This is a genomic window from Arthrobacter sp. MOO21, from assembly GCF_057369995.2.
In genome coordinates this window covers 227,052-342,394 of the sequence record NZ_CM170671.2, presented here as the reverse complement: position 1 = coordinate 342,394, position 115,343 = coordinate 227,052, and the positions used below count along the sequence as shown (strand labels likewise).

General features: G+C 67.6%; 94 protein-coding genes, 1 tRNA gene and 1 pseudogene (2 of these 96 cut by a window edge). 49 read left to right on the top strand and 47 right to left on the bottom strand.

The window, feature by feature from the left end; all coding sequences use genetic code 11:
• Positions 1–944: the 5' portion of a galactose-1-phosphate uridylyltransferase gene (gene galT / locus AC2JAJ_RS01480; RefSeq protein WP_221383997.1), read on the bottom strand. Its footprint begins 214 nt before the window's first position; only the first 944 of its 1,158 coding nucleotides appear in the window; its start codon is at positions 942–944; the stop codon falls past the left edge of the window.
• 102 nt (positions 945–1,046) lie between these two features.
• Between galT and AC2JAJ_RS01475 the strand changes: the two genes are divergently transcribed.
• Genes AC2JAJ_RS01475 through AC2JAJ_RS01460 form a run of 4 tightly spaced genes read left to right on the top strand, consistent with a single transcriptional unit; the run spans position 1,047 to position 5,236 of the window.
• Positions 1,047–2,009, top strand: coding sequence for an aldose 1-epimerase family protein (locus AC2JAJ_RS01475; protein WP_486414549.1), 963 nt, complete (start codon positions 1,047–1,049; stop codon positions 2,007–2,009).
• A gap of 36 nt (positions 2,010–2,045) precedes the next feature.
• Complete coding sequence (locus AC2JAJ_RS01470; RefSeq protein ID WP_501053312.1) at positions 2,046–3,368, top strand: AI-2E family transporter; 1,323 nt, start codon at positions 2,046–2,048, stop codon at positions 3,366–3,368.
• A gap of 3 nt (positions 3,369–3,371) precedes the next feature.
• Positions 3,372–4,610 (top strand): threonine ammonia-lyase, encoded by a 1,239-nt coding sequence (gene ilvA / locus AC2JAJ_RS01465; RefSeq protein ID WP_221383994.1) that lies wholly within the window; start codon positions 3,372–3,374, stop codon positions 4,608–4,610.
• Positions 4,611–4,618: 8 nt separating this feature from the next.
• Positions 4,619–5,236: a rhomboid family intramembrane serine protease gene (locus AC2JAJ_RS01460; protein ID WP_221383993.1), complete on the top strand. Its 618-nt coding sequence runs from the start codon at positions 4,619–4,621 to the stop codon at positions 5,234–5,236.
• A gap of 91 nt (positions 5,237–5,327) precedes the next feature.
• Here AC2JAJ_RS01460 and greA read toward each other — a convergent pair whose 3' ends face one another.
• Together greA and AC2JAJ_RS01450 are read right to left on the bottom strand one after the other, a co-directional pair.
• Entirely contained in the window at positions 5,328–5,822 is a 495-nt protein-coding gene (gene greA, locus AC2JAJ_RS01455; protein ID WP_221383992.1) for a transcription elongation factor GreA, read from the bottom strand.
• A 151-nt stretch (positions 5,823–5,973) separates the two neighbouring features.
• The gene (locus AC2JAJ_RS01450; RefSeq protein ID WP_501053311.1) at positions 5,974–6,432 is read right to left on the bottom strand and encodes a DUF4307 domain-containing protein; all 459 of its coding nucleotides are present in this window, start codon (positions 6,430–6,432) and stop codon (positions 5,974–5,976) included.
• A 130-nt stretch (positions 6,433–6,562) separates the two neighbouring features.
• Between AC2JAJ_RS01450 and mca the strand changes: the two genes are divergently transcribed.
• Complete coding sequence (gene mca, locus AC2JAJ_RS01445) at positions 6,563–7,468, top strand: mycothiol conjugate amidase Mca (RefSeq protein WP_501053310.1); 906 nt, start codon at positions 6,563–6,565, stop codon at positions 7,466–7,468.
• Between the two features lie 97 nt (positions 7,469–7,565).
• Complete coding sequence (locus AC2JAJ_RS01440; protein WP_486414551.1) at positions 7,566–7,904, top strand: hypothetical protein; 339 nt, start codon at positions 7,566–7,568, stop codon at positions 7,902–7,904.
• A 49-nt stretch (positions 7,905–7,953) separates the two neighbouring features.
• Here AC2JAJ_RS01440 and trhA read toward each other — a convergent pair whose 3' ends face one another.
• A complete protein-coding gene (gene trhA, locus AC2JAJ_RS01435; protein WP_374226137.1) occupies positions 7,954–8,700 on the bottom strand; it encodes a PAQR family membrane homeostasis protein TrhA in 747 nt (248 codons plus the stop codon).
• A gap of 150 nt (positions 8,701–8,850) precedes the next feature.
• Between trhA and AC2JAJ_RS01430 the strand changes: the two genes are divergently transcribed.
• Both AC2JAJ_RS01430 and phoH2 read left to right on the top strand, forming a co-directional pair.
• Positions 8,851–9,612 carry an isoprenyl transferase gene (locus AC2JAJ_RS01430; protein WP_486416759.1) on the top strand — a complete coding sequence of 254 codons (762 nt, stop codon included), beginning with the start codon at positions 8,851–8,853 and terminating at the stop codon, positions 9,610–9,612.
• A 238-nt stretch (positions 9,613–9,850) separates the two neighbouring features.
• On the top strand, positions 9,851–11,269 hold the full coding sequence (gene phoH2, locus AC2JAJ_RS01425; protein ID WP_486414552.1) for an RNA 5'-3' helicase PhoH2: 1,419 nt from the start codon (positions 9,851–9,853) through the stop codon (positions 11,267–11,269).
• An 83-nt stretch (positions 11,270–11,352) separates the two neighbouring features.
• Here the strand turns inward: phoH2 and AC2JAJ_RS01420 are convergent, their stop codons facing one another.
• On the bottom strand, positions 11,353–12,000 hold the full coding sequence (locus AC2JAJ_RS01420; RefSeq protein WP_486414553.1) for a GNAT family N-acetyltransferase: 648 nt from the start codon (positions 11,998–12,000) through the stop codon (positions 11,353–11,355).
• Between the two features lie 53 nt (positions 12,001–12,053).
• Entirely contained in the window at positions 12,054–12,848 is a 795-nt protein-coding gene (locus tag AC2JAJ_RS01415; RefSeq protein ID WP_486414554.1) for a hypothetical protein, read from the bottom strand.
• 60 nt (positions 12,849–12,908) lie between these two features.
• Between AC2JAJ_RS01415 and AC2JAJ_RS01410 the strand changes: the two genes are divergently transcribed.
• On the top strand, positions 12,909–13,457 hold the full coding sequence (locus AC2JAJ_RS01410) for a prepilin peptidase (protein ID WP_473693163.1): 549 nt from the start codon (positions 12,909–12,911) through the stop codon (positions 13,455–13,457).
• 29 nt (positions 13,458–13,486) lie between these two features.
• A complete protein-coding gene (locus tag AC2JAJ_RS01405) occupies positions 13,487–13,957 on the top strand; it encodes an NUDIX hydrolase (protein WP_221383983.1) in 471 nt (156 codons plus the stop codon).
• 23 nt (positions 13,958–13,980) lie between these two features.
• On the opposite strand, the gene AC2JAJ_RS01400 is transcribed toward AC2JAJ_RS01405, so the two are convergent.
• The 4 genes from AC2JAJ_RS01400 to AC2JAJ_RS01385 all read right to left on the bottom strand — a co-directional run bounded on the left by AC2JAJ_RS01400 (position 13,981) and on the right by AC2JAJ_RS01385 (position 18,000).
• The gene (locus AC2JAJ_RS01400; RefSeq protein ID WP_221383982.1) at positions 13,981–15,018 is read right to left on the bottom strand and encodes an AAA family ATPase; all 1,038 of its coding nucleotides are present in this window, start codon (positions 15,016–15,018) and stop codon (positions 13,981–13,983) included.
• 161 nt (positions 15,019–15,179) lie between these two features.
• Positions 15,180–16,607, bottom strand: a complete 1,428-nt coding sequence (locus AC2JAJ_RS01395) for a class II fumarate hydratase (RefSeq protein ID WP_221383981.1) — start codon at positions 16,605–16,607, stop codon at positions 15,180–15,182.
• Between the two features lie 87 nt (positions 16,608–16,694).
• On the bottom strand, positions 16,695–17,309 hold the full coding sequence (locus AC2JAJ_RS01390) for a carbonic anhydrase (protein WP_221383980.1): 615 nt from the start codon (positions 17,307–17,309) through the stop codon (positions 16,695–16,697).
• Between the two features lie 10 nt (positions 17,310–17,319).
• Positions 17,320–18,000, bottom strand: a complete 681-nt coding sequence (locus tag AC2JAJ_RS01385; RefSeq protein ID WP_260323076.1) for a DUF4245 domain-containing protein — start codon at positions 17,998–18,000, stop codon at positions 17,320–17,322.
• 222 nt (positions 18,001–18,222) lie between these two features.
• Here AC2JAJ_RS01385 and glpX point away from each other — a divergent pair, with 222 nt between their 5' ends.
• Entirely contained in the window at positions 18,223–19,245 is a 1,023-nt protein-coding gene (gene glpX, locus AC2JAJ_RS01380; protein WP_221384065.1) for a class II fructose-bisphosphatase, read from the top strand.
• Positions 19,246–19,335: 90 nt separating this feature from the next.
• Complete coding sequence (locus AC2JAJ_RS01375; protein ID WP_486414555.1) at positions 19,336–20,379, top strand: lipid II:glycine glycyltransferase FemX; 1,044 nt, start codon at positions 19,336–19,338, stop codon at positions 20,377–20,379.
• Between the two features lie 6 nt (positions 20,380–20,385).
• Here AC2JAJ_RS01375 and manA read toward each other — a convergent pair whose 3' ends face one another.
• The 4 genes from manA to AC2JAJ_RS01355 are packed head-to-tail and all read right to left on the bottom strand — an operon-like array spanning position 20,386 to position 25,059.
• Entirely contained in the window at positions 20,386–21,630 is a 1,245-nt protein-coding gene (gene manA, locus AC2JAJ_RS01370; protein WP_486414556.1) for a mannose-6-phosphate isomerase, class I, read from the bottom strand.
• Between the two features lie 36 nt (positions 21,631–21,666).
• Positions 21,667–23,331: an LCP family protein gene (locus tag AC2JAJ_RS01365; RefSeq protein WP_486414557.1), complete on the bottom strand. Its 1,665-nt coding sequence runs from the start codon at positions 23,329–23,331 to the stop codon at positions 21,667–21,669.
• A gap of 10 nt (positions 23,332–23,341) precedes the next feature.
• On the bottom strand, positions 23,342–23,914 hold the full coding sequence (purE, locus tag AC2JAJ_RS01360) for a 5-(carboxyamino)imidazole ribonucleotide mutase (RefSeq protein ID WP_221383975.1): 573 nt from the start codon (positions 23,912–23,914) through the stop codon (positions 23,342–23,344).
• Positions 23,911–25,059, bottom strand: coding sequence for a 5-(carboxyamino)imidazole ribonucleotide synthase (locus tag AC2JAJ_RS01355; protein WP_374226140.1), 1,149 nt, complete (start codon positions 25,057–25,059; stop codon positions 23,911–23,913). The genes purE and AC2JAJ_RS01355 overlap by 4 nt, the downstream gene beginning before the upstream one ends.
• A gap of 222 nt (positions 25,060–25,281) precedes the next feature.
• Here AC2JAJ_RS01355 and AC2JAJ_RS01350 point away from each other — a divergent pair, with 222 nt between their 5' ends.
• Complete coding sequence (locus AC2JAJ_RS01350; protein ID WP_221383973.1) at positions 25,282–25,836, top strand: GtrA family protein; 555 nt, start codon at positions 25,282–25,284, stop codon at positions 25,834–25,836.
• 32 nt (positions 25,837–25,868) lie between these two features.
• Here the strand turns inward: AC2JAJ_RS01350 and AC2JAJ_RS01345 are convergent, their stop codons facing one another.
• On the bottom strand, positions 25,869–26,570 hold the full coding sequence (locus AC2JAJ_RS01345; RefSeq protein WP_486414558.1) for a TIGR03089 family protein: 702 nt from the start codon (positions 26,568–26,570) through the stop codon (positions 25,869–25,871).
• A 392-nt stretch (positions 26,571–26,962) separates the two neighbouring features.
• Between AC2JAJ_RS01345 and AC2JAJ_RS01340 the strand changes: the two genes are divergently transcribed.
• The 3 genes from AC2JAJ_RS01340 to AC2JAJ_RS01330 are packed head-to-tail and all read left to right on the top strand — an operon-like array spanning position 26,963 to position 32,587.
• Positions 26,963–27,493: a WhiB family transcriptional regulator gene (locus AC2JAJ_RS01340; RefSeq protein ID WP_486414559.1), complete on the top strand. Its 531-nt coding sequence runs from the start codon at positions 26,963–26,965 to the stop codon at positions 27,491–27,493.
• Between the two features lie 29 nt (positions 27,494–27,522).
• Positions 27,523–30,885 carry a glycosyltransferase family 2 protein gene (locus tag AC2JAJ_RS01335; RefSeq protein ID WP_486414560.1) on the top strand — a complete coding sequence of 1,121 codons (3,363 nt, stop codon included), beginning with the start codon at positions 27,523–27,525 and terminating at the stop codon, positions 30,883–30,885.
• Entirely contained in the window at positions 30,878–32,587 is a 1,710-nt protein-coding gene (locus tag AC2JAJ_RS01330; RefSeq protein WP_486414561.1) for a DUF5719 family protein, read from the top strand. Before AC2JAJ_RS01335 ends, AC2JAJ_RS01330 begins: the two co-directional genes overlap by 8 nt.
• A 40-nt stretch (positions 32,588–32,627) precedes the next feature.
• On the opposite strand, the gene AC2JAJ_RS01325 is transcribed toward AC2JAJ_RS01330, so the two are convergent.
• Positions 32,628–33,131, bottom strand: a complete 504-nt coding sequence (locus AC2JAJ_RS01325; protein WP_486414562.1) for a metallopeptidase family protein — start codon at positions 33,129–33,131, stop codon at positions 32,628–32,630.
• A 119-nt stretch (positions 33,132–33,250) separates the two neighbouring features.
• Here AC2JAJ_RS01325 and AC2JAJ_RS01320 point away from each other — a divergent pair, with 119 nt between their 5' ends.
• The 4 genes from AC2JAJ_RS01320 (at position 33,251) to AC2JAJ_RS01305 (ending at position 36,785) form a co-directional block, all read left to right on the top strand.
• Complete coding sequence (locus tag AC2JAJ_RS01320) at positions 33,251–33,637, top strand: DUF3499 domain-containing protein (RefSeq protein ID WP_221383967.1); 387 nt, start codon at positions 33,251–33,253, stop codon at positions 33,635–33,637.
• A gap of 78 nt (positions 33,638–33,715) precedes the next feature.
• Entirely contained in the window at positions 33,716–33,943 is a 228-nt protein-coding gene (locus tag AC2JAJ_RS01315; RefSeq protein WP_486414564.1) for a Trm112 family protein, read from the top strand.
• Positions 33,944–34,015: 72 nt separating this feature from the next.
• Complete coding sequence (gene ahcY, locus AC2JAJ_RS01310; RefSeq protein ID WP_501053309.1) at positions 34,016–35,482, top strand: adenosylhomocysteinase; 1,467 nt, start codon at positions 34,016–34,018, stop codon at positions 35,480–35,482.
• 64 nt (positions 35,483–35,546) lie between these two features.
• The gene (locus AC2JAJ_RS01305; protein ID WP_486414566.1) at positions 35,547–36,785 is read left to right on the top strand and encodes a L,D-transpeptidase; all 1,239 of its coding nucleotides are present in this window, start codon (positions 35,547–35,549) and stop codon (positions 36,783–36,785) included.
• Between the two features lies 1 nt (position 36,786).
• Here the strand turns inward: AC2JAJ_RS01305 and AC2JAJ_RS01300 are convergent, their stop codons facing one another.
• A complete protein-coding gene (locus tag AC2JAJ_RS01300) occupies positions 36,787–37,587 on the bottom strand; it encodes an RDD family protein (protein WP_473693143.1) in 801 nt (266 codons plus the stop codon).
• Positions 37,588–37,657: 70 nt separating this feature from the next.
• Between AC2JAJ_RS01300 and AC2JAJ_RS01295 the strand changes: the two genes are divergently transcribed.
• Together AC2JAJ_RS01295 and AC2JAJ_RS01290 are read left to right on the top strand one after the other, a co-directional pair.
• A complete protein-coding gene (locus AC2JAJ_RS01295; protein WP_473693141.1) occupies positions 37,658–38,650 on the top strand; it encodes a stage II sporulation protein M in 993 nt (330 codons plus the stop codon).
• A 125-nt stretch (positions 38,651–38,775) separates the two neighbouring features.
• The gene (locus AC2JAJ_RS01290) at positions 38,776–40,032 is read left to right on the top strand and encodes a TIGR01906 family membrane protein (protein ID WP_486414567.1); all 1,257 of its coding nucleotides are present in this window, start codon (positions 38,776–38,778) and stop codon (positions 40,030–40,032) included.
• A gap of 4 nt (positions 40,033–40,036) precedes the next feature.
• On the opposite strand, the gene AC2JAJ_RS01285 is transcribed toward AC2JAJ_RS01290, so the two are convergent.
• On the bottom strand, positions 40,037–41,866 hold the full coding sequence (locus tag AC2JAJ_RS01285) for an AMP-binding protein (RefSeq protein ID WP_501053308.1): 1,830 nt from the start codon (positions 41,864–41,866) through the stop codon (positions 40,037–40,039).
• Positions 41,867–41,933: 67 nt separating this feature from the next.
• A pseudogene (locus AC2JAJ_RS01280) lies at positions 41,934–43,662 on the bottom strand (dolichyl-phosphate-mannose--protein mannosyltransferase).
• A gap of 45 nt (positions 43,663–43,707) precedes the next feature.
• On the opposite strand from AC2JAJ_RS01280, the gene rsmI reads away from it, so the two are divergent.
• Together rsmI and AC2JAJ_RS01270 are read left to right on the top strand one after the other, a co-directional pair.
• Positions 43,708–44,583, top strand: a complete 876-nt coding sequence (gene rsmI / locus AC2JAJ_RS01275; protein ID WP_221383958.1) for a 16S rRNA (cytidine(1402)-2'-O)-methyltransferase — start codon at positions 43,708–43,710, stop codon at positions 44,581–44,583.
• A gap of 177 nt (positions 44,584–44,760) precedes the next feature.
• The gene (locus AC2JAJ_RS01270) at positions 44,761–46,260 is read left to right on the top strand and encodes an NAD-dependent succinate-semialdehyde dehydrogenase (protein ID WP_221383957.1); all 1,500 of its coding nucleotides are present in this window, start codon (positions 44,761–44,763) and stop codon (positions 46,258–46,260) included.
• Between the two features lie 60 nt (positions 46,261–46,320).
• On the opposite strand, the gene AC2JAJ_RS01265 is transcribed toward AC2JAJ_RS01270, so the two are convergent.
• Genes AC2JAJ_RS01265 through AC2JAJ_RS01255 form a run of 3 tightly spaced genes read right to left on the bottom strand, consistent with a single transcriptional unit; the run spans position 46,321 to position 51,423 of the window.
• Entirely contained in the window at positions 46,321–48,855 is a 2,535-nt protein-coding gene (locus AC2JAJ_RS01265; RefSeq protein WP_501053307.1) for a transglutaminaseTgpA domain-containing protein, read from the bottom strand.
• Positions 48,852–50,318: a DUF58 domain-containing protein gene (locus tag AC2JAJ_RS01260; protein ID WP_486414568.1), complete on the bottom strand. Its 1,467-nt coding sequence runs from the start codon at positions 50,316–50,318 to the stop codon at positions 48,852–48,854. The genes AC2JAJ_RS01265 and AC2JAJ_RS01260 overlap by 4 nt, the downstream gene beginning before the upstream one ends.
• 10 nt (positions 50,319–50,328) lie before the next feature.
• Complete coding sequence (locus AC2JAJ_RS01255) at positions 50,329–51,423, bottom strand: AAA family ATPase (protein WP_501053306.1); 1,095 nt, start codon at positions 51,421–51,423, stop codon at positions 50,329–50,331.
• Between the two features lie 162 nt (positions 51,424–51,585).
• Between AC2JAJ_RS01255 and AC2JAJ_RS01250 the strand changes: the two genes are divergently transcribed.
• The 5 genes from AC2JAJ_RS01250 to AC2JAJ_RS01230 all read left to right on the top strand — a co-directional run bounded on the left by AC2JAJ_RS01250 (position 51,586) and on the right by AC2JAJ_RS01230 (position 57,752).
• Positions 51,586–52,488 carry a TatD family hydrolase gene (locus AC2JAJ_RS01250; RefSeq protein ID WP_486414569.1) on the top strand — a complete coding sequence of 301 codons (903 nt, stop codon included), beginning with the start codon at positions 51,586–51,588 and terminating at the stop codon, positions 52,486–52,488.
• Positions 52,489–52,771: 283 nt separating this feature from the next.
• A complete protein-coding gene (locus tag AC2JAJ_RS01245) occupies positions 52,772–53,932 on the top strand; it encodes a resuscitation-promoting factor (protein WP_486414570.1) in 1,161 nt (386 codons plus the stop codon).
• 107 nt (positions 53,933–54,039) lie between these two features.
• Entirely contained in the window at positions 54,040–54,912 is an 873-nt protein-coding gene (gene rsmA, locus AC2JAJ_RS01240; protein WP_501053305.1) for a 16S rRNA (adenine(1518)-N(6)/adenine(1519)-N(6))-dimethyltransferase RsmA, read from the top strand.
• Positions 54,909–55,886, top strand: coding sequence for a 4-(cytidine 5'-diphospho)-2-C-methyl-D-erythritol kinase (locus tag AC2JAJ_RS01235; RefSeq protein ID WP_486414571.1), 978 nt, complete (start codon positions 54,909–54,911; stop codon positions 55,884–55,886). Before rsmA ends, AC2JAJ_RS01235 begins: the two co-directional genes overlap by 4 nt.
• A 33-nt stretch (positions 55,887–55,919) precedes the next feature.
• The gene (locus tag AC2JAJ_RS01230; RefSeq protein WP_221383949.1) at positions 55,920–57,752 is read left to right on the top strand and encodes an ABC-F family ATP-binding cassette domain-containing protein; all 1,833 of its coding nucleotides are present in this window, start codon (positions 55,920–55,922) and stop codon (positions 57,750–57,752) included.
• Here AC2JAJ_RS01230 and AC2JAJ_RS01225 read toward each other — a convergent pair.
• Complete coding sequence (locus tag AC2JAJ_RS01225) at positions 57,749–58,375, bottom strand: TetR/AcrR family transcriptional regulator (RefSeq protein WP_473693127.1); 627 nt, start codon at positions 58,373–58,375, stop codon at positions 57,749–57,751. The genes AC2JAJ_RS01230 and AC2JAJ_RS01225 overlap by 4 nt on opposite strands.
• Positions 58,376–58,510: 135 nt before the next feature.
• Here AC2JAJ_RS01225 and AC2JAJ_RS01220 point away from each other — a divergent pair.
• The 9 genes from AC2JAJ_RS01220 to sufU all read left to right on the top strand — a co-directional run bounded on the left by AC2JAJ_RS01220 (position 58,511) and on the right by sufU (position 70,561).
• Positions 58,511–58,582: transfer RNA gene (locus tag AC2JAJ_RS01220), tRNA-Gln, on the top strand.
• 103 nt (positions 58,583–58,685) lie between these two features.
• Entirely contained in the window at positions 58,686–60,164 is a 1,479-nt protein-coding gene (gene glmU / locus AC2JAJ_RS01215) for a bifunctional UDP-N-acetylglucosamine diphosphorylase/glucosamine-1-phosphate N-acetyltransferase GlmU (protein WP_486414572.1), read from the top strand.
• Between the two features lie 3 nt (positions 60,165–60,167).
• Positions 60,168–61,148 carry a ribose-phosphate diphosphokinase gene (locus AC2JAJ_RS01210; protein WP_221383946.1) on the top strand — a complete coding sequence of 327 codons (981 nt, stop codon included), beginning with the start codon at positions 60,168–60,170 and terminating at the stop codon, positions 61,146–61,148.
• 281 nt (positions 61,149–61,429) lie between these two features.
• A complete protein-coding gene (locus AC2JAJ_RS01205) occupies positions 61,430–62,053 on the top strand; it encodes a 50S ribosomal protein L25/general stress protein Ctc (RefSeq protein WP_486414573.1) in 624 nt (207 codons plus the stop codon).
• Positions 62,054–62,170: 117 nt separating this feature from the next.
• Positions 62,171–62,767: an aminoacyl-tRNA hydrolase gene (pth, locus tag AC2JAJ_RS01200; RefSeq protein ID WP_486414574.1), complete on the top strand. Its 597-nt coding sequence runs from the start codon at positions 62,171–62,173 to the stop codon at positions 62,765–62,767.
• A gap of 115 nt (positions 62,768–62,882) precedes the next feature.
• Positions 62,883–65,615 carry a helix-turn-helix transcriptional regulator gene (locus AC2JAJ_RS01195; protein WP_486414575.1) on the top strand — a complete coding sequence of 911 codons (2,733 nt, stop codon included), beginning with the start codon at positions 62,883–62,885 and terminating at the stop codon, positions 65,613–65,615.
• Positions 65,602–68,259, top strand: coding sequence for a LuxR C-terminal-related transcriptional regulator (locus AC2JAJ_RS01190; protein WP_501053468.1), 2,658 nt, complete (start codon positions 65,602–65,604; stop codon positions 68,257–68,259). The genes AC2JAJ_RS01195 and AC2JAJ_RS01190 overlap by 14 nt, the downstream gene beginning before the upstream one ends.
• 508 nt (positions 68,260–68,767) lie before the next feature.
• Positions 68,768–70,093 (top strand): SufS family cysteine desulfurase, encoded by a 1,326-nt coding sequence (locus AC2JAJ_RS01185; RefSeq protein WP_486414578.1) that lies wholly within the window; start codon positions 68,768–68,770, stop codon positions 70,091–70,093.
• Between the two features lie 18 nt (positions 70,094–70,111).
• Entirely contained in the window at positions 70,112–70,561 is a 450-nt protein-coding gene (gene sufU / locus AC2JAJ_RS01180) for a Fe-S cluster assembly sulfur transfer protein SufU (RefSeq protein ID WP_221383941.1), read from the top strand.
• A 67-nt stretch (positions 70,562–70,628) separates the two neighbouring features.
• Here sufU and AC2JAJ_RS01175 read toward each other — a convergent pair whose 3' ends face one another.
• From AC2JAJ_RS01175 to AC2JAJ_RS01165, 3 genes are read right to left on the bottom strand one after another with little or no spacing between them, the layout of a single operon-like run.
• A complete protein-coding gene (locus tag AC2JAJ_RS01175) occupies positions 70,629–70,850 on the bottom strand; it encodes an SCO4848 family membrane protein (RefSeq protein WP_486414579.1) in 222 nt (73 codons plus the stop codon).
• A gap of 4 nt (positions 70,851–70,854) precedes the next feature.
• On the bottom strand, positions 70,855–71,352 hold the full coding sequence (locus tag AC2JAJ_RS01170; protein WP_221383939.1) for a DUF2505 domain-containing protein: 498 nt from the start codon (positions 71,350–71,352) through the stop codon (positions 70,855–70,857).
• 43 nt (positions 71,353–71,395) lie between these two features.
• Complete coding sequence (locus tag AC2JAJ_RS01165; protein ID WP_486414580.1) at positions 71,396–72,901, bottom strand: SDR family oxidoreductase; 1,506 nt, start codon at positions 72,899–72,901, stop codon at positions 71,396–71,398.
• Positions 72,902–73,229: 328 nt separating this feature from the next.
• Between AC2JAJ_RS01165 and mfd the strand changes: the two genes are divergently transcribed.
• Both mfd and AC2JAJ_RS01155 read left to right on the top strand, forming a co-directional pair.
• Positions 73,230–76,880 (top strand): transcription-repair coupling factor, encoded by a 3,651-nt coding sequence (gene mfd, locus AC2JAJ_RS01160; protein ID WP_486414581.1) that lies wholly within the window; start codon positions 73,230–73,232, stop codon positions 76,878–76,880.
• Positions 76,881–76,886: 6 nt separating this feature from the next.
• The gene (locus AC2JAJ_RS01155; protein WP_501053304.1) at positions 76,887–77,699 is read left to right on the top strand and encodes a metal-dependent hydrolase; all 813 of its coding nucleotides are present in this window, start codon (positions 76,887–76,889) and stop codon (positions 77,697–77,699) included.
• A 77-nt stretch (positions 77,700–77,776) separates the two neighbouring features.
• Here the strand turns inward: AC2JAJ_RS01155 and AC2JAJ_RS01150 are convergent, their stop codons facing one another.
• The 6 genes from AC2JAJ_RS01150 to nirB form a co-directional block, all read right to left on the bottom strand.
• Positions 77,777–78,040 (bottom strand): hypothetical protein, encoded by a 264-nt coding sequence (locus AC2JAJ_RS01150; protein WP_221383935.1) that lies wholly within the window; start codon positions 78,038–78,040, stop codon positions 77,777–77,779.
• Positions 78,041–78,092: 52 nt separating this feature from the next.
• On the bottom strand, positions 78,093–78,815 hold the full coding sequence (gene deoC / locus AC2JAJ_RS01145) for a deoxyribose-phosphate aldolase (protein WP_486414582.1): 723 nt from the start codon (positions 78,813–78,815) through the stop codon (positions 78,093–78,095).
• Positions 78,816–78,930: 115 nt separating this feature from the next.
• Positions 78,931–79,812, bottom strand: a complete 882-nt coding sequence (locus AC2JAJ_RS01140; RefSeq protein WP_486414583.1) for an FAD-dependent oxidoreductase — start codon at positions 79,810–79,812, stop codon at positions 78,931–78,933.
• Positions 79,813–80,020: 208 nt separating this feature from the next.
• Positions 80,021–81,169, bottom strand: a complete 1,149-nt coding sequence (locus AC2JAJ_RS01135; RefSeq protein WP_221383932.1) for a uroporphyrinogen-III synthase — start codon at positions 81,167–81,169, stop codon at positions 80,021–80,023.
• A 14-nt stretch (positions 81,170–81,183) separates the two neighbouring features.
• Positions 81,184–82,218 (bottom strand): uroporphyrinogen-III C-methyltransferase, encoded by a 1,035-nt coding sequence (gene cobA, locus AC2JAJ_RS01130; protein WP_486414584.1) that lies wholly within the window; start codon positions 82,216–82,218, stop codon positions 81,184–81,186.
• 2 nt (positions 82,219–82,220) lie between these two features.
• Positions 82,221–84,863 (bottom strand): nitrite reductase large subunit NirB, encoded by a 2,643-nt coding sequence (gene nirB / locus AC2JAJ_RS01125; protein ID WP_221383930.1) that lies wholly within the window; start codon positions 84,861–84,863, stop codon positions 82,221–82,223.
• Between the two features lie 279 nt (positions 84,864–85,142).
• Here nirB and nirD point away from each other — a divergent pair, with 279 nt between their 5' ends.
• Positions 85,143–85,523 (top strand): nitrite reductase small subunit NirD, encoded by a 381-nt coding sequence (nirD, locus tag AC2JAJ_RS01120; RefSeq protein ID WP_221383929.1) that lies wholly within the window; start codon positions 85,143–85,145, stop codon positions 85,521–85,523.
• Between the two features lie 86 nt (positions 85,524–85,609).
• Here the strand turns inward: nirD and AC2JAJ_RS01115 are convergent, their stop codons facing one another.
• Together AC2JAJ_RS01115 and AC2JAJ_RS01110 are read right to left on the bottom strand one after the other, a co-directional pair.
• Positions 85,610–87,370 (bottom strand): phospho-sugar mutase, encoded by a 1,761-nt coding sequence (locus tag AC2JAJ_RS01115; RefSeq protein WP_501053303.1) that lies wholly within the window; start codon positions 87,368–87,370, stop codon positions 85,610–85,612.
• Positions 87,371–87,429: 59 nt separating this feature from the next.
• Entirely contained in the window at positions 87,430–88,248 is an 819-nt protein-coding gene (locus tag AC2JAJ_RS01110) for a purine-nucleoside phosphorylase (protein WP_486414585.1), read from the bottom strand.
• 105 nt (positions 88,249–88,353) lie between these two features.
• Between AC2JAJ_RS01110 and AC2JAJ_RS01105 the strand changes: the two genes are divergently transcribed.
• Entirely contained in the window at positions 88,354–89,769 is a 1,416-nt protein-coding gene (locus tag AC2JAJ_RS01105) for an NAD(P)H-quinone dehydrogenase (protein WP_221383926.1), read from the top strand.
• A 67-nt stretch (positions 89,770–89,836) separates the two neighbouring features.
• Here the strand turns inward: AC2JAJ_RS01105 and AC2JAJ_RS01100 are convergent, their stop codons facing one another.
• From AC2JAJ_RS01100 to AC2JAJ_RS01090, 3 genes are read right to left on the bottom strand one after another with little or no spacing between them, the layout of a single operon-like run.
• Positions 89,837–91,399, bottom strand: coding sequence for an FAD-dependent oxidoreductase (locus AC2JAJ_RS01100; protein WP_486414586.1), 1,563 nt, complete (start codon positions 91,397–91,399; stop codon positions 89,837–89,839).
• Positions 91,396–93,612: a molybdopterin-dependent oxidoreductase gene (locus AC2JAJ_RS01095; RefSeq protein WP_501053302.1), complete on the bottom strand. Its 2,217-nt coding sequence runs from the start codon at positions 93,610–93,612 to the stop codon at positions 91,396–91,398. The genes AC2JAJ_RS01100 and AC2JAJ_RS01095 overlap by 4 nt, the downstream gene beginning before the upstream one ends.
• Before the next feature lies 1 nt (position 93,613).
• Positions 93,614–95,089 carry an MFS transporter gene (locus AC2JAJ_RS01090; protein WP_486414587.1) on the bottom strand — a complete coding sequence of 492 codons (1,476 nt, stop codon included), beginning with the start codon at positions 95,087–95,089 and terminating at the stop codon, positions 93,614–93,616.
• Between the two features lie 278 nt (positions 95,090–95,367).
• Here AC2JAJ_RS01090 and AC2JAJ_RS01085 point away from each other — a divergent pair, with 278 nt between their 5' ends.
• Positions 95,368–96,777 carry an MFS transporter gene (locus AC2JAJ_RS01085; protein WP_486414588.1) on the top strand — a complete coding sequence of 470 codons (1,410 nt, stop codon included), beginning with the start codon at positions 95,368–95,370 and terminating at the stop codon, positions 96,775–96,777.
• Between the two features lie 134 nt (positions 96,778–96,911).
• Here the strand turns inward: AC2JAJ_RS01085 and AC2JAJ_RS01080 are convergent, their stop codons facing one another.
• The 6 genes from AC2JAJ_RS01080 to AC2JAJ_RS01055 all read right to left on the bottom strand — a co-directional run bounded on the left by AC2JAJ_RS01080 (position 96,912) and on the right by AC2JAJ_RS01055 (position 103,954).
• Positions 96,912–97,643, bottom strand: coding sequence for a glutamine amidotransferase (locus AC2JAJ_RS01080; RefSeq protein WP_486414589.1), 732 nt, complete (start codon positions 97,641–97,643; stop codon positions 96,912–96,914).
• Between the two features lie 48 nt (positions 97,644–97,691).
• Entirely contained in the window at positions 97,692–98,129 is a 438-nt protein-coding gene (locus tag AC2JAJ_RS01075; protein WP_221383915.1) for a YybH family protein, read from the bottom strand.
• A gap of 14 nt (positions 98,130–98,143) precedes the next feature.
• Entirely contained in the window at positions 98,144–99,952 is a 1,809-nt protein-coding gene (locus tag AC2JAJ_RS01070; protein WP_374226135.1) for an acetyl/propionyl/methylcrotonyl-CoA carboxylase subunit alpha, read from the bottom strand.
• Positions 99,953–100,082: 130 nt separating this feature from the next.
• Positions 100,083–100,730 (bottom strand): Maf family protein, encoded by a 648-nt coding sequence (locus tag AC2JAJ_RS01065; RefSeq protein WP_221383914.1) that lies wholly within the window; start codon positions 100,728–100,730, stop codon positions 100,083–100,085.
• A 9-nt stretch (positions 100,731–100,739) separates the two neighbouring features.
• A complete protein-coding gene (locus AC2JAJ_RS01060) occupies positions 100,740–103,262 on the bottom strand; it encodes an MMPL family transporter (RefSeq protein ID WP_486414590.1) in 2,523 nt (840 codons plus the stop codon).
• A 17-nt stretch (positions 103,263–103,279) separates the two neighbouring features.
• Positions 103,280–103,954 (bottom strand): TetR/AcrR family transcriptional regulator, encoded by a 675-nt coding sequence (locus tag AC2JAJ_RS01055; RefSeq protein WP_486414591.1) that lies wholly within the window; start codon positions 103,952–103,954, stop codon positions 103,280–103,282.
• 163 nt (positions 103,955–104,117) lie between these two features.
• Between AC2JAJ_RS01055 and AC2JAJ_RS01050 the strand changes: the two genes are divergently transcribed.
• Positions 104,118–104,675, top strand: a complete 558-nt coding sequence (locus AC2JAJ_RS01050; protein ID WP_486414592.1) for a hypothetical protein — start codon at positions 104,118–104,120, stop codon at positions 104,673–104,675.
• A 78-nt stretch (positions 104,676–104,753) separates the two neighbouring features.
• Here AC2JAJ_RS01050 and AC2JAJ_RS01045 read toward each other — a convergent pair whose 3' ends face one another.
• The 4 genes from AC2JAJ_RS01045 to AC2JAJ_RS01030 all read right to left on the bottom strand — a co-directional run bounded on the left by AC2JAJ_RS01045 (position 104,754) and on the right by AC2JAJ_RS01030 (position 109,923).
• A complete protein-coding gene (locus AC2JAJ_RS01045) occupies positions 104,754–106,193 on the bottom strand; it encodes a dicarboxylate/amino acid:cation symporter (protein ID WP_486414593.1) in 1,440 nt (479 codons plus the stop codon).
• Positions 106,194–106,362: 169 nt separating this feature from the next.
• Complete coding sequence (locus AC2JAJ_RS01040) at positions 106,363–108,048, bottom strand: DUF885 family protein (protein WP_501053301.1); 1,686 nt, start codon at positions 108,046–108,048, stop codon at positions 106,363–106,365.
• 37 nt (positions 108,049–108,085) lie between these two features.
• Positions 108,086–108,343: an acyl-CoA carboxylase subunit epsilon gene (locus AC2JAJ_RS01035; RefSeq protein WP_486414594.1), complete on the bottom strand. Its 258-nt coding sequence runs from the start codon at positions 108,341–108,343 to the stop codon at positions 108,086–108,088.
• Complete coding sequence (locus tag AC2JAJ_RS01030) at positions 108,340–109,923, bottom strand: acyl-CoA carboxylase subunit beta (RefSeq protein ID WP_473693074.1); 1,584 nt, start codon at positions 109,921–109,923, stop codon at positions 108,340–108,342. Before AC2JAJ_RS01030 ends, AC2JAJ_RS01035 begins: the two co-directional genes overlap by 4 nt.
• 213 nt (positions 109,924–110,136) lie before the next feature.
• Here AC2JAJ_RS01030 and AC2JAJ_RS01025 point away from each other — a divergent pair, with 213 nt between their 5' ends.
• The 5 genes from AC2JAJ_RS01025 to AC2JAJ_RS01005 all read left to right on the top strand — a co-directional run.
• Positions 110,137–111,024, top strand: a complete 888-nt coding sequence (locus AC2JAJ_RS01025) for an SDR family oxidoreductase (RefSeq protein ID WP_486414595.1) — start codon at positions 110,137–110,139, stop codon at positions 111,022–111,024.
• A gap of 56 nt (positions 111,025–111,080) precedes the next feature.
• Positions 111,081–111,989, top strand: coding sequence for a biotin--[acetyl-CoA-carboxylase] ligase (locus AC2JAJ_RS01020; RefSeq protein WP_486414596.1), 909 nt, complete (start codon positions 111,081–111,083; stop codon positions 111,987–111,989).
• Positions 111,982–112,578 carry a PH domain-containing protein gene (locus AC2JAJ_RS01015; protein ID WP_486414597.1) on the top strand — a complete coding sequence of 199 codons (597 nt, stop codon included), beginning with the start codon at positions 111,982–111,984 and terminating at the stop codon, positions 112,576–112,578. Before AC2JAJ_RS01020 ends, AC2JAJ_RS01015 begins: the two co-directional genes overlap by 8 nt.
• On the top strand, positions 112,568–113,758 hold the full coding sequence (locus tag AC2JAJ_RS01010) for an adenylate/guanylate cyclase domain-containing protein (RefSeq protein WP_486414598.1): 1,191 nt from the start codon (positions 112,568–112,570) through the stop codon (positions 113,756–113,758). The genes AC2JAJ_RS01015 and AC2JAJ_RS01010 overlap by 11 nt, the downstream gene beginning before the upstream one ends.
• Positions 113,759–114,329: 571 nt before the next feature.
• Positions 114,330–115,343 carry the start of an Ig-like domain-containing protein gene (locus AC2JAJ_RS01005; protein ID WP_501053300.1) on the top strand. It continues 4,740 nt past the right edge of the window, so 1,014 of the gene's 5,754 nt are visible here — the first part of the coding sequence; it begins with the start codon at positions 114,330–114,332; its stop codon lies beyond the right edge, outside the window.

Genomic DNA, 115,343 nt, shown 5'->3' with positions numbered 1-115,343 from the left:
AGGGCATCATCCAGGGGCGCCTGGTGCCAGGCGGAAATGTACGGGGTAGGGGTGGGGTAGAGGGCGTCGACGCGCTTGAGCAAATCAAGGTACAGGTGCGCGAGTTCGTCCTTTTCCTCGCCGTCCAGCGCGGCGAGGTCCGGGACGTGGCGGTGCGGCACCAGGTGGATTTCCAGGGGCCAGCGGGCTGCGAAGGGGACGTACGCGCTGAAATTCGCGCCTTCCAGGACCATCCTGCTGCCGTCCTCGCGTTCGGCCCGCAGCAGGGAGCCGGTCAGGGTTTCCTTGCCATCCTTCGAGTCGTAGTACTTCCGGGCCGCTGCACCCAGGACGCCGGCGCGGGGCGTGACGTAGGGGTAGGCGTAGATCTGCCCGTGGGGGTGGTGCAGCGTGACCCCGATATCCGCGCCGCGGTTCTCGAAGGGGAACACCTGCTTGATCCCCGCCATGGCGCTCAGCGCCTCCGTGCGCTGGGCCCAGGCTTCAATCACCGTGCGGGACCGTTCCGGGCTCAGGCCGCTGAAGGACCCCGTGTGCTCCGGGGTGAAGGAGACCACTTCGCAGCGGCCATAGGCGGGGCCCTTCGTTCCCCACGCCGGGTCCGCGGGGACCGGACCCAGGGCCGGGCCAAGGGAGGGGAAGCGGTTTTCGAACACGACGACGTCATAGTCCCCTGCGGGGATTTCCGATGCATTGCCGGGAGTGGTGGGGCAAATCGGGCACTGGTCCGCCGGCGGAAGGTGGGTGCGGGTCTGGCGGTGCGCGGCGACGGCAACCCACTCGTCCGTCAATGCATCGAAACGGATCTCGCCCGGTTCACCCCGTGGCGGCAGGCCGCGGTGGTCCGTCGTCAGGTGGGCGGCGCGGGAAGCAGTGCTGCCGGCGTCGTCGAAATAGATCAGCTCGCGGCCGTCCGAGAGTGTAGTACTGGTGATCCCTGTCATGGGGAAATCTTCCCACAAGCGATCAATAATGAATAGTTAACAACAAAAAGTAACAAGCGGGTGTGGTGGAGGAGCGGCGCTCCCCGTTGTACGGTAAGGCGCATGACAGTGTCTTCCAACCCGGAAATTCCAGCCCCTGCCAGCCCCCGGACCTGCGCGACGGGCCGCCAATACGAGCTTCGCCGCGGAGATGCCGTCGCAGTGGTCACCGAACTCGCCGCCGGGCTCCGCTCATTCACCCGCGCCGGGGTCCTGCTCACCGAGACCTACGGCGATGACGAGATCCCGCCCGGCGGGTCCGGCATCACGATGGCACCCTGGGCCAACAGGGTGGAGGACGGGCAGTGGTTGCTGGACGGCAAGAAGCAGCAACTGGACATCACTGAAGTCAGCCGCAACAACGCCAGCCACGGCCTCCTGCGGAACACCGGCTACACGCCGCTCGGGCAGTCGGAGCATTCGGTGTCGCTGGAAGCCACTATTTTTCCGCAGCATGGCTACCCGTTCCTCGCCCGGCACCGCGTCGACTACCAACTCTCCGAAGACCTGGGCCTGAGGGTCCGGCAAACCCTGGCAAACGACTCGGCGGCGCCGACACCGTTTATCCTGGGCGCCCACCCCTACCTGCGGCTGGGGGACACCCCCGTTGAGGATCTGGTCCTGACGGTTGCTGCCGGCACCCGTCTCGTAACCGACGAGCGGCTGATTCCCCGCAGTTCAGCGCCGGTCGAGGGCGACGCAGATTTCCGTTCGGGCGGGCGCATCGCCGACCTGGCCATTGACGTTGCCCTCACGGATCTTCGATACGAGGCCGGCAAGGCCCGGCACGTGCTGGCTGCCGCGGACGGCAGCCAGGTGGCCTTGTGGCAGGACGAATCCTGCCGTTACGTCCACATCTACGTGAGCACGGTCTATCCCGGCCGCACCCGTGCCGTTGCTGTGGAGCCGATGACCGGGCCGGCGAACGCGTTCAACTCCGGTGACGGGCTGAGGTGGCTGCCGCCGGGGGAGTCGTTCAGCATGGAATGGGGGATCGATTACGTGCCCGCCACGGGCGGCCGCTAGTTTCCCATTAGCGGACGGCTGCGGAAGTATTGGCTTATGAGGCCAAACGAGGACGACGTTACCCAGGCAAGGCAATCTTCCGCGCAGGTTTCCGCTGCGCCGCTGCGGGTCCTGACGGACCGTGAACTCGACAAGGACATCCCCTACGGCGTGCGCATTGCCGCGTCCTGGTCCTGGCGCCTGGGGCTGATCCTCCTGATGGCCGGAACCCTGGTGTGGCTGCTCAGCCACGTCACCCTCCTGCTCATCCCGGTGATGGTGGCCGCGCTCCTTGCCGGGCTGCTGAGCCCGGTCACCGCGTGGCTGAAGCGGCGCGGCCTGCCCGCCGGCCTGGCCGTGGCTGTGACCGTCCTGGGTTTCATCGGGGTGATCGCAGGGGCGCTGGCGCTGGTCGGGCGGCAACTCATCGTCGGCTTTGGCGAGCTCTGGTCCCAGGCGCTTGAAGGCGTGCGCCAGGTCCAGGACTGGCTGTCGGCCGGCCCGCTCCACCTGACCGCCGCCCAGATCGACCAGTACGTGAAGGAAGCCAGCGATGCGCTGCAGAACAACAGCAGCAGCATCCTCAGCGGCGCCCTGTCCTTCGGCAGCACCGCCGGACACTTCGCGGCCGGAATGCTCCTGGCGCTCTTCATCCTGATCTTCTTCCTCCTTGAAGGGGACCGGATCTGGGCCTTCCTGGTCCGGCTGCTTCCCCGGAAAGCCCGGGCGGCGGCCTTTGGCGCTGGCCGCAAGGGCTGGGCATCAATGGTCAGTTATGCCCGCATCCAGATGTTCGTCGCAGCTGTCGACGCCATCGGTATCGGTGTGGGTGCTGCGATCATCGGCGTTCCCCTGGCGCTGCCCCTGGGCGTCCTGGTCTTCCTCGGCTCCTTCATCCCGGTGGTGGGCGCCTTGGTCACCGGCGTCGTGGCAGTGCTGCTGGCACTGGTGGCCAACGGTCCGGTCAACGCGCTGGTCATGCTGGGAATCGTGCTGCTGGTCCAGCAGCTTGAGGGACACATCCTGCAGCCGTTGGTCATGGGCAAGGCGGTCTCGCTCCATCCCGTTGCCGTGATCCTGAGCGTGGCGGCGGGCTCCTACCTCGCCGGCATCCCGGGCGCGCTGTTCTCCGTGCCCATCCTGGCCGTAGCAAACTCGGCCGTTCGCTACATCGCCGCGAGAACGTGGGAACATGAACAGGTGCCGGTAATTGCCGGAAAGCCCGTTACGGCCGGAGCCGGCCCGGACAACACCATTGAGGACGTTGAACCGCCGGCCGCATCCGATGCCGGGAACGACCGGGCCGGCACCACAACTGAACACCGCGATGCCCGCACCGCCTCCCGACCGGGCAACGGGGCCGAACCCAGAGGAGAATAGTCCGTGAAAATCCTTGAAACCCTTCCCGTCACACTGGACGATGTCCTGGAGGCGCAGAAGCTGCTTGACGGGATTATTGCGCGTACGCCCGTTGAGTCATCGCGGGCGCTGGGAAACATGGTGGGCGGGGACGTCTACTTCAAATGCGAAAACCTGCAGCGTGCCGGTTCGTTCAAAGTCCGCGGGGCCTACGTGCGGATGGCACGCCTGTCGCCGGAAGAGAAAAAGCGCGGGGTGGTGGCAGCTTCCGCCGGCAACCATGCGCAAGGCGTCGCCGTCGCCGCGAAGAGCCTGGGCATCAAGGCCCGCATCTACATGCCGCTGGGTGTGGCGCTGCCCAAGCTTGCCGCAACCCGCAGCCACGGCGCTGAAGTGGTCCTGCACGGCCACAACGTGGACGAGGCGCTGGCGGAAGCCCAGCGCTACAGCAACGAGACGGGAACGGTGTTCGTCCACCCCTTCGACAACGTTGACGTCGTGGCGGGCCAGGGCACGCTGGGTCTGGAGATCCTCGAGCAGGTGCCCAACGTGGACACCGTCCTGATGGGGGTTGGCGGCGGCGGGCTCCTGGCTGGGGTCGCCGTCGCCATCAAGGCACGGGCAAGGGAACTGGGCCGGGAGATCCGCATCATCGGTGTGCAGGCCGAAAACGCCGCCGCCTACCCGCCGTCGCTGGCGGCAGACGCGCTGGTGCCCTTGAAAAAGGTGTCCACCATGGCGGACGGCATCGCCGTCGGACGCCCGGGGCAGCTGCCGTTCAGCATCATCCGGGAACTCGTCGACGATGTTGTCACCGTCAGCGAGGACTCGCTGGCCCGCGCGCTGATCTTCCTGCTCGAGCGGGCCAAGATGGTGGTGGAGCCCGCCGGCGCCGTCGGCGTGGCCGCCTTGATGGACGGCAAGATCGAGAACCCGGGCACCACCGCGGTGGTGCTCTCCGGCGGCAACATCGACCCGATGCTGATGCTCAAGGTCATCCAGCGCGGCCTCTCCGCAGCAGGCCGCTACATGACCGTGCGGATGATGCTCGATGACCGTCCCGGTTCACTGGCCACGATCGCCCGCATCATCGCCGAAAACGACGCCAACGTCACCGGACTTGACCACACCAGGGTGGGCGGCTCGATCAGCATGGGAGACGTCTCCATCACCGTAAACCTGGAAACCAAGGGCCACCAGCACGGCGAACAGGTCCTCAGCGCGCTCCGCGCCGAAGGCTTCCAGCCGATCGTTGTGCACTAGGAACGGCCATGGCCGGACCGATGGGTAACGGGCGCCGTCCGGAACGGCAGGCCGTCGCCTCCCGGGCCAGGGGCGGGTTGCTGGTACTGGGCGGGTTCGTGGCTTTGCTCTTTGTCCTCGAGCTGGCCAACAGCCTGATGCTGGGTGCGCTCAACCGGACATTCGGGCTGCGGCCCAGGAGCGCGGACGGGCTGCTGGATATCTTCACTTTTCCGCTCCTGCACGCGAACCTGAACCACCTGCTCTCCAACAGCCTGCCGCTGATCATCTTCGGCTTCCTGGTGTTCCTCTCCGGGCTCCGGGTGTTCCTGACCGCCCTGGCCTTCAGCTGGCTGGGCAGCGGGCTCACCGTGTGGTTGATCGGCGACGGCGTGACCGTGGGCGCCTCAGGCCTGGTCTTCGGCCTTTTCTCGTTCCTCCTGGTGCGGGGCTTCTTCAACCGCAGCTGGCGGCAGATCCTGCTCGCCGTGGTCCTCTTCATGGGCTACGGGAGCATCCTGCTGGGCGTCCTGCCGTTCGTGGCAGGCTACATCAGCTGGCAGGCCCACCTCGGCGGTGCTGCCGGGGGAGTGGTGGCAGCGCTTCTTCTTCGTCCACGCCACGTACCGGCAGCCAGGGGATACTGACGCAGGATGCAGGTGCGCCGCACACGCCGGGATTAAAGCGAAAACGGCGGCCGTCCCTGCCAGGGAGGCCGCCGTTTCGGTTGCGCTGGTGCTAGCCCGTGTAGGGCTTGGCGGAGAGGATCTCCACCTTGATGTCCTTGCCGTTGGGCGCCACGTAGCTGAGGGTGTCGCCCTCCTTGTGGCCGAGAATGGCAGCACCAAGCGGGGACTTCTCGCTGAACACGTCCAGGTCCGAGCCGCCCGCAATTTCACGGGAGCCGAGCAGGAAGGTCTCTTCGTCGCCGGCGATCCTGGCCACCACGATCATGCCGGGCTCCACGATGCCGTCATCGGCCGGGGCCTCACCCACGTGCGCGTCGCGAAGGAGTGCCGTCAGCTGGCGGATGCGGGCCTCAATCTTGCCCTGTTCCTCCTTGGCAGCGTGGTAGCCCCCGTTTTCCTTGAGGTCCCCCTCTTGCCGGGCTGCTTCAATCTTCTGGACGATCTCCGCCCGGCCAGCGCCGGAAAGGTGGTCCAGCTCTGCCTTCAGGCGGTCAAAAGCCTCCTGCGTGAGCCAGGCTGCAGATGCGCTGTTGGTGGTAGACACGGACTTCTCCTCTAGTGGTCCTACATGCAAAAGACCCCGCCACGGTGGCCACTTGTGGAACAGTAACCAGCTCAGCGGGGTGAAGGTATCTACTTATTGTAGTCAATCCTCTGGAGATAACCCAACCTCGAAGCGTTGCACGTCACAGGTTTTATTGCCCATCCCCGGGGATCCAGCAGCTGTCAACGACGCCGGATACGGACGCTGACTCCGTCCGAACGGTGACGCGCTGGGCAACTGTCCGGCCGCCGTCGGGCGTGCCATCTGCCACCGACGGCGGGATGTCCACAACCTTCCAACCTACCACCGCGAACTTCGAGTCCAAGGCCTTGACCGCGCACTTAACCGCCTTGGCGGGCTCGCGGGTCACCTGGAAATCCACTTCCGCCAGCGTGGAGTCAGTGGTGCTGTAGCCGATGTCCTTGAACGTCACGCCGGACAGCGAATTCGATGTTGAAACCCACGCCAGGAACCCTATTCCCGCCGCCAGTGCAACGCCTGCAGCCGCGCGGGCTGCAGTGGGGGTGAACCTGCGCTTTTTAGCACCATACCGATTGGCTAGGCTAGTGTCTGCGGGCGCGGGATGGGCCGGCCGGTCCGGGGAAGTCACCAGACCAGTTTAGTGCCCTTTCCGCCTGCGCTTTACGGGGCCCAGCAGCCGCCGTACAAGCCAGCCCGCACCGTTATCGTCCGCGGCGCCGCCACAAGCCGCGTCCAGAAGAACCAGGAGCAGTCCCGCCATGACAGCGTCCAGCAAACCCCAGGTGCCGCTCCGGCTGCTGGCAGTCCATGCCCACCCGGACGACGAGTCGAGCAAGGGCGCTGCGACCATGGCTATGTACGCGGCGGCAGGAGTGGACGTCCTCGTGGCCACGTGCACGGACGGCTCGCGTGGCGATATCCAGAATCCGGCAGTGGACGGCGAGCCGCATCCCAAACGGGATATGGCCGGTGCCCGCCGGCTGGAAATGGAGAAGGCCGCGGCCATCCTCAACATCCGGCAACGGTGGCTGGGCTTCGTGGATTCGGGGCTCCCGGAGGGCGACCCGCTGCCGCCCCTTCCGGCCGGCTCCTTCGCAACCCTGCCCCTGCACCGGGCGGCCGCGCCGTTGGTGCGGCTGGTCCGTTCATTCAAACCCCACGTCATCCTCAGCTATGACGAGAACGGTGGCTACCCCCACCCGGACCACATCATGGCCCACCGGGTTGCGGTGGAAGCCTTCGAAGCCGCGGGGGACCCCCAGCGTTACCCGGAAGCGGGGGAGCCCTGGGAGCCCAGCAAGCTCTACTACGACCGTGCGTTCAGCCCGGAGCGTTTCCGCGCCCTGCATTTTGCACTCGAAGAGGCGGGGCTCCAGTCCCCGTACGCGGAGCGGCTGGCAGCATGGCTGGAATCCGACGCGGAAGGCCACACCCCGCCACCGGCGGCGCACCCGACCACCACCCAGATCGACTGCGGGGACTTCTTTGAAGTGCGCGACGACGCGCTGCGTGCCCACCGCACGCAGGTTGACCCGCTGGGGTTCTTCTTTGCCGTCTCGCCGGAGATGCAGCGACGCGCCTGGCCTTGGGAGGACTACTCCCTGATCTCTTCGCGGGTGCCGTCCGAACTCCCGGAAAAGGACCTGTTTGCCGGGCTAAGATAGACCGGCAGGCAATTTCTATCTGGCGTAGAAGACAATAGCGGCCCCGGCCGGCGATGACCGCTTCCTGCTGCATCCGTTCCACCAGAAGGTATCCACCGTGCATTCTCTGCTCCTCAGCCTCGCCACCACCCCGACTCCGCTGCCCACTCCCACGCTCCGGGAGGGGATCTCGGAGGACCAGGTAACCCCGGGTCTGCTGGGGTTCATCATGACCGCCTTCTTTGTGGTGGCCACCGCGCTGCTGATCGTCGACATGGTGCGCCGGATCCGCCGGGTCCGCTACCGGGCCCAAGTTGAGGAGGAACGCCTGGCGGCTGCGGCCGCCGCCGACGTGGAGGCTGCCGACGCCCAGGAGGGGCTGGACAGCCCCCCGGCCGCGGCGCCTGACTCCAATGGCGACGCCTCCGGCCCCGGTCTTCCCGGCCCCCGCAACTAGGCGGGAGGCGCCTCCGTCGGCGGGGCGCGTGGTCAGCGGTGGCGTGCGGTCAGCGGAGGACCGCGATGGCGATTGCGGTGAAATGCGCCGCGAACGCGAAGACGGTAAACGCGTGGAACAGTTCGTGGAACCCGAAATGGTGGTAGCTGAAGTTGGGCTTCTTGAGGGCGTAAAAGACCGCCCCCGTGATGTACAGGACGCCGCCCACGCAGATCAGCACCGCTGCCGGAATGCTGGCCTGGAAGAACTGGGGCAGGTAGAACAGTGCGCCACAGCCCAGGGCAATGTAGATGGGCACGTAGAGCCACCGGGGAGCGTGCGTCCACAGGAGCCGGAACAGCACGCCCAGGATGGCTCCGGCCCAGATGACGCATAGCAGCAGGACAGCCTGCGGACGCTCGAGGAGGGTCCAGGCCAGCGGCGTGTAGCTGCCGGCGATGACCAGCATGATGTTGGTGTGGTCCAGCCGTTTCAGGACCAGCTTCACCCCGGGGGACCAGTTGCCGCGGTGGTAGACGGCGCTGACGCCGAACAGCAGCACACCGGTGGCGGCGTAGATCGCGGAGGTGATCTTGCGGTCCGTCGTCGGGGCGAGGACGATCAGCATGATGCCTGCCGCGAGGGCCAGCGGCGCGGTGACGGTATGGATCCAGCCCCGCCACTTCGGCTTGATCATCAGCAGTTCGGCAAGCCTGGCCGCGGCATCGTCAACCGCGCTTGGCCCGGGACCTGTCCCGGCACTGTTCCTGTCCTCCGGCTGGGGTGTCAGCGGAGCCTTCGGAGAGTGGCTGTTCATGGATCAAGAATAACTTACGGCCCGGTAAGTTACCCGCTGGTAACAAGCGGTGGACGCCCGTCCCCGGCATTGCGGGAAGTACCGGCCCGTGGCGGGCGGTAGCCTAGGATGTGCAAGTACGTTCGGCAGGAAAGTCAGGTGAGTGGACGCGTGGAGTTGCCCGGGTTCCTCTATGGCTATTACGAACGCCGTCTGCTCAAAGATCTCCCCCGGGACCGGATTCCCCGGCACATTGGCGTCATGGTTGACGGCAACCGGCGCTGGGCCAAGCAGTTCAACGCCCCCACCAGCCAGGGCCACCAGGCGGGGGCTGACAAGATCCATGAGTTCCTCGGCTGGTGCCAGGAACTGGGCGTCAAGGTGGTCACGCTCTACATGCTGTCCACGGACAACATGAACCGCTCCAGCGAGGAACTGGACCTCCTGATGGGCATCATCGCCAACACCCTTGACCGGCTGGACGAGGACGCAAACATTTCCGTCCATGCGATGGGTGCGCCCGAACTGCTGCCCGACTACCTCGCCGAGCGGCTCACCAAGCTGACGGCCAGGACCCCTGTGCGGGAAAAGCTGCACGTCAACGTCGCCGTAGGGTACGGCGGCCGCAGGGAAATCGTCGACGCCGTCCGCGAACTGCTGCACGACGCCGTCGCCAAGGGCACGGATATCTCCAAGCTTGCCGACGACCTCTGCGTCGACGACATCTCGCGCTTCCTCTACACCCGGGGCCAGCCGGACCCGGACCTCGTGATCAGGACGTCGGGGGAGCAGCGGCTGTCCGGATTCCTCATGTGGCAGAGCGCCTACAGCGAGTTCTACTTCTGTGAGGCCCTGTGGCCTGCCTTCCGCAAAGTGGACTTCCTCCGCGCCCTCCGGGACTACGCCGGCCGGCAGCGACGCTTCGGGGCCTGACTTCTGCGGTTCACGGCAAGTTCACGCCGCCGCAACAGGAATCGCCGAATAATGGTTGCGGAAATTACCTGGAGTGGATTTACGTTATATCCATCAGCAGGCAAAACCGCCGGCTGATCGGGGAGGCCAGTACATGGAGCGAAACATCGCACCGGTTGTATGGGAGGCCGGACCCGGCCTCGTGGCCGAGCCGCCTCACCAATAACAAAGCCGGGCTGGGCCCGGGGCTGGAGTCGATGTGGCTACTTCTGAAAAACTGCACGAGGTCCTTTCCGACCAGGCAGGAAAAGCTACCTCTCGCGCCGCGCGAGCCACTACACAAACCGGTTCAGCAACTGATGCTGAGGCCGGTTTTGCCGTCTCCGGAAGGGAACCCCTCATCCACACGTTCGTGATCGACACCTCCGTCCTCATCTCAGACCCGCGGGCCCTGCTCCGGTTCGCCGAACACGAAGTCATCGTCCCCGTAGTGGTCATCACCGAACTCGAAGCCAAACGCCACGACCCCGAGCTGGGATACTTCGCCCGCAAGGCCCTGCGGCTCCTCGACGACCTTCGGGTCAAGCACGGCGGCCTGAACGAGCCCATCCCTATCGGGGGCGACGGCGGGACGCTCACCGTGGAGCTCAACCACATCTCCTCGGAGGTGCTGCCCCTGGGGTTCCGCAGCGGGGACAACGACAGCCGGATCCTCGCCGTCGCAAAGAACCTCGCCAACGAGGGCAGGAACGTCACCGTGGTATCCAAGGACCTGCCGATGCGGGTCAAGGCGTCCGCCATGGGCCTGACAGCCGATGAGTACCGCAATGAACTGGTCAAGGACTCCGGCTGGACCGGAGTGGCCGAGATCGAAGCCAACGAACAGGAAATCTCCACCCTGTACGGCCAGGAGCCCGTCTTCATTCCTGCCGCCGCCGAACTTCCCGTCAACACCGGCCTCGTCCTGCTCTCCAACCGGGGCTCGGCGCTGGGCCGGGTGGGGGCGGACAAGCAGGTACGCCTGGTCAAGGGCGACCGTGACGTGTTCGGCCTGCACGGCAGGTCCGCCGAGCAGCGGCTGGCAATCGACATGCTGATGGATCCCTCCGTCGGCATCGTCTCCATCGGCGGCCGCGCCGGCACCGGAAAGTCCGCGCTCGCCCTCTGCGCCGGCCTGGAAGCTGTGCTGGAACGCCGTGAGCACCGCAAAGTGATTGTCTTCCGGCCCCTGTTCGCCGTCGGCGGGCAGGAACTGGGCTACCTGCCAGGGTCCGAGTCGGAGAAGATGAACCCCTGGGCCCAGGCAGTGTTTGACACACTGGGCGCCCTGGTCAGCCAGGAAGTGGTGGAGGAGGTCATGGACCGCGGCATGCTCGAGGTCATGCCCCTCACCCACATCCGCGGGCGCTCCCTCCACGACGCCTTCGTGATCGTCGATGAGGCCCAGTCACTGGAGAAGAACGTCCTGCTCACCGTCATGAGCCGGATCGGCCAGAACTCCAAGATCGTGCTGACCCACGACGTCGCCCAGCGCGACAACCTCCGCGTTGGCCGGCACGACGGAATCGCCGCCGTCGTCGAAACCCTGAAAGGACACCCGCTCTTCGGCCACATCACCCTGACCCGTTCTGAGCGCTCGCCGATCGCCGCCCTGGTGACGGAACTCCTGGAGGGCTAGGCAGGGGTGCCCGGGCGGCCCTTCCTCTGCGTGCTGGCTCGTTCCACGCTGCCGGAAGGGCCGCCCGGGCATCAGGCCCGACCCTAGCTAGTGTGCAGGAACCGCGCCGCTGCCTCGTGGCCTTGGACCTTCAACTCCCACTCGGGGCGCTGGAACTTCTCCGGGGTGAGGCGGACGTGCTGCACCGTTTGGACTTCCGTGCCCCAGGTTTTGCGGGTGGTCCCGTTGAGCTCGTAGCCGAGGGACCTGGAGACGCCGAGGGAGGCTTCGTTCCAGATGGCGGCTTCGGATTCGGCCACGTCAGCGCCGAGCCAGTCAAACGCGTAGAGCGCGACGGCGGCGCGCATCTCCTTGCCCAGGCCGCGGCCCTGGACGGACTGCCTGAGCCAGGAGCCGGTGGTGACTGTCCGAAGAGACGCGAAGTCCTTGGCGCCGACGTCCTGGCAGCCGACAAACCCGCCATCGTGCCAAATACCCAGCAGCAGGGTCCAGGACTCGGGCGTGCACTCGGCCCGGCAACGCCAGTACCAGCGGGCCATGTTCGGGCCCAGCTCCTGCTCCGGCAACTCAGTCCACGGCGTGCTGAAGGGGTTCCTGCCGTTGTCGTGGATGCCACTGCGCGCAGCATCCACGGCCGCAGGAATGTCCTGGTCAGTGATCGGCCTGAGCTCCAGGCGCGGGGTTGTCAGCCTGAGATCGAACAAGGGCCAGACGGAGCTCAACGTAGTCATCCGCGAAGCCTAGCCGATTGGCGCTGATCGGTCCGTGCCCAGGCGGGCTGTGCTCAGGCGGGAATGTCCCAGGTGATGTGCCTGCGGACGTCGGTGAGGTTCATGGACTCCGCGAGGAACAGGTCATCCAGCATGTATTCATCCACGGCGATAATGCGCAGCCAGTGCCCGTGTTCCGCCGTTTCCGGCTCCAGCGACTGGCTGGACACGCAAACCCCGGTGCCGACGTCCAGGCGAAGGCGCGACCGGCCGGCAACGCAGAGCGGAGCGGCAGGGTCGCCGGGACGGTAGGCGGGATTGGCAATCGCCTCAGCCTCGAGGACCCGCCGGCCCTCGTGCTCGGCGAACCGGACCTGGAGTATGTCCAAGGCATTGTTCCCGGGGAACTCGAGGGGCACTGGGGCGTTGCCCGCGAGCTCCACGGGATCGAGCGCAGCAGAGAAACGCCCGTTGCCGAAGCCCGGCTCGCCGTAGGCTGCCTCTGGCCGCCGCCGCACCAGCCCGGCGTCGTCGTACACCGGGGTCACCAGGTGCGGGGGCAGGAGCCAGGACTTCCGGGTGGCGCTGACGTAGAAGACGTCCCGGGAATCGTTGATTCCCGTTGTGCTGTACAGGACCTGCCCGTCGGGGCTTTCCAGCCGCAGCGCCCCCGGGCGGCGCAGCCAGGCACGGACAAAGGGAGCGGCAGGATCCGGCGCCCGGTCAAAAGGCTGGTCCCAGTATTCGAAGCGCAGCGACTGCCATTTCCAGGGCGAAGACCGGCACAGGTTCCTGAACATGGTTGCGAGGTCCGCGGGGGCGGCAGCGGTCTCGGGTTGCGCCCCATGCCGGGAGTCCCAGGTCGACATATCCACATTTTACGCGGGCGTGCTACGGCGGGAATGGCCGGATCCAGTAGCATCCGAGGGGTGATCGGACGATTGGGTGACCTCTGGCAGTACAGTCCGCCTGCCTTCTGGCTGGTGCTGGCGGCCTGCCTCTACTTCGCCGTGATGGCGGTCCGGCTCACCATCATCGACGTCCGGCACCACCTGCTGCCCAACCGGATTGTCTTCCCCTCCTATGCGGTGGCAGGAGTCCTCTTGCTGGCGGCAGCCGCCGTGGCCTGGGCCAGTCCCGTCCAGGCACCAGTGGACAGCACGGCCGGAATCCTGGCCGTTCCGGCGCTTCGCATCCTGGCCGGGGCGGGAATCCTGTGGCTCTTCTACTTCATCCTGCGGTTTATTTACCCGGCGGGGATGGGTTTCGGCGACGTCAAGCTCGCCGGAGTGCTGGGCCTGTACCTTGGCTACCTCGGGTGGGGCCACCTGTTTGCCGGGACCTTCCTGGCTTTCCTGCTGGGCGGCCTGTGGTCCCTGGCGCTCCTTGCGGCCCGCCGGGGAACCCTGAAATCGTCCATTCCGTTCGGCCCGTTCATGCTTGCCGGAACGGCCGCCGCCATGCTGCTGCCGGCCTGAATGGCTTTGGCCTTCGGTAGGCTGGCGGTATGCCTGCACCCGAATACGTCCTGAAGCTGCGCAAGAAGATCGGCAACGACCCCCTCTGGGTTCCCGGCGTCCGGGGAGTGGTGATCGACGATGCCGGCAGGATCCTGCTGGCCCAGCGGGCAGACAACCGGCAATGGGCACTCATCAGCGGCATGCTGGACCCGGGGGAGCAGCCGGCCCGGGGTCTGGTCCGGGAGATCTTCGAGGAAACGGCGGTTATCGCGGAAGCCGAACGCGTGGTGTCCGTGGGCGCGGTAGGCCCCGTGACCTACCCCAACGGCGATGTCTGCGAGTTCCTGGACGTGGTGTTTTTGTGCCGTTATGTGGCCGGCGAGGCCCGCGTCAATGACGACGAATCCCTGGCTGTTGGCTGGTTTGGCCTCGACGAACTTCCCGAACTGATGCCCGGGCACCTCACCAGCATCCGCCAGGCGCTGGCGCCGTCAGGAACCGCGCACTTCGAGCCATAAGCCCGCAGGCGCCGCGGCTCCGGTCAAGCCTGCAGCCAGCGCCACCACCGCGGCTGCTCCGGTTCCGGCGTCGGTTCCGGTTCCGGCTCCTCGCCCAGGGCGCGCGCGGCCTCCACGATGTCGTCCGCGGTGAGCGTCATGACGGCCTCACGGTCGAGTGCGTCGAGGCTTTGTTCCCCGTCGAGCGACAGCCGCAGCGCCTGCCGGTTGAGCGCCTGCTCGAACAAGGTGCGGGCGAACCGTGCGTTGCCGGAGTCCTCGCCCGCGTGGAGCCCGGTCAGGATGCGGCGGAGCATCTGGTCCGCACCTGGCTCCAGCGTGTACTCGTGCTGGGCCAGCATCTGATGGAAGATCGTCTGGAGTGCGTCGACGGAGTAGTCGGGGAAGGTGATCTCGCGGGCGAAGCGGGAGCGCAGTCCGGGGTTCGAAAGCAGGAATGACTCCATCAGCTGCGGGTACCCGGCCACGATCACGACCAGGCGGTGGCGGTGATCCTCCATCCGCTTGAGCAGGACCTCGATCGCCTCGGGGCCGAAGTCCATGCGCCCGTCCTCCGGGGCCAGCGCGTAGGCCTCGTCGATGAACAGGACACCGTCCAGGGCACGCCGGATCACCCGGTCCGTCTTGATGGCGGTCTGGCCGACGTACTGTCCCACCAGACCCGAACGGTCCACCTCGACCAGGTGGCCTTTCTGCAGCAGTCCGACCGCGCGGTACATCTCGGCCAGGAGCCGCGCCACGGTGGTCTTGCCCGTGCCCGGGTTTCCGAGGAACACCAGATGCTGCGATGTGGCCACCTCCGGCAGGCCGTGCGCCTTACGGCGGGCCTGGACCTGGAGCAGTGCGACGAGGGCCCGCACCTGTTCCTTCACGGTCTCCAGTCCGACCAGCGCGTCAAGCTCGGCCTGTACCTCGGACAGCGGCCGGGCCGGCCCGGGCCTGGCACCGATGAAATCGCCGACCAGGTCATCGACGCGCTCCGAGCCGGGCAGCTTGAGCTGATCGGCAAGGTGGCCGATCGTTTCACGCAGGTCGTCGAGCGGATGGCGGCTGGGAGCCATGCATCCACTGTAGTACCATCACGCCCACGCCGGGACGGGTTCCGATGCCTTCAAGCGCTTGGGGTGAAAGTACGACGGCGGCCGGTACCTTCCGTGCGAAGGGTACCGGCCGCCGTCGGGCCCCCAAAAGGGGCCTCCGAAGCCAGGGAAGCAGTGCGGATTTAGGCCTTGTGGGCCGGGGACGTCATGGTGGTGACGTCCAGGGCCTTGTCGAGGTCGGCCTCGGAGACCTTGCCTTCGCCTTCGCCGACGAAGCCGAGCTTCTCGGTGGCCTGGCGGATGGTCAGGCCCTCCTTGACGGCGGTCTTGGCGATCTTGGCGGCGTTCTCGTAGCCAATGTACTTGTTCAGCGGGGTCACGATGGACGGCGAAGCCTCGGCCAGGAAGCGGGCGCGCTCCACGTTGGCCGTGATGCCGTCGATCATCTTGTCCGCCATGACGCGGCTGGTGTTGGCGAGCAGGCGGATGGACTCGAGCAGGTTGGCGGCCATGACCGGGATGCCCACGTTGAGCTCGAAGGCGCCGTTGGTGCCGGACCAGGCGATGGCGGTGTCGTTGCCGATCACCTGGGCGGCGACCATGATGGAGGCTTCGCAGATGACCGGGTTGACCTTGCCGGGCATGATGGAGGAGCCGGGCTGCAGGTCGGGGATGGCGATTTCGCCGAGGCCCGTGTTGGGGCCCGAGCCCATCCAGCGAAGGTCGTTGTTGATCTTCATGAACGAGATGGCGATGTTGCGCAGCTGGCTGGACGCCTCGATCAGGCCGTCGCGGTTGGCCTGGGCTTCGAAGTGGTCGCGGGCCTCGGTCAGCGGCAGTCCGGTGTCCGTGGCCAGCAGTTCGATCACGCGCTCGGGGAAGCCGGCAGGGGTGTTGATGCCGGTGCCCACGGCGGTGCCGCCCAGCGGAACCTCCGCAACGCGGGGGAGCGAGGCGTTGATGCGCTCGATGCCGTAGCGGACCTGCGCAGCGTAGCCGCCGAACTCCTGGCCCAGGGTTACCGGGGTGGCGTCCATGAGGTGGGTGCGGCCGGACTTGACGACGTCCTTGAACTCGGCTGCCTTGCGCTCCAGCGATTCGGCCAGGTAGCCCAGGGCGGGGATGAGGTCGTTGATCAGTGCGGACGTGGCCGCAACGTGCACGGACGTGGGGAACACGTCGTTGGAGGACTGCGAGGCGTTGACGTGGTCGTTGGGGTGGACCACCTTGTCGCTGCCGGCGGCCTTGAGCGCACGGGTGGCCAGTTCGGCCAGGACCTCGTTGGTGTTCATGTTGGAGGACGTGCCGGAACCGGTCTGGAACACATCGATCGGGAAGTCGCCGTCGTACTTGCCGGCGGCCACCTCATCGGCTGCGTCAGCAATCGCCTTGGCCAGCTCGCCGTCGAGCACGCCCAGTTCTGCGTTGGCCTGGGCAGCGGCCTTCTTGACCCGGGCCAGGGCCTCGATGTGGGTGCGCTCCAGCGTCTTGCCGGAGATGGGGAAGTTCTCCACTGCCCGCTGCGTCTGCGCGCGGTACAGTGCGTTCACGGGGACGCGGACTTCGCCCATCGTGTCATGTTCAATGCGGAACTCTTCAGTGGAAGTCATGGGGCTAGCTTATGGCGGAGGGGCGCCCCATCGAAAACCGTTAAGTGGGGGCTGCCGGCGGTCCGCTGGACCGCCGGCAGGTGGCTCCTAGAGCTCGCCGATTCCGTAAACCAAGTCCGCGCGGCCCTCTGCAAGCCGGTAGGAAAGTCCAACGACGGCGGTGCGGCCGCCTTCGATTGCGTCCGAAATCACACGCGAGCTGTCCGCAAGGCGCTGTGACGTCTGCTTGACGTGCTCCACCACCATGTCGTTGACCTCGGGCTGGTCATTGCGCAGGGATGTCAGCACGGAGGGCGTAATGCGCTCCACGAGGTCCCGGATGAAGCCCGCCGGCATTTCGCCGGTCTCCACGGCGTCCTTGGTGGCCGTGACGGCACCGCAGCTGTCGTGCCCGAGAATGACGATCAACGGCACGTTCAGTACGCCGACGCTGTACTCCAGGGACCCCAGGACTGCGTCGTCAATGACCTGGCCGGCCGTGCGGACCACGAAGACGTCGCCCAGGCCGACGTCGAAAATAATCTCGGCCGCAAGCCGGGAATCGGAGCAGCCGAAGATGACGGCGAAAGGGTTCTGCGTCTCCACCAGGGACGAGCGCCGTGAAGCGTTCTGGTTGGGATGCGAGGACTCGCCGTTTACGAAACGTTCGTTGCCTTCGCGCAGGCGGCGCCAGGCCAGTGCAGGAGTCAGATAAGTCGTCACGGCCCTTACCTTACGGCGTGGCGCTGGCAGAGGGGGAAACTGTGACGGCGCCGCTGCTGTCAAGGGACTTCACGACGGCGTCCGCCAAGGTGGCGAATTCGTCCAGTTGTGCAGCGCCCGAGAGGATGACGGTAGTGCCCCGGTAGGCGAGCACCATCGACTTTTCGCCCTTGCCGGTGTCCCGCAGCTCCCACTCCTGCCCGCCCGCGTTCCGGGAACCGGTGACGGGCGCGTTCTTTGTCTGCTGCAGCAGCCAGGTGGGGTTGGCGCTCTTGGTTTGGACCAGGCCGATGAAGGAGCCCTTGGGCGTCAGGTACCCGACTTCCCAGGCGGCAACCCCGCTGCCCGTCCCGGCTTCCCACCGGGCGTAGTTTGCCCGGAATGCGTTGCCGGTATCCGGTGCCACGGGTGTGAATCCTGCCACATCCGCGGCATTCCGTGCGACGGAGGCGACGTCGATGTCCGGCCGGTAGCCCTCGTTCCTGGGCTGGGGATTCATCAGGACGACCGGCAGGAAGGCCGCGATGCTGAGGACCAGGGCAATGATCATCCCGATCACGGAAGCGTTGGCGCGCTTGGCCGCCGCGGCCGGAATGACAGGCTTTACCGGTGCCTCCGCGCTGCTGCCGGCGGAACGGGATTGCCCTTCCGGCGCTGGCTGGCCGGAGTTCGGGCTGGTGGTTTCCTGCATGTCATTCACCCCTCCATAGTCCCCCATCGGGGACCATGGATTCCATTCGGCCGGATCCCGCCCTGGAGCGCTGCAGCGCAGACATTGCGCGGACGCGTCATGCACCGCCCCGCGCCGCGGTGCCACGACTATGATCGATAGCAGAGGAATCACCGCACAGCTCCCGGCTGGCGGGTTCAATGATCGCCACTCGAAGAAGAGGTTCACGTGTCACCAGCGTCCATGACCCAGAAGTACTCCACGCTTTCCCCGTCGCTCGCCGTCGGCATTGATGAGCCCGACCGCAACCTTGCCCTGGAACTGGTCCGCGTCACCGAGGCCGCGGCCATCGCCGGCGGACACTGGGTCGGTTTCGGTGACAAGAACAAGGCCGACGGCGCCGCCGTCGACGCCATGCGCTCCTTCCTGCAGACCGTCCACTTCAACGGCGTCGTGGTCATCGGCGAAGGCGAGAAGGACGAGGCGCCCATGCTGTTCAACGGCGAGCGTGTGGGCGACGGCACCGGGCCCGAGGTCGACGTCGCGGTTGACCCCATCGACGGAACCCGGCTGACGGCCCTTGGCATCAACAACGCCCTTGCGGTGCTGGCTGTGGCCGAGCGGGGCTCCATGTTCGATCCCTCGGCCGTGTTCTACATGGAAAAGCTCGTCACCGGACCCGAAGCCGCTGACATGGTGGACCTGCGCCTGCCCGTCAAGCAGAACCTGCACCTGATTGCCAAGGCCAAGGGCGTGAAGGTCAACCAGCTCAATGTCATGATCCTCGACCGTGACCGCCACCGCCCGCTGGTGGAGGAAATCCGTGAAGCCGGTGCACGCACCAAGTTCATCATGGACGGCGACGTCGCCGGTGCCATTGCCGCCGCACGTTCCGGCACCGGGGTGGACGCCCTGATGGGCATCGGCGGCACCCCTGAAGGCATCGTGGCGGCCTGCGCCATCAAGTCCCTCGGCGGCGTGATCCAGGGCCGCCTTTGGCCCACCAGCGACGAGGAGAAGCAGAAGGCCATCGATGCCGGCCACGACCTGGAGCGGGTGCTTTCCACCAACGACCTCGTCTCCAGCGACAACTGCTACTTCGCGGCCACCGGCATCACCGACGGCGACCTGCTCAAGGGTGTCCGGTACTCCAAGGACAAGGTCCTGACCCAGTCCATCGTGATGCGTTCCAAGTCCGGCACCATCCGGTTCGTCGAGGGCGAGCACCAGGCCAGCAAGTGGGAAGGCTACGCCCGCAAGAATTGAGCCACGGCTCCCGCCGGTTGCGGCAGCCCCCGGTGCGCCTGGCGCGTACCGGGGGCTTTGGCGTTAAGGGCTTGGTATAGGGTTTAAGCCATGATTCCTGCTGTTGTGCCCTGTACTGACCGCGCCCGTTGGGACGAATATGTCGACCGGTTCCAGGGGCATCCGCAGCAGCTGTGGGGATGGGGTGAGACCAAGGCGGCACACGGCTGGTCCGTGGACCGTGTACTCGTCCAGGCCGGCGATGAGACCATTGGCTGCGCCCAGCTCCTGGTCCGGAGGCTTCCGTTTCCATTCAAGGCGCTGGTCTACGTTCCCCGCGGCCCGCTGTGCACCGTGGAGGACGCCCAGGTGGTATTGAACCGCCTGGCCGAATACGCTGCCTCCCGCCACCGCGGTGTCGCCCTGAGCATTGAACCGGACTGGGACCGCGGCTCGGCCTTTGCCGGGGCGGTCGCCGCCGCGGGCTTCCGCGAGACAACGAACACCGTGCTCATTCCCCGCACGCTCATCCTGGACCTCACCCGGTCCGATGACGAGCTGATGGCAGAGATGTCGAAATCCACCCGCGCCAACATCCGCAAGGCGATGCGCAGCGACGTGGAATTCCGCAAGGTCAAGAACGACTCCGAACTGGAGCAGGTGCTGGCCATCTACCATGAAACGGCGGAACGGGCCGGCTTCGGCATCCACGAGGACCAGTACTACCGCGACATCTTCCGGAACCTTGGGGACGCGTCCCCGATCATTGCAGCGTTCGACGGCGAGCAGATGCTGGCGTTCACTTGGCTCTCCCGCAGCGCCTCAACCGCCTTCGAGCTGTACGGCGGAGTGTCCTCCGAAGGGCAGAAACAGCGCGTGAACTACGGCGTGAAGTGGGCGGCACTGCAGTCGATGCGGGAGGACGGCTGCCGCCGCTACGACTTCAACGGCCTGCTCAACGACGGCATCTCCGACTTCAAGAAGCAGTTCGCCAAGCACGAAGACATGCTGCTGGGAACATGGGAGAAGCCGCTCTCACCGTTGTACCCCGCGTACGCGCAGGCCATGCCGCTGGCCCGCAAGGGGCTGCAGACGGCCCGCCGGCTCGTCAAGGGCGCGGCGGGCCGCGCAACTGCCCTGCTGCGGCGCGGCTAAGTCCGGCTAAAGCCCGGTGGTCACCGCGAAGGCGAGGACCGGTCCCGTGCTGCCGGCCACCCGGTGCACGTTGACCGGCGCTTCCGCCGCCGCCACGAAGGCGCTGCCGCCGCGTGCGAGCTCCAGGTCGCCCTTGGGGGAGTCGAGGTAGACGGCACCATCGAGCACGATGACCACCGCCGGACCGGCCTGGGCCAGCGGAACGGGGCCGGCATCCGGGCCCAGCTCGATGCGCTGGAGCTGGAACTCCCCGAACGGCGGACGGAACAGCTCCTGGTCCATCACGGTCTTTTCGGCGCTGATCATCGGCACGGCCACGGGGTGGAAGTCGATGGTGCGCAGGAGTTCGGGAACATCGACGAACTTCGGTGTCAGCCCGCCGCGCAGGACATTGTCAGACGACGCCATGACCTCCACGCCCAAACCGTGAAGGTAGGCGTGCACATTCCCTGCGGGCAGGTATACCGCCTCGCCCGGCTGCAGCGAGATCCTGTTCAGCAGCAGCGAGATCAGGACGCCGGGGTCGCCCGGGTACTTCTCGTTGAGGCTGATGACCGTCCGCAGTTCGGTTTCATACGGTGCCAGAGGCGCCCCTGCGAGCAGGGCGGCCACCACGAGGGCCGTTTCCTCTGCCACGGCCGGCCCGCCGGTGATCAGCCGTTCAAAGGCCCGGTGCAGGCCAGCGCCCTCGTCCCCGGCGGCGAGGTCGTCAAGGAGGGCCTGGATGAGCGCCGGGGACTTGCCGTCCGCAGTAAGTGCCTCCGCAACATGCAGCAGGATCTTCCGGGTCCCGGCCACCGGCCGGAAGCCGCACAGTGCCTCGAAGGGCGTCAGGGCGAAGATCATCTCGGGCTTGTGGTTGTCATCCCGGTAGTTCCGGTTCGGGGCGTGGGGATCCATCCCCGCTTCGTTTTCGCGTGCGAAACCGGCCCTGGCCTGGTCCAGGCTCGGGTGGACCTGGAGGGAAAGCGGCTGGGCGGCGGCCAGGATTTTCGCCAGGAAGGGCAGCCGGGGGCCAAAAGCGGCCACTGATTCGGCTCCCAGGAAGTGTTCCGGGTCCGATGCGATCAGGGCGTCGAGCGGCCTGTGCGTCCCGTCCTCCGGCACCTGGGCCACCGAGGGCGAATCGGGATGCGCCCCGATCCACAGCTCCGCCTCCGGTTGTCCCGATTCGGGCCGGCCCAGCAGCGAAGCGATCGCCGTCGTCGAACCCCAGGCGTAGTTCCGGAGGACATTCTCAATCTCGTACAAGGATGGTTCCGTTTCCCTAGCTAGTCATGGGTGCAGTTACAGCGCGGCGCACTGTCCGTTGGTGGCCACGAGTTCGCGGATGGCCTGCTCGTTGCCCTCGCGCTTGAGCTCGTTCAGCAACTCCTCGGTGATGGGCTCGCCGTCGGGGGTGGTGGTCACGGGCGTGAAGTCCGACGGCGCCGGTGACTCCTGCGCAAAGCCTCCGGTGTAGGGCCGGGGGAGGAGCGCGGGGGCGGGGCCGGCCGCCTGCAGGTGTCCCGCACCCGCCGCCGGCACCTCGAGGGCGTCGTCCTGCGGCCCGGAAGCCGGGCCGGCAGCCTGTGGCCCGGACGCGGAGGCCAGCAGCTGGTCAACGCGCGCGTGGATCTCGTCGAAGTCGGGGTTCGTGGAGAACGTCGGGTCGAAATCCGGCGGCCCAAGGGTGAGCCGTTTGGCCTCCTTGCCCTTTGACTTCATCGCCAGGTCAAGGAAACTGCCCAGCTGCGAGGAGGAGATGTTGGAATCCACTACCTTTGTCCCGGCATCTGCGATGTCTTCGAACTTGGCCAGCAAGGTGGCGGGATCAAGCTGCTTGAGCATGGCTTGCTGGACGCACTGCTGGCGGGCGATCCGTGCGTAGTCATCGACGAATTCCCGCGAGCGGCCGAACCAGAGGGCGTGGTAGCCGTCCAGCGTGTTGTCGCCGGCAGGAATCCAGCCTAGCGGCATGCCGTGGATTCCATTGATCTCATCAATGGTCTCGCCGCTGATCGGGACCCAGCCACCGGCCTTGATCCGGATGCCACCCATGGCATCGATGAGCTTGGAGAAGCCGTCCATGTCGACCAGGACATAGGCCTGGATGTCCATGCCCAGCGTCCCTGAAACGGCCTCAAGGGTGGCCTGCGCGCCGGGATCGGCAACGCCGGGGTAGAGGTCGGCGTGTTCGTTGGTGACCTCTGTGTTGATGGCGTTGATCAGGCACTCGTCGCCGCAGTCATAGCCGTCGGGGTAGATCTTGCGCATGGGCGAATCGGCGCTGAACTGGGCGTTCTGGAAGTTCCGGGGGATGGAGATAATGGCTGTCTGGCCGGTCTTGGCGTCCACGCTTAACACCGAGAGGCTGTCGGGGCGGCGCCCGGTGCGGTCGTCACCGGCGTCACCACCGATCATCAGGAAGTTGTAGCGTCCCTCCACGGGCTCGATGGCCGGGCCCGACGAGAAGATGCTGCCAATCGCGTTCCGGCCCACGTTCAGCAGGTAGGCCGCATAACCGAGGGAGCCGCTGCCCAGGACCAGCGCCAGCACCAGGGCGATGCCGACGGCGGGCCGCGCCGACGGTGCCAGCAGGACGGGGCGGATCAGGCGCAGGGTGTTCACGAACAGGACAGCCCAGCCCACAGCAAGGGCCGCCAGGAGCAGCACCACGAGCAGCGACGTGACAGGGTTGGTGACGATGCTGATGAGCAGCGTCCGGTTGAGCAGCAGCAGTACCAGTGCCAGGAGAAGGGCCACCCAGACGCAGAGCGTCACGCGCAGCGCGATCCGGCCCAGCCTGCGGTCACCGGCCACCAGTTGGGCGCTGCCTGGGACCAGGAGCGTCAGCAGGACCAGCACGAACGCCCGTTTGGTGCGGACATTGGGGGAGGCGCTGGCCGGATACCGTACGGGGTCCGTCAGGAGCGCTCCCGGCCCGGTCTGCGGCACGTTGCTGCTGGCCATGCCCGCCGCCCTAACGGCTGCCCCGGAAGGTGCCCGGGCCTTCTGGGAAGACCTCGCTCACTTTTTGGCGCAGGCTGGCACCCTTGCGGCTGGCAACGGCGTTCAGGTCGGCGGCGAAGTCCAGGAGATCCGCACGCAGCGACGCGGCGAGCTCATCCGTACCGGAGGCCAGCATCCGTACCGCCAGCAGACCTGCGTTGCGGGCCCCTGCAATGGACACGGTTGCCACCGGAACGCCGGCAGGCATTTGGACGATGGAAAGCAGGGAGTCCATGCCGTCCAGGGTCTTCAACGGGACCGGAACCCCGATGACCGGCAGCGGCGTAACGCTGGCCAGCATGCCCGGCAGGTGCGCGGCACCGCCGGCACCTGCGATGATCACCCGCAGGCCGCGCTCGTGCGCCGTCTGGCCGTAGCGGATCATTTCCGTAGGCATCCGGTGGGCCGAGACCACGTCCGCCTCGAACGGGATTCCAAATTCGGCCAGGGCGTCCGCCGCAGCCTCCATGACGGGCCAGTCGGAGTCGGAACCCATGACCAGGCCCACCAAGGGACTGGTGGCGGGGGTGGCTTCGGCGCTCATGCATTCTCCTCGAAAATTACTGACGGTTCCTCTGTGCCGGGGCGTCCGTCCCGGATGATGGCTGCCACCGCAGCCGCCCGCCGGCGCACTGAGTCGACATCCGCCGTCGAACTTCCCACCAGGTTGACGTGGCCGATCTTGCGGCCGGGCCGAACGGACTTGCCGTAGCAGTGGACCTTGGCGGCAGGTTCGCTGGCCAGGGCCAGGGGGAAGGCTGAATACAGGTCCAGGTTCCCGCCGCCCAGGAAGTTCTTCATTACCGTCACGGGCGCCAGCGCATCGGTGGCGCCCAGGGGCAGATTAAGGACCGCGCGAAGGTGCTGCTCGAACTGGCTGGTGATGGAGCCGTCCTGGGTCCAGTGGCCCGTGTTGTGGGGGCGCATTGCCAGTTCGTTGATCAGGAAGCCGGCCCCCGTGCCGGGCGTCTCGAACAGTTCCACGGCCAGAACGCCGGTGACGTCCAGCTCGGCGGCGATGCGCAGGGCTGCGTCTTCCGCAGCTGCTGCCACTTCCACCGGGATATCCAGGGCCGGCGCGATGACCTCGTCGCAGACGCCGTCCACCTGGATGGTGTGGACCACCGGCCATGCCCGGGCTTCGCCGTCCGGCGTCCGGGCAACCAGGGCGGAAAGCTCGCGGGTGAATTCGACCTTTGCCTCGGCCAGCAGTGGGCTCATTGCCGCAAACCAGTCCCCGGCGCCTTCAGCCTCTTCCGCGGAGGAGATGATGCGTACGCCCTTGCCGTCGTAACCGCCGCGCGGCATCTTCAGTACCACCGGCCACCCTGTCTCCTCGCCGAAGCGGACCAGGGCAGGGACGTCGGCGACGGAAGCCCAGGCGGGGTTGGGGAGTTCCAGCCGGTCCACAGCCGCACGCATGACCAGCTTGTCCTGCGCGTGCTCAAGGGCCTCGGGTCCAGGCTGGACGTTGACGCCCGCCTCCCGGAGCGCGCGCAGATGCTCCGTCGGCACGTGCTCATGGTCGAACGTCAAAACATCCAGGCCCTGGGCGAAGTCCAGGAGGGTCTGCAGGTCCTTGTAGTCACCCACTGGGGTCTCCGGTACCGCGGACACCGCGGAGACGTCGTGGCCCTCCGCCAAAACGCGGAGTTCAAAACCGAGGGCTGTCGCGGCCGGGGCCATCATGCGCGCGAGCTGGCCGCCGCCAACTACACCTATTACTGGAAAAGTCACATGTGCCAGCCTACCGAAGTCGGCAACGGTATCCCGCTTTTGGGGTCTGTCGGGGGAGACATTTCCGGTATTGCGGCACCCGCCAACAGCCCTCGCCGGGGAAGCCCCAAGGTTTGGGAGCTAAAATGGGCCTTTGGCCAAGTGGCCCACAGTTCGTCACGGCCATGGAGGGTCATGTTTAGCACACTTGCAGATCGTATTCGGGGGCTTGCCTCACTTTTCTGGCGCGAAGTGGCAAAATTCGGCGCCGTGGGCGGTGTGGCGTTCGTCATCGACAACGGTCTGACGTACTACCTCATGCACGGGCCCATGTCCGACAGCGAAGCCAAAGCCCGCTTCGTGGGCGCCACCGTCGCCACAGTCTTTTCCTGGATCGCCAACCGCTTCTGGACCTTCCGGCACCGGCGGCAGGCCAACATTCTCCGTGAATTTGCGATGTTCGTGCTCATCAACGGCATCGGCATCGGTATTTCGACCGGGTTCACGGCACTGGCCAAGTACGGGCTCGGGATCGATAACAAGAACCTGCTGTTCCTGGCCGGCGTGGCGGGCATCCTCGTGGCCACCGTGGTCCGCTTCTTCGCTTACCGCTTCCTCGTCTTCAACCAGGAACTGGACCAGGAGCCGGAGTTCTCCCACGACCACGAACTCATCGAAGCGCACCCGCACAAGGACCACGCGCCGGCCGCCGAGCGCGAGCCGTCCGCCGGCCGAAGGCCGCAGGCCTAACCGCCGGGCCGCCTGGCCGCAGCGGGCATCGCCTAGCTTCCGTGGATGCGCTCGTCGGCCAGCAGTTTGTCCGTGAGCGGCACGTCAGGGTGCGTCAGCACTACCGAGCCCCCTTGGTTCCACACTCCGAGGGCGTCGGACAGCGCTGACTCGAGCCCCCGCTCCGCGGGGACATGCAGCCGGGCCCCCTCCCCGTGGGGGCGGGCAAAGCCGCTGAGCAGATCTGCGTGCACGATCCTGCGGCCGTCATGGGTCACGAGCGCACAGGCTTCCGGATCGGGATCGCCGTGCGGCATGAACACGTCGCCGTGGGAACGCACCTCCGCTGCGTAGTCGATGCAGCCGTCCGGGAGGTCCCCGGTCCACCGCATGGCGAGTGCGGGCAGCGCCACTGCGATGACGGCGTCGTACTGTTCCCCAACCTGCGCCGGTTCGTCCGTGGCCAGGAAGTCCGCCGGGGCGGCGTCAAGTACCAGTTCGAGTCCAAGCTGCCAGCCGGCCAGCGCCCACACCATGGATTTCCAGTGGGCGGGAAGACTTAGCCGGAGCCGCATGCCTGGTTCGGCGTCGAGCTCGTCCTGCAGAAGGTTGCTGGTCTTTGCCACCCAGTTGTCCAGCACCCGGCCTGACAGCTCCACGCGCTCCGTGTCGGGGCCGTACCAAGTGAGGCGCGGCGCGGTGGAATTGCCCGAGCGCAGGAGCGCCGTCAGGTCGGTGGCAGGGATAGTCGTCATGGCTCCATCCTGCCATTGGCGCGGTGGCCCGTCACTGCGGCCCGGAACGGCTGCCGGAGACGCGGCGCAGGCGAAGTGATTCTTATCACCCCCAATGCTAAGTGTGCTTGCTATTTTGTGGCGGAGCGGGTATTTTCCCGCTATTGAGCGCTTTTTCCGGGGTAAAAGCCCCCATTGCCCATGACTGGGCCCATGCCTGCGCTTAGTCTTAAAAATTCCCGGGCGTGGCGTGCCGGATGTTCCCAGGTTTGACTGATTATTATCCCGGCCACGGCTTGACTCGCCCTAGTTACACACGTGTAATTAGGTAACTAAAGCAATTGCGTAAATACCGGCACACAAACCGAGTGTCCACGTATCCAGGCAGGGGCTGCAACATCAGGAGGGTCGCCATGGGGCAAGCAGAGCGTATCCAGGAAGATGCCGTCGTAGCCGGCCAGGCAACGGCGAAATACCGTGCACGGGGGGTGCCAAGCGATTGGTACGTGGACCCCGCGGATCCTGATGCGGCAGAGCGCTACAACAGGAACTCCAGCAGCGTCCTGGAGGACCAGGCCACTGCCTTCCTGGCAGCGCATGAGGCGCTCTTGGAAGGCGGGGACCTCGAGGACGACCTCGATCCGCCCATGGAATTGCCTGCCAGCGGGCCGGCCCAGCCGGTATGGATCGGCCTGCCCTTCCAGCAGGACTTCGAGGACGAGGGCGAACTGGGCTGGCAGACGGATGCCCTGTGCGCCCAGACTGACCCGGAAGCCTTTTTCCCGGAAAAGGGCGGCTCAACCCGCGACGCCAAGAAGGTGTGCGGTGCCTGCAACGTTAGGTCCCAGTGCCTTGAGTACGCACTGGCCAACGATGAGCGGTTCGGTATTTGGGGCGGCCTTTCCGAGCGTGAGCGCCGGCGGCTAAGGAAGCGAGCAATCTAATTCTTCAGGATGTCCATGTCACTGCCGTTGTGGTTGCCCACAACGGCAGTGCCTATCTGCCCAGAACTTTGTCAGCCCTGGCGAATCAAACCCGGCCGGTTGACCGTGCCATCGGCGTGGACACTGGGTCCGCTGATGATTCGACGGCCCTGCTTGGGCAAGCCCTGGGTGAAGCCAGTGTTCGCCAGCACCGGGGCAAGAGCGGCATGGGGGCGGCTGTCTCAGCCGCCCTTGAAGCCCTTGCGCCGTCCCATGGAGCCACCATGGACGGCAGGACCGAGTGGATCTGGCTGCTCCACGACGACGCCGCCCCGGCGCCGGAAGCCCTCGCCGAGCTCCTGGGCGCAGTGGAGCGGGCACCCTCGGTCACCGTGGCCGGCTGCAAGCAACTCGACTGGCACGAGCCCCGGAAGCTGATAGACGTAGGGCTTTCCACCAGCCGCTGGGCTGAGCGGCTCACCCTCATCGACGCGGATGAGTTGGACCAGGGACAGTACGACGGCCGCACTGACACGTTCGCCGTTAACTCCGCGGGCATGCTGGTGCGCCGGGACGTCTGGGAACACCTCGGCGGTTTCGACCCCGCCCTGCCAGGCAGCGGCGACGACGTTGACTTCTGTTGGCGGAACCGGCTCGCAGGCCACCGCGTGGTGGTGGTCCCGGCCGCCCGGATGTTCCACGTGGCCCACCGCCCGCATGCATTGGGGAACCCCGCGGCGGCATGCAAGGCCCAGGTCCACCTGCGCCTGAAGCACAGCACGCCATGGATGGTCCCCGTCCATGCCGTCGGCGCGCTCCTCGGCAGCCTCTTCAAACTCATTCTGAGCATTGTCGTCAAGGATCCAGGGCACGGCATCAGCCAACTCTTTGCCACCTGTGCGGCCCTCGGGCGGCCGCGGGCCGTGGCCAAGGCCAGACTGGCAGCGCGTCGGACCCGGCGGATCCGCAGATCCGTAATCCGTAAGCTGCAGACCCCCCGCCGCGAGGTCTGGAGCCACCGCTGGTCCCTGATGGAGGCGCTCGGATCGGACGGATCGGGCGCCGACGACCTCGTCCAGGATCCCCTGGCCCACCAGCCCACCGGCGACGCCGCAGACGACTTTGCATCCCTGGCAGTGAGCAAGCGGGGCTGGGTGGGCAATGGTGCCTTGGCGGCCATTATCATCGCCTCGGTAGCCTCGCTGCTGGCCCTGACGGGGCTGTTCCGTGCCGGTGCCGTAACCGGTGGCGCCCTGCTTCCGGTTTCGGCCACCCTGGGTGACATCTGGCACAACGCCTCAAGCTGGTGGGTGGGCCTTGGCGCGGGGCTTCCCGGACGGGGGGATCCGTTCGGCTACGTGCTCTGGATCCTCGGCGTCCTCGGCGGCGGGGATGCCAATGCTGCCATGGCGTGGCTGCTCCTGTTGGCGGCGCCGCTCTCGGGGCTCACGGCCTGGTTTGCCGCCGGCGGGCTCACCGTCCGGCGCCGCCTTCGCCTCGTAGCCGCCCTCTTCTGGGCGGCGGCCCCCGCCCTGCAAGCTGCCCTGAACCAGGGGCGTGCAGGCGCCCTGGTTGCCCACGTCATGATCCCGCTGGTAGTCCTTGGCCTGCTGCGTGCCACAGGCTCGGCAACGGGCCACGGGCGCTTCCTCCTGCCGCCCCACATCGGGGAGAGCGCGGCCGGCCCCTCTGCCGGCAAACCCGGCGTTAACGGCACGCCTTCCTGGACGGCCGCTGCGGCGGCAGGCCTGGCGCTGGCGGCCACCACGGCCTCGGCGCCCTCCCTGCTTATCCCGGCAACCGTGCTCATCGTGCTCTGCGGCCTGCTTCTGGGCCGGCGCGGCCGCACCGTCTGGTGGGCGCTGCTGCCCAGCGCCGCACTGTTCATCCCGTTCGCACTCACCGCCCTCGACCGGCCCCGCGCACTCCTGGCGGATCCGGGGCTGCCGCTGGCGTTCAAGGCGGCTCCGCTGTGGCAGCAGCTCCTGGGCCAGCCACTGCAATTCGATCCGGCGGCCGGCCTGCAGGGACTGGCCGCCTTTGCCGGCGGGACAGTGCCATGGGCCCTGCTGCTCGCAGTCTTCGTGGCGGCGCCGCTACTGGTCCTTGCCGTCGTCGGCCTTTTCCTCCCCGGGCGCCGGAACGGGGCAGCCAGGTGGTTCTGGATCACAGCGGTCCTCACCTTGGCGTCCGGCTGGCTGGCCAGCCACGTCGTCACGGGAATGAACGCGGACACGTTGGTGACACCCTTTACCGGGCCGGCCGTGTCCGCAGCCGGGTTCGCCCTCCTTGCGGCCGCGCTCCTGGGGGCTGAGCAGTTGCTGGCCCGGGGGGACTCCGCCTCTGCCCGCGGGGTCAAGCCCCGGAGGGCCGTGAGGGCGGGCGCCGCAGTGGTGATGGCGGTACTGCTCGCCGGTCCGCTCGCCGGCATGGCCGTCTGGTCCGCGCAGAACCTGCTGCGCCCGGCCGCCGCGTCCACCACTTCCGCCGAGGGGACTGGCGAGGTCCGGTCCGCAGCGGAAGCGGGTGCCGGGGGAGCGCTGGGTACACCGCGCCTGGTTGAAGCCGGTACGGCACGGACCCTCCCCGCCACCGCCATCGACCGTGGCACCGGTCCGGAACAGACACGTACGCTCCTGATCAGCACGGGTGACGACGGCACGTTCTCCGCGTCCCTCGTCCGAGGTGCAGGAACCACCCTCGACAGCCTCTCCGCCATGGCATCCGCGCGCAACATCCTCGGTGCCCCGGGTGCCGAAGAAGTGCGCGCCGACGACGACGTGACTGCCTCCATCCGCCGGGTTGTCGCAACCCTGGTGGCCGGCCAGGGCGTGGACCCGCGCCGTGACCTTGAGCAGCTCGGCGCCGGATTTGTCGTGCTCCGTTCCGCCGATACCGCAGCCCAGCTCACAGCCAGCCGGATGGACGCCGTGCCCGGCCTGGTTGCCGTGGGGCAGACGGATGTTGGCTGGCTCTGGCGCATCAGCCCGCTCAACCAGCCGGTGGTCCAAGCCGCCGACGTCGCCCACCGCGTACGAATTATCGATGCGCAGGGCGCCACAGTGGGACAGGTCCCTTCGAACAAGGACGACGTCGAGGCTACTGTTCCGGCGGGGCCGGAAGGCCGCCTCGTGGTTCTGGCCGAGCGCGCCGATCCCGGCTGGAGCGCCTGGCTCGACGGCAGGAAGCTGACCTCAACCACCTCCGGCTGGTCCCAGGCCTTCACCCTGCCGGCATCGGGTGGCCAACTCACGATCCGCTACGGGAATCCCTGGGCATGGTGGGCTGCCGCTGCCCAAATCACCGTGATCGGCTTGACGGTCGTCCTGGCCATTCCCATGCCCGCGCAAAGGCCGCGGACCGGCCTCTCACGCGATGAGGGCTCCCTGCGTAAGGAACACCAGAATGCATGAGCAGACACCGGCCCCCGACGAAACATCGGGCGCGGCCGTAACGGAGCTCCCGGCCAGTGCTTCGGTGACCCCCGGAGTAGGGAAAGGCGGTAGCGGCAAGGCCACCGGCAGCGGCGCCACCGCGTTGCCCATGGGCAGGACGCGCACCGCTGCCGTTGCCGGTGTGGCGGCGGGGGCCATCATCCTCGTGGGCGCTACCGCCCTGGTGGCGGCGGGCTCGCTGCTCCCCCTCCCGGAGTCAAGCAGGAGCCTTCCGCCGGCGGCAGCCGCTGTTCCCGCCGGCGCCAGCGTTGGCGTCTGTCCCGGCCCGGCGAGGCTGTTGGAGGGCACGGAAGCAGGCACCGACGCCCAGTTCCGGCCGGAGTCGGCAACCGCCGCGACCACGGTGACCGCCGCCGTGCTCAGTGCCGGCGGCGTGGTGCCCGGAAGCCGCCTTGCGCGCCTTGATGGAAGCGGGGCAGTCGAGATCGCCAAGGATCCGGGGGCGGCGCCCGCCACCGCGCCGCCGCAGGAACTCCGCGCCGGCGTTGTGGCGGATAAGCCGACGGACCAAGTGGGCGTCCTCAGCGCGAACGCGGTGGCAAACCAGAATGCCTCTGCAGCGGCTGCCATGAAATACACTGCGGGCGACGGCGACCTGCAGGGCAGCGCCGCGGCCAGCTGTGCGCAGCCCTCCAATGACCAATGGCTGGCCGGAGCGAGTACCACCGTGGGGCGAACGTCCGTGCTGGCGCTGACCAATGCGTCCAGCACCCCGGCGACAGTCAGCCTTGAACTCTTCGGTCCTGGCGGACAAATCCAGGCGCCCGGCAGCCGCGGCCTGCTGGTGGCCCCGGGCACCACCCGGTCGGTTGTCCTGGCAGGGCTGGCGGCAAACCAATCCCAGCTCAGTGTGCATGTGCGCAGCGCCGGCGGCCCGGTGGCCGCGTCCATCCAGCAAAGCGTCCTGCGGGGCCTGACTCCGGGCGGCGTGGACTTCATCGCGCCGGGCACTGCCCCGGCCGTCCGCCAGGTTGTCACCGGCGTGGACATCCAGGACCCGGCCGGAATTTCCGCCCTGACCGGGCGCCCCGGATACGGGGACGCCGGGCCTTCCCTGCAGCTGACGGTTCCGGGCGCCTCCGATGCGGTGGTGGAAATCAAGCTGTACGGGCGGGACGGCCAAAAGGCCCTGCCGTCCGGCGGCGTTGTCACGGCGAAAGCCGGCGCCGTAACCGAGGTTTCGTTGGCTGGTGTGCCGGCCGGCCCGTACACGGTTGCAGCCTCGTCAGACGTCTCCTTCATTGCCGGGGCGCGCATGAGCCGTGGGCTGCAACCCGGTCAGGCTTCAGATGTGGCCTGGGTGCCGTCCGGCGTACGGCTGGGCAGCCAGCACGTCGTCCCTGTCCCCAAGGGCGGTCTTCGCCAACTGGTGTTCGGTGCACTGGATACCAGGGCCACCATCACCTATGCGCCGATCACGGCCGACGGAAAAGTCAGGGCGGCTGCCACCGCAGACATCGCCGGCGGAACCACCGCTGCGATCGCGATCCCGGAAAAGGCCGAAGAATCAGACGTCGTGGGTTACGTGGTGTCCGCCTCCGGAGACGCCGCATACGGCGCGGTGCTGCTGGGGCAGGACGGACGGAACGATGTCTCGGCCCTGGCGTTCCTGCCGGCGGCCGCGGGACAGGAAACAGTTCCCGTCCGTTTGGGCTACTAGCGACGCCTCACCCGCCCGGGGATTCGCCTGCGGGCCCTCGTCAGTAACGCCGCCGATAGACGGGGTCGAGGGTCTCGGGAGCGACGCCCAGCATCTCCGCTGTGTGCTCCACCACCACGTCATGGACCAGGTCCTGGAGTTCCTCCACAGTTGAGCATGCCTGCTCAACCACGCGGCGGTAGACCGTAATCATCGGTCCTTCCCCTCCAGCGGCGGGTGTGTAGGAGCCCATGGGCACCGGGGCTGCGTTCGCTGCGAGTTCCTCAAGGTCCGGCGGTATCTCGTCGACGCCGAACCGTACGCCGTCCAGGGTTTTACCCCAGATATCGTGCAACCGCTGGGCGGAGTCCAGCACCATGTCGTCGAAACGGTCGGACCGTGTCCGGTGGCCGGGGTGGGTGGGAAGAACCACCTCACCGCGGAGGCCGCGTCCATGGCGGTTGCGGCGCCGCCTTGAGAAGCTTCGGCCCACGGGCTCCGTGCCCGGACCAACCGGGTCAGCCAACCGGACCGAAAAACCTGATTCATGGTTCGATGACTGCATATATTGACTCTAAACCCGGGCGTGGATTTACGCGATACATCTCCAGGGCAGGAAAGGCGTGTGTCCCACCGGGCGCCAATGCGCGGGTTAACTGGCGCGACCGGGTAGTCTGGGATGTCGTGGGAGCTATACGTCAGTGTTCAAGGTCTGCCTGCCGCCAGTCAGCGGTAGCCACCCTGACGTACGTGTATGCGGATTCCACCGCAGTCCTGGGTCCGCTGGCCACGTATGCCGAGCCGCACTGCTATGACCTCTGCGAACAGCATGCCGACTCGTTGACAGTTCCCCGGGGCTGGGAAGTCCTGCGCCTGGCAATGCCGTCAACGCCGCAGCAGCCCGGGCCGGACGACCTGCTGGCCCTTGCCAACGCCGTGCGGGATGCCGCGGCCCTTCCCCCCGAGGTGCAGCCGCCGGCGCAGCGCGGGCACCACTCCGCGCTCGAGGCGCCGCCAGGTGCTGAAGGGGTGCGCCGCGGGCATCTGAGGGTCCTCCGCGAACCGTCCTGACGCCCATCTGGCGGTAGGCTTGGACCTGCACATCTTTCCGCTACCGGCGCGAGCGCGCCCGCCAGGGAGCATGAACAAATGCCAAAGATCAGTCCCGAGCTGTTGTCCGTCCTGCGTTGCCCCGTGACCGGCTCGCCCCTGGTCCAGGAAGGCGAAGAGCTGGTGGCCACCACGGCCGGCGAAGACGGGGTAAAGAACCGCTACCCAATCGAGGATGGAATCCCCCTGCTGCTGCCGCCGGAACTGCTGGCCGCAGCAGCCACGGCCGGATCGGACCAGCACGATCCCGGCGCCGCCAGGCAATAGTTCAGCCCGCACGATTTTCAGACCCAGCAGCACGGGAACCGGACGGGGCCCGGATGAAGCAAAGGACCACCCATGACGTTTGACTACAAGGTTGCCGATATTTCCCTGGCGGAAGCCGGCCGGCACCAGATCCGCCTGGCCGAGCACGAGATGCCGGGCCTGATGTCCCTGCGCGAGGAGTTCGGTGAAAGCCAGCCGCTGAAGGGTGCGCGGATCGCCGGGTCCCTGCACATGACGGTGCAGACCGCCGTGCTGATCGAAACCCTCACCGCCCTGGGCGCGGAAGTGCGCTGGGCTTCCTGCAACATCTTCTCCACCCAGGACGAAGCCGCCGCCGCTGTTGTGGTGGGCAAGGGCACCGTGGAGGATCCGCAGGGTGTTCCGGTGTTCGCCTGGAAGGGCGAAACCCTCGAAGAGTACTGGTGGACGGCCGAACAGATCCTCACCTGGCCCGGTGCCGACACCGATCCCGAGCTGGGCCCGAACATGATCCTGGACGACGGCGGCGACGCCACCATGCTGGTGCACAAGGGCGTGGAGTTCGAAGCTGCCGGAAACGTGCCCTCCGCTGATCCCACCGACTCCGAGGAATACGGCATCTTCCTCGATGTCCTGCGCCGCTCGCTGGACGCCGATCCCAAGAAGTGGACCCGCACCGCAGCCACCATCAAGGGCGTTACCGAGGAGACCACCACCGGTGTCCACCGCCTGTACCAGCTGGCGGAGCAGGGCAAGCTGCTCTTCCCGGCCATCAACGTCAACGACTCCGTCACCAAGAGCAAGTTCGACAACAAGTACGGCATCCGCCACTCCCTGCCCGACGGCATCAACCGCGCCACCGATGTCCTGATGGGCGGCAAGGTTGCGGTGGTCTGCGGCTACGGCGACGTCGGCAAGGGCGCCGCGGAAGCGCTCCGTGGCCAGGGCTCACGGGTCATCGTCACCGAGATTGACCCCATCTGCGCCCTGCAGGCAGCCATGGACGGCTACCAGGTGGCCAAGCTGGAGTCGGTGCTCGCCCAGGGCGACATCTTCATCACCACCACGGGCAACAAGGACGTCATCATGGCCCGGCACATGGCGGCCATGAAGAACAAGGCCATCGTGGGCAACATCGGCCACTTCGACAACGAGATCGATATCGCCGGCCTGGCCCGGATCCCGGGCATCGAAAAGGTGGAAATCAAGCCCCAGGTGCACGAGTGGGTCTTTGACCGTGGCTCGGACGCCGAGCGCTCCATCATCGTCCTCTCCGAGGGCCGCCTGCTGAACCTGGGCAACGCCACCGGCCACCCGTCGTTCGTCATGAGCAACTCCTTCGCCAACCAGACCATCGCGCAGATTGAACTGTGGACCAAGAAGGACCAGAAGGAGTACGCCAACGAGGTTTACGTCCTCCCCAAGGTCCTGGATGAGAAGGTTGCCCGACTGCACCTGGACGCACTGGGCGTGGAACTCACCGAGCTGACGAAGGACCAGGCCGAATACCTGGACATCGACGTCGCAGGCCCGTACAAGCCGGAGCATTACCGTTACTGAGATGTAAGGGCCCGGGCGCGGCAACGCGCCCGGGCCGTTATTTTTTGCGCCTAGGATCGGAAAGATGGAGCCTGATGTGAAGCCCCGGCGCCGGGGGACCGTGAAACAGATCCTTGCCGTGGCTGCCGTCTGCGTGCTGGCGGCCGTTGGCGGGGTTTTCGCCGCCGTGGCGCCGGGCCTGGCAGGCGGCCCCGTGGAATCCGAAGCCGGATCGGCGCTGCGCACTTCGCCAGGCATCGCTTCGCCCGTGGTGCCGCCGGTGCGCCTGGATGCCGCGCCGGCCAACGGCGCCAAGCAGGTGAACCCTGCCGCTCCTGTCTCCCTGAAGGTGGGCAACGGCACCATTGAGCGCGTCACCCTGACCAGCACCGCCGGCAAGACCGTCGAGGGCAGCATCGATGCGAACAGGACGGCATGGTCTGCGTCCGGCCCGCTCGAATTCAACACCGGATACAGCTACACGTACGTGGTCAAGGACGGTGCCGGACGGGAAACCAGCACCACCCAGTCCTTCAGCACAGTGTCCAGCTCACATGAGGCAGATGCCGCCGTCTACCCACTGAACGGCATGAAGGTGGGCGTCGGCCAGCCCCTGCAGATCATCTTCAGCGAGCCGGTGGTCAACCGCGAGGCCGTGGAAAAGGCCATCAAGGTCACCAGCAGTGCCGGCCAGGTGGGAGCGTTCCACTGGCACAGCGACACCATGGTCCGGTACCGGCCCGAGAACTTCTGGACCGCCAACTCCACCATCTCCATGGACATGCAGTTGTTCGGCGTGGACCTGGGCAACGGACAGATCGCCAATTTCAACAAGAAGGTGAACGTCTCGATCGGTGACAAGAAGGTGGCGGTCGCCGATGCCACCGCACACACCTTCACGCTCAGCGTCAACGACCAGCCCGTCAAGACGCTCCCTGTCAGCATGGGGGACAAGCGCTTCCCGTCGGCCAAGGGCTACGCAGTGCTGATGGAGAAGAACCGCTATGACCACTTCCGGGCCTCAAGCATCGGGCTCAAGCCGGATGATCCGGCCTACTACGGTGATGTGGACGTCGAATACACCATCCGGCTCACCCTCAGCGGCGCGTATATCCACCAGGCTCTGCCGTCTGCTTTCCCATACATTGGCAACACCAACGTTTCGCACGGCTGCATAGGTTTCGCTCCCGACGGCGCTGCCTGGGTCTTCGACAACATGGGCACGGGGGACGTGGTCCAGATCATCAATACCGAAGGCGACTTCGCAGCCCTCGACGACGGCTACGGGGACTGGAACATCCCCTGGAACGAGTACGACAACTAAGTCACTCGCCGAAGGGAAGCTTTTGCAGCCGCTCGCCCACAGCGCTGTTCCGGCGGCGGGCCTGGGCCAGCCTGCTGAACTCCCTGTTCCGGCGCTCGGCGACGACGGCGGCCAGGAAATCCTCCGGCCCCGTCCCTGGTGGCGGAGACGGAGCCACGTGCGCTGACAGTTCCGCGGCGACCGACGCTGCCATCGCCGCCCTGGACGCCGGCGCCATGCGGCCCGCCTGGCGGATGAACTGTGCGGCACGGCGCGCCGTGGCGTCGGGGATCCTGCCGATGTCCGCCGTCGAAGCCCATGGCAGGAGGGCTGGCGGAACGAAGACCGCAGCAGCGCGCTCAACCGGAACCCGGCCACGCACGGAGTAGGTTCCGGCCAGCAGGTCTCCGAGCCGCCGGGATTTGTCATTGAAGAGCGCGACGGCGAGTGCCAGGCCGCCGAACGTCAGATAGATCTCAAGGAATCCAGTCAGTCCGCGGATCACGGCATGCCGGAACCGGATGGCGCCGCCGTCGTCGCGGACCACCCGCAATCCAGTGGCGAGCTTGCCCAGGGACCGGCCCCGGGTCAGCGTTTCCAGCCCCACGGGCACCACCACCAGGGAAAACACGACGCCGGTGAGGACCAGGGCGCGCCCGGCTGCGTCATCGAGGTCCCGCCCAGCCGCCGACAGGCCCCACAGGACTGCCACCAGCAGGACCGCATGGAACACGACGTCGATGGCCAGGCCCAACGCCCGCGCGGCAAAGGACGCAGGCCGCAGTTCCAGGACTACGGCCTCACCGGTGACTATCAGGCTCACGCTGCGTCCCTGTTCTTCGCGGTGCTGGTGTGGACGGTCAAAGTCTAATGCGGGACGCTAGGCTGAGGCCGTGGATATGGACGCCTTTTCCGCAGTCAACGCGGACAAATGGGCGCGGCTGCAGAACCTGGCCTCCAAAGGCAGGCTCACCGGCCGCGAAGCCGATGAGCTGCTGGCTCTGTACCAGGCCGTCTCCGGCCACCTGTCCCTGATCCGCTCCGTGGCTCCGGAAAGCGGGCTGTCCGCATCACTGTCCGCCACCCTCGCCCTGGCCAGGACCCGGTTCACCGGTGCACGGTCCAACACGATGGCGGACCTCGCCCGGTTCTTCGTGGTGGCCCTGCCGGCGGCGCTGTACCGGCTGACATGGCTCACCCTGGCCTGCGGAGCCGCCTTTGTCCTCATAGCCGCGGCCTACGCCGCCTGGCTGGGCACATCCCCGGAAGCGCTCCGGGCAGTCGCCTCCGAGGCGGAGGCCGCCCGGTATGTCAACGAAGACTTCGTTGGCTACTACTCCGAAAACCCGGCGGCCTCCTTTGCCGGCGCCGTGTGGACCAACAACGCCTGGATCAGCGCACAGGCCGTGGCCTTGGGAATCACCGGGATCTGGGTGCCGATGATCCTGTTCAGCAACGCCCAAGGGGTGGGAATTGCCGCCGGGATCTTCGCCGCAGCGGGCAAGTCCGACGTCTTTTTCAGCTACATCCTGCCCCATGGCCTCATGGAGCTCACCGCCGTCTTTGTTGCCTGCGCCGCCGGCCTTCGGATCTTCTGGGCGATGGTCTCGCCGGGGCCCCGGACAAGGGGCCGCGCGGTGGCGGTGGAGGGGCGGTCCCTGGTCACCGTGGCACTGGGGCTGGTCCTGGTCCTGTTCGTCTCGGGACTGGTGGAAGGGTTCGTGACGCCCAGCCCGCTGCCGGCCTGGGTTCGGATCGGCATCGGCGCGTCGGTGCTGGCAGCGTACTGGACCTACGTCCTGGTATGGGGGAAGCGGGCGTACCTGGCGGGGGAACGCGGGGATCTTCGGGACGAGGATTCCGGATACGCAGAAATCGCTGCCTGAATCGTTGTAATCCAGCCGGGGTGGTTCCTCGCCGTGCCGAAGTCCCTGACGGTAGGCTCGTCAACAGAAATGAATCGCGCCGGCGTACTGGGTCCGGCGTGGAACCCAACGGAAGTGACGCTGCTGTGAACGACGAAACACCGGCCCGCGCCAAAAGCGCTGCGCCGCAGCCGGAACCTTTCCTGGACACGTCCGGGGACTCCGACGAGCCCGCGTTTTCCTGGCTGAAGCCCGCCGATGGGGAAGCCTCCGGCGAGGACTCCGGACGCTCCGCCGAAGCCGGCGCGGCCCCCGTCGCCGGATCATCCGCCACCGGTTCATCAACCGCCGGATCATCCGCCACCGGCTCATCAGCCACCGCCGCTGCCTCCGCAGCAGGCACCACCCGGACGGAGGCGCCCGGCCCGCGCCACACGCAGGACGGTGCCGCCGTGCGCAAGGCAGCCCAGCCAGAAAGCAGGGCTGACCGCAAAGCCGCGGAAGCCGCCGTCGAACCTTCCGGGCGCGCAACTTCGCGCGCCGACAATTCCAGCGCGGCCGATGGCCAGTCCGGCTCTCCGGTTTTCCGGGAGCCACTGCCCACATCAGCGCTGCACGTCCGCCCGCCCGAGGAAGAGGTGGAACGCCGCAACGCCCAGCGGGAGAGCGCCGCGAACGCCCGCCCCGTAGCCCCGCGCGTCATGCAGGTCCTGCTGGCCATCGCCTACCCGTTCATCCTCCTGATCCTGGCCGTCCGGGCCGTGACCAGCCCGCTCTTCCTGTGGGTGGAGTACAACCGTCCCGGATTCCCCGGCGACGGCTACGGCTTCAGCACCGACGACAGGATGACTTACGGCTCCTACGCGGTGGACTACCTCAGCAACTGGGCGGGCCCCCGCTACCTGGGCGACCTGGTGCACCGCAGCGGCGACAAACTGTTCAAGGATGGCGAAGTCAGCCACATGGCGGACGTGAAGGTGGTCATCCTCTCCACCTTCGGTGCCGGAGCCGCGCTGCTGCTCCTGGCACTTATTGCCGTCCTCTACCTGCGCAAGCGGAGCACCGGCGGCGTCCGCCGCGGCCTGTTCGCGGGATCAATCATCACGCTGGTGCTGATTCTTGGCCTCGGCACCCTGGCGGCCCTGGGCTGGCAGCAGTTCTTCAGCGAATTCCACCGGATCTTCTTCGCCGACGGGTCCTGGACGTTCAGCCTCGATGACACGCTGATCAGGCTGTTCCCGGGCCAGTTCTGGATCAACGCCGGCATCGCCATCGCCGGCCTTGTGCTGGTGACCTCGCTGGTGACCGTGGTGCTCACCTGGCCCACGCGCCGGCGCCGCGGCCTGGCGCCCAAGGAGCGGCCGGCGGCCCAGGAGCGCCCCGAGGCCGCAGAGACGGCGTAGCAGCTCAGCCGTACAGTTTGGCGATCTCCGCCTGGAAGTCCTGGACGACGACGGCCCGCTTGAGTTTCAGCGACGGCGTCAGGTGCCCCGACTCCACGCTGAAGTCGGTGTCCAGGAGTGCGAACGTGCGCACCGATTCCGCCTTCGACACCAGTTCGTTGGCGTGGTCCACGGCCTCCTGGACGGCGGCAAGGATCTGGGGATCGCTGGTGGCCTCCCGGAGGGGGAGCGGGGGCAGCCCCCGCTCCGACCGCCAGTTGGCGACGCCCTCCGGGTCCAGGGTCAGCAGGGCTGACACGAACGGCTTGCCGTCACCGATGACGACGGCGTGCCCCACCAGCTGGTGGGCCCGGATCCGTTCCTCCAGCGGGCCCGGTGCCACGTTCTTGCCGCCGGCCGTGACCAGCAGGTCCTTCTTCCGCCCCGTCACGGTGAGGAAGCCGTCTGCGTCCAGGACACCAAAGTCGCCGGTCCGGAAGAAGCCGTCCACGAAAGCCTCGGCGTTGGCCGCCGGGTTGGCGTGGTACCCCTTGAAGACGCCAATGCCCTTCACCAGGATCTCGCCGTCTTCGGCGACGCGGATGGTGGTCCCGGGAATGGGTATCCCCACCGTCCCCACCTTGGTGCGGGACGGCGTATTGGCCGTGCACGGTGCCGTGGTTTCGGTCAGTCCGTACCCTTCGAGGACGGGGATGCCGACGCCGCGGAAGAAGTGGGCATCCTCCGAGGCCAGCGGGCTGGCACCGGACACGGTGTACCCCACCTCGCCGCCGAGGGCCTGGCGGAGACGCGGATACAGCAGCCGGTCGTAGGCTGCATGCCGCAGGCGGCTGAAGAGCCCCGGCCCGGGTCCCTCGCCCCGGCTTTGCCTGTCCTGCTCCCGCGAGTACTGGATGGCGGCGGCGGCAGCGGCCTCGAAAAGGCGGCCTTTGCCCGCCAAAGCCGCCTTATGCGCCGCGGTTGCCCGCACCTTCTCGAAAATCCGGGGGACAACCAGCAGGAAGGTCGGCTTGAACGTCCCCAGGTCCTCCAGCAGCTGTGCCGCCCCGGGGGTGTGTCCCAGGGTTGCTCCGGCCGTGAGGCACACAACCTGGACTGCGCGGGCCAGCACGTGGGCCAGGGGCAGGAACATCAGGGTACGGGCGTTGCTTTCCTGGAGGATTTCCGGCAGGAAGGCAACGATGTTCTTGGCCACGAGGGCGAAGTTCCCGTGGGTAATCTCGCACCCCTTGGGCCTTCCGGTGGTGCCGGACGTGTAAACCAGGGAAGCGATGTCGTCCAGCCCGGCCCGGCTCCGCTGCCGCTCCAGCTCCGCGTCGCTGACCCCGGCGCCCGCGGCGGCGAGGCTGGCAAGGTCCGGTGCCTCGCCGTCGTAACCCATCCGCACTACGTTGACCAGGCGGTCACGCAGCGCAGCGGATTCGGCAACAACGCCGTTGACCAGCTGCACCGTGGCGCGGTCGCCGGCGAAGACGCGGCGCACCCCGGCATCCTGGATGATCCACTCCACCTGGCTCGCGGACGATGTTTCGTAGATGGGAACGGTGACACCGCCGGCGAACCAGATCGCGAAGTCCACCAGGGTCCACTCGTAGGAGGTCCGGGACATCACTGCCACCGTGTCCCCTGGCTCCAGGCCGCCGGCGATCAGGCCCTTGGCCAGGGCACTGACGTCCTGGAGGAATTTCTGCGCGGACACGTCCACCCAGCCGTTGGGCCCCTTCCGCCGGTACAGCGCATGGGCCGGATTGGCGGCATGCTGCTCCAGCAGCAGGTCAGTCACGTTGCTGTCGGCGTCAAGCTCAACCAGCAGTTCCGTGCTTGCTTCTCTCACAGCAGGTCTCCGTTTCCGCTGCCACGCCGCGGCAGCGGCTCCTCAGGGGGTCTCATGCAATCCTGCCCTAGATCCAGGAGGGCATCCACATACGGACCTTCCAGTCCACGTAGGGGATGACCTCCGCCGTCCAGATGGGGTAGAAGAATGCCGAGAGCAGGACGGCCGCGGCAAGGAAGAGGGCCACCAGGTACAGGCCCGAGCGCCAGGCGCCACGGCGGGTCCGTTGCCCTGCCGAGGACCAGGCCCAGGCAATACACCAGCGCCAGGACCAGGAACGGTTCGAAGGATACGGCGTAGAAGTAGAACATGGTGCGCTCGGGGTACATGAACCACGGAAGGTACCCCGCGGCCACACCTGCCAGGACGGCACCGGCCCGCCAGTCCCGGCGCCCTGCCCACCAGAACAGCACGACGACCAGTGCGATGGCCGCCGGCCACCAGACCAGCGGATTTCCCACGGAAAGGATGGCTGAGGTGCACTTCTCCACGGCGCACCCCGGGGTTCCCTGCGGTGGGGATTCATAGAAGAACGACGTCGGCCGCCCCATGACCAGCCAGCTCCAGGCACTCGCCTGGTATGGGTGTTCGGAGCTCAGGCCCTGGTGGAACTTGTACGCCTCGAGGTGGTAGTGGACGAGGGAACGGACGGAGTCTGGCAGCCAGCCCCACTGCGCGGACGGGTTGCTTTCGGCCCAGTGGCGGAAGTAGGCATTGCCGGACAGGAACCATCCCGTCCAGGATCCCGAATAGACGGCTCCGGCCACGGGGACCATGCTTGCAAAGGCCGGCAGGCCGTCCCGGATGACGCCGCCGCTGATCCAGCCGCGGATGCCGGCCACGCGCCGCGCGTTGAGGTCCCAGAGCACGGTCAGGAGCCCGAAGCCGGCGAGGAAGAAGAGTCCGGACCACTTGGTGCCCACCGCGAGTCCCGTGCAGACTCCTGCCGCGATCCGCCACCAGCGGATGCCCAGCCATGGTCCGGCCATCAGCATGCGGGCCGTCGGCTGCCCGCCGTTCGAAGCGGCAGCCTGCGCAAGCCGGCAGGCCAGGCGGCGCCGCCCGTCGTCCCGGTCCAACAGCAGGGCGCCGAATACGGCGAGGACCCAGAACGTCAGGAAGACGTCAAGCAGCGCGGTACGTGACATCACCAGGTGGTGGCCGTCGACGGCGAGGAGCAGCCCGGCGGCGCCGGCAAGGGGGAGTGAGTGGAACAGCTTCAGGGCGATCAGGGAAACCAACAGCACCGTCAGTGTTCCGGTGAGTGCGGCAGCGAAACGCCAGCCGAAGGGGTTGTCCGGCCCGAACAGCCACATTCCGGCCGCAATCATCCATTTGCCCACCGGCGGGTGGACCACATATTCGGGGGAATCCAGCAGGACCGTGGGATCCCCCGCGTTGAATGAATCGTTGGCTTTGTCCGGCCAGCTGCGTTCGTACCCGCTGATCAGGTACGAGTAGGCGTCCTTGACGTAGTAGGTCTCGTCGAACACGAGTTTGTGCGGGACTTCCAGGCGGACAAACCGGAGCAGGCCCCCGGCCACTGCAGTCAGCACCGGGACTAGGACAAACCAGAGCCGAAGCGACAGGGGATAGGCCCGCCAGGCAGGGGTCGCGCCGAGGAGCCTTTCCTGCAGGGCTTCGACGGTGAACGTTTCCGCGGGCCGGCTGATCCAGGGACGCCTGGCCGCGGTGGAGGTATGGGCCGCAGGTGCCCCTGGTCCGGTGGAGGAGGCCGAAGGGGTGGGTTCACCGGCCCCGGGCGGCCGCGTCGAGGTCTGCGTCACGAGCCCCATGCTACCTTTTGCGGCTGGAAGACCCGGCAGCAGTAGGCTGGTTGGGTGGACCAGAACCCCAGCCCCCTCCCCGCTCCCGAACCCTCAACGGCGGGGCGCATCGTGCTCGCCGCCACGCCGATCGGGAACACGGGCGATGCCTCGGCCCGCTTGGTCGAGCTGCTCGCCACGGCTGACATTGTGGCCGCCGAGGATACGCGCCGCCTCCACCGCTTGGTCCAGAGCCTGGGCGTTACCGTCGCCGGCCGCGTGATCAGCTACCACGAGCACAATGAGGCGTCCCGGACCTCCGACCTCCTGGACCAAGTCCGGGCGGGCAGCACGCTGGTGATGGTGACCGACGCCGGGATGCCGTCAGTGTCGGACCCTGGCTTCCGGCTGGTGGAAGGCGCGATCGCTGCAGGACTGCCTGTCACCGCCGTCCCCGGCCCCTCCGCCGTCCTCACCGCGTTGGCGTTGTCGGGCCTGCCGACGGACCGGTTCTGCTTCGAGGGCTTCCTTCCCCGCAAAGCCGGCGAACGCGCCTCGCGCCTGGCCGATCTTGCCGGGGAGCGCCGCACCATGGTGTTCTTCGAGGCCCCGCACCGGCTCGAAGCAATGCTGCGGGCCCTGCGTGAAAGGTTCGGCCCGGACCGGCCCATAGCTGTGTGCCGGGAGCTGACCAAGACCTACGAGGAAGTCATCCGGGGCACGGTCGGTGAGCTGCTGCACTGGGCGGAAACCACTGAAGTCCGCGGCGAGATCGCGGTGGTGCTGGGCGGCGCGCCCGAGCAGGCGGCCGGAACCCCCGAGGACCACGTGGCGGCAGTCACCGAGCTGATGGCCCAGGGCATCCGGCTCAAGGAAGCCGTGGCGGCAGTCGCTGAAGACGTGCGGGTCAGCAAGCGGGAGCTGTACGCGGCGGTCCTTGCCGCCCGCTGACGGGTCCGCGGCCGCAGCGCTGCTGTGCAGCTGCACAGCAGCGCTGCGTTTTGGCAGTGCGCAACGGCGTAGACCCCGGGCGGGCCCGGCAGTAGTCTGGCTGTTAATCAGCCCAATGAGCCCGGTCACTCCGGCCGCAGCACGGGCTGCCACAACCCTACTGACGAGGGAGTCATCGTGACTGTCACCGCACAGCCTGCCGTTAGCGCCGAGCGCGAAAGCCGGCTTCTGGCCTCCGTTCCCACCGGGCTGCTCATCAATGGCGAGTGGCGCGACGCCGCTTCGGGCAAGACGTTCGACGTCGAGGATCCCGCCACCGGGAAGGTGCTGCTGAGCATTGCCGACGCCGGCCCTGAGGACGGTGCCGCGGCCCTGGACGCCGCCGCGGCGGCCCAGGAGTCGTGGGCTAAAGTCCCGCCGCGCGAACGCGGTGAGATCCTGCGCCGGGCGTTTGACCTGGTGACCGAACGGGCCGAGGATTTCGCCCTGCTGATGACCATGGAAATGGGCAAGCCGCTGGCCGAAGCACGCGGCGAGGTGACCTACGGCGCCGAGTTCCTCCGCTGGTTCTCCGAGGAAGCCGTCCGCGCGTTCGGCCGCTACTCCGTCTCGCCGGATGGCAAGTCCCGCCTGCTGGTGACCAAGAAGCCGGTGGGTCCCTGCCTGCTGATCACGCCGTGGAACTTCCCGCTGGCCATGGCCACCCGGAAGATCGCCCCCGCGGTCGCCGCAGGCTGCACTATGGTGCTGAAGTCCGCGAACCTCACGCCGTTGACGTCCCAGCTGTTCGCGGCCGTCATGATGGAAGCCGGGCTGCCCGCCGGCGTCCTGAACGTCATTCCCACCTCAACCGCCGGTGCCACCACCGGGCCGCTGATTAAGGATTCCCGTCTTCGCAAGCTGTCCTTCACCGGTTCCACCGAGGTGGGCCGGCGCCTGCTGGCCGACGCCTCCGAAACCGTGCTGCGCACCTCGATGGAACTGGGCGGCAACGCCCCGTTCGTGGTCTTCGAGGACGCCGACCTGGACGCCGCCGTCGCCGGTGCCATGCTGGCCAAGCTGCGGAACATGGGCGAGGCCTGCACTGCTGCCAACCGCTTCATCGTGCACGAATCGGTCGCCGGCGAGTTCGCGGAGAAGTTCGCCGCGAAGATGAAGGAAATGACCACCGCCCGGGGCACCGAACCGGAGTCCAAGGTGGGCCCGCTGATCGACGCCAAGAGCCGGGACAAGGTCCACGAACTGGTGTCCGACGCCGTTGCCTCCGGCGCCAAGGCCGTCCTGGGCGGCGGACCGGTGGAGGGCCCGGGCTACTTCTACCAGCCCACCATCCTCTCCGGGGTCACGGAGGGCACGCGGATCCTGTCCGAGGAAATCTTCGGCCCGGTCGCGCCGATCATCACCTTCAGCAGTGAAGACGACGCGGTGCGTCTGGCCAACAACACTGAGTACGGCCTGGTGGCTTATGTCTTCACCAAGGACCTCAACCGCGGCATCCGGATGGGCGAAAAGCTCGAGACGGGCATGCTCGGCCTGAACGCCGGCGTCATCTCCAACGCCGCGGCACCGTTCGGCGGTGTCAAGCAGTCCGGGCTGGGACGCGAAGGCGGCCTCGAAGGCATCGAGGAATACCTCTACACCCAGTACATCGGCATCGCCGATCCCTACGCCGGGTAGGCCTGACGGCTGAAGGATCGGGCGCTGCCGGCCGGGACACCCCCGGCCGGCAGCGCCCTTTCAGTTTCGGGTGCCGCCGGCACGCCTGCCTGCCGCGGAAGGCCCTGGCCTCGGAGTGACCCGCGCCGGAATTTCCGCCCGGCCATGCCGCCGGCGGTGCACGGCGGCTGCTGCCACCTTCCTGGCCGCACTGCCGGCCACCCGGAACGGCAGGCCGGCCAGCCGGCCCAGGCGCTCCGTGACGGACGGCGGCAGCCAGGCCGCACGCAGGCGCCGGGGGAGGGTGGCATTTTCACGCAGCGCTGTTTCAAGCGCGGCCACGCCGGTGCCGGGATCCGGCACGTCCGCTGCAGGCAGCAAGCCGGCAGGGCGTTCGGCGGGGTCCGGCCGGCCGTACCGGTACCGTTCGAAACCTGCGGTCAGGGAGGCGACAACCTGGTGTGCCTGTTCATCCATGCCGCCGGCTTCCCCCAGCAGTGCCTGGCGGAACCGTGCGGCGTAGGCCCTTGGCGTCTCGCTGGCACCGGGCGGCAGGCCGTAGTCCGTGCCGAGGTCAAGGAGTTCGCTCCATGCCAGCGGGATGGCATCGCCCGGGCGCTTCGGCCGCAGCCGCCGTGCCCTGAGGGCCGTGCGGGCCAGACGTGGGGCGGCCGCCAGCAGGCCAGCTCCCAGCGCCGCTGCCGCGCCCAGCAGCCAGGGCAGCAGCGGGGCGTCACCGCCGGCCCCGTTGCCCGGCCCGGGGGCCGGCAGCGGCGCGGCGCTGGGGGCGGGCGTGGGAGCGGGTGCGGCATCGGGAACCAGGCCGTCGTTGTTGCCAAGCGCATCCGGCACTGAGGAAACGGCCGCCTCGGTGGCATAGTCCGGGACCACGCCCCGTGAAGGCGTGGGTTCGAAGGGCACCCAGCCCAGGCCCTGGAAGTACAGTTCAGGCCAGGCATGGGCGTCCCGGGCGTCCGCTTCGTACTCGGGGAGGGTGCCCTGCCCTGCCACTGATACCGTAGCCCCCGTCAACCTGCCGGGTGCATAGCCCACCGCAATCCGGCTCGGGATCCCTTCCAGCCGGGCCATGACGGCCATGGCTGACGCGTAGTGGATGCAGTAGCCGCTCTTTTGCTGGAGGAAGTCAGCCAGGACGGAAAGCCCGTTGCCGTCGTAGCCGCCCTGCACCGGGGACTGCAGCGAATAGGTGAACTCGGCCGAGCGCAGGTACTTCTGGATGGCGATTGCTTTGGCATAGGGGGTGGCAGCGGAACCGGCCACTGTCCTGGCAGTGGTCTTCACGATGTCCGGAACGTTGCCCGGGATCCGTGTGAAGTCGTCGGGGATGCCGCGGGCAGCGCCCGAGGACTGGGCGAGCAGGGCTGCCGAAAGCCTGGGCACGGCAGACGTAACCACATACTCCTGCCGCCGCGACGTGGTGTCCGTCCCCTTGATGGAGAGCGTGGCGGGGTCCCACGTCCACTGGCCGCTCAGGCCGCGGATGGTCTCCGGGGCGTAGGGGGCCGGAAGGTAGGGGCTGCTGAACGATCCGGTCTCTATGGCGGTCACCTGCCGTACCTGCTCATCGGCCAGCACGGCGTAACCAGGGTCTATGCGGCCGGCGAGCGGAAGCCGTGACCCGGCGCGGTCGTCCGGGCCCCAGGAGTCGCCGTCGAAATTGTCCACCGTGACTGAGCGCAGATAGAGCGGCGCGGACGAACTGGTGGCGTAGGTGATGCGGCCGCTGCCGTCCGGTGTCCGGAGGCTGTTGCCAAGGGTGATCATGGGATTCAGGCCGGTGGAGCCGCCCCAGGGGTTCAGCCGGGAGCCCTGCGGAAAGGTTCCGCGGTCAAAACCCGGGATGGCCAGCGGCAGGACCAGAGTGGCGGTCAGTGCAACTGCGCCGGTAAGTGCCGCCCGGCGCAGCATGCCCGGACTGCGGGCAGAGTTGGCCTGCAGCCTGCCGTCCGGCGAAAACCACTGGCTGCAGGCCAGGACCATAAGGTAACCGGCCACGGTCACGGCGAAACTCCACGGACCCACGCTCTGCGGCTTGATCATGGCCGGTACCACCAGGAGTGCCAGCAGCCCCATCCCGGAGGCGGCCGGCATGCCCAGCGGGACGGCGAGAGCGTCCACGAGGATGACAGCCAGGCCGAGCACGGCACAAATGACCATCACGATGCCCACATTGGGCGCAACCGGTGCCGTCTCTGCCAGGACAGTCTCGCTGGCACGCCTGATCAGCCGGTCCAAGTCACGGAAACTCGCACCGCTGGGAATGATCCACAGGATGCTTGAACTGCGGAAGAACGTCAGGGTCAAAACAGCGCCCAGGGCAAGGAAGCCTCCCGCCGTGACCAGCAGGGGCTGCGCGCGGATGGAACGCAGGGCGGCAAGGGTGAAACTGATCGCCGCCACGGTTGTCAGGACGGCCCAATACCAGTTCCAGCCGCGCAGGACACCGTTCAGGGACAGCGCGGCCCCGCTGACAGCCACCGCAATGGACATCGCCATGGCCCAGGGATAAGCGCCCACGCTCCTGCGGCCCCCGGGTCCTGCCGGATGCGGGGTTTCCTGTCCGGTGCCCTGCGGCCTGGCCGGTGCAACAGTCATGTCGGCATCCCCGCTCCACGCCGGACGTCTGCGGCCGGTGCCGCCGGCAGGGCGGGGTCCTGGTCGAACTGGCTCCAGGCGGCGGCGACGCTGACCTCTGGAGTTACGGCCGCCGCCCGCCAGCCGCCCTGGCGCAGCACTTCGAGGACATCCTGGAACTCCTCAGGCTTTTCCGTGGCCACCAGCGCAAAGGCATTGGTTCCGTAGGCGGCCGCGGGGGCCAGGGCCAACGCCTCCTCGGCGCTGACCCTTCCCAGCACGGCGATCAGGGGGCCGCGCATCCGGTGGGCGGACAGCTTGTCCATGAGGTGGTCGTCGAAAGGTGCCGGGCCAGGGTCCGGGTGGCCGTGGCCGCGGACTTCCTGGGCTCCCCGCCGGCCGCTGTTCCTCCGTGCGACGGCGGCCAGGACGCCGTCCCGCCGCACATGGTGTGCCCCGGTCAGCTGGATGGCCGCCAGGCTCTCGGCCACCGACTGCAGCCCGGCCGTTCCCGTGAACTCCTCGGCGGCAGGGTCGGGCGCCGAGGGGGAGTGGAGGAACGCCGGTTCCCCGCCGGCGTCCAGCAGCCGCAGCCCGTAGTTGCGCTCCGCGAGGTGTGCGCTGATGGACATGGCGGCAACCACAGCCCATTCAAACGCTTTGCTGCTGGCCAGCGCATGGCCGTCCGGCCCGGCAAGCCCCGGTACGGCGGAACCGGCCCCGCCGGAAAACGCCCCGTAGCGGTGGTCCAGGATGATGGTGGCCTCGGGCGTGGTGACCGATTCCTCCTGCCTCACCATCAGGGCTCCGTGCCTGGCGGTGGCAGCCCAGTGCACCCGGCGCATCGGGTCGCCGTGCCGGTATTCACGCGTCATGACGTCGTCATCGCTGGGGTTGGCGCGGATGCGGGTGGCCGTCACGCCGTCGTTGCCCCGCGCGCCTGCCAAGCCGGTCATGGGAAGCACGACGGCGGCCGGCGTCACGGTGAGGACGTCGCCGTCGTCTATCGCCTGGCGGTGCAGGGACAGCCCAAAGGGGTCGGTGAACTCGGCAGTGACAGGCCCGATCCGGAACTGGCCGCGCTGGCTGGACCGGAGCTGGTATTCATACCGGCTGGTGCCGCCGGCGGCGGAGCGGGACGGGAACCGGAACGCGGGAGTCTCGCCAAAACGGACGGGCAGCCGTTCCTCCATGGTCACCGGCCCGCTGGCCGGACCGGTCCTGGCCACCGCCAGGCTGACGGTTGTGGGGGCGGACGTTTCGACTGGTGACGGGTTGAATTCCCGGTACACCCGGAACCGCGGCTTGACCAGCCGCGTGCCGGCCAGGGACACCAGCGGAAGCACCAGCAGCAGGACCGCCAGCGTCAGCAGGTCCCGGCGCCCCATGACCTGGGCCGCGGCCAGGGTAAAGGCACCGGCCGCCAGCATGCCCCATCCGCGCCTGGTGAACAGGTGCCGGGGAAGTCTGTCCAGCAGCGCCATGGTTCGGCCTTCAGCGGTTCCTGCTGCCGGCTACCGCCGCGGCCCGGGAGCCGGGGGCGTCCTGGGGGACTGGCAGCCGGGAAAGGATGTTCCGCAGCACGCTGTGCGGTGTTTCGCCCGCACCGGCCGCCTTCCGGTCAAGGATGATCCTGTGCGCCAGGACCGCTTCGGCGACCTCCCGGACGTCGTCCGGCAGGACGAAGTCCCGGCCGTCCAGGGCGGCTGTGGCCTTGGCCGCCCTGAGCAGCTGCAACATTGAACGCGGGCTGGCACCGAGCCGGAGCAGCGGGCTCTCCCTGGTCGCCCGGCCGACGGAGACCGTGTACTCCTTCACCGACTGCGACACAAAGACCTGCTTCACCGTGGCGATCATTGACGCGACGTCGGCGGCCGACACCACGGCTGCCACAGACGCCAGCGGGGAGGCCGACTGGTGGGTCTCCAGCATCTCGATTTCGGCGTCCTTGTCCGGGTAGCCCATCGAGATCCGGGCCATGAAGCGGTCGCGCTGGGCCTCCGGCAACGGGTAGGTCCCTTCCATTTCGATGGGGTTCTGGGTAGCCACCACCATGAATGGTTCATCGAGCCGGTATGAGGTGCCGTCCACCGTGACCTGGTGCTCCTCCATGCATTCGAGCAGGGCGGACTGCGTCTTGGCGGAGGCCCGGTTGATCTCGTCGCCGATGACGATATTCGCAAATACGGCGCCGGGCCGGAATTCGAACTGCCGGGAGGACTGGTTGTAGATGGATACGCCGGTCACGTCGGACGGCAGCAGGTCGGGTGTGAACTGGATGCGGTTGACCGTGCAGTCGATGGTGCGCGCGAGGGTCTTCGCCAGCAGGGTTTTGCCCACGCCGGGCACATCCTCCAGCAGCAGGTGCCCCTGGGCGAGGAGGACGGTGAGCGCCAGCCTGGCGGCGTCGGACTTGCCGTCAATCACGGTGTTTACGGTGGAAAGGATGCGCTCGCTGGCGGCGTGGAACGCCTCCACGTCCATGGGGTCGGTCCGGTGCGCGTTCAAGCGGCTGACGGAATCTGCGACGCCGGCCAGGTTAAGGTTCGGAGCGCTCACATTGTCGGCAGTGCGTCGGTGGGGTTCCATCGGCAACCTTTCAGCCCGGATTCACCTGGACGGGACAGCAAGCCTGCCTGCGCCCGTCGGTGGGCGTTCGCATGTGTTCGTACCAGACTACTAAGACAACTGCCGCGGCTGACAGAATGTTCCGGCGATTAGGGGGCATCTGCCGCCGGTTAGGCTGTTTGGATGTGCAATACGCTGATTCCCGCCGCGTACCAGGGGCCCGCCGACGAAGCTTCCGGACTGGAAGGCCGTCCCCGGAAGGAATTTCCTCCTGCCCCGGAGCCGCTTCCGGTCCCGGTCATGGACAACCACACCCATTTGGACTTCCCCGACGGCAAGGCGCCTGTAGGCATCAAGGCTGCCCTCGATGCTGCCGCGGCCGTGGGCGTCCAGGGCGCCGTCCAGGTTGGCTGCGACCTGGAATCGTCGCGCTTCACCGTGGAAGCAGTGGACCGGGACCCGCGGCTCCTGGGGGCGGTGGCGCTGCACCCGAACGACGCTCCCCACTACGCCGCCCGCGGCCACCTTGAGGCGGCGCTTGAGGAGATTGAACGCCTCGCCGCCCACCCACGTATCCGTGCCATCGGCGAGACCGGGCTCGACTACTTCCGCACGGAAGGCGAAGGCCTGGCCCACCAGGAGTACTCCTTTCGCCGGCACATCGACATCGCCAAGCGCCTGGACCTCACCCTCCAGATCCATGACCGGGATGCGCACGGCGACGTGGTGCGGGTGCTCCGCGAAGAGGGCGCCCCCGAGCGGGTGGTGTTCCATTGCTTCTCCGGCGACGAGGAACTGGCCAGGACCTGCAATGAGGCAGGCTGGTGGATGTCGTTCGCCGGCACCCTGACCTTCAGGAATGCCGCGAACCTCCGCTCCGCCCTGGCGGTTGCGGACCCCCGGCTTCTCCTGGTGGAAACCGATGCCCCGTTCCTTACCCCGCACCCGCATCGCGGCAAGCCCAATGCCAGCTACATGGTTCCCTACACAGTGCGGACAATGGCGGAATTGACAGGATCTGACCTGGCCAGTCTCTGTGCCGGAATCAGCGAAAATACCGTGCGGGCATACGGTTCATGGGCCTGAGCCGGGTACCGTTCCGGTAACGCCAGAGAATACCTGGTATGCAAAAATGTTGGCCGCTTTATAACGCTACGGTTACAGTGGAGATCTATTAGCCGGGGTCGGGGAAGGCCATCGGATAATTTCACTTCATTTCGCAGCCGATTCTGCCGGGGAAAACCCGCGTCCCGGCTGCCGAAAGTGTGGCGGCGCATTGGTGCCCGGACTGTCCCTTTTTGGCGACGGTGCCGGGCATTTTACTGCGCATTATCCCCGTGCCCGGATGGACCTAGAGTTACGGGCAATCGTGATCAAGTTCTTCACAACGGACGGCAAGTTCAGCTTCATCAAGGTTGGCGCCCAGCTGCTGGTGCTTTGCGGCCTGGTGGCAGGCCTCGTAGCCTTCGTCGGCAATAACAAAACCATCACGCTGAACGTCGACGGCAAGGTCTCATCCGTCCAGTCGTTCGGGGGAACGGTGGGTCAGGTGGTCAAGAGCGCCAACCTGGACCTGAAGCCCAGCGACCGGGTCTCGCCCTCGCTCGACGCAACCGTCCACAACGGGACCGTAATCAACATCAACCAGGCCAAAGAGGTCAAGGTGAGCCTGGACGGGGCCGAGAAGACGGTCAACACCACCGCCCAGGATGTTGAAGACCTCGTCACCGAGCTCGGTGTCGCCAGTGCGTCATCGGTTTCCGCTCCGAAGGACGCGCAGCTGTCGCTGGCGGGCTCCTACGTCGCCATCTCCACCCCCAAGTCCGTCAGCATCCTTGCTGATGGCAAGGCAAACACCGCCACCACCACGGCAGCCACCGTGGGCAAGGTCCTCGAAGAGGCCGGCATAACCCTCGGTGCGAACGACCGCACGTCCCAGCCGGCCAATGCCAACGTCGTGAACGACATGGTCATCAAGGTTTCGCGGGTCGATACCAGCCAGACCGCCGTCAGCACCGAGGAGGTGCCCTTCCAGACTGTGACCGCCGAAAGCGCGGACATGCTCAAGGGAGAGAAGGAAGTAACGCAGGCAGGTGCCGCAGGCAAGATCGAGCGCACCTTCAAGCTGGTGCTGGTGGACGGACGTGAAGCCTCCCGCGCCCTGGTCTCCGAGAACGTCGCCGTCCAGCCTGTTACCGAAAAGGTCACCGTGGGCACCAAGGCCAAGCCGGCCGTGGAAGCTGCCCCGGCAGGGACCAACACCGGGGCCGCAGCACCGGCAATGATGAACGAAGCCATGTGGGACAAGATTGCCCAGTGTGAGTCCGGCGGCAACTGGAGCATCAACACTGGCAACGGGTACTACGGCGGCCTCCAGTTCGATATCCGCACCTGGATCGGATCCGGCGGCGGTGCCTATGCTCCGAACGCCAGCCTTGCCACCAAGGCCCAGCAGATCGACATCGCCAACCGGGTGTACGCCCAGCGCGGCCTGCAGCCGTGGGGCTGCGGCTGGGCAGCAAGCCGCTGATTCCTTAGCGCAAACCCTTGGCAGCAGTGGCCGGGCCCGTGATTATCGGGCCCGGCCACTGCCGTTAAGCGGGCGGGCGGGGAGGCGGCGCGGGATAGGATACCTAGGTGACTGAACCCATCCCCGCTACGCCCGCACCGCTGTTCGGTGCATCCGACATACGCCGGCTGGCAGAGGAGATCGGGGTCAGGCCCACCAAGACGCTGGGCCAGAACTTCGTTATCGACGGCAACACTATCCGCAGGATCGTCGCCGCTGCCGGCGTTCAGCCGGACGAAACCGTCCTCGAAGTCGGCCCCGGCCTGGGCTCCCTGACGCTGGGGCTGCTCGATGCGGCGGCCGCCGTGGTCGCCGTCGAAATCGATCCCGTGCTTGCGGCAAAGCTCCCGGAAACCGTAAAGGAATGGCGCCCGGCCGCGGCAGGATCCTTCCACCTGGTCAACGCCGACGCCATGAAAGTCACGGAACTGCCCGTGGAGCCCACCGCGCTGGTGGCAAACCTGCCGTACAACGTGGCGGTGCCCGTGGTGCTGCATCTCCTGCAGCATTTTCCCAGCCTGCAGCACGGGCTGGTCATGGTGCAGGACGAAGTGGCGGACCGGCTGGCAGCAGGCCCCGGTTCCAAAACCTACGGCGTTCCGTCCGTCAAAGCCGCCTGGTACAGCCAGATGCGCAAGGCCGGCGTCATCGGAATGAACGTCTTCTGGCCAGCGCCAAAGATCCACTCCGGGCTCGTGGCCTTCACCCGGCGTGAGCCGCCGGCAACCAAGGCCACCCGCGAACAGGTGTTCGCCGTGGTGGACGCCGCCTTTGCCCAGCGCCGCAAGACGCTCCGGGCTGCCCTTGCCGGATGGGCGGGAGGAGCACCGGAAGCCGAGCGCTGCCTGCTCGCCGCCGGCGTCGACCCGACAGCCCGTGGCGAGGTCATCGACATCGCGGCGTTCGCAAGGATCGCGGAAGCCAAGGAAAACCGCCCGTGAACGCGGGACTTGAAAGGGCGGGCACAGGGCGCTTCGCCGCCAGGACCGTCCGGGTCAAAGCTCCCGGCAAGGTCAACGTCTCGCTCGCCGTGGGCCCGCTCCGGCCGGACGGCTACCATTCGGTGGCCAGCGTGTACCTCGCCGTATCCCTTTACGAAGAGGTCGCCGCCACCAGTACCGCAGCCCCCGGGATCACCATCAGCCTCAGCCCTGCGAGCACGCTGGACCTCGGCACCGCCGACATCCCCCTGGACAGCAGCAACCTGGCCTACAAGGCAGCCGCCATCATGGCCGACGTCTCCGAGCATGCCACGGGCGTGCATCTGGAAATCACCAAGCGGGTCCCCGTGGCCGGCGGGATGGGTGGGGGGTCCGCGGACGCCGCAGCCACGCTCCTGGCCTGCGACGCCCTGTGGAACAGCGGACTGTCCCGGGAGGAACTCGCGCACCTGGCCGCGGAACTGGGCGCCGACGTGCCCTTCTCCCTGCTGGGCGGCACCGCCGTCGGCCTCGGCGTCGGTGACGAGCTGTCCCCGGCCCTGGCCAAGGCACAGACCCACTGGGTGCTGGTGGTGGCGGACTACGGCCTGTCCACACCGGAGGTTTACCGGACCCTGGACCGGCTGCGCGGGACCGAAGGGATCGTTGCCGGGGAACCCACGGGTGTGGACCCCCGGATCCTGACCGCCCTCCGCAGCGGCGATGCTGCATCCCTGAGCCGCGTCCTGGTCAACGACCTTCAGCGTGCCTCCATCGAACTGTCCCCGGCGCTGCGGGATACGCTGGGCATCGGGGAGTCCCACGGCGCCGTGGCGGGCATCGTTTCCGGTTCGGGCCCCACCGTGGCCCTGCTGGCGGACGGCTCCGCCGCGGCCGAGGCGCTGGCCGAGGACCTGCGGCACCACGGCCTGACGGCCCTTCCCGTCCATGGCCCGGTCCCCGGCGCACGCATCATCTCCGACACCCTCCTTTAGTTCCTCCAGCCCGGCAGCAGAAAGCAGTTCCCTTTGGCACACCTTCTTGGCGGCGAAAACCTCACGGTCTCCTACGCAACCCGCACCGTCCTGGACGGCGTCACCCTGGGGCTCGAGGAGGGCGACCGGATCGGCATGGTGGGCCGCAACGGCGACGGCAAGTCCACCCTGATGAGGCTGCTCGCCCTCCGCTCCACCCCGGATTCCGGCCGCGTTACCAAGCGTGGCGACGTTAATATCGGGTACCTGGACCAAAGCGACGTGCTCGACGGCGACCTGACAGTCGGCGCGGCCATCGTCGGCGACCAGGCGGACTACGAGTGGGCCCGAAATCCCCGGATCCGTGAAATCATGGGCGGCCTGGTGTCCGACGTCGACTGGCACGCCAACGTCCACGCCCTTTCCGGCGGCCAGAAGCGCCGGGTGGCGCTGGCCAAGCTGCTCATTGAGGACCACGACGTCATCATGCTGGATGAGCCCACCAACCACCTCGACGTCGAGGGCGTTGCCTGGCTGGCCCGGCACTTGAAGACACGATGGCGGGCCAACCAGGGCGCCTTCCTGGTGGTCACCCACGACCGCTGGTTCCTGGATGAGGTCTGCACCAAGACCTGGGAAGTGCACGACGGAATCGTGGACCCGTTCGAGGGCGGGTACGCCGCCTATGTGCTGGCCCGCGCCGAGCGTGACCGGATGGCCGCGGTGGTGGAGGGCAAGCGCCAGCAGCTGGTCAAGAAGGAGCTTGCGTGGCTTCGCCGCGGCGCCCCGGCACGGACCTCCAAGCCGAAATTCCGGATCGAGGCGGCCAACGCCCTCATCGCCGACGTCCCGGAGCCCAGGGATTCCACGGCGCTGAGCAAGATGGCCACCGCCCGGCTGGGCAAGGACGTCCTTGACCTGGAACACGTCTCCTTGAATTTCCGGGATGGCGACGGCGGCAGGAAACTGTTCGACAACATCACCCTCCGGCTGGCCCCGGGGGAGCGGCTGGGGCTGGTGGGTGTCAACGGCGCCGGCAAGACCACCCTCCTGAAGCTCCTGAACGGCGAGATTACGCCGGACGCCGGAAAGCTCAAGCGGGGAAAGACCGTGGTCACCGCGGTCCTCACCCAGGAGGTCAAGGAGCTCGACGACGTCGCCGACCTGCGCGTCATCGAGGTCATCGAGCGCGAAAAGCGTTCCTTCAACGTCGGTGGCAGGGAATTCACGGCAGGACAGCTGGTGGAACAGCTCGGCTTCACCAACCAGAAGCAGTGGACGCCGGTGAAGGACCTGTCCGGCGGGGAGCGGCGGCGCCTGCAGCTGCTGCGGCTGCTCGTGGGGGAGCCGAACGTGCTGATGCTCGACGAGCCCACCAACGACCTCGACACCGACACCCTCGCCGCTGTGGAGGATGTCCTGGACGGCTGGCCGGGTACCCTGGTGGTGGTCAGCCACGACCGTTACCTGCTTGAACGCGTCACGGACCACCAGATGGCACTGCTGGGCGACGGGAAGCTCCGCGGCCTGCCTGGCGGCGTGGACCAGTACCTCGAGCTGCGTGAAGCGGCGCTGGCCGGCTCCACCGTGGCCGGCGGCGGCAGCCCCGTCACCGCGGGAGGATCCGGTGCGGCCTCCACGGCTACCGCCTCCGGCCCCTCCGAAGCCGAAAAACGCGAGGCCCGCAAGGCCCTCAACCGGATCGAGCGGCAGCTCAAGAAGCTTGACCAGCAGGAGAAGAAACTCCACGACGACATGGTCAAGAGCACGGAGAAGAACGACTTCGACGCCCTCGCCCAGCAGAACAGCCAGCTCAAGGACCTTGCCGACGAAAAGGACGCTCTGGAACTGGAGTGGCTCGAGGCATCCGAGCTCCTGGGCGACTAGGGCCCGCTCTGCAGCTCCGGTTCCTTCTTGAGGCCGGTCAGGCCGTTCCAGGCGAGGTTGACCAGGTGCGCGGCGACGGTGTGCTTGTCGGGTGTCCGGCTGTCCTGCCACCATTGGCCGGTCATGGCCACCATGCCGACGAGCATCTGGGCGTACATGGCCCCGTCCTCCCCGCTGAAGCCGCGGCGCGAGAACTCGTCGGAGAGAATGTGCTCCACCCGGGCGGTCACATGGGACAGCAGCGTGGAGAACGCGCCCTCCGGCTGGGACGGGGGAGCGTCACGCATCAGGATCCGGAAACCCTCCGTGCGGTCTTCGATGTAGGTCAGCAGGGCCAGTGCCGCGCGTTCCACCAGGACGCGGGGCTTGGCTTCCTCTGTGAGCGCGGTGTTGACCGCGTCCAGCAGGATGTGGAATTCGCAGTTGACCACTTCGGTGTAGAGGCCTTCCTTGGAACCGAAGTGTTCGTAGATGACCGGTTTGGACACGCCGGCACAGGCGGCGATTTCCTCGATGGTGGTCCCGTCCAGGCCGCGCACGGCGAAAAGTCCGCGGCCGACGTCGATCAGCTGGCTTCGCCGCTGCAGGCCAGTCATCCGCGTCCGCGGAAGGTTGTTGCTCACATTTCCATCATGCACCACCTGCCGGGGCCCGCTTTCCGGTGCGGCCGGCCGGGGGCGGAAGCCCCTTGGTCGCGCGCTGCCCTGAACCCATGGCAAAATAGGGACTTGTGCCCGGGCCTTGCGCCTACGGCACGGTCCGCTCTGGTGTAACGGCAGCACCCCGGCCTTTGGAGCCGTGGAGTATAGGTTCGAATCCTATGGGCGGAACTGCTGTGCGAGGAGCGTTCAGCAGGATGGCGCCCGGTGCGGGGCCGGCGAGCCGGCTGTACACCGCCAGGCGCCAGCCCAACCAAGCAAGGAGAGCCCGTACGTGATCCCCGAGAATGCCGGCCCGGCCGCTGTAATCGTTCTGGCAGCAGGCGCCGGTACCCGGATGAAGTCGCGTACACCGAAGATCCTCCATGAAATCGGCGGCCTGTCCATGGTGGGCCACGCCCTCCGGGCCGCGCGCAGCATCAACCCGCAGCGGCTGGCCATCGTGGTGCGCCACGAACGCGACCTCGTGGCCGGGCACGTTTCAGCGCTGGATCCCAAGGCAGTCATCGTGGACCAGGACGACATCCCCGGCACCGGCCGCGCCGTCGAGGCGGCCCTCGAGGTGCTGGACGCTGACGGCCACCTGACGGGCACCGTGGTGGTCACCTACGGAGACGTCCCCTTGCTTTCCGGCGAACTGCTCGCCGAACTCGTCGCCACCCACGAGCGTGATGCCAACGCCGTGACTGTCCTGACCGCAGTCCTGGACGACGCCGCAGGCTACGGCCGCATCCTCCGAGGGGAAGACGGAACCGTCAGCGGCATCCGCGAGCACAAGGACGCCTCCGAGGACGAGCACCTGATCCGTGAAGTCAACTCCGGCATTTACGCCTTCGACGCCACCGTGCTCCGGGACGCGCTGGCCAAAGTGACCACCGAGAACGCGCAGGGCGAGAAGTACCTGACCGATGTGCTGGGACTGGCGCGCGAGGCGGGCGGCCGGGTGGCCGCCGTCGTCACCGCCGACCGCTGGCAGGTGGAAGGCGCCAACGACCGCGTCCAGCTTTCCGCCCTCGGGGCCGAGCTGAACCGCCGCACCGTGGAGGCATGGATGCGGGCCGGCGTCACGGTAGTGGACCCCGCGACCACCTGGATCGACTCCTCCGTGACGCTCGACGAGGATGTCCGGCTGCTGCCCAACACGCAGTTGCACGGGGCCACCACTGTGGCCAGGGACGCCGTCGTCGGCCCGGACACCACCCTGACCGACGTCACGGTGGGTGAAGGCGCGCAGGTGGTCCGCACGCACGGTTCCGTCTCCGTCATCGGCCCGCGCGCCGCCGTCGGCCCCTTCACCTATCTCCGCCCTGGCACGGTCCTGGGGGAGAAAGGCAAGATCGGCGCCTTCTACGAGACCAAGAACGTCACCATCGGCCGCGGCTCCAAACTGTCCCACCTGGGCTATGCGGGCGACGCCGAGATCGGCGAAGACACCAACATCGGCTGCGGCAACATCACGGCCAATTACGACGGCGAGAAGAAGCACCGCACGGTGATCGGCTCCGGCGTCCGTACAGGTTCCAACACGGTCTTTGTTGCGCCGGTCACCGTGGGGGACGGCGCCTACAGCGGCGCCGGCGCGGTGATCCGCAAGGACGTACCGGCGGGAGCCCTCGCAATCAACGTTGCGCCGCAGCGCAACGCTGAAGGCTGGGTTGCCGCGAACCGTCCGGGCACCCGCTCCGCCGAACTGGCCCAGGCGGCCACCCAACACTCCTCAAGTACCCCGGCATCTACAGAAGAGGGCAAGTAACAAATGAGCGAAATTACGGCGCACGGCGAAAAGAAGCTGGTGCTCGCCACCGGGCGGGCCCACCCGGAGCTGGCGCGGGAAATCGCCAAGGAACTCGGCACCGACCTGCTGCCCGTGGACGCCTACGACTTCGCCAACGGAGAGATCTACGTCCGTGCCGGGGAGAGCGTCCGCGGCACCGACGCCTTCGTGATCCAGGCGCACCCGGCCCCGCTGAACAACCACCTCATGGAACAGCTGATCATGATCGATTCGCTGAAGCGGGCCTCCGCCAAGCGCATCACGGTGGTGTCGCCGTTCTACCCCTATGCCCGGCAGGACAAGAAGGGCCGAGGCCGCGAGCCCATCTCCGCCCGCCTGGTGGCCGACCTCTACAAGACCGCCGGCGCCGACCGCATCATGAGCGTGGACCTGCACACCTCGCAGATCCAGGGCTTCTTCGACGGGCCCGTGGACCACCTCATGGCCATCCCGCTGCTGGCCGACTACATCCGCACCCGCGTCGAAGCCGACAACATCACGGTTGTCTCCCCGGACACCGGCCGCGTCCGCGTGGCCGAACAGTGGGCGGAGCGCCTGGGCGGCGCGCCCCTGGCGTTCGTGCACAAGAGCCGTGACCTCACCGTGCCCAACCAGGCGGTCTCCAAAACGGTGGTGGGACAGATCGAGGGCCGCACCTGCGTGCTGATCGACGACATGATCGACACCGGCGGAACCATCTCCGGAGCTGTCACCGTGCTGAAGAACGCCGGCGCCAAGGACGTCATCATCGCCGCAACCCACGCAGTCTTCTCCGATCCGGCGGCCCGGCGCCTCTCCGAGTCCGGGGCCCGCGAAGTGGTGGTCACCAACACGCTGCCGCTCACCGCGTCCCAGCGTTTCCCGCAGCTGACGGTGCTGTCCATCGCCCCGCTGATCGCCCGTGCGGTCCGCGAAGTGTTCGACGACGGTTCGGTCACGAGCCTGTTCGACGGCAAGGCCTAGCCGGGCGCTAACCCTGCCGGCCTGGGCCCACGCCGGCAGGGTTCCCTGGGCGAGCTTGCCGGCTCAGGGAACCGGTGGGGATTTCAGGGAACGGGCCCGGCGCTGGTAGCCTTGTACCCGATACCTTGGCGAGGGAGGGCATAGCCTCCGTTATCGACTGGGTCTGCTTGTCCTTCATCTGAAGGACTGCCTTCTTGAAGGGCTGTCAACCGGCCCGGCGTTGAAGGTCACACCAGACCTCCGCCCTTGCTGAACACCGTTTAGTCTTCAAGGAGATATCCATGTCTGAGCAGAAGCTCGCAGCAGAACTGCGCACCGAATTCGGCAAGGGCTACGCCCGCCGCGCCCGCGCCAACCACCAGATCCCCGCCGTCATCTACGGCCACGGTGCTGAGCCTATCCACGTGACCCTGCCGGCAAAGGCCACCACCCTGGCCGTACGCACCCCCAACGCCCTGCTGTCCCTGGACATCAACGGCGAAGGCCACCTGGCCCTGGTGAAGGATGTCCAGCGTGATCCCGTAAAGCAGATCATCGAGCACATCGACCTCCTGACCGTCCGCCAGGGCGAGAAGGTCACGGTTGACGTTCCGGTCCACCTTGCGGGCGAGACCGCTCCCGGCACCGTCCACAACCTGGAACTGACGGTTGTGTCCCTCGAGGCCGAGGCAACGCACCTGCCCACCGCCATCGAGGTCAGTATCGAAGGCCGCGCCGCCGGCGAGCACGTCCACGCCTCCGACCTGGTCCTGCCCAAGGGCACCGTCCTGCTGACCGACGCCGAGGCACTCGTGGTGAACATCTCCGAGGCCATCGAAATCGCCGAGGAAGCAGAAACCGAAGCTGCTGCCGAAGGTGCAGCAGCGGAAGCTCCGGAAGCAGCCGAAGAGGCCGCAGCCGAGTAAGCACTTCAGCGCTCATGCCGGTGGCCGGATCCCCCAGGGGTCCGGCCACTGCCATGTCAGCCTTGTCCGGCAGTGCAGTGTCCCGCCCGCCCGAACCGCCCACCATAGGATGGATCCATGACTGACACCTGGCTGATCGTCGGCCTCGGCAACCCCGGGGCGCAGTACCAAGGCAACCGGCACAATATCGGCCAGATGGTGCTCGATGAACTCGCAAGCCGCATCGGGGCCGGCTTCAAGACTCACAAGGCCCGGGCGCAGGTAGTCGAGGGGCGCCTGGGGATCGGCGGGCCCCGCGTCGTCCTGGCGAAGCCCATGACTTACATGAACGTCTCGGGCGGGCCCGTCGCCGGCCTGGCAAACTTCTTCGGCATCGCGCCGGACCATGTGGTGGCCGTCCACGACGAGATCGACATCCCTTTTAACACGGTCAAGTTAAAAATCGGCGGGGGCGAAGGCGGCCACAATGGCCTGCGCGACATCTCCAAGGCGCTCGGCACCAAGGACTACCACCGGGTACGCGTGGGGGTTGGCAGGCCTCCGGGCAGGATGGACACGGCAGACTTCGTCCTGCGCGACTTCGGTGCGGCCGAGCTCAAGGAGCTTCCGTTCCTGCTGGACGAGGCCGCCGACGCCGTTGAGTCACTGCTTCGGGACGGGCTCACGGCAGCCCAGCAGAAGTTCCACCCGGACAAATCCAGTCGTTTGCAATAAAAAACTTAAAGGCCCTTTGGCCTGTCTCGTTGTCTGCCCGGCAGGGTACTCTTCTTCCTATGCGGGGGAGCAATGGGGCTACATCCCGCTACTGCAGGATGTAGGGGATAAGTTCATGTCAATCGAGCCACTTAGCTGGGGACGTGGGTCAATACCTCCCGACGACGGGCTGCCCACGAAACCCTCCGCTCCGCCGGAGGGCAAATGGTCCGTGCCCGCCCGCAGCGCCAACCTTGAGGCCGTCCGCAGCGCGCTCACCAGCGAAAACTCCCTCGGTGTGGTGATCACCGGCGGGCGGGGTGTGGGCAAATCTTCCCTGGCCAGGGCCGCGGTGGCTGACCTCGGACCGGATGTCTGGTCCCTGCAGCTTCGCTCCGGCCCCTCCGGCGCCGCCACGCCGTACGGTTGCCTGTCCTTCCTGCTGGCCCGGCTGCCGCGGGCCTACATGGGCTCGCCCACCGCCATCCTCCGCGGCATCACCTCACTCATCCGCAGCGACGCTGCCGGCAGGCCCTGCGTCATCACCCTGGATACTTCCGGAAGCATCGACGACATGAGCGCGGGCGTGCTGCTGAACGTCATGCTCACCCGCACGGCACGCATCATCGCAGTCGCGCCCAATTCCAGCGACCTTCCGGCCGACTTCCACTGGCTGCTGACTGAGAGGAGGCTGGCCGAGGTCCGGCTCAGCAACCTCAATGAACTGCAGACCAGGCAGGTCCTGCTGTCCCTGCTGGGGCACCGCGTTTCATCCTCGCTGGTCACCACCTTCCACCAGATGGTGGGCGGCAATCCGTTGCTGCTCAAGGCCCTGGTCACCGAGCAGCAACTGTCCGGCAACCTGGTGCTGTCCGATTCCGTGTGGACCCTCCGCGACAAAGTAGTGCTCGACGGCGCCGCCAGCCTTGATGACATCGTCCGGTCCCGCTGGTCACGCGAAGCACCGGAAACGCGTGAAGTGATCGAGATGCTGTCCTGCGCCCGGCGGGTGGAACTGTCAAGGCTGACAGCTGTCTACGGCGCGGACGTCGTGGCGGACATGGAAGACGGCGGGCTGCTGGAGATCGACGACTCGGACTGCCGCTGGGTGTCCCTGCGGGAGAAGTACATCGGCGACGTGGTCCGGACCTGGCTCAGCATTTCACGCCGCCGTGAGCTCCGCGCCGTCCTGCTGGGCGGCCAGGAACCCGACCCCGCCACCATGACGGTGGAGGAGTTGATGTCCGCCGCCGCATGGACGCATGAGTGTGAGGCGGCGCTGAGCCCCGCGCTGGCGCTTGCGGCCGCAGAAGCGGCAGTGCAGCTCTTCGACCCCCGGTTCGCCCTGACCTACGCGGACATGCTGCAAAGGACCGACCGCGAGTGGGCGCCCGCGCAGCGGCAAAAAGCCGCGGCCTACCTCCAGCTGGACATGCCGGTCCAGGCGCTCGCGGCCCTGGACGACATCTCCCAGCCGGAGCTGGAAGGCCTGGATCTTGAAGAGTACGCCGAGGTAATCGCCGCCAAGGCGCATGTCATGCTCAGGCTGCCTGCGCACGCGGCCAAGGTCCCGGACCTCTTCGCCTCGGCCCGGCAACGGCTCGACAAGGTGGGCCACCAGGCAGTGTGGCCCGCGCCGGTGGCCGTGGCAGCGAACCGGATCGCTTTGATCGAATTTGAATACCGCGCCCACGCCGGCGACTTCGCCGCCATGATTCCCCAGTTGGAACGGGCAGCCGATCCTGCCCGGAACCCCGACAGCGCCTTCCGGTTCCGGTCGGCGATCATCCTGATGGGCGCCTTGGCAACGACTGGCCGCGAGATGGACGCACTGGGCCTGATGAGGCAGCTCGGCGGCCAGATCAGCGACGCCTCGCACGTTGTTGGCCTCCGCGAGAGGTACACGAAGGAGGCATATTTCGTCCTGCTGGTGGCCGGCCAGTGGCGGCGCTGCATCGACCTCCTCCGCTCCACCGGCCAGCCCCAGGCCACCGGCCTTCCGTACCGCAGTGCCGCCACGGAGCTGGCGGTGGGGATGGCCTACGTCTTCTCCGGCCGCGGCGACGCTGCCCTGGAACCCCTCATTTCGGCCGCCGCGCAATTGGAGCTCCAGCCGGTCGAGACAGCACTTCGCAGCGCGTATGCCGCTACCGCGCTGGCCTACGCCCAGACGGGCAACACGGCACAGGCCCGCAGGTACCTCGGGAAGCTGCAAAGGACACCCGGAAAAGCGGGGTTCGCTGCCGAAAGCATCATCGAGTTCTGCGCGCACGTGGCCGGCCGGTGGCTGGGTGATTCCGAGGCCGTCACCGCCCTGAAGCAATCGGCGCGCCGGAACATGGCAGCCGGGCGGTGGACCATTGCCGGCATCAACCTGCTCGCGGCCACTGTGAACGGCAGCGATGCCGACTTCCGCCTGCTGGAGGAGATCGCCGGCCACAGGCAGGGCCCGCTGGCCGAGATCTCCCGGCTGACGGCCATCGGGAGCAGGACAAAGAACGCCAAGGCACTCCTGGCCGGCGCCGAACTCGCCGCAACCCTCGAGCTGGACGCTGTCGAGGCCCGGTGCATGGCGCTCGCGGTGGATTTCGCCCGCCAGGACGGGGACGCCGCGTCCGCCAGGACCGCCCAGGCCCGGCTCGACATCCTCGCCTCCACGGTGGCGAACCTGCCCATCGTGCCCAGCAGTGGCAGCCCGCTGCTCACCAGCCGCGAACGGCAGATTGCGCGCATGGCGGGCCGGGGTGCTTCCAACCGCGATATCGCCCTGGAAATGGGCGTCTCAGTCCGGACCGTGGAAGGCCACCTGTACCAGGTTTTCACCAAGCTCGGCGTAACTTCCAGGGGTGATCTAACTGGACTCGTCTAACGGACACCGGCCTGCGGCCGCCCACCGGCTCCTCACCGGCCGCCGGGAGCCGGTGGAACGGATCTGCAACATCATCCGCAACGGCACCAGCCACGCCGTCTTCGTCATGGCGGGGCCGGGCGTTGGCAAGTCGTCCGTCACGGACGCCGTCACCGAACGGCTCGCAGGCGAACTTAACGTCCTGCGGATCCACGCCAGTTCCGCCCTGTCCGCGGTGCCGTTCGGGGTCCTGACGCCTTACACCGGTGACCTCACGGCGGAAGAGTCAGTCTCGCCGGTAGCGGTGCTGCGGTCGATGTGGTCGTACTTTGAAAAGCTCAAGGCCGGCAACCAGGCCCCGGTCCTGCTGTCGGTGGACGATGCACACCAGCTGGACGAGGCCTCGGCCGGCATCCTGGCGGACTTGATTTCGGCCGGCTGGGCCACCGTGCTGGCGGCTGCCAGTCCGCGGCCGGGCCTGCCGCAGCCCCTGGACCAGCTCTGGTACGACGGGCTCGCCGAGCGTGTGGACCTGCGGCCCCTCAACCGGGAACAAATCGAGGAGGTCCTGGCCCATGTCCTCGACGGCACCATTCCTGCGGCAACGGTCGATGCCGTCTGGAGTGCCTCCGGGGGCAACCCGCGCATCCTGGACGCGCTGCTCCATGACGCCGCCGAAGCCGGAATCCTCGCCAAGCGCAACGGCATCTGGATCCTTCTGGGCCCCCTGCCCGCGGACGGGCCCCGGCTCGGGCGCGTAGTTGCCAAGGACCACCTGCGCCGCAGTCCGGAGGAACAGGAAGCCCTCAAGCTGATTGCCCTGGCCGGGCCCGTAGGCCGCAAAGTCATTGAAGACATCAGCGGCGCAGCCCTGGTCAGGTCCCTCCTGGACCAGCAGATGGTGGTGGAGATGCCCGGCGTTCCAGCCGCGCTCAGCATCTGGAACGGCCTTTTCGGCAGTGCCATCCGGCACACCATTTCGGTTTCACGCAGCCTGCAGTTGTTCGAAAAGGTCAAAGCCCACCAGGATCCAGGGCTGCTCCGGGGGGAGGGCCTGCTGCGGTCGGTGGAGTGGGCGCTGGAGTGCGGCCTTCGCCCGGACGACGACCAGATGCTGGCGGCGGCCAGGGAGGCACTGCAGAGGTTCCGCAACCACAGCGCACGCTCCATTGCAGCCCGGATCCACAACCCCTCGCTGCTTCCCCTCGCACAGGCGATCCAGGCCCGCGCCCTCTACAACGAGGGCGCCTACGCGGAAGCCGCTGCCCTCCTTGACGAATGCTGGCCGCACTTGGCTGACGATCTCCAGGGGCCGGCCGTCCTGCTGCTCCGGGTCTCGGCCTACCAGGCGACCGGCCAGCCCCTGGCGGCGGTCGCGGAGGACGTCCGTAAGCTCGCCGCCGGTCCTGGTGATGCGGTGGGTTGGCAGGAGGAGTTGCTGTGCCTCCTGCGGCTTGGCGCCGAGGTGGATCTCGAGGCCCTCACCGGACGGGTTGCAGCCCTCCGGCAGTCCTCCCCGGACGATCAGAGCGCTGATCCATTGCGGGCCCTGGCGGAAGGCCTTTTGGCCCAGGCCCTGGCCGCGGCGGGCCGCGCGGGCCAGGGGCTGGATGCTGCGCTCCTGGCTGCCTCGGAACTGCCCCCATTAAAGGGCAGCCTTTTCTTCTTCCCTGAATTCGTGCTGTGCCGCCTGGCTGCAGACTACCTGGCCATGGGCGAATGGGAGTCGGCTGAGCGGGAACTTGACAGCTACGCTGCGGGGCACCCGGCCGGTGCTGCGACTTTTAACGGGAGCCTCCAGGCCCTCCGCGGCTATTCCCTGTTGCGGCAAGGGAGGATGGAACGCGCCTACCAGGTCCTGCTGCCTGCGGTTGAGGCGCTCAGGCTCAATGATCCGCTGCAGTTGAACAGGTTCGGCTCAGCGTTGGCCTTCTACGTGGCCGCACGGCTCGGCGATGCGGAACAGGCCCGGCGCCTGGAACAGGATTACAAGGATGCCGTTGCCGGCGGGCCGGCATATGACTTCCTCGCCGAGGCCTACGCTGCCGCGGCGGCCGAGTATCTGGCGCGGGACGGCAAGGGCCTGGCAGCACTGCAGACCCAGATGACCACCCCTGAAGCAACCGCACGGGCAGGAAACCTGCTCGAGGTTTTGGCCATCTGCTGGGACCTGGGGGACCCCTCCGTGATACCCATCATCCAGGAGACGGCCCCGGGAGTGGAGGGACGCTGGGCCGAAGCCCTGCTGACCCTGTCCACCGCCTGGGAAAACGCTGACGGTGATGCACTGATGGCAACGGCTGCCTCGCTGGAGGAGGCAGGCTTTGCCAACCTCGCCCGTGAGGCTTATGCCCGTGCCAGCACCGTGCTGGAGGAGACCGGGGAACGTCGCCGTGCGCGGCAGGCCGTGGCCCAGCGCGAGCGGTGCGACCATGAACTGGGCGAGCGGTTCCGCGAGGGCCGGTTCATCGCAGCGGCTCCCGCTGTCCATCTCACCCGCCGCGAACAGGACATCGTCGAGCTGGCGGTGCAGGGCCTGACGGACCGTGAAATTGCCCAGCGGCTCATGGTTTCCGTCCGTACCGTGGAGGGGCACCTCTACCGCACGTACGTAAAGCTCGGTGTGCGTAGCCGTGATGAGCTGGAGTCGGCCCTGCCCCGGTAGGGACCCGCACGCCGGAACCGGCCTCCGCCACCGGCACGGCCGGTAACAGCCGCGTGCTTTCATGCCACGCCCGCGATGCCCCCGCGATGTCCTTGGCCACCGCCTGCAGCCTCCCGGAACCGGGTCCACCCGGCAGGCACCGGTTGTTGCGTAGCAGTGTCCGGGCACCCGGTAGTTCGCCGTCCCGGATTCGAGTACACCCTACTCGTGTACCACCGGGCGCCGCAGGTTTTACTTAAAGAGGCAAAGCAAAGCGGCACCCGCCGCGGAGCAGGCCAGGAAAACCAGCAAGACCCCCATCAACTTCCGGTCCTTCGGGACCGGGCATAGACGGGGCCGGCGACGTTAGAGTCTTCTGAGACCGAGACTCTCCCCCCAGCCGTCGCCGGCCCCTTTGCTCCCTCGGCCGAAGCCCGGGGTGGTAGTGGCGGCCGCCCTCCCGGGCGGCCGCCACAGCCATGCTGTGGGACAATTGGGTGTCACCCGTTGGCAGCTCAAGGAGTTCGTTTTGGCCGTAGTATCAACGCCAGCCACACTGGAACGTGCCGTACCGGTCATGGATAACGCCGAGGTGCTGCGCATCCGCAACGACTTCCCGGTCCTCAACCAGCTGGTCAACGGACAGCCACTGGTCTACCTCGACTCCGGTGCCACGTCGCAAAACCCGGTGAGCGTGATCGAGGCCGAGCAGGAGTTCTACGAACAACGCAATGCAGCCGTGCACCGCGGCGCACACCACCTCGCCGTGGAGGCCACCGAAGCCTTTGAAGACGCGCGCCAGACCATTGCTGACTTCATCAGCGCGGACTACGAGGAAACGGTCTGGACCTCCAACGCCACGGAGGGACTCAACCTCTTGTCCTACGCGCTGTCCAATGCAGGCCTCTGGGCTGCGCAAGGACGCGGGGACAGCCAGCTCAAGGATCTCGCCCTGAACCCAGGGGACGAGATCGTGGTCACCGAAATGGAGCACCACGCCAACCTCATTCCCTGGCAGGAACTGGCGTTCCGCACCGGCGCGACGCTCCGCTACATCCCCATTGCCGACGACGGCAGCCTCCGCATGGACCGGGCCGGGGACGTCAGCGGGCCGCGTACCAAGGTCCTGGCGTTCACCCACGCCTCCAACGTCCTGGGGATCATCAACCCCGTGCAAGAGCTGGCTGCCCTGGGCCGGGCAGCCGGAGCCCTGGTGGTCCTCGATGCTTGCCAGTCCGCTCCGCACCTGCCGCTGGATGTCAAGGAACTGGACGTCGACTTCGCCGTGTTTTCGGGGCATAAGATGCTGGCGCCCACGGGCATCGGCGTGCTGTACGGCCGGCAGGAACTCCTTGACGTCCTGCCGCCGTTCATGACCGGCGGTTCCATGATTACCACTGTCACCATGGAACGCGCCGAGTACCTTCCGGCGCCCCAGCGCTTCGAAGCAGGCACCCAGCGCATATCGCAGGCAGTGGCCCTGGCGGCGGCAGCCAACTACCTCACCGAAACGGGACTTGACCGTATCCACCGATGGGAAGCGGAGCTCGGGCAGCGCATGGTGGCGGGACTCGAATCCATCGCAGGTATCCGCGTGCTTGGCCCGGCCGCAGGACAGGAGCGCATCGGCCTTGCCGCGTTCGACGTCGAAGGCGTCCACGCCCACGACGTGGGACAGTTCCTGGACTCGCAGGGGATCGCCGTGCGTGTGGGCCACCACTGCGCCCAACCGTTGCACCGGCGGCTGGGACTGACCGCCACCACCCGGGCCAGCGCCTATCTCTACAACACCACTGACGACGTGGACCGTTTCCTGGAAGCCGTCGCCGGCGTCCGTGCCTATTTCCGCGCCTAACCGACGAAGGTCGAATCCATGAGCCTTGACCAGCTGTACCAGCAGATCATCCTTGACCACTCCAAAGCCCGCCACGGCAGCGGCCTGGCGGAGACCGAGGCGCCCTCGGGCGCCTCCACGGGCCAGTCGCACCAGCTCAATCCGGTGTGCGGGGATGAAGTCACGCTCCGGCTCGCTGTCGAGGACGGCAAGGTGGCGCAGGTCGCCTGGGACGGGGCCGGTTGTTCCATCTCCATGGCGTCGGCCTCGGTCCTCACCGACCTCGCCGAGGGCCTCACTGTAGCAGAGCTGCACGATGTGATCGACAGCTTCCGCGACGTCCTCCGCTCACGGGGAAAGGTGCACGCTGACCCGGAGCTCCTGGGCGACGCCGCCGCCTTCGAGGGGGTGGCCCGCTATGCCGCGCGGGTCAAGTGCGCCATGATCTCCTGGGTTGCCGCGGAGGATGCGCTCAACCAGGCCGCCTGAACCTGACATGCTGCAGACGACAGAAGGCTCTCCTCCCGGCGGGAGGAGAGCCTTCTGTCGTGCGGAGCTACCCCAGCAGCCCGAGGACACCGATCACTGCCGTGGCGAGTCCAAGCACCATGGAGATGCTCACCAGCACCACATGAACGGTCAGGAACCTCGTCGCCTTGCCGGCGGCGCCATGGGCACGCGGGTCCTTCATCACCCGGCGCAGGAACTGCGGCCAGACCACCAGCGACCAAACGCCGGCGACAATCAGGACCAGCGCAGGGAAAACGGGAAGCGTCACGGAACTAGTGGCTTTCCAGCCAGGCCTGGGCCTGCTGTGCCTGCAGGTTCAGCGCCTTGGCCACCATCGGCTCGGCGGCGTCGGCGATCTTGCCGCCCAGGAACGGCACGGAGGACTTGACTGCGCCTTCGAGCTCCACGCGCGTGCCGCCGTCCTCGGCCACCAGCCGCTGCACGGCAGTGACGTCCACCGGGGCGCCGGCGATCTTGAGCGAGATGTTGCTCTGACGGGAACCGTCGGCGGCAGGAGCGTCCCAGCTTTCCACCTGGGTCACCTTGAGGTGCTCGCCAACGACCTTCCGCGCGATGTCGGGCAGGCGGGTGGTGGGGAGGGTGCGCACGGAGGTGGTGCTGAACGCTCCGGCAACGTCGCCGTCAACGGTGAAGGATTCCAGGTCGCCGCCCACCAGCTGGCTGACGTGGCGCTGGAAGTCCTCGTTGACCAGGACAGCGGCAACGCTGTCGACGGAGTGGGGAAGGGTTGTGGTTGCGCTCAGCGCCATGGGTCCTCCTGGGACGTGGGGAACGGATTAAGCCTCCAACATCCTACGGTGTCATCGGTGCCTGGTCCGCATCGGCCAGCTTCTGCGCCGCCGCCGTGATGTTCCGGGCCATGGCCGGGAAGATCAGGCTGTGGAAGGGCAGCACGGCGAGCCAGTAGAGCCGCCCACTCAGTCCCTTCGGGAAGAAGATGGCCCGCTGCCGGTAGCGGCTGCCGGCGCCGTCGGGCTCCACGGAGAGTTCCAGCCAGGCACGCCCGGGGGCGCGCATTTCGGCGCGCAGCCGCAGCAGCCGCCCGTGCTCGATCCGTTCCACGCGCCACCAGTCCACCACCTCGCCCTGGGCGAGGGTGTGCGGGTGGCGGCGGCCGCGCAGCAGGCCCGCCCCGCCGGTGAGCTTGTCCAGCCAGCCGCGCATCTGCCAGGCCAGGGGCAGCGAGTACCAGCCGTTCCTGCCGCCGATGCCCTCGATCACGGTCCAGACGTGGGCAGGATCCACGTTCCCGTGGAAGGTGCGCTCGTCGATGTAAACCTTGTGTCCGGCCCAATCCGGGTCGCTGGGCAGCGGATCGGAGGCCACTCCCGCATTGGCCCAGGTCGTTTCCACCTGGCCGTCGCGTTCCTTGCCCAGCGCCAGGGCGACGGCCGCGCGGTAGGGGGTCAGGCCGCCGTCGGGCTGCGGGATGTACCGGTCAATGTCATGTTCGTTGGACACCGCATCATGCTGCAGCGACTGGACCAGGGGCACGGCCATGGACAGCGGGATGGGCGTGGTCAGCGCCACCCACAGACCCGCCAGCTTGGGCGCGGGCACCGGCAGCGCCAGCACCACACGGTACGGCAGGCCCGCTTCCGCCGCGTATTCCTTCATCATCCCGGCGTAGGTGAGCACCTGCCTGCAGCCGATGTCGAAGGTCCGGTTGATGCTGCCTTCCAGCGACGCAGCCTCGACCAGGTAGTAGAGGACATCACGCACGGCGATGGCCTCGATCCGGTTCCGCACCCAGCTCGGCGCCGGCATCAGCGGCAGTGTCTCGGACAGGTGGCGGATCATCTCGAAGGAAGCGGAGCCGGACCCGATCACCACCCCGGCCTGGAACACGATGGCGTTGACGGGGCTGTCCAGGAAGACCTTGCCCACGGCTTCGCGTGAACGCATGTGGGTGGAGAGCTGCACGCCCTGGGGATGCAGGCCGCCCAGGTAGACGATCCGGTCCACACCGGCCGCCGCGGCAGCATCCGCCGCCGTCCCGGCCATCGCCTTTTCCTTCGCCTCGAAGCCGGCGCCGGCAGCCATCGAGTGCACCAGGTAGTAGAAAACGTCGACGCCGGCCAGCGCTTTGCGGAGGGCGTCGCCGTCGTCGAGGCTGCTTTGCACCACCTCCACCTTCTCCCGCCATGGCACCCCGGCGATCTTGTCGGGCGAGCGCACCAGCACTTTGACGGTGTGCCCCGCCTCGAGCAGCTTGGGCACCAGGCGGCCGCCGATATACCCGGTGGCCCCGGTGACGAGGACGGTCTTCGGCGAAGGCTGGGCATTGCTTCCGGTCATGCTGGCTCCTGTTCGTCGCAATTCCTGGCCATCCGGCCCCACGTCGTCCTTTGGGGTTCGGAGCGGCAGCCCGTCCGGACGGCCGCGGCGCCCGAATAGTGCCCGGTCCTGCCAGCCTACTGACCGGGCGCACCTCGCGCTGAATACATGTCCCGGTGAATATACGTCCCGCTGAATACACCTCGCGCTGAATACACATGGCGCCGCTGCCGGCCCGCGACGGGATGTCATTGCTGCGCGGTAGGCTGGGTGTACCCGGGATTCGCAGCGAATTTCGGGTTTTCGCGTTGCCTGCTCTTCTTCGATGAACACCACAGGAGCTTCTGCCATGAGTCTTCCAGGCCAGCCCGCCGCCACTCCATCGCTGGACGGACTGCGCCGCGCGCTGGCGCAGGACCAGACCTTCGCCCGCGTCCGCGCCGAGTCAGCCCGTGGCTTCGCCGTCCGCGGCCAGGACTACCAGATCAGCGCGCCCGCAGGGCTGCGTCCGGTGCTGCTGGCGGAGATGGCTGACGGGCTCGCGTCCGCTGCCGAGGGCAGGGACCCGGGGGTGGTACTGGCCGTGACCGCCACGGGACGGGAAGCCGAAGACCTGTCAGCCGCCCTTCGCGCCTACCTGCCGGCTGACTCGGTGGCAGAGTTCCCCAGCTGGGAAACCCTGCCGCACGAGCGGCTCTCACCGCGCTCGGACACCGTCGGCCGGAGGTTGTCCGTCCTGCGCCGTTTGGCACACCCGGAAAGCTCGACGGCGGCCCGGCTGCGCGTCGTCGTCGCGCCCGTCCGCGCCGTGGTCCAGCCGGTGGTGGCGGGCCTGGGCGATTTGGTTCCTGTCACGTTGAAGGTGGGCCAGGACGTCCCCTTCACCGAGGTGGTGAAAAGCCTTGCCGACGCCGCCTACGCCCGCGTGGACATGGTGACGCACCGCGGCGAGTTCGCCGTCCGCGGCGGCATCATCGACGTCTTCCCGCCCACCGAGGACCATCCCATCCGCGTCGAGTTCTTCGGGGACGAGGTGGACCAGATGCGCTGGTTCGCCGTCGCGGACCAGCGTTCGCTGTCCGCGCCCGGCATCCACCACCCCACGGAACTGCATGCCCCGCCCTGCCGGGAAATCCTCATCACGCCGTCCGTGATGTCCCGCGCCGCGAAACTGAAGGCCCAGCTCCCGGCCGCGGCGGACATGCTTGAAAAAATCGCCGGCGGCATCGCCGTGGAGGGCATGGAATCGCTGGCGCCGGTGCTGGTGGATGCCATGGTTCCGTTCGTGGACCAGCTGCCCGCCGACTCCATCGCCGTCGTGATCGAACCCGAAAAAGTCCGCACCCGCGCGCATGACCTCGCCGCCACCAACGAGGAATTCCTCGAGGCCGCCTGGTCCACCGCGTCCGATGGCGGCGCGGCACCTTTGGACCTGAGTGCGCAGGCCACGGAGGCGCTGCATTCCGCCAGCTTCCGTTCACTGGCTGAAACCCGAAGTTCGTCCCTGGCGCACGGTGTGTCCTGGTGGTCCATCACCTCGCTGGCCCAGGACGCGGAACTGCTCCCCGAGATTGACGTCCTGAACCTGCATGCCCGCGAACCTCGCGGTTACCAGGGCGATGTCGCCGAAATGATGGACTTCATCGGCTCGCACGTGCGTGACCAGTGGCGGATTGTGGTGGCCACCGAAGGTCCCGGCCCAGCCCAGCGCCTGGCGGAGCTGTTCCATGAAAACGACATCCCGTGCGCCCGCGTGGACAGCCTGGACCACGAGCCGCAGGCGGGGATCATCGAGGTAACCACTGCCGCCGTCGGACGCGGTTTTGTCCTGGACGGGCTGAAACTGGGCCTCCTCACCGAGGCAGACCTGCTGGGCCGGACCTCTGCCGGGTCCACGAAGGACATGCGGAAGATGCCGTCCAAGCGGCGCAACGCCGTGGACCCGCTGCAGTTGGTGGCGGGCGACCATGTGGTCCACGAACAGCACGGCATCGGCCGGTTCGTGGAGCTCATCCAGCGCAAGGTGGCAGGCGGCGGGGACGGCGTCCGCGAATACCTGGTGCTTGAGTACGCCCCGGCCAAGCGGGGCGCCCCGGGCGACAGGCTGTTCGTCCCCACGGACCAGCTGGACCAGGTTACCCGGTACGTGGGCGGCGACACCCCCGTCCTGAGCAAGATGGGCGGCGCGGACTGGGCCAGCACCAAGTCCAAGGCGCGCAAGGCGGTCAAGGAGATCGCCGGTGAGCTGATCCGGCTGTACTCGGCCCGGATGGCCTCCCGCGGGCACGCGTTCGGGCCTGACACCCCGTGGCAGCGCGAACTCGAGGAAGCCTTCCCGTACGTGGAAACCCCGGACCAGCTGACCACCATCAACGAGGTCAAGGCGGACATGGAGCGGGAGATCCCCATGGACCGCCTGGTGTCCGGCGACGTTGGCTACGGCAAGACCGAAATCGCGGTGCGTGCCGCCTTCAAGGCCGTCCAGGACGGCAAGCAGGTGGCGGTGCTGGTGCCCACCACGCTGCTGGCCCAGCAGCACTACGAAACCTTCACCGAGCGGTTCTCCGGCTTCCCGCTGCGCGTCAAACCGCTGTCCCGCTTCCAGTCGGCCAAGGAGGCCAAGGAGACGGCGGAGGGCGTCAAGTCCGGCGCCGTGGACGTGGTGATCGGCACGCACCGGCTGTTGTCCAAGGACTTCGAGTTCAAGGACCTGGGCCTGGTGATCGTGGACGAGGAACAGCGGTTTGGCGTGGAGCACAAGGAAGCGCTGAAGAAGATGCGCACCAACGTGGACGTGCTGGCCATGAGCGCCACCCCGATTCCTCGAACACTGGAAATGTCCCTGACGGGGATCCGGGAAACTTCCACCCTGGCCACCCCGCCGGAGGAACGCCACCCGGTCCTGACCTACGTGGGCCCGTACACGGACAAGCAGACCACCGCGGCCATCCGCCGTGAGCTGATGCGCGAGGGCCAGGTGTTCCTGGTGCACAACCGGGTGTCCACCATCGAGCGGACCGCGGCGAAGATCCGGGAGCTAGTGCCCGAGGCCCGGGTTGAAGTGGCCCACGGCAAGATGTCCGAAAGCCGCCTGGAGCAGATCATCGTGGACTTCTGGGAGCGGCGCTTCGACGTCCTGGTGTGCACCACCATCATCGAGACCGGCCTGGACATTTCCAATGCCAACACGCTGATCGTGGACGGGGCGGACAAATACGGCCTGTCCCAGCTGCACCAGCTCCGGGGCCGCGTGGGCCGTGGACGCGAACGTGCCTATGCGTACTTCCTCTACCCGTCGGAGAAGCCGCTGGGCGAGGTGGCCCTGGAGCGGCTCAAGGCCGTCGCCGCACACAACGAACTGGGTGCCGGCATGCAGCTGGCCATGAAGGACCTGGAGATCCGCGGCGCGGGCAACCTGCTGGGCGGTGAGCAGTCCGGGCATATCCAGGGCGTCGGCTTCGACCTGTACATCCGGCTGGTTGGCGAGGCAGTGGCGGACTTCCGCGGCGAAGCCGAAGAAAAGGCCGCGGAGATGAAGATCGAGCTGCCGGTCAATGCGCACCTGCCGCACGACTACGTTCCCGGCGAGCGGCTGCGCCTGGAGGCCTACCGCAAGCTCGCTGCCGCCCTCACCAACGAGGCCATCGATGAGGTGCAGGCAGAACTCGTGGACCGCTACGGTGAACTTCCGCTGCCGGCCCAGAACCTGGTGGCCGTGGCGCGGTTCCGGGTCGGTGCCCGTGAAGCAGGCCTGTCCGACGTTGCGCTCCAGGGGAACTTCATCAAGTTCTCCCCGGCCACGTTGCCGGAGTCCAAGACCATGCGCCTGAACCGGATGTACCCGGGCTCGCAAGCCAAGCCTGCCTTGGACGCGGTGCTCATTCCCAAGCCCAAGACGGCCCGGATCGGGGGCCGGGACCTGCAGGACGCCGAGATCCTGGAGTGGGCCAACGGCGTGATCCGGAACATCTTTTCCGATGCCCCATTGGCGGTGAGCTAGCACTTGATGGGAGGACACCACGCCGCGTCGGGAGCCGCGGCGTGGGTAGCTGTTGCGTCCACTGGCCCCTACACCCTGGGCTGGTACCCGCTTGATCCCACCGGGATCCTGATCGGCGGCATGGCCACCGCCGGCACCGCCCTGGTCTGCGACTGGGACCACCGCTCCAGCACGGTGGCCCATGCACTGCCGCCGCTGTCCAATGCGATTGCGCGGGGCATTGAAAACGCCAGCGGCGGCCACCGGCAGGGCACGCACTCGATCCTGGGTGCGGCAGTCTTCGTGTTCCTGGCCGGCCTGGCATCCCAGGTCCACATGGACACCGGCTGGGGCCGGCTCTCCGTCGGCGCCGGCCTGTTGTGCATGTTCCTGATCAACATTGCCGCCAAGGCGCTGAAGCTCTTCCCCAAGAGCGGCTTCATCTCGAACTGGATCTTCGCCCTGGTCATGGCCGGCCTGGTGACGGTGTACGCGCCGGAGCAGTGGACATGGCTGCCCATGTCGATGCTGATCGGCGTGGTGGTACACATCGTCGGGGACCTCATCACCACCGGGGGAGTGCCGCTGCTCTGGCCGCTGGTGGTCAAACCGCCCAGGCTGCTGCGCCGGCTGCCGCTGCTGCGGAACGTGTGGCGGGCCAACGGTGCGCTGTCCGTTCCCCTCCTGGGCCGGGCCGGGTCCAAGCGGGAGTGGCTGGTGCTGATTCCGGTCAGCGCGTACGCAATGGTGGGCCTGTGCATGGCCGGGTGGTCCATGGCGCAGAACCACTGGCCGCGGCTGGCGGCGGCCGCCGGCGCCTGGCTGCGGCTGTGGTTCTAGCGGCAGGCATTCATGGCGGACAGCAAAAGACCCGGACACTGCAAAGTGTCCGGGTCTTTCAGTCTGTTGCTGCGGGCTTAGTGCTCGCCTGCGGAGTCCGAGCGGCCCAGGAGGGTCTGAGGGATCCAGAAAGCCAGGGCAAACAGTCCGAGGCACACAGCCATCGGCCAGGGGTTGCCCAAAGAGAGGAAGGACAGCGAGTAGATGGAACCCAGGAAGATGGCCATGTGGATGACGAAGAGGACAATGCTGCCGGAGAGCTTGTTCTCGTTCTGCGGGGTCCGGACGTAGCCCTGGTTCGACGTAGTGTCCTGGCTGGACGCATTAACCTGGCTGGACATGTGTTCCTCCTCGGCCCCGCGGGGCTCAATCTGTGGCGGCTTCCCGTTCCGGTCAGTACGCGGCTGAACCCTGTTCACCCTTGACGATGGCAATTCCGGAACTCGCGCCAATTCGTGTTGCACCTGCAGCAATCATAGCCTGAGCGTCAGCCAGGGAACGCACCCCGCCGGACGCCTTGACGCCCACCTCCGGGCCGACCGTCCTGCGCATCAGGGCCACATCCTCCACGGTGGCGCCGCCGCCGTTGAACCCGGTGGACGTCTTCACGAAGTCAGCGCCCGCCTCCACGGCAGCCTCGCAGGCCAGCACCTTTTGTGCGTCCGTCAGCAGTGCTGTTTCGATAATCACCTTCAGGATCGCGCCGCCGCCATGGACGGCCTCAGCGACGGCGGCGATGTCCTCCACCAGGGCGCCCTTGTCATCGGCCCTGGCCGCGGCGATATTGATGACCATGTCCACTTCCTCGGCGCCGTCCAGCACGGCACCGCGGGCCTCGAAGGCCTTGACGTCGGTGGGGGTGGCGCCCAGCGGGAAGCCCACCACTGAGCACGTGAGGACCCCCGAGCCCTTGAGCGCGGTGGTGACGGTCTTAACCCAGATGGGATTGACGCAGACGGATTTGAAACCGTACTCCGCCGCCTCGGCGCAGACCTTCAGCACATCGGCTTCGGATGCCTCCGGCTTGAGCAGGGTGTGGTCGATGTAACCGGCGATGTTTCCCGGGCCGGCGGCGCCGGTCCCCGCAGTGGCGGAAGGGGTGGCTTCGTTGCTCATGATGGTCCTCTCGAAGGGCCTCGTGGGCCCGGCGGGTGTCCTTGACTCGTTTCGGGAACCATCTTGTCACAGCAGGCCCGCCCCCCAGCGGTGCACGGCTCAGGCTTCCTACGGGTCAGGCGGCCGCCTGCAGGGGCCGTGCGCCGGAGGGCGCAGCGGCGGGCGACGCCGAAGCAGCGGTCAACAACTCCGTTGCGCAGGCTCCCGCCGCGGACGCTGCCGCCACGAGCAGGCCCAGGCGGACGCCGTCGAACGCTGCGGCGTCCCCTATCGCCCAGTTGCCGGCCACGGACGTGCGGAAGTCCTTGCTGATGACGATGCCGCCGCTGCCGGCAGTCGCGAGGCCGGCTGTGGCCGCCAGGCTGTCCAGGGCCACCCGTTCCTCGGCCAGGACCACCAGGTCCCCGCTCATGCTGCTTCCGTCCTCGAAGACCACCGCGGACGCCGCCAGCCCCGGGACCGATTTTCCGGGCACGACGGCGGCGGGCCGGGCGGTGGTGCGGATGGGCCGGACGCCCTTGGCGCGGAGCACCGCTTCGGCCTGCCCGGCTGCTGCCCCGTTGCCCACCAGGATGCCCAGCGGGCGGCGGCCCAGTTCCCTTGCGACTTCCTGGACGGCCTCCGCGATGCGGGGTGCGTCGTCGATCGTGGAGTAGTTCAGGCACTGCGAGGCGCCCTCGACGGGGCTGGCTACCGGGACGGATCCGGTAGCGATGACCAGCTGGTCATAGGCGAACTCCATGCCGTCCGCGGTGGCTACGGTACGCCCCACGGAGTCGATGTGGCTGGCAGGCTGGCCGAAGCGAACGGACACCCGGGGCAGCATGGCAAGCTCCAGCAGCTCCTCCGGCGCGTCGTCGCGGTTGCTCAGGACCGTGATGGTCCCGGCAAACCGTGCCCGGGACAGTTGCGCCACCAGCGCCTGCGCGGCGGGGCCGGCCCCGGCGATAACGATGCGGGTGGCGGCGGAGGTGGAGGAGGGTGCCGGAGCGGACATGTGCTGGCCCTTTCGCTGGCGGCCGGAGGACCGGCCGGAACTTCGTGATGGAACCCAGCGTAGGTGCCTGCTTTTTCAGTTGTGTTACCCCTCCATTGCCGTTTAGCACGGCCGTGTTCGCCACTATTTACCGGCCGGTAACAGAACCCGTGATCCACCTCTCATCCGGCCGGCGGCCGACACATTCAGACCGCCGGACGCGGTACAGCTAGACGCGGATCCGGTAACCGCGCTTGACCACGGTCTCCACCAGCCGCCCGTCCGGCAGCGAGGACCGGAGCCGGCTCACCGTCATGTCCAGGGCGTGGACGGAACCGCGCAGTTCCAGCAGGTCGGACAGGGATTCGCGGGACAGGACCGCCCCGCCGGCGCCGAGCAGGGCACGCAGGAGCAGCAGGGGAGCGGGCGCCAGTTCCACGGGCTGGCCGTCGATGCGGAGGCTGCGGCCGCGCAGTTCGATGTTGCCGGACCTGGTGTCCAGCCGCCGGACATGGTTCAGGGCCAGGTGCTCGCAGACCAGCCTGATCAGTGCGCCCATCCGGAACCGTTCCGGAATCAGGGGCGTGACACCGGCATCGAGCAGGGGCTGCGCGGTCACCGGTCCCACCACGGCGGTGGTGACATTGGTCTTCAGGCTGTCGATCAGCTGCTTGTACAGGCCCATCTCGTGCGCGGTGCTCCACAGGGCATCGACGGCGGGCGCGCTGGTAAAGGTGAGGACGTCCAGGTTTCCGCTGCACACTGCCTCGATGAGGCGGGGGAGCTTATCCTCGCCGTCGGGCTTCACCCAGCGGTAGGGCGTGACGGTCAGGACGGTGGCGCCGGACATGCGCAGGCGCTCCAGCTGCCGGACATCCGTATAGCCGTGCAGCTGCACGGCCACTGTCTTGCCCCGCACACCCTCGGCGAGCAGCATGTCCACCAGCGTTGCCGTGGTCTCGTCACTGCTGATTCCGACGTCGGCCAGGCCCGCCGCGCGCACGGCGCCCCGGGCCTTGGGGCCGCGGACAAACATCCGGCAGGCACCCAGCGTTTCGAGGAGTTCATCGCCGATGCCGAAGGAGTCTGCGGCCTCGCACCAGCGGCGCATGCCGTAGGCGGTGGTGGCGATGCAGAGGTCCGGCCTGGCAGCGATGATGGCCCGGGTGTCCTCGATGAGGCGCATGTCTTCCTGGACGGGGGCGATCTTCAGGGCAGGGGCGTGCAGCACCTCCGCGCCTCGGCGTTCAAGCGCATCAATGAGGTCCTGGGACCGCCGGTCCGAAGTGACGCCGATGCGGAATCCCTCCAAAGGCGCATCCGCTGCGTCTGGCGATTCTTCGACCTGGGCGGATTCGGCCGGTGCGAGTGCATTCATGGAGGTCAATCCTTTCACGAGCCCAGCAGCGAGGCCGCCAGCCTGTCCAGGTCGGCGGCCGCCTCAGCATGCCCGCGGTTGGCTTCAGCCACGCGAACCACCTCACCGATGACCAGCACGGCCGGGTTGCTGCAGCCGGCGGCCGCGGAGGTGATGGTGCCAAGGTCGGCGACGGTGGTGCGCTGCCCGGGCCGGTAGCCGCGTTCCACGACGGCCATGGGCATGTCCGCACGCATTCCAGCGCGGCGCAGGCCCGCAGCCAGCTGGTGCAGGGTGCCGATGCCCATCAGCACCACAATGGTTCCGCCCAGGCCTGCCAGGTGCTGGTGCTCCTTCTCGGTCAGCGGTGCGTGCCCCGAGACCACGGTGAACATATGGCTGACTTCACGGTGCGTGACCGGGATTCCGGCAGCTGCGGGGACGGAAATGGCGCTGGTGACGCCGGAGATCACGCGGACCGGAACACCGGCAGCGACGCAGGAGGCAACTTCCTCGCCGCCGCGGCCAAAGACGTACGGATCGCCCCCTTTGAGCCTGACCACGTTGTTGCCGGCGAGGGCACTTTCCACCATCAGCTTTTCGATGTCGCCCTGGCTGACCTTGTGGTGCCCCGGCTTCTTGCCCACGTCCACCAGTTCGGCGGACGTCAGGGACGGCAGGTCCTGGCACGGTGCCAGCCGGTCATAGAAGACGACGTCGGCGTCGCGCAGCGCCTTGACTGCACCGACGGTGAGCAGCTCGGTGGTGCCGGGGCCCCCGCCTACCAGGGTGACGTGGCCTGCGGGTCCGGCTGCCGGTTCGGCCGCCACGGGGATGCCCGCTGCGCGGCACCTGTCCAGCAGGGGCTCCCACCCCGGCTGGCCGTCGTCGACCGCTGCCACCAGGAAGGGCTTCTCGGGCAGGGGACCGTCGTGGCCCGCGCCCTGGGGGGTGCTAAGGCGGTAGACGACGGCGCCCGCGGCTTCGTAGCGGCGCACGGCCTGCCGCGCGGCGAAGTCCGTGCCGGTGACCAGGACGTCCCGGCCGGTGAGATCGATACTGAGCTGCATGGCTATGCCTCGTTCCCGTTGGGTTCCTGCGAGCCGGAGCGGACCGGGATGGAGGCACCGATCAGCACTTTGCCCTTTTCCTCCGCGGTGGCGGGCCGCATCTGGCCGCGCTCGTCGGGGACGAAGGTGATGGAATCGTCCTTCTGGTCGGGTGCGTTGACGAAGGAACGGAACCGGCGGAGGCGCTCGGGGTCCTTCAGGGTGTCGGCCCATTCATCCACGTAGGTGTCCACGTGCTTGGCCATGGCGGCCTCAAGGTCCGCGGCGATACCCAGGGTGTCCTTGACCACCACGTCCTCGACGTGCTTGATGCCGCCGTCGAGCTCTTCCTGCCACCGTGCCGTGCGCTGCAGCCGGTCAGCGGTGCGGATGTAGTACATGAAGTAGCGGTCGATGTACTTGATCAGGGTTTCGTCGTCGAGGTCCTTGGCCAGAAGCTGGGCGTGCGCCGGGGTGGCACCGCCGTTTCCGCCGACGTACAGGTTCCAGCCGTCAGCGGTGGCGATGACGCCGACATCCTTGCCGCGGGCCTCGGCGCATTCGCGGGCGCAGCCGGAGACGCCCATCTTGAGCTTGTGCGGGCTTCGCAGGCCGCGGTAGCGCAGCTCCAGCTGGATGGCCATGGCCACCGAGTCCTGGACACCGAAGCGGCACCAGGTGGACCCGACGCAGGACTTCACGGTGCGCAGGCTCTTGCCGTAGGCCTGGCCGGACTCGAAGCCGGCGTCCACCAGCTCCTTCCAGATCTCGGGCAGCTGCTCCAGCCGGGCGCCGAACATGTCGATCCGCTGGCCGCCGGTGATCTTGGTGTACAGGCCGTACTTTTCGGCGACGGCGGCGATGACGCCGAGCTTCTTCGGCGTGATCTCACCACCGGCGATGCGGGGGACCACCGAGTAGGTGCCGTCCTTCTGCATGTTGGCCAGGGCGCGGTCGTTGGTGTCCTGCAGGGTGCCGCGGCCGGCGTCCAGGACGTAGGCGCTGTTCTGGCTGGCCAGGATGTTGGCAATGGTGGGTTTGCAGATGTCGCAGCCTGCGCCGGTGCCGTACTTGGCCATGATCTCCTCGAAGGAGGTCAGCTCCAGGACACGGATGGCGTCGAACAGCTCCTGGCGGGACAGCTCGATGTGCTCGCACAGGGCCTTGGAAACCTCGACGCCGGACTTGGTCAGCTCGGTTTCCAGCAGCTTCTTCAGCATGGGCACGCAGGAGCCGCACTGGGTGCCGGCGCGGGTGCAGCCCTTCAGTTCACCGAGTTCCTGGACGGGGGCGTTGCCCTCGCAGGCGCCGCAGCCGTTGATGGCGTCACGGATGCTGCCGGCGGTGACGTTGTTGCAGGAGCACAGGGTGGCATCGTCAGGGAGCTCGGTTTCGGGCGCTTCGCCGCCGCCTGCCGCGCTGAGGAACGCGCCGGGCTCGGCGGGAAGTTCGCGGCCCAGGAGCGGACGCAGGCTCATGTACGGGGAAGCGTCGCCTACGAAGATGCCGCCCAGGAGGGTCTTGGCGTCGTCGGTGGTGACGATCTTCTGGTAGACGCCCCTGGCGGGGTCGGCGTAGACGATCTCCAGGGCGTGCTCGGTCCTGGCGAACGCGTCACCGAAGCTGGCCACGTCCACGCCGGAGAGCTTCAGCTTCGTGGCGGTGTCAAAGCCGGGGAACGTGGCGTCGCCGCCGTGCAGGCGGTCGGCAACAATTTCCGCCATGGTGTTGGCGGGGGCGACCAGGCCCAGGCACATGCCGCCGAAGTTGGCCACCTCGCCGATGGCCCAGATGCCCGGCACCTCGGTGGCGCAGTAGTCGTTGATGACCACGCCGCCGCGGGGGCCCAGGCTGAAAACCTGTTCTTCGCCCTCGGCGGCGCGGAAGAGTTCGTCGCGGGGCTTGACGCCGATGGCCACGATCACGATGTCGGCGGGGATGATGCGTTCGTCGGCCATCAGCACGCCGGTGACCTGGCCGTCGTCGTCCGTCAGAATCTCCGACGGGAAGACACCGCCGTGCACCTCGAAGCCCTTCGCTTCGATCAGGCGGCCCAGCGCCTGGCCGGCACCCTCATCCAGCTGGGTGTTCATGAGCCAGGGCGCGCCGTTGATGACCACGGGGGTGGCACCGAGCTGCTCGGTGCCCGCCGCCGACTCCAGGCCCAGGAGGCCGCCGCCGATGGTGACGGCGTTGATCTTGCGGCCAAGCTTTTCGGTGAGCCCGGCAATGGCCTTGTTGATGGCCCAGACGTCCTCAAGGGTCCGGTACACGTGGGCGTGCTCAGCGCCGGGGAGCGGCAGGCGCATGGCGTCCGAGCCGGTGGCGACCACCAGTTCGTCATACTCATAGGCGTTCCCGGCCGCGGTTTCCACCGTCTTTGCCTCTGCGTTGATCTTGACCACGCGTTCACCGGTCTTCAGTGCAAGTGAGCCGTGCTCCCACATGGAGGCCGTTCCCAGGGTGAGGTCCACGCCGGTGTCGGTCAGGGCTTTGGAGAGCGCCACGCGGTCATAGGGGAGGTGGGCTTCCTCGGTGAGGACCGTGACATGCCAGCCCTCGAGGCCGCGGGCATGCATGGCGTCCGCAAAACGGTGGGCCGCTGGGCCGCCGCCGGCGACGACGATGCGGCGCGGAGTCTCTGTGCTTGAAGTCTGTTCGGTCACTGTGGGCCTTTCGCAGGGCCGCAGACGGTGCTCTGCAGCTTGTGCATCCAGCCTAGGGAGGGGCAGTTTCGCCTCAGTTTCCCAATTGTTTCGCCAACTTAACTTCTGCATCACGAACGCATTTCCGGCCGGGTTAGGTCTCTTTTACCCGCCGGACACATTCACCGCACCCGGTTGAAACACCCGGGGCCTAGCGTGGGACACGGCCGCAAAGGCAGCCACTGCCGGGACAACAAGCGGCAACAAGCACAGGAAAACAGGCACAGGAAGGAGCCGGATATGACGGCAACACTGGAACTTGGGGCGCTCGCCGCCGAATCAGACCTCGCCGGACTCGAAACCGGCTGGCACCGTGTTTGCGCCGTGGAGGACCTCGAGCCCGCGTGGGGTGAGGCCGCCCTGGTGGACGGGCGCCAGGTTGCCCTCTTCCGTACAGGTCCGGGCGAGGTTTTCGCCGTCGCACACCGGGACCCTGCCACCGGAGCGCACGTGATGGCCCGCGGAATCCTGGGTTCGAAGGGTACCCGTCCCACCATCGCCTCACCCCTGCATAAAGAGGTCTACGACCTTGAAACCGGCGAATGCTTCACCACCCCCGGCCTTCGCCTTGAGGCATTCCGCACCCGCATCGCCGACGGTTTCGTCGAGGTGGAGCTGTAGCTTTTCCCGGACATCAAAAAGGGGCGCCAGGGGCGCCCCTTTTTCTGGTTTAAGGCCGGGTCAGAGTTTTCTGGCTTAAGGCCGGGTCAGAGCCCCAGCGCTTCGCTGACATCGCGCAGGACCTGGTCCAGCGCAGCACGTGCTGCTTGGCGTGCGGCGGGCAGCTCCGCGGCTGACGCGGCGTGCTCAATGACCTCCAGGTAGCACTTGAGTTTGGGCTCCGTGCCGCTGGGCCGGATGATGACCCGAGTCAGGTTGCGGGTGATGTAGAGGAGCCCGTCGGTGGGCGGCAGCTGGTCGCTGCCTTGGGCGAGGTCGGTGAAGACCTCCACTGCGGAGGAGCCGAACGATTCCGGCGGGGAGACCCGCAGGCGGTTCATCATGGCGTCCAGAAGCCCCAGGTCCGCCACCCTGATGCTCAGCTGGTCGCTGGCGTGCACGCCGTGCTGCAGGTACAGCTCATCCAGGGTGTCGAAGACCGTCCTGCCTTCCGCCTTCGCCGCAGCGGCGAGTTCGGCGATCAGCACGGCTGCCGAGATGCCGTCCTTGTCCTTTACCAGGTCCGGGGCGACGCAGTACCCGAGTGCTTCTTCGTAGCCGTAGACCAGTCCCGGCACCCGGGAGATCCACTTGAAACCGGTCAGCGTCTCCGCGTGCGCGAAGCCGGAAGCGGCGGCAATCCGCGCCAGCAGCCGGGAGGACACGATCGAATTGGCGAACACCCCCTTGCTGTCCGCGTCGGGGTCAGCGCTCCCGGCGCCCCCGCCGGCGGCAAGCCTGGCGGCGATGTGCGCGCCCAGCAGTGAGCCCACTTCATCGCCGCGGAGCATGCGCCAGGCACCGGTGTCCGGGTCCTTCGCGGCGACGGCAGCCCTGTCCGCGTCGGGGTCGTTGGCGATAACGATGTCGGCGTCCAGCCGCGCGGCAGTCTCCAGGGCAAGGTCCAGAGCGCCGGGTTCCTCCGGGTTCGGGAAGCTCACGGTGGGGAAGTCGGGGTCCGGTTCGGCCTGGTCGGCCACGACGGTGACATCCGCGAAACCTGCCGCCTGCAAGACCTCAAGCGCTGTTCCGCCGCCCACGCCGTGGAGCGGGGTGAGGACAATGCGCAGGTCGCGTGCCGGGAAGAGGTCCGCCCTGGCCAGTGCCGCCGTCGCCTGCCGGTAGCCGGCTGCCAGCGAGCCGTCCAGGACCGTCCATCCCTCCGTTGCCAGCGGGATGGATTCCACTGGACCCACCGCGCTGATCCGCGCGGCGATCTGCGCGTCGTAGGGCGCCACGATCTGCGCCCCGTCCCCATCGGAGCCCACGGCGTGCCGGCCCAGGTAGACCTTGTATCCGTTGTCCTGCGGGGGGTTGTGGCTGGCGGTGACCATCACGCCGCCGTCGCACTTCAGGGCGCGGACGGCGTAGGCCAGGACGGGGGTGGGGAGTGCTTCCGGAAGCAGGAACGCCTCGATCCCCGCCGCGGTGAAGATGGCGGCGGTCTCGGCGGCGAAGATGTCCGAATTATGCCGGGCGTCATAGCCGACGACGGCTCGCGGCCGGGTGCCGGGAGCGGCAGTGGCGACGGCGTCGAGCAGGAATGCGGCGAGGCCCGCCGCGGCGCGGCGCACCACCATCCGGTTCATCCGGTTCGGCCCGGGGCCCAGCGCTGCGCGGAGCCCGGCGGTACCGAACTGCAAGGTGCCGCGGAAGCTGTCTTCCAGTTCCTGCCGGGCAGCGAGGTCACCGTCACCGGCGAGCCGGACGAGCTCCAGCAGTGCAGCTGCCGTTGCGGGATCCGGGTCCTGGGCAGCCCATTCGCGGGCTTCATCGAGCAGGCGAACATCGGCTTCGGAAGACGTCATGGGCATAACGCTATCGTCATTACCCGTCCCGCACCCGCAACCCCGGATCCGGCCGGGGCCTAGAGCTTGGCGATGATGTCAGCGAGCAGCCGGGAAATCCGGGGGCCCGCGGCCTGGCCCGACTCGAGGACTTCCTGGTGGCTGAGCGGCTGGGGGCTGATGCCGGCCGCGAGATTGGTAACCAACGACATTCCGAATACTTCCATCCCCGCATGCCGCCCGGCGATGGCCTCAAGGGCAGTGGACATGCCGATCAGGTCCGCACCGATCCGTTTGGCGTACTGCACCTCCGCCGGGGTTTCGTAGTGGGGGCCGGGGAACTGTGCGTACACGCCTTCATCCAGCGTGGGATCCACTTCGCGGGCCAGGCCGCGGATCCTGGGGGAGTAAAGGTCTGTCAGGTCAACGAAGGTGGCACCCTCCAGCGGAGAGGCCGCGGTGAGGTTGATGTGGTCCCGGATCAGCACCGGGGTGCCAGGTGCCCACGCCTCGTTGAGTCCGCCGCAGCCATTGGTGAGGACCAGCGTGCCGCACCCGGCGGCCGCCGCGGCACGGATGCCGTGGACCACTGCGCGAACGCCCTTGCCCTCGTAGTAGTGCGTCCGGGCACCCAGGACCAGGGCCCGCTTTCCTGCGGTGGTCAGGACGGAGCGGATGGTGCCGACGTGGCCCTCCACGGCGGGCGCGTGGAAGCCGGGGACTTCCTCGGCGGACAAGGTCGCGGTGGTATCGCCAATGAGGTCGGCGGCCTCGCCCCAGCCGGAGCCGAGCACCAGTGCGACATCGTGGCGGTCCACCCCGGTTTCCTCGGCGATGTAGTCGGCGGCGGCGCGGGCGGCCGCGAACGGGTCCGTGTTCAGGAAGTCAGTTGTACTCACCAGTAAAAGGTATCCTGCCCGCCCGTGTTGCCCCCGTCACGGCGGGCTCCCGGGCCGCCCGGTTTTCTTGGTGGTCCGGCCGCGGATGGACCAGAATGGGTGATTGTGACTACGCATCCAGATTTCAGCTCACCCCGGATCGCAATCCTTGGAGGTGGTCCGGGCGGATACGAAGCCGCCATGGTGGCCGCCTCGCTCGGGGCGACGGTCACCATCATCGAACGCGCCGGCCTGGGCGGATCCGCAGTGCTGACCGACGTTGTGCCGTCCAAGACGCTCATTGCCACGGCGGACCTGATGACCCGCGTTGCCGAGGCCGGGGAACTGGGAGTGAAGTTCGACGTCGACGATGGCGACTTTGTGCCGGTGATGCGCGCCGACCTCAAACACATCAACGACCGCCTGCTCAACCTGGCCCGCAGCCAGTCCCAGGACATCCGCGATGCCCTGGACAAACAGGGCGTGCGGATCATCGCCGGATCCGGCCGGCTGCTGGACAACCACACCATCGAAGTGATCACCGTGGACGGCACCGAGACGGTCGAAGCGGACACGATCCTGCTGGCCGTTGGCGCGCACCCCCGGGAGCTGGAAACGGCCCGGCCGGACGGTGAACGCATCCTGAACTGGACGCAGATCTACAACCTGGACGAGCTCCCCGAGGACCTCATCGTGGTGGGGTCCGGCGTGACCGGCGCCGAATTCGCCTCCGCCTACAACGGCCTCGGTTCCAAGGTCACCCTGATTTCCAGCCGCGACCGGGTCCTGCCGGGTTCGGACGTGGATGCCGCCGTCGTCCTTGAGGAAGTCTTCGAACGCCGCGGCGTCCGTGTCCTGTCCCGTTCCCGCGCCCAGACAGTGGAGCGCACGGACAACGGCGTGCTGGTGACCCTGGGCGACGGCACCACGGTGACCGGCAGCCACTGCCTGCTCTGCCTCGGTTCCATCCCCAACACCGCTGGCATCGGCCTGGAAGAGGCCGGGGTTGCGGTCAGCGAAAGCGGCCATATCAAGGTCGACGGCGTCTCCCGCACCACCGCGCCGAACATCTACGCCGCCGGCGACTGCACGGGTGTCCTGCCGCTGGCGTCGGTGGCCGCCATGCAGGGCCGCATCGCCGTGGCGCACTTCATGGGCGACGTCGTGACGCCGCTCAAGCTCCACCAGGTGGCATCGAACATCTTCACCTCGCCCGAGATCGCGAACGTGGGCGTGTCGGAAGCCGAGATCGATGCCGGCAAGTACCAGGGCGACGTCATCAAGCTGTCGCTGCGCAGCAACGCCCGTGCCAAGATGCGCAATGCCAAGGACGGGTTCGTGAAGATCTTTGCGCGGAAGGGCTCCGGTACGGTGATCGGCGGTGTGGTGGTGGGCCCCAACGCCTCCGAGCTGATCTTCCCGATCGCCATCGCGGTGAAACAGAAGCTGCACGTGGACGACGTCGCCAGCACCTTCACCGTCTACCCGTCGCTGACCGGGTCGATCTCCGAGGCTGCGCGCCGGCTGCACGTGCACATGTAGCGGTTCCCTGCACGCGGTCCGGGAAGACCGGCAGCCCAGGCCACGGGCGGCATGCCGCCAGGCCCGGTCAGGCCGCAGCTACCGCCTGGAAGTGCCGTTCGATCAGGCCCTTGATGTCCTCGTGGCAACCGCCGCACCCTGTTCCTGCCCGGGTGGCCTTGGACACCTCCACCACGGTGGAGCAGCCTTCCTCCACCGCGCCCCGGATGGTGGCCCCGCTGACTCCGGCGCACCGGCACACTGTTCCCGCGGGATCGGGGGCAGCAGCGCCTGCCAGCTGGTCCGGTCCGTCGAGGCGCAGCAGCAGCGACCGGTCCGCCGGCAGTTCGGCGCCGCGTTCGAAGAGCCCTACCAGCTCGGCGGCCGTGCGTGGCATGCCCACTGCCACCAGGCCTTCCAGGACGCCGCCGCGGGTGGTCATCTTGACGTACCGGCCGTGCTCCGGATCGGCCCACTGGGCCACCTGCAGGCGCGGGCGCCCGCTGGCGGCCCCGGCCGTGAGCACTTCCTCGTCCCAGGGATCGGCGGAGTTGTCGCCGGCCACGGCCATGTTCATGCCGCGCGCCTTCAGCACTACCACCGCTGCCTGCTCGGGCGGCAGGGCGGGCAGGAGTTCGGCCTCATCGGCCAGGCCGGATGCCAGGAGCGTGAGGTATTCGGCAAGCCATTCGGCCTGCCGCCATCCGGGGCCCACCAGTCCCGAGGGACCCTTCGCGTTCCGGCAGGTGGGGCAGCCGGGGTCGGGGCAACGCACCTCGGCGCAGTCGCCAATGGCGAAGATGTGCGGCTCATGGTGGGCACGCAGGCGGTGGTCCACCAGGATCCCCGCGTTCGTGGACAGCCCGCAGCCCTCGGCCAGCTCGGTCCGGGGACGGACGCCGCACGAGATGACCAGGAGGTCGCCATCAATCGCGGACCCGTCGTCGAGCAGCAAGGCCGAGAAACCGCCGTCGGGCGCGTTGTGCTCCACCCCCGTGGAGCGGGCGTTGCCGGCCATCCGCACGCCGCAGCGGCGCAGCCCCGCAGCAAGGACGGCCCCGCCGCCGCGGTCGATGTTCCGGCCCAGCGGGTGCGGCCCGTTGTGGACCACCGTGACCGTGGCGCCTTCCTCGGCCGCCGCAAGTGCGGTTTCGAGGCCCAGGACACCGCCGCCGAGCACCACCACGCGCTTGCCGCCGGCCACGGCGCGGTGGAGGACGTCGGCGTCGCGGAGGTCGCGAAGAGCCGTGACGCCGGCGGGCAGCACGGGGGAGGAGGGGTCGGGGTTGATGCCGGTGAGGTTGGGGATGACCGGGCGCGACCCCGTGGCGAAGACCAGCCGGTCGTAGTGCACGGGCCCGCCCTCACTGAGCAGGACCTGCTGACGGGCCCGGTCCACGCGCCGCACGCGGACGCCGAGCCGGACATCCACGCCGTCGGCAGCCAGTGCCGTGGCATCGGCGAGTGCCAGTGCGTCCGCCGTGGTGCGGCCCACGCCGAGGTCGGCGACGAGGACCCTGTTGTACGCCGCCTCCGGCTCTTCGCCCAGCACGGTGAGCCGGACGGTCCCGCCGCGTACTGCGGGCAGGAGCTCGTCCACCAGCCTGGCGGCCACCGGGCCGAATCCCACGATGACAATCTGCTCGGTCATGAGGCCTCCGTCGTTTGAAGCATGCGGGCGGAAACGGGTGGGGCCACGGGCCGGACCCACACGGTGTTGAACTTGAACTCGGGCATCCCGGAGACCGGGTCCGTGGCGGCTTCCGTGAGGCGGTTGGCGCTTTCAAGTTCCGGGAAATGGAAGGGCAGGAACACCGTTTCGGGGCGGATGGCACTGCTCAGTTCCGCCCGGCACGCCACCTCGCCGCGGGCGTTGGACACGGAGACCAGCGCCCCGGCGGTGATGCCCATCGCCTCCGCAGCCGAGGGGTGGATCTGGACCGTCGCCTCGGGCCGGGTGGCCAGGAGTTCGGCGACGCGCCGGGTCTGGGCCCCGGACTGGTAATGCTCCAGGAGCCGGCCGGTGATGAGGGTCATGGCCTGGGCGGCGGTGGCTGTGCCGTCCACTGCGGTGGGCGCGGCAGGAGTACGACGGCGGCGCGGCGCCACCGGGACCAGGACCGCCTTGCCGTCGGGGTGCGCGAAGCCGTCCCGGAACAGCCGCGGAGTTCCGGTGCTGCCGGCAGGGAAAGGCCAGTAGGCGGCGTCGCCGCGGTCCAGCATGGCGTAGTCGATGCCGGAGTAGTCGGCCAGGCCCCCGGCGGAGGCGAGCCGGAGTTCTTCGAAGACTGTTTCCGGGTCTTCGCTGTAGGTGGAGGGGGCGTCCAGCCGCTCCGCCAGCCGGGCCATGATCCACAGTTCGCTGCGGGCACCGGCCGGCGGGGTAATGGCGCGCCTGCGCCGCAGCACCCGTCCCTCCAGGTTGGTCAGCGTGCCTTCCTCCTCGGCCCATTGCAGTACCGGCAGGATGAGGTCCGCCTCGGCCGCCGTCTCGGACATGAAGAAGTCGCAGACCACTAGGAAGTCCAGGCTGCGCAGGCCCCTGATGACCTCATTGGCGTCGGGGGCGGCCACCGCAATATTGGAGGCGTGGACGAAGAGGCACCGGACGCCGTCGGGCTTTCCGAGTGACTGCAGCAGCTGTACGGCGGGCAGTCCCGGGCCGGGGATCAGTTCCTCGGCGACGCCCCATACTGCGGCCACATGGGCACGGGCGGCCGGATCGGTGATCTTGCGGTAGCCGGGCAGCTGGTCCGCCTTCTGGCCGTGTTCCCGGCCGCCCTGGCCGTTGCCCTGGCCGGTGAGGGTGCCGTACCCGCTGCGGGCGGAACCGGGCAGGCCCAGCAGGAGGCTGAGGTTGATGGCGGCAGTGGCGGTATCGGTGCCGTCCACGTGCTGCTCCACCCCGCGGCCGGTGAGGATGTAGCTGCCGCCTTCCCGGGCGCCGGTGGCGAGCCGGCGTGCGGTTTCCCGGATCAGGTCCGCCGGGACGCCGGTGAGGGACTGGACCCGTTCGGGCCAGAACGCGTTGACGCTGCGGGCCACGGCGCTGTAGCCCGAGGTGCGTTCTGTGATGAAGGCGGTGTCCGCCAGGTGTTCGTGGATGACCACGTGCGAGAGGCCCAGGAGCAGCGTCAGGTCGGTGCCGGGGAGCGGCTGCAGGTGGATCCCGCCGCCGTCGGCCGTGAACGCAGCCGTGGCGGAGCGGCGGGGATCCACCACGATGAGGCCGCCGGCGTCGCGGGCACCCTGCAGGTGCTGCACGAAGGGAGGCATGGTTTCGGCCACGTTGGAGCCAAGCATCAGGATGGTGCTGGCGGAGTCCAGGGCTTCCAGGGGGAACGGCAGGCCGCGGTCCACGCCGAAGGCGCGCATACCGGCTGCGGCGGCGGAGGACATGCAGAACCGGCCGTTGTAGTCGATGCGTGAGGTGCCCAGGGCCAGCCGGGCGAATTTGCCCAGCTGGTAGGCCTTCTCGTTGGTCAGGCCGCCACCGCCGAAAACACCAACGGCGTCTGCGCCGTGCCGGGCGCGCGCGTCGCGGACCGCCGCGGCGGCAAGGTCCAGGGCGGTGTCCCAGCTGATGGGGCGGTGTACGCCGTCCGGGCCCTTCAGCAGGGGCTCGGTGATCCTGCCGGCATGGTTCAGGAGGGTGGCGGAGGTCCAGCCTTTGCGGCAGAGCCCGCCGCGGTTGGTGGGGAAGTCGCGCGGGCTGACCTCGAGCGGTGCCCGGAGGGGTGCCGGCAGAACGGGCGCGGGGCCCGGCCCCGGCTGGGAAGCCGGGGCCGGGTCCGCTGGGGACGTCAGCGTCATGGCGCACTGCAGGGCGCAGTAAGGGCAGTGCGTGTCGGCGCTTGTGGTCATGTTAGACGTGTCCCATCGCGTTTCGGTTGGCCTTGCGGAGGTAGCAGGCCCAGCAGACTACGAGCATCACGGCGTAGGCGCCGACGAAGCCGTAGAACGCCGGGGTGTAGGAGCCGCTGGCGGTGTTGGAGGCGTTGAGCACCTGGGGGATGACGAAGCCCCCGTAGGCGCCGATGGCGGAGATCAGTCCGAGGGCCGAGGACGCCAGCCGCTGGGTGGCCTGTGAGCTGGCGCCGGAGCGGGCGGCGCGGCTGGACGTGGCGAAGATGACCGGGATCATCCGGTAGGTGGCCCCGTTGCCGAAGCCGCTGGCGGTGAACAGCATCAGGAAGAGCACCAGGAAGAGCCAGAAGTTCTTCAGCGGCAGGGTCCAGATCATGGTCAGCGTGATGACGGCCATGGAGGCGAATGCCGCCACGGTCATCCGGGCGCCCCCCATCCGGTCCGCCATGCGTCCGCCGTAGGGGCGGGCCAGCGAGCCGACCAGCGGGCCGAGGAACGCCAGGGACAGTGCCACGGTTCCGACCCCGATGGAGGAGAACGCCGGGAAGTAGTCCTTGATCAGCTTGGGGAAGACCCCGGCGAAGCCGATGAAGGAACCGAAGGTGCCGATGTACAGCAGGGCCATGACCCACAGGTGCGGTTCCTTCAGGGCTGCAACAGAACCTGCCACATCACCCCTGGCGCTGGTGAGGTTGTTCATGTACTTGGAGGCACCGAAGGCGGCCAGCAGGATGAAGGGCACCCACATCCATCCGGCCATGGGGAGGTTCACGGTGCCGGCGGCCAGCAGGGTGATGACGATGGGCACGGCAAGCTGGGCGACGGCGGCACCGAGATTGCCGCCTGCGGCGTTCAGTCCCAGCGCCCAGCCCTTTTCCCGGGCCGGGTAGAAGAAGGTGATGTTGGCCATGGAGCTGGCGAAGTTACCGCCGCCGAAGCCCGCCAGGGCTGCCACGAGGAGCATCACGCCGAACGGGGTTTCCGGGTTGGAGACGCACAGGGCCAGCCCAATGGAGGGGATCAGGAGCAGCAGGGCGGACACGATGGTCCAGTTCCGCCCGCCGAAGCGGGGGACCATGAAGGTGTAGGGGATGCGCAGGGTGGCACCCACCAGGCTGGGCATCGAGATGAGCCAGAAGATTTCCGAGGTGGAGAAGGTGAAGCCTGCAGCGGGAAGCTGGACCACCACGATGGACCAGAGCTGCCAGACGACGAAGCCGAGGAATTCGGCGAAGATGGACCAGTTCAGGTTGCGGCGGGCGATGGACCGGCCGGCGGTTTCCCATTGTTCCTTGTTCTCGGCATCCCAGTTGGCGATCCAGCGGCCGGGGCGGAATTCAAGGACGGGGGTGTCTGTGGTGCGGGTAGAGCCGGGCTGTGCGCTGGCTGATGTGGCAACGGCTGCGGGCCCTGCGGCGTCATCCAGGTCAAGGGAATTGCCGGGGGCGGCATCAACGGTGCGGTCGACAGTCACGGGTTACCTCCTTCGGGGGATGTTGTTCCTCCACGGTAGGTACGGCGCGTTTCACGGACGGTCGATGTTTGTTTCCATGCTGTGACTTTTGCCTATCCGGTGTTCCGGACCCACGTGAGGCCGTGTGATGGGCCACTGGGTGAGACGCACAACACAAGTCCGCATGCTGGACCTTTCGTCCATTGACTGGACGTAGGCAAGTAAGATTGGACTCTAACTACTTACGCCGGGAGGCAATCCTGCCTGGGCCCCGGCCGGTCTCACGAAAGCGTTTACCTATGTCTTCCACCGATACCACCGCGCTGCCAGGTGCACAGCAGCCGGTGAACTCCCGCGGTCGCGTCATCGTGGCCAGCCTGATCGGCACCACCGTGGAGTTCTACGACTTCTACGTCTACGCCACGGCCGCCGTGCTCGTCTTCCCGAAGCTCTTCTTCCCCAGCGCGAACGAAACCACCCAGCTGCTGAGCTCCTTCGCCGTCTTCGGCGTGGCCTTCATTGCCCGCCCCCTCGGCTCGATCGTCTTCGGGCACTTCGGCGACAAGTTTGGCCGCAAGGGCACACTGGTGGCTTCACTGTTGACCATGGGTATCGCCACCTTCCTCATCGGCTGCCTCCCCACTGCGCTGGTTCCGGGCTGGGAGTTCTGGGCTCCGGCCCTGCTGGTGGTCATGCGCTTCGCCCAGGGCCTGGCGCTCGGCGGCGAATGGAGCGGGGCCGCGCTGCTGGCCACCGAGAACGCCCCCGCCAACAAGCGCGCCATCTACGGGACGTTCCCGCAGCTGGGCGCCCCGATCGGCTTCATCATCGCCAACGTGATCTTCCTGGTTGCGAGCTACACGCTGGCCCCGGAGGCCTTCCAGGCCTGGGGCTGGCGCGTGCCGTTCCTGCTCAGCGCCGTCATGGTGATCCTGGGCCTCTACGTCCGGCTCAAGCTGATCGAAACCCCCGCCTTCACCAAGGTGGTGGAATCCAACGAGGTGGCGAAGCTGCCCCTGGGCCGCGTCTTCAAAACCAGCTGGCGCCAGCTGATCCTGGGCACCTTCATCATGCTGGCCACCTATGTGCTGTTCTACCTGATGACCACGTTCACGCTCACGTACGGCACGAAGCCCACCCTGGAGGGTGCCAGGGCCGCGGCCGAAAAGGCGGGCAAGCCCATGTCCGAAGCAGCTGCCGCCGCGTTCGTTCCGGGCCTTGGCTACAGCCGCAACGACTTCCTCTGGATGCTGATTGCCGGCGTCGTCTTCTTTGGCATCTTCACCCTGGTCTCCGGACCCCTCGCTGAAAAGTACGGCCGGCGCAAAATGCTCCTCACCGTCACGGCAGGCATCCTCGTCTTCGGCCTGCTGTTCGTCCCGCTGTTCAACGGCGGCTTCGTGGGCACCATGGGCCTGCTGGTCATCGGGTTCTCCCTCATGGGCCTGACGTTCGGACCTATGGGAGCACTGCTGCCGGAACTGTTCCCCACCAACGTGCGGTACACCGGCTCGGCCATCAGCTACAACTTCTCCAGCATCCTGGGCGCCGCGGTGGCCCCGTTCATCGCCGTTGCCCTCTGGGAAGCGGCCAAGGGGAGTCCGGTCCTGGTGGGCATCTACCTGACCTCCATGGCGGTGCTGACCCTGATCGCGCTGTTCCTGACCCGCGAAACCCGCGACGTGGATTACGAGAACAACGTGGCCTGACGCCCCGCGTGCATTCCAGCCCAGTTGGTGGCTGACATGCCCGGCTCCGCCCCCGCAAAGACGGGGGTGGAGCCGGGCATGTGCGTTAAGTGCCGGAGGTAAGCGGGCGGGAGCGCACGCGGCCTCTTACGTGCTCAGCGGGCGTAGCGCGCCACGAAGTTCTTCAGGATGTTCATCGGCTCCGTGACCGTGAACCGGCGCGCGGCGGCCATCAGGTCCTCCGCGGACTCGGGCGGGAAGTAGCCGGCGTGCCGGTAGATATCGATGCGGGTGCAGAGGCCTTCCGCATCCAGTTCCGGGTGGAACTGGGTGGCGTAGAGGTTGGTCCGGATACGGAACATATGGACCGGACAGGAGTCCGACTTTGCCAGCAGCACGGCGTGCGGGGGCAGTGAGCTGACGGCTTCCTTGTGTCCGGTGAAGGCCGTGAACGTCCGGGGCAGCCCTTGCAGAAGGGGGTCCTGCAGCCCGGCGGCGGTCAGTTCCACCTCCACTGCGCCCAGCGGTTCACCGAAGGTCCGGTCGATGACGGCGCCCTGGTGCGTGCCGAGCGTTCCCACTCCGTAGCAGGCGCCCAGGAACGGGAAGTCGCGGGCCACCAGCCCGTCCAGCAGGCCTGACAATTCCTGCTCCACCCGGTGCTGGACGGGGCTCTTGCTGTCCGGCGGGTCGCTGGAGGTGAAGGGGCTGCCGCCCACGATCACCCCGGAGTACTTCGAAAGGTCCAGCGGGGGCAGGGGAGCGGCTTCCAGCCGGACCCGGTGCAGTTCCCGCTCCTCAAGCCCGCCGTAGCGCAGGTACGCGGCGTACTCGTCCTCTGCGGCAGCATCTTCCGCACGGGAGGCGAGGAGCAGGAACGGCAGCATGTCCTAAGTCTGCATGCTGGCGGCACCTCCTGCCAGCGCGGCAGCGGATCAGGCGGCGGGCTGCGTCAGGGAACGGCGCGACTGGGGCCGCGCCGCCGGGTCCGCGTGGCGGTGAACCAGCTTCCAGTAGCCTTCCTCGCGCCGGAAGATGCTGGTGACCCGGAGCGCGAATTCCTCGGTGGCGGCCGCTCCGTCCAGACGTGCCCGGAAGTGCTCGGTTTCCAGCAGGTAGGCAGTGTCGCGGGCAGTGTAGGAGGTGACGGTGTCGAAGCCGAGCATCTCGCCGTCCTGGAACTGGCGTGCGGCCTGGTCCAGCCGGGCCTCCACCTGCGCCCAGCCGCGGGCGATGCCGCCGAAAGGGTTGGCCAGGGTGACGTCGTCCGCCCTGGAGTACAGGTCCTTGACGGGGCCAGGGTTGCCCCGGGTGATCTCGGGAACCGCCAGGTGGTAGCGGTCCACTTCTTCCTGGAAACTTGGTGCGAGCATGCCTGTGGCGCTTCCTAGTCTTCGATCGTGGCGATGATGGCGCCGGCGGAGACGGTCTCGCCGGCAGCTGCCGCCAAGCCCGTGATGGTTCCCGAGCGGTGCGCGGTCAGCGGCTGCTCCATCTTCATTGCCTCGAGGACCACCACCAGGTCGCCCTCGGACACCACGTCGCCGTGGGACACTGCCACCTTGACGATGGTTCCCTGCATCGGCGAGGTCAGCGCGTTGCCGGTGGCAGCGGCAGGGCCTGCGGAGCGCGAGCGCTTCTTGGACTTGCCGGGCTTGCCGGCAGCGGCGACCCCAGTGCCGGGTGTGCCGAGGGACGCGGGCAGGACCACCTCGAGGCGCTTGCCGCCGACTTCGACCACCACGCGCTGGCGCTCCTCAGCCGACTCGCCCTCGGCGGTGCTGTCCGGCGTCCAGGCCGGCAGGTTGTTGCTGAACTCTGTTTCAATCCAGCGGGTGTGGACCTTGAACGGCCCTTGGGCGGGTGCAAAGGCGGGATCGGTCACCACTGCGAGGTCGAACGGGATCACGGTGGGGATGCCCTCCACCACCATCTCTTCGAGGGCGCGGCGGGCGCGCTGCAGGGCCTGCGGACGGCTGGCGCCGGTGACGATGAGCTTGGACAGCATGGAGTCGAAGTTCCCGCTGATGACGTCGCCCTGCTCCACGCCGGAGTCCACCCGGACGCCGGGACCCGTCGGGTTCTTCAGGACGCGGAGGGTGCCGGGGGCCGGCAGGAAGTTCCGGCCCGGGTCCTCGCCGGTGATGCGGAACTCGATGGAGTGGCCGCGAACCTCGGGATCGCCGTAGCCAAGCTCCTCGCCGCGGGCCAGTCGGAACTGCTCGCGGACCAGATCGATGCCGGTGACTTCCTCGGAGACACAGTGCTCCACCTGGAGGCGGGTGTTCACTTCGAGGAACGAGATGGTGCCGTCCTGGCCCACCAGGAATTCACAGGTGCCGGCGCCAAGGTAGCCGGCCTCCTTCAGGATCGCCTTGGAGGATTCGTAGAGGCGGCGGTTCTGGTCCTCGGTCAGGAATGGTGCCGGAGCTTCCTCGACCAGTTTCTGGTTGCGGCGCTGGAGCGAGCAGTCGCGGGTGGACACGACCACCACGTTGCCGTAGGCGTCGGCCAGGCACTGGGTTTCGACGTGGCGCGGAGCATCCAGGAAGCGCTCGATGAAGCATTCCCCGCGGCCGAAGGCTGCCGTGGCTTCGCGCACGGCGGATTCGTAGAGTTCGGGGATTTCCTCGCGGGTGCGGGCCACCTTGATGCCGCGGCCGCCGCCACCGAACGCCGCCTTGATGGCGACGGGCAGGCCGTGCCGGTCCACGAAGTCCAGGACCTCGTCCGCGGACTCCACGGGGTCGGCTGTGCCGGGCACCAGGGGAGCGCCAACCTTTTCGGCGATGTGCCGGGCCTGGACCTTGTCGCCCAGCGCGGAGATGGCCTCGGGGGAGGGGCCGATCCAGGTGATGCCGGCCTCGATCACGCGGGCGGCGAACTGGGCGTTTTCGGCCAGGAACCCGTACCCGGGGTGGATGGCATCCGCGCCGGACTGGCGGGCGGCGTCGATGATCTTATCCATCACCAGGTAGGACTCGGCGGCGGTGCTGCCGCCGAGGGCGTAGGCCTCGTCAGCCAGGCGGACGTGCAGTGCGTCGCGGTCCGGGTCGGCGTAGACCGCCACGGAGGCGATACCTTCATCCCGGGCCGCCCGAATGATCCGTACGGCGATTTCGCCGCGGTTCGCGATCAGCACCTTTGTGAGGCTCGGCTGCGTGGTTCCTGCGGACTGCTCCAAATTTGCTGACAAGGCGTCTCCTTCTTTCCTTCAGGGAGCCTAGCGCGGTTTTGGAGGTTCCGCCGATATTACTTGCGGAATCCGCGTGTAAACCAGCCCTGCTTTGTAGGGATGCTACAAGCGGTTCCGAAAAAGGGTGCCTTTACCGCGGGGGCCACAGGTCCGTGATGCGCACGTTGGCGGCTGCCAGCAGGCCCCGGAGCGTCGAGACGGAAAGGCCGACGACGGCGTGCGGGTCGCCGTCCACCTTCCGGATGAAGGCCCCGCCCAGGCCGTCGATGGTGAAGGAGCCGGCGCAATGCAGCGGCTCGCCCGTGGCGATGTAGGCATCGATCTCGGTGGCGTCCATCTCCTGGAAGAAGACCTCGGCGGAGGCGACCGCCCCCAAAGTCGCGCCCGATCCCTCGGCATCCCCGCCGGCGTCGGCCTCCGTGTCCCGGCAGTCCACCAGCCAGTGCCCCGTGTGCAGCACCCCCGTGCTGCCGCTCATCCGCAGCATCCGTTCCCGCGCGACGTCCGGCGTGTAGGGCTTGCCGTGCGCCTCGCCGTCGAACTCGAAGACGGAGTCGCAGCCCAGCACCAGGGCGCCTTCGGCTTCCGGCAGCGACGCCACGGCTTCGGCCTTGGCCCGGGCCAGCAGCAGCGCCGTGTCGTGCGGGTCGGTGACGCCGTACCGTTCCTGGACGGCGGCCTCGTCGACGTCGGAAACCAGCACGGTGTGCCGGATGCCGGCCTCGGCCAGGAGCTTGGTGCGGGCGGGGGACTGGGAAGCGAGAATCAGGCGGACCACGGGTTCAGCCTAGTGGACCAGCTCGGCGGACGCCGGAGCGCCCTGGCCGCGGTTGAGCTTGGCGCCCTCCACGTCCACGTCCGGCAGGATCCGGTCCAGCCAGCGCGGCAGCCACCAGGACTTGCTGCCCAGCAGGTACATGACGGCCGGGACGATGGTCATGCGCACCACGAAGGCATCGAACAGGACCCCGAAGGCCATGGCGAAGCCGAGCGGCCGGACCATGGTGAGGTGGCTGAAAATGAAGCCGGAGAAGACGCTGACCATGATGATCGCCGCGGCGGTCACCACAGCGGCGGCATGCCGGAAGCCCACCCGGACCGCTTCCTTGGCGGTGGAGCCGTGCATGTAGGCCTCGCGCATGCCGGAAGCGATGAACACCTGGTAGTCCATGGCCAGGCCGAACAGCACGCCGATCAGGATGATGGGCAGGAAGCTGAGTACCGCGCCGGGGTTCGCGACGTCGAAGATGTTTCCCAGCCAGCCCCACTGGTACACGGCCACCACGGCCCCGAATGCGGCGGACAGGGAGAGCAGGAAGCCGCCCGTGGCCAGCAGCGGAACCACGATGGAGCGGAACACCAGCAGCAGCAGGACCAGGGAGAGCCCGACGACGATCGCCAGGTAGGGCGGCAGGGCGTCACCGAGCTTGGTGGAGACGTCCACGTTGCCGGCAGTCTGCCCGGTCAGGCCCATGGCAACGTCATAGTCGGCCTTGATGTCGCTGTTGAGGCCACGCAGGTCCGAAACCACCCGGACGGTGCTGGCACTGGCCGGGCCCTCCTGGGGGATGACCTGGAAGACGGCGGTGCGGCGGTCTTCGCTGAGCGCCACCGGCACGGCGGCCACCACGTTGTCCACGGCGCGGAGCTTGTCCGCGATGTCGTACTGCAGCTTCTGTGCCTGGGCTTCGTCCAGGTCCGCGGGGAACTCGCCGACCGCCACGATGGGGCCGGTGACGCCTTCGCCGAAGCTGCGGGCGGTCAGGTCGTAGGCCTGGTACGCCTCGGACTCGACGGGCTCGGAGCCGCCGTCGGGAAGGGCCAGCTGCAGCTGGGTGGCGGGAAGGGCCAGGGTGCCCAGGAGGAGGACACCGGCCACCAGCGCTGCCCACGGGTGCTTGGTGACCAGGCCGCCCCAGCCGCGGGTGCTGCGCTCGCGGTCGACGGCGTCATCTGCCGCTTCGTGGCCGGGCTCGGCGTTGTGCGCTTCGGCCTTTGCCCAGGCCCGCTTGGAGATGATGCGGCGGCCGATCAGGGACAGCATGGCGGGGGTCAGGGTGATGGCAACGAGCACGGCCACGGCTACGGTGCCCGCGGCGGCAAGGCCCATGACGGTGAGGAACGGAAGCCCCGGGACCACCAGCGCAGTAAGGGCGATAATCACGGTGAGGCCTGCGAAGACGACGGCGTTGCCGGAGGTTCCGTTGGCCCTGGCGACGGACTCTTCGGGGTCCATGCCGGCCAGGAGCTGGGTCCGGTGCCGGTTGACGATGAACAGCGAATAGTCGATGCCCACGGCGAGGCCCAGCATGAGCGCCAGCATGGGGGAGATTGAACTCATGTCAAAGAGCCCGGAGAGGGCGAAGGTGACCCCGACGCCGACTCCCACGCCGATGATGGCCATCAGCAGCGGAAGCCCGGCGGCGATCAGGGTGCCCAGCATGAGGATCAGGACGAGGGCGGCCACGGCGATGCCGACGACCTCAGCGGTGCCGAACAACGCAGAAATGTCCTCGGTGATTTCCTTGCTGGCCAGCGCGGTGACGCCGGCCGCGGACGTCCCGTGGGCGATGTCCTGCACCTGTTTCCGGACCACCGGGCCCAGGCCGTTGATGGAGGTCTTGAACTGCACCTGTGCCACGGCGGCCTTGTTGTCTTCGGAAACGAAGCGGATGGCCGAGGCTGCCTGGGCCTGGCGCTTGCCGAGTTCCAGCTTGGCCCTGTTGGCCTCCAGTTCCTGGGTGCCGGCGTCGAGCTTTGCCTGGCCGGCTGCCAGCGCTGCCTTCTGCTGGCCCAGCTGTGCGTCGACCAGGGCTGCCGGTGCGCCGGCAGCGGTGAGCTGCTGCTCGGCTGCGGCCAGCTGCGCCTTGCCGGCCTCCAGCTGTGCCCTGGCGGCGTCGAGCTGCCCCTGGCCTGCCGCCAGCTGCTGTTCGCCGTCGGTGACGGCCTTGCCCGCCTGGTCCACCTGGGCCTGGGTTGCGAACGGGTCGACCGTGCCGCGCACCTCGGGAAGGGTCTGGAGCTTCTTCAAGGCATCCGTCACTGCCGCCCGGCTCTCAGCCGTGAAACCGCCGTCGGGGGCTTCGAAAACGATCGTGGCGCTGCCGCCGGAGGCTGAGGGCAGCTCCTGCTTGAGCTTGTCCGCGATCCGCTGGGTTTCGGTCCCCGGGATCTGGAAGTTGTTGGAAAGGGTGCCGTGGAAAGCTGCGGCTGATCCGCCCACGGCCACCAGTACGGCGAGCCAGAGCGAGATGACCAGCCAGCGGTGGCGGTAGGAGAACGTGCCGAGCCGGTAGAGGAGGAGTGCCATGCGCAGGGCCGATCTGATCAGGAGGAACGGGAAGCGGAAAGGAATGCAGGGTTGGTGAAGCCGGTGCCCAGCAGGGCCATGGAATCGATGAGCAGCTGGCGGAGCTCGGCCAGGGAGGAGGGCGTCAGGTCCGGCCCGCGCCGGTTGAACCAGACCTCCATGGCAGCCTTGCCGCAGGAGATGATGGAGCCGGCCAGGGCGTGGACGTACAGCTCATCCTGTTCAGCGCCGCCGCCCAGCCGCTCCCGCGCGACGTCGAAAACCTGGGCCCTGCAGTGGTCCCAGGCCTCAAGTTCGCTGTGCTGCATGAGCGGGCTCTGCTGGGTGAGGGTGAACAGCTCCGCCAGGGGGGCCACGGCTTGAGGGTCGGCGAGGGCCGTCAGGGCCGCCTGCGCTGACTCGAGCAGTGGCTCATCGGCGGGCCGAAGCCGCAGTTGCTGGATGGCGTTGTCCAGGAAGCCGTGCACGATGGAGGCAAGTGCGGCGTCCGTGCTGCCGAAGTAGTTGAAGAAGGTGCGGCGCGAGATCCCTGCCGCGTCCGCGATGTCCTCCACGGTGAAGTTCCCCGGGCCCTTGGCGCGCAGGAGCCCGAGGGCAGCATCTGTAATGGCTTGCCGGGTGGCGGCCTTGTTGAGTTCGCGGCGGGATGGTGCGGCAGGTTCGCTGTCGCCGGGTGAAGTCGCGGAAGTCACGGAATTACACTACGTGCAACTTTGCACTCAGGGCAACTTAGATTCACAGCAGAACGAAAGGTTCCCAACAGGCTCTCCAGAAGCTGGCCGCCGATGCTGGAGGTGTCTCGAAAGAGGCAGACCATCCGCCGTCAAGCGACGGCCCATCGAGGAGACAACGAAGATGACACGCACGAAGAAAATGACCCTGGGCCTGTCAGCGGCTGCGCTGGCACTGGCAGGCGGGATCGGGATGGCCGGGATGGCATCGGCCACCACCACGGCGCCTGCGCCGGCACCGACCACGAGTTCCAGCGCCCCGGCTGATGGCAACACCGCGCCGGACGGCATGGGGCGGCACGGTGGCCGCGGTGGCCACGGTCCCGTACAGGCTTCCGAGCTGGCAGCCAAGCTGGGCGTCGATGAGGCCAAGGTGACCGACGCGCTGAAGGCCTTCCGTGAGGCCAACAAGCCCACCACGCCCCCGGCAGAGGGCCAGAGGCCGGACCCCGCCGCCCGTGAGGCGGCGCTGGCCAAATCGCTGGCCGAATCCCTGGGCATCGACGAATCGAAGGTGACCGCAGCCCTGCAGGAACTGCGCGCCGAGGAGCAGGCCGAGCATGCGGCTGAGCTCAAGGCCAGGCTGGACAAGGCCGTGGCGGACGGGAAGTTGACGCAGGCTGAAGCCGACGCCGTCACGAAGGCCGTGCAGAACGGCATCATCGGAGGCGGCGGGCGTTAACGCAAGGAAGTCCCCGGGAATCTGAGGCGTTCAGATTCCCGGGGACTTCCCGGAGCACCCTGCGGTTACCGGTTGAGGCTAGGCCTTGGCATCCTGCAGTTCGCGGGATGCGGTGTCGGCGCTGTTTCCGTCGGTGGCGGTGCGGTCATTGGCTGCGTCCTCTTCAACGAAGGGGGTGCCGTTGCGGGGCGCGTTGTAGAGCGACTCGTCCAGGATGCCCTGGCGCTTTGCCACGATGGTGGGGACCAGGGCCTGGCCTGCCACGTTGACGGCGGTACGGCCCATATCCAGGATGGGGTCGATGGCCAGCAGGAGGCCGACGCCGGCCAGCGGCAGGCCCAGCGTGGAGAGCGTCAGCGTGAGCATGACGACGGCGCCGGTGGTTCCGGCGGTTGCCGCGGAGCCCAGCACGGAGACCAGGGCAATCAGCAGGTACTGGCTGAAGTCGAGCTGGATGCCGAAGAACTGGGCCACGAAGATCGCCGATACGGCGGGGTAGATGGCGGCGCAGCCGTCCATCTTGGTGGTGGCGCCCAGCGGGACGGCGAAGGATGCATAGGCGCGGGGGACGCCCAGGCTGCGCTCGGTGACCCGCTGGGTCAGCGGAAGGGTTCCCACCGAGGAGCGGGAGACGAAGGCCAGCTGGACGGCGGGCCACACGCCGGAGAAGTACTGCTTGATGGACAGGCCGTGGCTGCGGACCAGGACGGGGTAGACCGCGAAGAGCACCAGGGCCAGGCCGATGTAAATGGCGACAGTGAACTTGCCGAGCGAACCGATGGTGTCCCAGCCATACACGGCCACGGCGTTGCCGATGAGGCCGACAGTGCCCAGCGGCGCGATCCGGATGATCCACCAGAGGACCTTCTGGATGACGGCCAGGGCAGAGGCGTTGAGCTTGAGGAAGGGCTCTGCGGCCTTGCCCACCTTCAGGGCGGCGACGCCCACTGCAATGGCGATGACCAGGATCTGGAGGACGTTGAAGCTGACGGAGGTGGTGACGGCGCCGGATTCGGCAACGGTGGAACTGGCACCCAGGCCGAGGAAGTTCTTGGGGAACAGGCCGACCAGGAAGGACCACCAGTCACCGGACTTGCCGGAGTATTTGGCCTCGCCGGTGATCCCGGTGTTGGCGCCTGGCTGCAGCAGGACGCCCAGGCCGATGCCGATCAGCACGGCGATCAGGGACGTGATGGCGAACCAGAGGAGCGTGTTCCATGCCAGCCTTGCGGCGTTGGACACCTGGCGGAGGTTGGAGATGGAGCTGACGACGGCCGTGAAAACCAGGGGAACGACGGCGGTCTGCAGCAGGGAGACGTAGCTGGAGCCGATGGTCTGCAGCGTCGCGCCGAGACCGTTCGGGTTGGCCTTGGTGCTGCCGGTGTACTTGGCCAGCAGGCCAAGCCCCAGGCCCACGATGAGGGCGGCGATGATCTGGAAGCCAAACGAGCCGGCCCACTTGGGCAGCTGGAATGCGGTCTTCCCGGAGGATGCGGGGTTGCTGGTAGAAGTGCTCACCAGAACAAGCTAGACGGCATGCACATACCACGTCGAAAGAACATTGAGAAATATTACGCGCGAAAGAATGCCGGCGGAGCTGGCAAACCCCGCCAAATCAGGGCTTGCAGCCCGGTTTGTTACTTATTCCCGGCATGGATGTGCTTAATGTCTCGCGGAGCAGGGCGCGCTACCCAAGCAGCGCCCGGCGCAGGGTGTCGAGTCCCACGGAGCCGATGTTAAGGGCCTTGGTATGGAACTCCTTGAGGTCGAACCCTGGCCGTGCCTCGAGTTCGGCGCGGATCTGTTCCCAGAGGCGCTGGCCGACCTTGTAGGAGGGGGCCTGGCCGGGCCAGCCGAGGTAGCGGATGAATTCGAAGTTGAGCTGGCCTTCGCTGATGGGAAGGTTCTGCTGGAGGAACGCGTAGCCCTTGTCGGCGGTCCACGTGCCGGAGCCCCACCGTTCCGGCATGTCGAGTTCGAGGTGGACGCCGATGTCGAAGACCACGCGCGCGGCGCGCATGCGCTGCATGTCCAGCATGCCCATGTGGTCGCCGGGGTCCTTGAGGTAGCCCAGTTCCTGCATCAGCTTTTCTGCGTAGAGTGCCCACCCTTCGCCGTGGCCGGAGGTCCAGCACACGTTCCGCCGCCACTTGTTCAGCAGCTCGCGCCGGTAGGTGGCGGTGGCTATTTGCAGGTGGTGGCCCGGGACGCCTTCGTGGTACACGGTGGTGGTTTCGGCCCAGGTGGTGAACGTGTCCTCGCCGGCGGGGACGGACCACCACATGCGCCCGGGCCGGCTGAAGTCCTCGGACGGGCCCGTGTAGTAGATGCCGCCCTCGTCCGTGGGGGCGATCCGGCATTCGAGTTTCTTCATCACGTCGGGGATGTCGAAGTGAACCCCTGCCAGCTCCGCGATGGCCTTGTCGGAGAGTTCCTGCATCCAGGTGCGCAGGGCGTCGGTGCCTTTGAGCTGCCGGGCCGGATCGTTATCCAGGATCTCCTTGGCTTCGGCGATGGTGGCGCCGGCCTTGATCGTGGCGGCCACCTGTTCCTGTTCCGCGATCAGCCGGTCCAGTTCCTGCACGCCCCAGGCATACGTTTCCTCCAGGTCCACCTCGGCGCCCAGGAAGGAACGGGACGCCAGGGCGTAGCGGGCCTTGCCGACCGCATCTTTTTCCGGCGCGGCGGGCAGCAGTTCGGTGCGGAGGAACTCCGCCAGCCGCGTGTATGCGTTGCGGGCGGCGCCGGCGCCGGCGTCGAGCCTGTCCTGCAGCGCGGCGGGCAACGGGCCGGCAGCCGTGGCGGCCCCTGCCGCGAGTTTGGCGAAGAAGCCGTCCGGCGCCGCGTACTTGGCGACCTGTTCAATGACAATCCGCACCTGGCGTGCTGCGGCTACCTTGCCGGCGTCGCGGGCCATGCGCAGGGATTCCATGTAGCCGTCCAGTGCCGCGGGAACGTTCTGCGCGCGGCCGGCGATGTGCTCCCAGTCCCGTTCGGCGGCCGTGGGCATGAGGTCGAAGATGGCGCGGATGTCCTGGGCGGGCGAGGCGATGTTGTTCAGCTCCGCGTACTCCCATCCGGAGGCGTGGATCAGCAGCTGCAGGCCGAGGCGTTCCCGCATCGCGTCGAGCGTGACGGCGTCCACGTCATCCTCCGGCTCCAGGCCCTCCAGCGCGGCCAGGGCATCCCGCGCGGCCTCAGCGAATCCGGCGATGCCGGCAGGGGAGAAGTCCTGGTATTCCGTCTCGTGCCCGGGCAGGCCAAGGGTGGTGGCCAGGGTCGGGTTGAGCCGGATCAGGGTGTCCGTATACGCGTCCGCGACGGCGTCAATCCGGGTGTGCGGACGGGAAGCGGGTGCAGTCTCGATAGTCACCTCCCGAGCCTAACCCCGGCAGTGCCGTGGGTGGGGGTTACCGGCCGCTGCGTTTCCAGGCTCCCGGCCCCGGCGTGGGGGCGAGACGCAGCTGTTGCCTGCGCACCCAGTGCCGGACGCTCGGGGCGCCTGCCTTGGCGGGGGCAGGGACGCCGAGGGAAAGGACGACGGCGGTCAGGGCGGCGAGTTCCTCGGCGTTCGGCTGCCCTTTGACAACCGAGAGCAGGGGAGCGGCCTGGGCTTCCGGGGCTTCGGCGGCCGCCGCCTTGGATTCGTGCCCGTGTGCCGCGGTCACAGCGGGATGTTCCCGTGCTTCTTGGCGGGCAGGCTGGCGCGCTTGTCGCGCAGTGCCCGCAGTCCCTTGATGATCTGGATGCGGGTATCGGAGGGAGCGATCACGGCGTCCACGTAGCCGAGTTCGGCCGCCTGGTAGGGGTTCAGGAGCTCTTCCTCGTACTGCCGGATGACTTCGGCGCGGCGGGCCTCGACGTCCCCGCCGTCCTTGGCGACCGCAGCGAGGTCGCGGCGGTAGAGGATGTTGACGGCGCCCTGGGCGCCCATCACGCCGATCTGGGCCGTGGGCCAGGCCAGGTTCAGGTCGGCGCCGAGCTTCTTGGAACCCATCACGATGTACGCCCCGCCGTAGGCCTTGCGGGTGATGACGGTGAGCTTGGGGACGGTGGCTTCGGCGTAGGCGTAGAGGAGTTTGGCGCCGCGGCGGATGATGCCCTGGAATTCCTGGTCCTTGCCGGGCAGGAAGCCGGGAACGTCCACGAGCGTGATGATCGGGATGTTGAAGGCGTCGCAGTGCCGCACGAAGCGGGCTGCCTTCTCCGAGGCGGCGATGTCCAGGGTTCCGGCGAACTGCAGGGGCTGGTTGGCCACGATGCCCACCGTGTGGCCCTCCACCCGGCCGTAGCCGATCATCACGTTGGGGGCGTACAGGGCCTGCATCTCCAGGAAATGCCCGTCGTCCACTATTTGCTCGACGACGGCGCGCATGTCGTAGGGCTGGTTGGCGGAATCCGGCACCAGCGCATCCAGGGCGAGGTCGTCGTCGTCGATTTCCAGCTCCTGCTGGTGGCCCAGCACGGGCGCCTCGGACAGGTTGTTGGACGGCAGGAAATCCAGCAGTTCGCGCACGAACTCGATGGCGTCGGTTTCGTCGGACGCCAGGTAGGTGGACGTGCCGGTGGTGGCGTTGTGCTGCCGGGCGCCGCCCAGGGTTTCCATGTCCACGTCTTCGCCCGTGACGGTCTTGATGACGTCGGGGCCAGTGATGAACATGTGCGAGGTCTTGTCCACCATCACCACGTAGTCGGTGAGCGCGGGGGAGTAGGCGGCGCCGCCCGCGGAGGGGCCCATGATGAGTGAGATCTGCGGTACCACGCCGCTGGCGTGGACGTTGTTGCGGAAGATGTCCGCGAACATGGCCAGCGAGGCAACGCCTTCCTGGATGCGGGCGCCGCCGCCGTCCAGGATGCCGACCACAGGGCAGCCGTTGCGCAGTGCGAACTCCTGCACCTTGACGATTTTTTCGCCGTTGACCTGGCTTAGCGATCCGCCGTAGACCGTGAAGTCCTGGCTGTAGACCGCCACCAGCCGGCCATCCACCGTGCCGTAGCCGGACACCAGGCCATCGCCGAGCGGCTTCTTCTTTTCCATGCCGAAGGCTGTGGAGCGGTGCACTGCCAGGGCGTCGAATTCGACGAACGAGTCTTCGTCGAGCAGGAGTTCGATGCGCTCGCGGGCCGTGTTCTTGCCGCGGGCATGCTGCTTTTCGATGGCCTCGGGGCCGGAGGGTTGTTCTGCACGCGCCTGGCGGTCGCGGAAATCGGCGATCTTTCCCGCTGTCGTTGTCAGATCGTGGCTCATCAAGTGTCTCCGGCTCTGTTGCAGATTGGTTCTGTTCGCTGGCGGGTCCGGCGCTGCGAGATTAAGTAGCATCCACACAAAAGACGAACCCTGGTGGCAAGTCTAGTGACGGTTTGGACACCCACAGCTGTAGGGAACCTACAATTTTCTGCCGATCCGGCACCCCGCGCGCAATGTTACTCACCGGTAACTTGCCTGGGTTACAGTGTTTCCATGACTTCAAGCGATGAGGCTTTGCCCGCTTCCGGCAGCCCGTACCAGGCCTCCGGCACCCTCGCCGGACGTACGCTCCTGATCTCCGGCGGAAGCCGCGGCATAGGCCTTGCCATAGCCAGGAGGGCTGCCCGGGACGGGGCCAACATCGTGCTCCTGGCCAAGACCGGGGAACCCCACCCCAAGCTGGCAGGCACGGTATTCACTGCCGCGGAGGAACTGGTGCAGGCAGGCGGCCAGGCATTGCCGCTGGTGGGCGACGTCCGCCGGGACGAGGATGTGGCAGGGGCTGTGGCGGCGGCTGTGGAGCGCTTCGGCGGCGTCGACATCGTCATCAACAACGCCTCCGCCATCGACCTGTCCACCACGGACAACCTGGACATGAAAAAGTACGACCTGATGCAGGACATCAATGTGCGCGGTACCTTCCTGCTGTCCAAGCTGGCGCTGCCCGCCCTGCGCGCCTCGGCGCAGCCGCACATCCTGACGCTCTCGCCGCCGCTTAACCTCGATCCCCACTGGGCAGGGAAGCACCTTGCCTACACCATGGCGAAATACGGGATGAGCCTGACGACGCTGGGGCTGGCCGAGGAACTGAAGGAGGACGGCATCAGGGTCAATTCGCTGTGGCCGTGCACCCTGATCGACACCGCGGCCATCAGGAACATGCCCCACGGCGACACGATGGTACTGGCTGCCCGCGGGCCGCAGATCATGGCCGACGCCGCCCACGCGGTCCTGACCGGAGGCAACCTCCATGCCGGCGCCGCCGCTACCGGAAACTTCTACACGGACGAGCAGGTCCTGGCGGCAGCAGGAGTGGCGGACTTCCGCCCCTACAGTCTTGGGGCACCGGAGGACCAGCTGGTTCCGGACATCTTCCTCTAGCGCCTGCGCCCGGGCTGTACGGCGCCTGGCGGGATTTGGCTCGGTAGGATTTAGCTATGGACGACGCACACGCACCGGGCACCCCCCTGGACAGAAGTGACCTGGCCGACGAGCGCTTCCTCTCGGCTGCGGGGATTCCCCGGATCGACGTCGTTGACTCCACCGGCTCCACGAATGCCGACCTCCTCCGCTTCGTCGCGGTCGAGCCTGCGGCCTGGCCGGACCTGTCCGTCCTCACCGCCGAATACCAGACCGCCGCCAGGGGACGCCTGGACCGGCGCTGGGAAGCGCCGCCGCTGAGCTCTGTGTCCGTCTCGGTGGTCCTGCGCCCCGTCAACGCCGACCGCCGGCCCCTTCCCACCCAGAGCTACTCCTGGCTGTCCCTGATCGCGGCCCTGGCGCTGCGCGAGACACTCGTGGAAACGGCAGGCCTCCCCGCCGAACTCAAGTGGCCCAACGACGTCCTGGTGCGGGGACGCAAGATTGCCGGCATCCTGGCCCAGCTTGGTCCCATGGCGGACGGCAGCGTCCCGCCGGTCATCCTCGGTACAGGGCTGAACGTGACCCTGGGCGAAAAAGACCTGCCGGTCCCCACGGCGACGTCGGTGCTCCTGGAAGGGGCGCGCACCACGGACCGTACCGCCCTCCTCAAGAGCTACCTGTCCCACTTCGCGGTCCTGTACCGCAGTTTCTGCAATGCCGACGGCGACCCCACCGCGGGCATGGCAGGCGGCCCCTCACTGCACAAACGGGTGGAAGCAGCCATGGTGACACTCGGCAAGCAGGTGCGGGCACAGCTTCCCGGCGACCATGAGATCATCGGACACGCCACCAGGCTGGACGACTATGGTTCCCTGCTCGTGGTGGACAAGGACTCCCACGAACACGTGGTGACAGCGGGGGACGTGGTGCACCTGCGGCCGTGGAATGCGCCTGAAGAACCCGGCGAAGGCGGCTATGCGTAAAGGCCTCGTCCCGGGCGAGCAAGTCATAGTCACCACCCGCCCGCAGCCGAGGAAACTCGCCGGACCAGCCCTGGCCTTCGTGCTGGCACCCGCACTGGCCGCCTTCGCCTCCGCCTGGATCATCCGCGGTGGCGCCCGCGCGGTGCCGGCCCTCGGCGCCAGGGGGACGCCCTGGCTGGTGGCTGCCTGCGTTGCAGCGGCCGCAGCGGTGTGGCTCGGCTACTGCCTGCCCCGGCTGCTCCGCTGGCACAGCACCCGCTACACGCTGACCAGCCGGCGGATGGTGGCCCGCTACGGCATCCTGAACCGCCGGGAGCAGCAGGTCAATCTCGCCTCGGTGCGCAACCTGGGAGTCCACGAGACGCTCCTGCAACGCCTGGTGCGGTCCGGGAATATATCCTTGGAGACCGGGTACCAGGGCGTGGTGGTCTTCCGCGACGTACCCGAGGTCTCCAGGTTCCGGGACTTTATCCTCGATGCCATCGGGGAACTGCCGGACGACGACGACGCAGGGCCGGATGCAGCGGGGCAATACGCAGCCGGGGCTTTACCGGAAAGTATGAGAGAAGGTGGACGGGATGAACGATGAGGACCAGCAGGAACGCATGAACAGCATCGCCCCTGACACCCGCTCCGTTGACACGGCCTCCTTTGAATACTCCGCGACATCGCCGGAACCCGCCGCACCGCCGCCCGGCGTCGACCGGCATCCCGCCACAGGCGCCATGTCCGCCGAGCGGCTGGCCATGAAAGCGCTCGAAGCCCGGCTCCTCGGCGGCGAACGCAAGCTCCGCCGTCGTGAAGTCGCAGCCGGTGCCGGCCTCTCACTGCTCTCTGCTCGGAAACTCTGGCGCGCCCTTGGCTTCCCCAACTTCGGGGACGATGACGTGGCCTTCACTGAACGTGACCAGGCGGCCCTGTCCACTGTGGTGGACCTGGTCCGTGCCGGCAAGCTGACCGAGGAAGCGGCGATTTCCGTCACCCGCGCCATCGGCCAGATGACCGACCGCATGGTGGTCTGGCAGATCGAGGCCCTGGTGGAGGACATGGTCCACGAGCAGGGCGTCACGGACGCGGTGGCCCGCAAACGCCTGGTCAACGAACTTCCCGCCCTGGTGGACGCACTCGAGGAGGTGCTGGTCTACTCCTGGCGCCGCCAACTCAATGCCGGAGTCCAGCGGCTCGCGGTGCGGGCCGAGGCCGGCCTGCAGGCAAGCGAAGAGGGCCGGGAGGGCGACGAGGACGACGCGCCGCTGCCCCTGGCCCGCGCGGTCGGCTTCGCCGACCTGGTCTCCTACACCAGCCTGTCCCGCCGGATGAATGAGAAGACCCTCGCCCGGCTGGTCCAGCGCTTCGAAAACAAGTGCGCGGAAATCATCTCGGTGGGCGGCGGCCGGCTGGTCAAGACCGTCGGCGACGAAGTCCTCTACATTGCCGAAACCCCGGCGGCCGGCGCCGAGATCTCGCTCGCCCTGGCCGAGGCCTTCACCGAGGACGAGATCCTGCCCGAAGCCCGGGTGGCGATGGTCTGGGGCCGCATCCTGTCCCGGCTCGGGGACATCTACGGCCCCACGGTCAACCTCGCCGCACGCCTGACCAGCCTTGCCGACCCGGGCACCGTCCTGGTGGACTCGATGACCGCGTCGGCCCTGGAACATGACGAACGGTTCATCATGATCCCGCAGCCGCCGGAAAACGTCCGCGGCTTCGGCGAAATCCGGCCGGTCCGCCTTACGCGCGGCCGTGGCAAGGGCCTGGTCCTGGACTAGGAATTCCAGACTGGAAACGGGGCTGCCGTGGCAACCGCCGCCGCTGCACTGAATTTATCCACTTGTTGGTGGATTGGCGGTATTGTTGTGGTGCCCGGCTCCTGAGGAAGCCGGCCGGCCGTAGGCCACATATTTTCGGGGGATTCAAGGAATGAAACGTCGCGGACAAACGCGCGCCCAAAGCCCTGCCACAGGGGTGCCGGCATGGCGCCGCCTGCTGCGCTCCCGCCGCCTTGCCGGGACGGCGTTTGGTGTTGTTTTGGCTGTTGTGGTGACGGGTGCTGTGTTGTATCCGGGGTTTAAGACCACTGAGGTGGAGTTGAACGACGGTGGCGTGTGGGTGGTCAGTAAGTCGAAGAATGCGGTGGGGCGGTTGAATTATCCGTCGCGTGTTTTGGATGGTGCGGTGACGCCGGCGTCGGCGACGTTTGATGTGTTGCAGCATGCGGGTGAGGTGTTTGTTGATGATGAGACTGGTTCGACGTTGAACCAGGTGTCGCCGGCGAATATGCGCCTTGGTGGGGATAAGCAGTTGCCGGGGGCGGCTGATGTGAGTTTTGGGGCGCGGACGATGTCGGTGACGGATGCTGCGTCGGGGAAGGTGTGGGCTGTTTCGCCGTCGACGGTGAATGGTTTTGATCAGGAAGCGTCCGAGCCGGTGTTGGTGGGTTCGGAGGGCACGGTGTCTGCTGTGGGTTCGGATGACCGGATTTATTCGGCGGATCCGAAGACCGGGACGGTGACGGTGACGGGGGTCGATGCCGACGGCGGGGTGACGTCGTCGGAGTCGGATACGTGGGCTGACCTGAGGGGGGCTGGGGATCTGCAGATGACGGTGGTGGGGGACCGGCCGGTGGTGTTGGATGCTGCCGCGGGCAGCCTGTTTCTTCCCGGTGGCAAGCGGTTGCAGCTGGAGGATGCGCGGGATGCGAAGTTGCAGCAGGCGGGGCCGGGCAGTGATGTCGTGGCGGTGGCGACGCGGAAGGCGTTGTTGAAGCAGCCGTTGGATGGCGGGACTGCGAAGGTGGTGGCGTTCGATGGCGAGGGTGTTCCGGCGGCGCCGGTGCAGTTGGGCGGGTGTGTGCATGCGGCGTGGTCGGGTGCGAACAAGTATGTGCGTGATTGCGTCAATGATGGTGATGACAGGAACGTTGATGTGCCTAAGGCGAGTGCGTCGCCGTCGTATGTTTTCCGGGTGAACCGGGATTTGGTGGTCCTGAATGATGTGAACTCGGGCAATGTGTGGCTGGTGAACCAGAACATGCAGCTGGTCAACAACTGGGACGACGTCATCCCACCCAAGGAAACCTCGGAGGACGCCGACAAGGACTCCGCTGACGAAGTCCAGCAGACGGTCCTGCCGGACCGCACCAAACCCAACAGCCCGCCGGTGGCCCAACCCGACAGCTTCGGGGTGCGCGCCGGGAAGACCACTATCCTGCCCGTCCTGGACAACGACTCCGACCCCGACGGCGACATCCTCACCGTCCGGACACCGGACCCGCTCAAAGCAGGCCTGATGACCCCGGTTTACGGCGGCACTGGCTTCCAGGTCAGCGTCGGGACGGACAAAACCGGCTCGGAA

What these genes read in the sequence shown, in the direction of transcription:
- AC2JAJ_RS01475 (WP_486414549.1), top strand. Translation starts at nt 1,047, where the DNA reads ATGACAGTGTCTTCCAACCCGGAAATTCCAGCCCCTGCCAGCCCCCGG.
- AC2JAJ_RS01470 (WP_501053312.1), top strand. Translation starts at nt 2,046, where the DNA reads ATGAGGCCAAACGAGGACGACGTTACCCAGGCAAGGCAATCTTCCGCG.
- AC2JAJ_RS01460 (WP_221383993.1), top strand. Translation starts at nt 4,619, where the DNA reads ATGGCCGGACCGATGGGTAACGGGCGCCGTCCGGAACGGCAGGCCGTC.
- mca (WP_501053310.1), top strand. Translation starts at nt 6,563, where the DNA reads ATGACAGCGTCCAGCAAACCCCAGGTGCCGCTCCGGCTGCTGGCAGTC.
- trhA (WP_374226137.1), bottom strand. Translation starts at nt 8,700, where the DNA reads ATGAACAGCCACTCTCCGAAGGCTCCGCTGACACCCCAGCCGGAGGAC.
- AC2JAJ_RS01420 (WP_486414553.1), bottom strand. Translation starts at nt 12,000, where the DNA reads ATGACTACGTTGAGCTCCGTCTGGCCCTTGTTCGATCTCAGGCTGACA.
- AC2JAJ_RS01415 (WP_486414554.1), bottom strand. Translation starts at nt 12,848, where the DNA reads ATGTCGACCTGGGACTCCCGGCATGGGGCGCAACCCGAGACCGCTGCC.
- AC2JAJ_RS01405 (WP_221383983.1), top strand. Translation starts at nt 13,487, where the DNA reads ATGCCTGCACCCGAATACGTCCTGAAGCTGCGCAAGAAGATCGGCAAC.
- AC2JAJ_RS01400 (WP_221383982.1), bottom strand. Translation starts at nt 15,018, where the DNA reads ATGGCTCCCAGCCGCCATCCGCTCGACGACCTGCGTGAAACGATCGGC.
- AC2JAJ_RS01395 (WP_221383981.1), bottom strand. Translation starts at nt 16,607, where the DNA reads ATGACTTCCACTGAAGAGTTCCGCATTGAACATGACACGATGGGCGAA.
- AC2JAJ_RS01385 (WP_260323076.1), bottom strand. Translation starts at nt 18,000, where the DNA reads ATGCAGGAAACCACCAGCCCGAACTCCGGCCAGCCAGCGCCGGAAGGG.
- glpX (WP_221384065.1), top strand. Translation starts at nt 18,223, where the DNA reads ATGACCCAGAAGTACTCCACGCTTTCCCCGTCGCTCGCCGTCGGCATT.
- AC2JAJ_RS01375 (WP_486414555.1), top strand. Translation starts at nt 19,336, where the DNA reads ATGATTCCTGCTGTTGTGCCCTGTACTGACCGCGCCCGTTGGGACGAA.
- AC2JAJ_RS01365 (WP_486414557.1), bottom strand. Translation starts at nt 23,331, where the DNA reads ATGGCCAGCAGCAACGTGCCGCAGACCGGGCCGGGAGCGCTCCTGACG.
- purE (WP_221383975.1), bottom strand. Translation starts at nt 23,914, where the DNA reads ATGAGCGCCGAAGCCACCCCCGCCACCAGTCCCTTGGTGGGCCTGGTC.
- AC2JAJ_RS01355 (WP_374226140.1), bottom strand. Translation starts at nt 25,059, where the DNA reads ATGATGGCCCCGGCCGCGACAGCCCTCGGTTTTGAACTCCGCGTTTTG.
- AC2JAJ_RS01350 (WP_221383973.1), top strand. Translation starts at nt 25,282, where the DNA reads ATGTTTAGCACACTTGCAGATCGTATTCGGGGGCTTGCCTCACTTTTC.
- AC2JAJ_RS01345 (WP_486414558.1), bottom strand. Translation starts at nt 26,570, where the DNA reads ATGACGACTATCCCTGCCACCGACCTGACGGCGCTCCTGCGCTCGGGC.
- AC2JAJ_RS01340 (WP_486414559.1), top strand. Translation starts at nt 26,963, where the DNA reads ATGGGGCAAGCAGAGCGTATCCAGGAAGATGCCGTCGTAGCCGGCCAG.
- AC2JAJ_RS01330 (WP_486414561.1), top strand. Translation starts at nt 30,878, where the DNA reads ATGCATGAGCAGACACCGGCCCCCGACGAAACATCGGGCGCGGCCGTA.
- AC2JAJ_RS01325 (WP_486414562.1), bottom strand. Translation starts at nt 33,131, where the DNA reads ATGCAGTCATCGAACCATGAATCAGGTTTTTCGGTCCGGTTGGCTGAC.
- AC2JAJ_RS01315 (WP_486414564.1), top strand. Translation starts at nt 33,716, where the DNA reads ATGCCAAAGATCAGTCCCGAGCTGTTGTCCGTCCTGCGTTGCCCCGTG.
- ahcY (WP_501053309.1), top strand. Translation starts at nt 34,016, where the DNA reads ATGACGTTTGACTACAAGGTTGCCGATATTTCCCTGGCGGAAGCCGGC.
- AC2JAJ_RS01305 (WP_486414566.1), top strand. Translation starts at nt 35,547, where the DNA reads ATGGAGCCTGATGTGAAGCCCCGGCGCCGGGGGACCGTGAAACAGATC.
- AC2JAJ_RS01265 (WP_501053307.1), bottom strand. Translation starts at nt 48,855, where the DNA reads ATGACTGTTGCACCGGCCAGGCCGCAGGGCACCGGACAGGAAACCCCG.
- AC2JAJ_RS01260 (WP_486414568.1), bottom strand. Translation starts at nt 50,318, where the DNA reads ATGGCGCTGCTGGACAGACTTCCCCGGCACCTGTTCACCAGGCGCGGA.
- AC2JAJ_RS01255 (WP_501053306.1), bottom strand. Translation starts at nt 51,423, where the DNA reads ATGGAACCCCACCGACGCACTGCCGACAATGTGAGCGCTCCGAACCTT.
- AC2JAJ_RS01250 (WP_486414569.1), top strand. Translation starts at nt 51,586, where the DNA reads ATGTGCAATACGCTGATTCCCGCCGCGTACCAGGGGCCCGCCGACGAA.
- AC2JAJ_RS01210 (WP_221383946.1), top strand. Translation starts at nt 60,168, where the DNA reads ATGAGCGAAATTACGGCGCACGGCGAAAAGAAGCTGGTGCTCGCCACC.
- AC2JAJ_RS01205 (WP_486414573.1), top strand. Translation starts at nt 61,430, where the DNA reads ATGTCTGAGCAGAAGCTCGCAGCAGAACTGCGCACCGAATTCGGCAAG.
- pth (WP_486414574.1), top strand. Translation starts at nt 62,171, where the DNA reads ATGACTGACACCTGGCTGATCGTCGGCCTCGGCAACCCCGGGGCGCAG.
- AC2JAJ_RS01195 (WP_486414575.1), top strand. Translation starts at nt 62,883, where the DNA reads ATGTCAATCGAGCCACTTAGCTGGGGACGTGGGTCAATACCTCCCGAC.
- sufU (WP_221383941.1), top strand. Translation starts at nt 70,112, where the DNA reads ATGAGCCTTGACCAGCTGTACCAGCAGATCATCCTTGACCACTCCAAA.
- AC2JAJ_RS01170 (WP_221383939.1), bottom strand. Translation starts at nt 71,352, where the DNA reads ATGGCGCTGAGCGCAACCACAACCCTTCCCCACTCCGTCGACAGCGTT.
- AC2JAJ_RS01165 (WP_486414580.1), bottom strand. Translation starts at nt 72,901, where the DNA reads ATGACCGGAAGCAATGCCCAGCCTTCGCCGAAGACCGTCCTCGTCACC.
- mfd (WP_486414581.1), top strand. Translation starts at nt 73,230, where the DNA reads ATGAGTCTTCCAGGCCAGCCCGCCGCCACTCCATCGCTGGACGGACTG.
- AC2JAJ_RS01155 (WP_501053304.1), top strand. Translation starts at nt 76,887, where the DNA reads ATGGGAGGACACCACGCCGCGTCGGGAGCCGCGGCGTGGGTAGCTGTT.
- AC2JAJ_RS01150 (WP_221383935.1), bottom strand. Translation starts at nt 78,040, where the DNA reads ATGTCCAGCCAGGTTAATGCGTCCAGCCAGGACACTACGTCGAACCAG.
- deoC (WP_486414582.1), bottom strand. Translation starts at nt 78,815, where the DNA reads ATGAGCAACGAAGCCACCCCTTCCGCCACTGCGGGGACCGGCGCCGCC.
- AC2JAJ_RS01140 (WP_486414583.1), bottom strand. Translation starts at nt 79,812, where the DNA reads ATGTCCGCTCCGGCACCCTCCTCCACCTCCGCCGCCACCCGCATCGTT.
- AC2JAJ_RS01135 (WP_221383932.1), bottom strand. Translation starts at nt 81,169, where the DNA reads ATGAATGCACTCGCACCGGCCGAATCCGCCCAGGTCGAAGAATCGCCA.
- cobA (WP_486414584.1), bottom strand. Translation starts at nt 82,218, where the DNA reads ATGCAGCTCAGTATCGATCTCACCGGCCGGGACGTCCTGGTCACCGGC.
- nirD (WP_221383929.1), top strand. Translation starts at nt 85,143, where the DNA reads ATGACGGCAACACTGGAACTTGGGGCGCTCGCCGCCGAATCAGACCTC.
- AC2JAJ_RS01115 (WP_501053303.1), bottom strand. Translation starts at nt 87,370, where the DNA reads ATGACGTCTTCCGAAGCCGATGTTCGCCTGCTCGATGAAGCCCGCGAA.
- AC2JAJ_RS01100 (WP_486414586.1), bottom strand. Translation starts at nt 91,399, where the DNA reads ATGACCGAGCAGATTGTCATCGTGGGATTCGGCCCGGTGGCCGCCAGG.
- AC2JAJ_RS01095 (WP_501053302.1), bottom strand. Translation starts at nt 93,612, where the DNA reads ATGACCACAAGCGCCGACACGCACTGCCCTTACTGCGCCCTGCAGTGC.
- AC2JAJ_RS01085 (WP_486414588.1), top strand. Translation starts at nt 95,368, where the DNA reads ATGTCTTCCACCGATACCACCGCGCTGCCAGGTGCACAGCAGCCGGTG.
- AC2JAJ_RS01080 (WP_486414589.1), bottom strand. Translation starts at nt 97,643, where the DNA reads ATGCTGCCGTTCCTGCTCCTCGCCTCCCGTGCGGAAGATGCTGCCGCA.
- AC2JAJ_RS01075 (WP_221383915.1), bottom strand. Translation starts at nt 98,129, where the DNA reads ATGCTCGCACCAAGTTTCCAGGAAGAAGTGGACCGCTACCACCTGGCG.
- AC2JAJ_RS01060 (WP_486414590.1), bottom strand. Translation starts at nt 103,262, where the DNA reads ATGGCACTCCTCCTCTACCGGCTCGGCACGTTCTCCTACCGCCACCGC.
- AC2JAJ_RS01050 (WP_486414592.1), top strand. Translation starts at nt 104,118, where the DNA reads ATGACACGCACGAAGAAAATGACCCTGGGCCTGTCAGCGGCTGCGCTG.
- AC2JAJ_RS01030 (WP_473693074.1), bottom strand. Translation starts at nt 109,923, where the DNA reads ATGAGCCACGATCTGACAACGACAGCGGGAAAGATCGCCGATTTCCGC.
- AC2JAJ_RS01025 (WP_486414595.1), top strand. Translation starts at nt 110,137, where the DNA reads ATGACTTCAAGCGATGAGGCTTTGCCCGCTTCCGGCAGCCCGTACCAG.
- AC2JAJ_RS01020 (WP_486414596.1), top strand. Translation starts at nt 111,081, where the DNA reads ATGGACGACGCACACGCACCGGGCACCCCCCTGGACAGAAGTGACCTG.
- AC2JAJ_RS01015 (WP_486414597.1), top strand. Translation starts at nt 111,982, where the DNA reads ATGCGTAAAGGCCTCGTCCCGGGCGAGCAAGTCATAGTCACCACCCGC.
- AC2JAJ_RS01010 (WP_486414598.1), top strand. Translation starts at nt 112,568, where the DNA reads ATGAACGATGAGGACCAGCAGGAACGCATGAACAGCATCGCCCCTGAC.